105 protein-coding genes, 3 tRNA genes and 3 pseudogenes (1 of these 111 running past the window's edge) are annotated in these 115343 nt (G+C 58.7%); 82 read left to right on the forward strand and 29 right to left on the reverse strand.

The genetic code is table 11. The annotated features are described in order from the left end of the window. Window positions 1-2 precede the first annotated feature (2 nt). Together ACLBW8_RS00265 and mgtE are read left to right on the forward strand one after the other, a co-directional pair. Window positions 3-79 (forward strand) — tRNA-Arg (locus tag ACLBW8_RS00265). 348 nt (window positions 80-427) lie between these two features. Then, on the forward strand, window positions 428-1870 hold the full coding sequence (gene mgtE / locus ACLBW8_RS00270) for a magnesium transporter (protein WP_064453786.1): 1443 nt from the start codon (window positions 428-430) through the stop codon (window positions 1868-1870). A gap of 115 nt (window positions 1871-1985) precedes the next feature. Here the strand turns inward: mgtE and ACLBW8_RS00275 are convergent, their stop codons facing one another. From ACLBW8_RS00275 to ACLBW8_RS00285, 3 genes are all read right to left on the reverse strand, one after another. Next, complete coding sequence (locus ACLBW8_RS00275; protein ID WP_003193592.1) at window positions 1986-2312, reverse strand: Arc family DNA-binding protein; 327 nt, start codon at window positions 2310-2312, stop codon at window positions 1986-1988. 393 nt (window positions 2313-2705) lie between these two features. Continuing rightward, the gene (locus tag ACLBW8_RS00280) at window positions 2706-2885 is read right to left on the reverse strand and encodes a PA3371 family protein (RefSeq protein ID WP_447804286.1); all 180 of its coding nucleotides are present in this window, start codon (window positions 2883-2885) and stop codon (window positions 2706-2708) included. An 11-nt stretch (window positions 2886-2896) separates the two neighbouring features. Beyond that, window positions 2897-3124 (reverse strand): hypothetical protein, encoded by a 228-nt coding sequence (locus ACLBW8_RS00285; RefSeq protein WP_407017268.1) that lies wholly within the window; start codon window positions 3122-3124, stop codon window positions 2897-2899. A 327-nt stretch (window positions 3125-3451) separates the two neighbouring features. Between ACLBW8_RS00285 and ACLBW8_RS00290 the strand changes: the two genes are divergently transcribed. Both ACLBW8_RS00290 and ACLBW8_RS00295 read left to right on the forward strand, forming a co-directional pair. Next, a tRNA-Arg gene (locus tag ACLBW8_RS00290) sits at window positions 3452-3528 on the forward strand. 253 nt (window positions 3529-3781) lie between these two features. Then, window positions 3782-4789, forward strand: a complete 1008-nt coding sequence (locus tag ACLBW8_RS00295; protein ID WP_447804287.1) for a hypothetical protein — start codon at window positions 3782-3784, stop codon at window positions 4787-4789. On the opposite strand, the gene ACLBW8_RS00300 is transcribed toward ACLBW8_RS00295, so the two are convergent. Next, window positions 4790-5407: a recombinase family protein gene (locus ACLBW8_RS00300; protein ID WP_447804288.1), complete on the reverse strand. Its 618-nt coding sequence runs from the start codon at window positions 5405-5407 to the stop codon at window positions 4790-4792. A 1649-nt stretch (window positions 5408-7056) separates the two neighbouring features. Here ACLBW8_RS00300 and ACLBW8_RS00305 point away from each other — a divergent pair. Beyond that, window positions 7057-8442 carry an MFS transporter gene (locus ACLBW8_RS00305; protein WP_064453783.1) on the forward strand — a complete coding sequence of 462 codons (1386 nt, stop codon included), beginning with the start codon at window positions 7057-7059 and terminating at the stop codon, window positions 8440-8442. Window positions 8443-8502: 60 nt separating this feature from the next. On the opposite strand, the gene ACLBW8_RS00310 is transcribed toward ACLBW8_RS00305, so the two are convergent. From ACLBW8_RS00310 to flgA, 4 genes are all read right to left on the reverse strand, one after another. After that, window positions 8503-9252, reverse strand: coding sequence for a flagellar brake protein (locus tag ACLBW8_RS00310; protein WP_064453782.1), 750 nt, complete (start codon window positions 9250-9252; stop codon window positions 8503-8505). A 96-nt stretch (window positions 9253-9348) separates the two neighbouring features. Beyond that, window positions 9349-9819: a flagella synthesis protein FlgN gene (locus tag ACLBW8_RS00315; protein ID WP_071483206.1), complete on the reverse strand. Its 471-nt coding sequence runs from the start codon at window positions 9817-9819 to the stop codon at window positions 9349-9351. Window positions 9820-9867: 48 nt separating this feature from the next. After that, window positions 9868-10191 (reverse strand): flagellar biosynthesis anti-sigma factor FlgM, encoded by a 324-nt coding sequence (flgM, locus tag ACLBW8_RS00320; RefSeq protein ID WP_128588425.1) that lies wholly within the window; start codon window positions 10189-10191, stop codon window positions 9868-9870. Between the two features lie 143 nt (window positions 10192-10334). Continuing rightward, window positions 10335-11099 carry a flagellar basal body P-ring formation chaperone FlgA gene (flgA, locus tag ACLBW8_RS00325; protein ID WP_262666061.1) on the reverse strand — a complete coding sequence of 255 codons (765 nt, stop codon included), beginning with the start codon at window positions 11097-11099 and terminating at the stop codon, window positions 10335-10337. A gap of 91 nt (window positions 11100-11190) precedes the next feature. On the opposite strand from flgA, the gene ACLBW8_RS00330 reads away from it, so the two are divergent. Next, window positions 11191-12123, forward strand: a complete 933-nt coding sequence (locus tag ACLBW8_RS00330) for a chemotaxis protein CheV (RefSeq protein ID WP_064453778.1) — start codon at window positions 11191-11193, stop codon at window positions 12121-12123. 44 nt (window positions 12124-12167) lie between these two features. Next, a complete protein-coding gene (cheR, locus tag ACLBW8_RS00335) occupies window positions 12168-12995 on the forward strand; it encodes a protein-glutamate O-methyltransferase CheR (protein WP_064453777.1) in 828 nt (275 codons plus the stop codon). A gap of 91 nt (window positions 12996-13086) precedes the next feature. Here the strand turns inward: cheR and ACLBW8_RS00340 are convergent, their stop codons facing one another. Beyond that, window positions 13087-13860 carry a hypothetical protein gene (locus tag ACLBW8_RS00340; RefSeq protein WP_447804289.1) on the reverse strand — a complete coding sequence of 258 codons (774 nt, stop codon included), beginning with the start codon at window positions 13858-13860 and terminating at the stop codon, window positions 13087-13089. A 332-nt stretch (window positions 13861-14192) separates the two neighbouring features. On the opposite strand from ACLBW8_RS00340, the gene flgB reads away from it, so the two are divergent. The 5 genes from flgB to ACLBW8_RS00365 all read left to right on the forward strand — a co-directional run bounded on the left by flgB (window position 14193) and on the right by ACLBW8_RS00365 (window position 18458). Continuing rightward, complete coding sequence (gene flgB / locus ACLBW8_RS00345) at window positions 14193-14600, forward strand: flagellar basal body rod protein FlgB (RefSeq protein WP_003214246.1); 408 nt, start codon at window positions 14193-14195, stop codon at window positions 14598-14600. A 3-nt stretch (window positions 14601-14603) separates the two neighbouring features. Further along, window positions 14604-15056: a flagellar basal body rod protein FlgC gene (gene flgC / locus ACLBW8_RS00350; protein ID WP_064453775.1), complete on the forward strand. Its 453-nt coding sequence runs from the start codon at window positions 14604-14606 to the stop codon at window positions 15054-15056. 16 nt (window positions 15057-15072) lie between these two features. Continuing rightward, window positions 15073-15804 (forward strand): flagellar hook assembly protein FlgD, encoded by a 732-nt coding sequence (gene flgD / locus ACLBW8_RS00355; protein ID WP_064453774.1) that lies wholly within the window; start codon window positions 15073-15075, stop codon window positions 15802-15804. 31 nt (window positions 15805-15835) lie between these two features. Next, window positions 15836-17146, forward strand: a complete 1311-nt coding sequence (gene flgE, locus ACLBW8_RS00360) for a flagellar hook protein FlgE (protein ID WP_064453773.1) — start codon at window positions 15836-15838, stop codon at window positions 17144-17146. 196 nt (window positions 17147-17342) lie between these two features. After that, window positions 17343-18458 (forward strand): hypothetical protein, encoded by a 1116-nt coding sequence (locus tag ACLBW8_RS00365; RefSeq protein WP_447804290.1) that lies wholly within the window; start codon window positions 17343-17345, stop codon window positions 18456-18458. Window positions 18459-18556: 98 nt separating this feature from the next. On the opposite strand, the gene ACLBW8_RS00370 is transcribed toward ACLBW8_RS00365, so the two are convergent. Beyond that, complete coding sequence (locus ACLBW8_RS00370; protein ID WP_064453771.1) at window positions 18557-21451, reverse strand: ribonucleoside-diphosphate reductase subunit alpha; 2895 nt, start codon at window positions 21449-21451, stop codon at window positions 18557-18559. A gap of 858 nt (window positions 21452-22309) precedes the next feature. Between ACLBW8_RS00370 and ACLBW8_RS00375 the strand changes: the two genes are divergently transcribed. Further along, a complete protein-coding gene (locus ACLBW8_RS00375) occupies window positions 22310-23035 on the forward strand; it encodes a response regulator (protein ID WP_064453770.1) in 726 nt (241 codons plus the stop codon). Continuing rightward, entirely contained in the window at window positions 23032-24642 is a 1611-nt protein-coding gene (locus tag ACLBW8_RS00380) for an ATP-binding protein (RefSeq protein WP_447804291.1), read from the forward strand. The genes ACLBW8_RS00375 and ACLBW8_RS00380 overlap by 4 nt, the downstream gene beginning before the upstream one ends. 81 nt (window positions 24643-24723) lie before the next feature. Here the strand turns inward: ACLBW8_RS00380 and ACLBW8_RS00385 are convergent, their stop codons facing one another. Then, on the reverse strand, window positions 24724-25440 hold the full coding sequence (locus tag ACLBW8_RS00385) for a 4'-phosphopantetheinyl transferase family protein (protein WP_128588407.1): 717 nt from the start codon (window positions 25438-25440) through the stop codon (window positions 24724-24726). Between the two features lie 136 nt (window positions 25441-25576). Between ACLBW8_RS00385 and ACLBW8_RS00390 the strand changes: the two genes are divergently transcribed. Genes ACLBW8_RS00390 through ACLBW8_RS00400 form a run of 3 tightly spaced genes read left to right on the forward strand, consistent with a single transcriptional unit; the run spans window position 25577 to window position 27924 of the window. After that, the gene (locus ACLBW8_RS00390) at window positions 25577-25885 is read left to right on the forward strand and encodes a hypothetical protein (RefSeq protein ID WP_221295484.1); all 309 of its coding nucleotides are present in this window, start codon (window positions 25577-25579) and stop codon (window positions 25883-25885) included. 18 nt (window positions 25886-25903) lie between these two features. Beyond that, complete coding sequence (locus ACLBW8_RS00395; RefSeq protein WP_017138377.1) at window positions 25904-26581, forward strand: response regulator; 678 nt, start codon at window positions 25904-25906, stop codon at window positions 26579-26581. Beyond that, entirely contained in the window at window positions 26578-27924 is a 1347-nt protein-coding gene (locus tag ACLBW8_RS00400) for an ATP-binding protein (RefSeq protein ID WP_064453766.1), read from the forward strand. The genes ACLBW8_RS00395 and ACLBW8_RS00400 overlap by 4 nt, the downstream gene beginning before the upstream one ends. A gap of 601 nt (window positions 27925-28525) precedes the next feature. Here the strand turns inward: ACLBW8_RS00400 and ACLBW8_RS00405 are convergent. Further along, a complete protein-coding gene (locus ACLBW8_RS00405; RefSeq protein ID WP_447804292.1) occupies window positions 28526-29524 on the reverse strand; it encodes an AraC family transcriptional regulator in 999 nt (332 codons plus the stop codon). Window positions 29525-29867: 343 nt separating this feature from the next. Here ACLBW8_RS00405 and ACLBW8_RS00410 point away from each other — a divergent pair, with 343 nt between their 5' ends. The 3 genes from ACLBW8_RS00410 to ACLBW8_RS00420 all read left to right on the forward strand — a co-directional run bounded on the left by ACLBW8_RS00410 (window position 29868) and on the right by ACLBW8_RS00420 (window position 32918). Further along, the gene (locus ACLBW8_RS00410) at window positions 29868-31202 is read left to right on the forward strand and encodes a dicarboxylate/amino acid:cation symporter (RefSeq protein WP_064453764.1); all 1335 of its coding nucleotides are present in this window, start codon (window positions 29868-29870) and stop codon (window positions 31200-31202) included. Window positions 31203-31344: 142 nt separating this feature from the next. Further along, window positions 31345-32331 (forward strand): XdhC family protein, encoded by a 987-nt coding sequence (locus ACLBW8_RS00415; RefSeq protein ID WP_447804293.1) that lies wholly within the window; start codon window positions 31345-31347, stop codon window positions 32329-32331. After that, window positions 32328-32918, forward strand: coding sequence for a nucleotidyltransferase family protein (locus ACLBW8_RS00420; RefSeq protein ID WP_447804294.1), 591 nt, complete (start codon window positions 32328-32330; stop codon window positions 32916-32918). The genes ACLBW8_RS00415 and ACLBW8_RS00420 overlap by 4 nt, the downstream gene beginning before the upstream one ends. A gap of 176 nt (window positions 32919-33094) precedes the next feature. Here ACLBW8_RS00420 and rne read toward each other — a convergent pair whose 3' ends face one another. After that, window positions 33095-36277 (reverse strand): ribonuclease E, encoded by a 3183-nt coding sequence (rne, locus tag ACLBW8_RS00425; protein WP_447804295.1) that lies wholly within the window; start codon window positions 36275-36277, stop codon window positions 33095-33097. Between the two features lie 759 nt (window positions 36278-37036). Between rne and rluC the strand changes: the two genes are divergently transcribed. From rluC to ACLBW8_RS00440, 3 genes are read left to right on the forward strand one after another with little or no spacing between them, the layout of a single operon-like run. After that, a complete protein-coding gene (gene rluC, locus ACLBW8_RS00430) occupies window positions 37037-37996 on the forward strand; it encodes a 23S rRNA pseudouridine(955/2504/2580) synthase RluC (protein WP_032886795.1) in 960 nt (319 codons plus the stop codon). After that, on the forward strand, window positions 37983-38645 hold the full coding sequence (locus ACLBW8_RS00435; RefSeq protein ID WP_447804296.1) for an HAD-IA family hydrolase: 663 nt from the start codon (window positions 37983-37985) through the stop codon (window positions 38643-38645). Before rluC ends, ACLBW8_RS00435 begins: the two co-directional genes overlap by 14 nt. A gap of 21 nt (window positions 38646-38666) precedes the next feature. After that, on the forward strand, window positions 38667-39650 hold the full coding sequence (locus ACLBW8_RS00440; RefSeq protein WP_064453759.1) for a S49 family peptidase: 984 nt from the start codon (window positions 38667-38669) through the stop codon (window positions 39648-39650). A 131-nt stretch (window positions 39651-39781) separates the two neighbouring features. Here ACLBW8_RS00440 and ACLBW8_RS00445 read toward each other — a convergent pair whose 3' ends face one another. Then, the gene (locus ACLBW8_RS00445; protein ID WP_064453758.1) at window positions 39782-40360 is read right to left on the reverse strand and encodes a Maf family protein; all 579 of its coding nucleotides are present in this window, start codon (window positions 40358-40360) and stop codon (window positions 39782-39784) included. A gap of 105 nt (window positions 40361-40465) precedes the next feature. Between ACLBW8_RS00445 and ACLBW8_RS00450 the strand changes: the two genes are divergently transcribed. From ACLBW8_RS00450 to ACLBW8_RS00550, 21 genes are all read left to right on the forward strand, one after another. Next, entirely contained in the window at window positions 40466-40996 is a 531-nt protein-coding gene (locus ACLBW8_RS00450; RefSeq protein ID WP_032886799.1) for a YceD family protein, read from the forward strand. Window positions 40997-41009: 13 nt separating this feature from the next. Next, window positions 41010-41192 (forward strand): 50S ribosomal protein L32, encoded by a 183-nt coding sequence (gene rpmF, locus ACLBW8_RS00455; RefSeq protein WP_008152339.1) that lies wholly within the window; start codon window positions 41010-41012, stop codon window positions 41190-41192. Window positions 41193-41196: 4 nt separating this feature from the next. Next, a complete protein-coding gene (gene plsX, locus ACLBW8_RS00460) occupies window positions 41197-42207 on the forward strand; it encodes a phosphate acyltransferase PlsX (RefSeq protein ID WP_447804297.1) in 1011 nt (336 codons plus the stop codon). Window positions 42208-42333: 126 nt separating this feature from the next. Beyond that, window positions 42334-43272: an ACP S-malonyltransferase gene (gene fabD / locus ACLBW8_RS00465; protein WP_447804298.1), complete on the forward strand. Its 939-nt coding sequence runs from the start codon at window positions 42334-42336 to the stop codon at window positions 43270-43272. Between the two features lie 24 nt (window positions 43273-43296). Beyond that, window positions 43297-44040 carry a 3-oxoacyl-ACP reductase FabG gene (fabG, locus tag ACLBW8_RS00470; protein WP_010566560.1) on the forward strand — a complete coding sequence of 248 codons (744 nt, stop codon included), beginning with the start codon at window positions 43297-43299 and terminating at the stop codon, window positions 44038-44040. A gap of 192 nt (window positions 44041-44232) precedes the next feature. Next, window positions 44233-44469, forward strand: a complete 237-nt coding sequence (acpP, locus tag ACLBW8_RS00475; protein WP_010566559.1) for an acyl carrier protein — start codon at window positions 44233-44235, stop codon at window positions 44467-44469. A 128-nt stretch (window positions 44470-44597) separates the two neighbouring features. Next, entirely contained in the window at window positions 44598-45842 is a 1245-nt protein-coding gene (fabF, locus tag ACLBW8_RS00480) for a beta-ketoacyl-ACP synthase II (RefSeq protein ID WP_053257561.1), read from the forward strand. Next, window positions 45842-46657, forward strand: coding sequence for an aminodeoxychorismate lyase (pabC, locus tag ACLBW8_RS00485; RefSeq protein ID WP_432750944.1), 816 nt, complete (start codon window positions 45842-45844; stop codon window positions 46655-46657). The genes fabF and pabC overlap by 1 nt, the downstream gene beginning before the upstream one ends. A gap of 1 nt (window position 46658) precedes the next feature. Continuing rightward, window positions 46659-47780: an endolytic transglycosylase MltG gene (gene mltG, locus ACLBW8_RS00490; RefSeq protein ID WP_447804299.1), complete on the forward strand. Its 1122-nt coding sequence runs from the start codon at window positions 46659-46661 to the stop codon at window positions 47778-47780. Window positions 47781-47799: 19 nt separating this feature from the next. Continuing rightward, window positions 47800-48432, forward strand: a complete 633-nt coding sequence (gene tmk / locus ACLBW8_RS00495; RefSeq protein ID WP_447804300.1) for a dTMP kinase — start codon at window positions 47800-47802, stop codon at window positions 48430-48432. Continuing rightward, complete coding sequence (locus ACLBW8_RS00500; protein ID WP_064453752.1) at window positions 48425-49414, forward strand: DNA polymerase III subunit delta'; 990 nt, start codon at window positions 48425-48427, stop codon at window positions 49412-49414. Before tmk ends, ACLBW8_RS00500 begins: the two co-directional genes overlap by 8 nt. A 77-nt stretch (window positions 49415-49491) precedes the next feature. Beyond that, window positions 49492-50277, forward strand: a complete 786-nt coding sequence (locus ACLBW8_RS00505; RefSeq protein WP_221295477.1) for a TatD family hydrolase — start codon at window positions 49492-49494, stop codon at window positions 50275-50277. Between the two features lie 446 nt (window positions 50278-50723). Beyond that, entirely contained in the window at window positions 50724-51392 is a 669-nt protein-coding gene (locus tag ACLBW8_RS00510; RefSeq protein ID WP_128588381.1) for a TetR/AcrR family transcriptional regulator, read from the forward strand. A 139-nt stretch (window positions 51393-51531) separates the two neighbouring features. Continuing rightward, window positions 51532-52500, forward strand: coding sequence for a GTP 3',8-cyclase MoaA (locus ACLBW8_RS00515; RefSeq protein WP_053257554.1), 969 nt, complete (start codon window positions 51532-51534; stop codon window positions 52498-52500). 130 nt (window positions 52501-52630) lie between these two features. Then, complete coding sequence (locus ACLBW8_RS00520) at window positions 52631-53236, forward strand: DUF4823 domain-containing protein (protein WP_128588377.1); 606 nt, start codon at window positions 52631-52633, stop codon at window positions 53234-53236. 26 nt (window positions 53237-53262) lie between these two features. Next, window positions 53263-53823 (forward strand): DUF1285 domain-containing protein, encoded by a 561-nt coding sequence (locus tag ACLBW8_RS00525; RefSeq protein ID WP_447804301.1) that lies wholly within the window; start codon window positions 53263-53265, stop codon window positions 53821-53823. Between the two features lie 70 nt (window positions 53824-53893). Further along, the gene (locus ACLBW8_RS00530) at window positions 53894-54607 is read left to right on the forward strand and encodes a GntR family transcriptional regulator (protein WP_064453747.1); all 714 of its coding nucleotides are present in this window, start codon (window positions 53894-53896) and stop codon (window positions 54605-54607) included. Further along, window positions 54604-55605 carry an ADP-ribosylglycohydrolase family protein gene (locus ACLBW8_RS00535; protein ID WP_447804302.1) on the forward strand — a complete coding sequence of 334 codons (1002 nt, stop codon included), beginning with the start codon at window positions 54604-54606 and terminating at the stop codon, window positions 55603-55605. Before ACLBW8_RS00530 ends, ACLBW8_RS00535 begins: the two co-directional genes overlap by 4 nt. A gap of 192 nt (window positions 55606-55797) precedes the next feature. Then, window positions 55798-57264: a purine-cytosine permease family protein gene (locus ACLBW8_RS00540; protein WP_064453745.1), complete on the forward strand. Its 1467-nt coding sequence runs from the start codon at window positions 55798-55800 to the stop codon at window positions 57262-57264. Then, entirely contained in the window at window positions 57257-58174 is a 918-nt protein-coding gene (locus ACLBW8_RS00545; protein WP_447804303.1) for a PfkB family carbohydrate kinase, read from the forward strand. Before ACLBW8_RS00540 ends, ACLBW8_RS00545 begins: the two co-directional genes overlap by 8 nt. Before the next feature lie 25 nt (window positions 58175-58199). After that, on the forward strand, window positions 58200-58928 hold the full coding sequence (locus ACLBW8_RS00550) for a class I SAM-dependent methyltransferase (RefSeq protein ID WP_221295471.1): 729 nt from the start codon (window positions 58200-58202) through the stop codon (window positions 58926-58928). A gap of 278 nt (window positions 58929-59206) precedes the next feature. Here ACLBW8_RS00550 and ACLBW8_RS00555 read toward each other — a convergent pair whose 3' ends face one another. The 3 genes from ACLBW8_RS00555 to ACLBW8_RS00565 all read right to left on the reverse strand — a co-directional run bounded on the left by ACLBW8_RS00555 (window position 59207) and on the right by ACLBW8_RS00565 (window position 61154). Beyond that, window positions 59207-59473: a hypothetical protein gene (locus ACLBW8_RS00555; protein ID WP_064453742.1), complete on the reverse strand. Its 267-nt coding sequence runs from the start codon at window positions 59471-59473 to the stop codon at window positions 59207-59209. Between the two features lie 51 nt (window positions 59474-59524). After that, entirely contained in the window at window positions 59525-59872 is a 348-nt protein-coding gene (locus ACLBW8_RS00560) for a hypothetical protein (protein ID WP_064453741.1), read from the reverse strand. Window positions 59873-59957: 85 nt separating this feature from the next. Further along, window positions 59958-61154 (reverse strand): MFS transporter, encoded by a 1197-nt coding sequence (locus tag ACLBW8_RS00565; RefSeq protein WP_447804304.1) that lies wholly within the window; start codon window positions 61152-61154, stop codon window positions 59958-59960. A 189-nt stretch (window positions 61155-61343) separates the two neighbouring features. Here ACLBW8_RS00565 and ACLBW8_RS00570 point away from each other — a divergent pair, with 189 nt between their 5' ends. The 6 genes from ACLBW8_RS00570 (at window position 61344) to ACLBW8_RS00595 (ending at window position 67363) form a co-directional block, all read left to right on the forward strand. Then, on the forward strand, window positions 61344-61823 hold the full coding sequence (locus tag ACLBW8_RS00570; protein ID WP_447804305.1) for an N-acetyltransferase family protein: 480 nt from the start codon (window positions 61344-61346) through the stop codon (window positions 61821-61823). A 241-nt stretch (window positions 61824-62064) separates the two neighbouring features. Further along, window positions 62065-62886 (forward strand): SDR family oxidoreductase, encoded by an 822-nt coding sequence (locus ACLBW8_RS00575; RefSeq protein ID WP_447804306.1) that lies wholly within the window; start codon window positions 62065-62067, stop codon window positions 62884-62886. A 19-nt stretch (window positions 62887-62905) separates the two neighbouring features. After that, window positions 62906-63886: a substrate-binding domain-containing protein gene (locus ACLBW8_RS00580; protein WP_064453737.1), complete on the forward strand. Its 981-nt coding sequence runs from the start codon at window positions 62906-62908 to the stop codon at window positions 63884-63886. Next, window positions 63883-65382, forward strand: coding sequence for an L-arabinose ABC transporter ATP-binding protein AraG (araG, locus tag ACLBW8_RS00585; protein ID WP_064453736.1), 1500 nt, complete (start codon window positions 63883-63885; stop codon window positions 65380-65382). The genes ACLBW8_RS00580 and araG overlap by 4 nt, the downstream gene beginning before the upstream one ends. Window positions 65383-65399: 17 nt before the next feature. Next, window positions 65400-66365, forward strand: coding sequence for an L-arabinose ABC transporter permease AraH (araH, locus tag ACLBW8_RS00590; RefSeq protein ID WP_017138344.1), 966 nt, complete (start codon window positions 65400-65402; stop codon window positions 66363-66365). Window positions 66366-66559: 194 nt separating this feature from the next. Further along, window positions 66560-67363 carry an IclR family transcriptional regulator gene (locus ACLBW8_RS00595; protein ID WP_447804307.1) on the forward strand — a complete coding sequence of 268 codons (804 nt, stop codon included), beginning with the start codon at window positions 66560-66562 and terminating at the stop codon, window positions 67361-67363. Here the strand turns inward: ACLBW8_RS00595 and ACLBW8_RS00600 are convergent, their stop codons facing one another. Continuing rightward, complete coding sequence (locus tag ACLBW8_RS00600) at window positions 67364-68416, reverse strand: NAD(P)-dependent alcohol dehydrogenase (RefSeq protein ID WP_064453734.1); 1053 nt, start codon at window positions 68414-68416, stop codon at window positions 67364-67366. 181 nt (window positions 68417-68597) lie between these two features. Here ACLBW8_RS00600 and ACLBW8_RS00605 point away from each other — a divergent pair, with 181 nt between their 5' ends. After that, entirely contained in the window at window positions 68598-69488 is an 891-nt protein-coding gene (locus ACLBW8_RS00605; RefSeq protein WP_447804308.1) for an AraC family transcriptional regulator N-terminal domain-containing protein, read from the forward strand. 192 nt (window positions 69489-69680) lie between these two features. Here ACLBW8_RS00605 and ACLBW8_RS00610 read toward each other — a convergent pair whose 3' ends face one another. After that, window positions 69681-71345: an electron transfer flavoprotein-ubiquinone oxidoreductase gene (locus tag ACLBW8_RS00610; RefSeq protein ID WP_432750938.1), complete on the reverse strand. Its 1665-nt coding sequence runs from the start codon at window positions 71343-71345 to the stop codon at window positions 69681-69683. A gap of 532 nt (window positions 71346-71877) precedes the next feature. On the opposite strand from ACLBW8_RS00610, the gene ACLBW8_RS00615 reads away from it, so the two are divergent. From ACLBW8_RS00615 to ACLBW8_RS00680, 14 genes are all read left to right on the forward strand, one after another. Further along, on the forward strand, window positions 71878-72627 hold the full coding sequence (locus tag ACLBW8_RS00615) for an electron transfer flavoprotein subunit beta/FixA family protein (protein ID WP_017138339.1): 750 nt from the start codon (window positions 71878-71880) through the stop codon (window positions 72625-72627). 2 nt (window positions 72628-72629) lie between these two features. Then, on the forward strand, window positions 72630-73559 hold the full coding sequence (locus ACLBW8_RS00620) for an electron transfer flavoprotein subunit alpha/FixB family protein (protein WP_064453731.1): 930 nt from the start codon (window positions 72630-72632) through the stop codon (window positions 73557-73559). A gap of 82 nt (window positions 73560-73641) precedes the next feature. Further along, window positions 73642-74451 (forward strand): substrate-binding periplasmic protein, encoded by an 810-nt coding sequence (locus tag ACLBW8_RS00625; protein ID WP_447804309.1) that lies wholly within the window; start codon window positions 73642-73644, stop codon window positions 74449-74451. Between the two features lie 9 nt (window positions 74452-74460). Next, entirely contained in the window at window positions 74461-74823 is a 363-nt protein-coding gene (locus ACLBW8_RS00630) for a DUF4398 domain-containing protein (RefSeq protein WP_064453729.1), read from the forward strand. Next, window positions 74820-75635, forward strand: coding sequence for an OmpA family protein (locus tag ACLBW8_RS00635; RefSeq protein ID WP_064453728.1), 816 nt, complete (start codon window positions 74820-74822; stop codon window positions 75633-75635). Before ACLBW8_RS00630 ends, ACLBW8_RS00635 begins: the two co-directional genes overlap by 4 nt. Before the next feature lie 251 nt (window positions 75636-75886). After that, window positions 75887-77326: an aminotransferase-like domain-containing protein gene (locus ACLBW8_RS00640; RefSeq protein ID WP_053257531.1), complete on the forward strand. Its 1440-nt coding sequence runs from the start codon at window positions 75887-75889 to the stop codon at window positions 77324-77326. 93 nt (window positions 77327-77419) lie between these two features. Further along, window positions 77420-77911, forward strand: a complete 492-nt coding sequence (locus tag ACLBW8_RS00645) for a translation initiation factor 2 (RefSeq protein WP_447804310.1) — start codon at window positions 77420-77422, stop codon at window positions 77909-77911. A 162-nt stretch (window positions 77912-78073) separates the two neighbouring features. Next, complete coding sequence (locus tag ACLBW8_RS00650; protein ID WP_128588320.1) at window positions 78074-78328, forward strand: YkgJ family cysteine cluster protein; 255 nt, start codon at window positions 78074-78076, stop codon at window positions 78326-78328. Between the two features lie 41 nt (window positions 78329-78369). Then, window positions 78370-78975 (forward strand): START domain-containing protein, encoded by a 606-nt coding sequence (locus ACLBW8_RS00655; protein ID WP_064453725.1) that lies wholly within the window; start codon window positions 78370-78372, stop codon window positions 78973-78975. A 103-nt stretch (window positions 78976-79078) separates the two neighbouring features. Next, on the forward strand, window positions 79079-79315 hold the full coding sequence (locus ACLBW8_RS00660; protein ID WP_128588318.1) for a hypothetical protein: 237 nt from the start codon (window positions 79079-79081) through the stop codon (window positions 79313-79315). Between the two features lie 214 nt (window positions 79316-79529). Beyond that, entirely contained in the window at window positions 79530-79871 is a 342-nt protein-coding gene (locus tag ACLBW8_RS00665; RefSeq protein WP_003193463.1) for a ribonuclease E inhibitor RraB, read from the forward strand. 414 nt (window positions 79872-80285) lie between these two features. Further along, window positions 80286-81695 (forward strand): circularly permuted type 2 ATP-grasp protein, encoded by a 1410-nt coding sequence (locus ACLBW8_RS00670; RefSeq protein WP_064453723.1) that lies wholly within the window; start codon window positions 80286-80288, stop codon window positions 81693-81695. Between the two features lie 4 nt (window positions 81696-81699). Continuing rightward, entirely contained in the window at window positions 81700-82650 is a 951-nt protein-coding gene (locus ACLBW8_RS00675; protein WP_064453722.1) for an alpha-E domain-containing protein, read from the forward strand. Further along, complete coding sequence (locus tag ACLBW8_RS00680; RefSeq protein ID WP_064453721.1) at window positions 82647-83450, forward strand: transglutaminase family protein; 804 nt, start codon at window positions 82647-82649, stop codon at window positions 83448-83450. Before ACLBW8_RS00675 ends, ACLBW8_RS00680 begins: the two co-directional genes overlap by 4 nt. A gap of 138 nt (window positions 83451-83588) precedes the next feature. Here ACLBW8_RS00680 and ACLBW8_RS00685 read toward each other — a convergent pair whose 3' ends face one another. Next, the gene (locus ACLBW8_RS00685) at window positions 83589-84395 is read right to left on the reverse strand and encodes a c-type cytochrome (RefSeq protein ID WP_447804311.1); all 807 of its coding nucleotides are present in this window, start codon (window positions 84393-84395) and stop codon (window positions 83589-83591) included. Window positions 84396-85044: 649 nt separating this feature from the next. Here ACLBW8_RS00685 and ACLBW8_RS00690 point away from each other — a divergent pair. The 3 genes from ACLBW8_RS00690 to ACLBW8_RS00700 all read left to right on the forward strand — a co-directional run bounded on the left by ACLBW8_RS00690 (window position 85045) and on the right by ACLBW8_RS00700 (window position 89370). Beyond that, window positions 85045-86250, forward strand: a complete 1206-nt coding sequence (locus ACLBW8_RS00690; protein WP_221295465.1) for an acetyl-CoA C-acetyltransferase — start codon at window positions 85045-85047, stop codon at window positions 86248-86250. A 16-nt stretch (window positions 86251-86266) separates the two neighbouring features. Beyond that, complete coding sequence (locus ACLBW8_RS00695) at window positions 86267-88414, forward strand: 3-hydroxyacyl-CoA dehydrogenase NAD-binding domain-containing protein (RefSeq protein ID WP_447804312.1); 2148 nt, start codon at window positions 86267-86269, stop codon at window positions 88412-88414. 230 nt (window positions 88415-88644) lie between these two features. Then, complete coding sequence (locus ACLBW8_RS00700; protein ID WP_447804313.1) at window positions 88645-89370, forward strand: amidotransferase; 726 nt, start codon at window positions 88645-88647, stop codon at window positions 89368-89370. On the opposite strand, the gene ACLBW8_RS00705 is transcribed toward ACLBW8_RS00700, so the two are convergent. The 3 genes from ACLBW8_RS00705 to ACLBW8_RS00715 form a co-directional block, all read right to left on the reverse strand. Further along, the gene (locus tag ACLBW8_RS00705; RefSeq protein ID WP_407017246.1) at window positions 89367-90338 is read right to left on the reverse strand and encodes a magnesium and cobalt transport protein CorA; all 972 of its coding nucleotides are present in this window, start codon (window positions 90336-90338) and stop codon (window positions 89367-89369) included. The genes ACLBW8_RS00700 and ACLBW8_RS00705 overlap by 4 nt on opposite strands. 42 nt (window positions 90339-90380) lie before the next feature. Further along, on the reverse strand, window positions 90381-91127 hold the full coding sequence (locus ACLBW8_RS00710) for a lysophospholipid acyltransferase family protein (RefSeq protein WP_447804314.1): 747 nt from the start codon (window positions 91125-91127) through the stop codon (window positions 90381-90383). Between the two features lie 213 nt (window positions 91128-91340). After that, complete coding sequence (locus tag ACLBW8_RS00715; protein ID WP_447804315.1) at window positions 91341-92033, reverse strand: crotonase/enoyl-CoA hydratase family protein; 693 nt, start codon at window positions 92031-92033, stop codon at window positions 91341-91343. Between the two features lie 335 nt (window positions 92034-92368). Between ACLBW8_RS00715 and ACLBW8_RS00720 the strand changes: the two genes are divergently transcribed. Then, window positions 92369-92458 (forward strand) — tRNA-Ser (locus tag ACLBW8_RS00720). Window positions 92459-92678: 220 nt separating this feature from the next. On the opposite strand, the gene ACLBW8_RS00725 is transcribed toward ACLBW8_RS00720, so the two are convergent. Further along, window positions 92679-93080 (reverse strand): hypothetical protein, encoded by a 402-nt coding sequence (locus ACLBW8_RS00725; protein WP_447804316.1) that lies wholly within the window; start codon window positions 93078-93080, stop codon window positions 92679-92681. A 421-nt stretch (window positions 93081-93501) separates the two neighbouring features. Between ACLBW8_RS00725 and ACLBW8_RS00730 the strand changes: the two genes are divergently transcribed. From ACLBW8_RS00730 to ACLBW8_RS00775, 10 genes are all read left to right on the forward strand, one after another. After that, window positions 93502-94845, forward strand: a complete 1344-nt coding sequence (locus ACLBW8_RS00730; RefSeq protein ID WP_064453671.1) for an EAL domain-containing protein — start codon at window positions 93502-93504, stop codon at window positions 94843-94845. 235 nt (window positions 94846-95080) lie between these two features. Then, window positions 95081-95746, forward strand: a complete 666-nt coding sequence (locus tag ACLBW8_RS00735) for a response regulator (RefSeq protein WP_447804317.1) — start codon at window positions 95081-95083, stop codon at window positions 95744-95746. A gap of 150 nt (window positions 95747-95896) precedes the next feature. After that, entirely contained in the window at window positions 95897-96562 is a 666-nt protein-coding gene (locus ACLBW8_RS00740; protein WP_064454998.1) for a response regulator transcription factor, read from the forward strand. Then, window positions 96559-98949 (forward strand): ATP-binding protein, encoded by a 2391-nt coding sequence (locus ACLBW8_RS00745; protein ID WP_447804318.1) that lies wholly within the window; start codon window positions 96559-96561, stop codon window positions 98947-98949. The genes ACLBW8_RS00740 and ACLBW8_RS00745 overlap by 4 nt, the downstream gene beginning before the upstream one ends. A gap of 74 nt (window positions 98950-99023) precedes the next feature. Continuing rightward, window positions 99024-101252, forward strand: a complete 2229-nt coding sequence (locus ACLBW8_RS00750) for an ATP-binding protein (RefSeq protein WP_447804319.1) — start codon at window positions 99024-99026, stop codon at window positions 101250-101252. 278 nt (window positions 101253-101530) lie between these two features. Next, on the forward strand, window positions 101531-102079 hold the full coding sequence (locus ACLBW8_RS00755) for a fimbrial protein (protein ID WP_447804320.1): 549 nt from the start codon (window positions 101531-101533) through the stop codon (window positions 102077-102079). A gap of 72 nt (window positions 102080-102151) precedes the next feature. After that, the gene (locus tag ACLBW8_RS00760) at window positions 102152-102898 is read left to right on the forward strand and encodes a fimbrial biogenesis chaperone (RefSeq protein WP_064453667.1); all 747 of its coding nucleotides are present in this window, start codon (window positions 102152-102154) and stop codon (window positions 102896-102898) included. A gap of 156 nt (window positions 102899-103054) precedes the next feature. Beyond that, complete coding sequence (locus tag ACLBW8_RS00765; RefSeq protein WP_447804321.1) at window positions 103055-105520, forward strand: fimbria/pilus outer membrane usher protein; 2466 nt, start codon at window positions 103055-103057, stop codon at window positions 105518-105520. Further along, the gene (locus ACLBW8_RS00770; RefSeq protein WP_447804322.1) at window positions 105517-106638 is read left to right on the forward strand and encodes a fimbrial protein; all 1122 of its coding nucleotides are present in this window, start codon (window positions 105517-105519) and stop codon (window positions 106636-106638) included. The genes ACLBW8_RS00765 and ACLBW8_RS00770 overlap by 4 nt, the downstream gene beginning before the upstream one ends. A gap of 14 nt (window positions 106639-106652) precedes the next feature. After that, entirely contained in the window at window positions 106653-107093 is a 441-nt protein-coding gene (locus ACLBW8_RS00775; protein ID WP_420492086.1) for a response regulator, read from the forward strand. Between the two features lie 9 nt (window positions 107094-107102). On the opposite strand, the gene ACLBW8_RS00780 is transcribed toward ACLBW8_RS00775, so the two are convergent. After that, window positions 107103-107486: an EAL domain-containing protein gene (locus tag ACLBW8_RS00780; RefSeq protein WP_208604443.1), complete on the reverse strand. Its 384-nt coding sequence runs from the start codon at window positions 107484-107486 to the stop codon at window positions 107103-107105. 556 nt (window positions 107487-108042) lie between these two features. Between ACLBW8_RS00780 and ACLBW8_RS00785 the strand changes: the two genes are divergently transcribed. Then, window positions 108043-109602 carry a diguanylate cyclase gene (locus ACLBW8_RS00785; RefSeq protein WP_447804323.1) on the forward strand — a complete coding sequence of 520 codons (1560 nt, stop codon included), beginning with the start codon at window positions 108043-108045 and terminating at the stop codon, window positions 109600-109602. 34 nt (window positions 109603-109636) lie between these two features. Here ACLBW8_RS00785 and ACLBW8_RS00790 read toward each other — a convergent pair. From ACLBW8_RS00790 to ACLBW8_RS00805, 4 genes and pseudogenes are all read right to left on the reverse strand, one after another. Further along, window positions 109637-109841, reverse strand: a pseudogene (locus ACLBW8_RS00790) (EamA/RhaT family transporter); the annotation flags it as partial. A 125-nt stretch (window positions 109842-109966) separates the two neighbouring features. Beyond that, window positions 109967-110191: pseudogene (locus ACLBW8_RS00795) on the reverse strand (short-chain dehydrogenase); the annotation flags it as partial. An 894-nt stretch (window positions 110192-111085) separates the two neighbouring features. After that, window positions 111086-111427 (reverse strand): annotated as a pseudogene (locus ACLBW8_RS00800) (transposase); the annotation flags it as partial. A gap of 48 nt (window positions 111428-111475) precedes the next feature. Further along, entirely contained in the window at window positions 111476-111724 is a 249-nt protein-coding gene (locus tag ACLBW8_RS00805) for a response regulator transcription factor (RefSeq protein WP_447804324.1), read from the reverse strand. A 225-nt stretch (window positions 111725-111949) separates the two neighbouring features. Here ACLBW8_RS00805 and ACLBW8_RS00810 point away from each other — a divergent pair, with 225 nt between their 5' ends. After that, window positions 111950-113206 (forward strand): HlyD family secretion protein, encoded by a 1257-nt coding sequence (locus ACLBW8_RS00810; protein ID WP_447805001.1) that lies wholly within the window; start codon window positions 111950-111952, stop codon window positions 113204-113206. 10 nt (window positions 113207-113216) lie between these two features. After that, on the forward strand, window positions 113217-115343 hold the 5' portion of the coding sequence (locus tag ACLBW8_RS00815) for a peptidase domain-containing ABC transporter (protein ID WP_447804325.1). It continues 24 nt past the right edge of the window; the window shows 2127 of its 2151 coding nt (coding positions 1-2127); the start codon lies at window positions 113217-113219; the stop codon falls past the right edge of the window.

A 115343-nucleotide genomic window follows, 5' to 3' on the forward strand; every position in this document is an offset into this window, starting at 1 on the left:
CTGCACTCGTAGCTCAGCTGGATAGAGTACTCGGCTACGAACCGAGCGGTCACAGGTTCGAATCCTGTCGAGTGCACCATACAAACAAAAAGCCCGCCTAGTGCGGGCTTTTTGCCGTCTGGGGTTTGTGTAGGATTGATCCTGGGCTTCATCTTTTCTTGCGTCCCATGTGTTTTCCCTTCGCGCTGTGTCGTCGCAGTTCATAAGTGCGGCCGATGTTCAGTTTTGGCTCGCAAGCGCTTGTTCTTTCCAGTTTTTTAGCGTTAAGGCACACGCAGCGTGTATCATTGCGCCCGTCAGCCCCGCCGGGGCTTGTGGAATACCTCCATGGACTTACCCAGTAGTTACTCAGTACCCCGCTTTACCAATCATGAATTGACTGATTGATCCTTCCGGCGTGCCCCGCTGCTGGGAGTGGAGTTCGCCTATGACCGAAGTAGAAGTAAAGAAAACACAAGACAGCCTGCAGGATCGCCTGGCTCAAGTCATCGAGCTGCTGCAGCGTCAGCGCGTGGTCGAAGACCTCACGCACCGCCAGGAAGGTCCGCACCACGACCGCGTTGAAAACCTGGTTCACCGGCAAAACCTCGTCGAGCTGCAACGCAAGCTCGATGACCTGCACTCTGCCGACGTCGCCTATATCCTTGAAGCGTTGCCACTGGGCGATCGACTGACCCTCTGGCAGTTGGTCAAGGCTGACCGTGACGGCGACATCCTCCTCGAAGTATCCGACTCGGTCCGTGAAACCCTGATCGCCGACATGGACGATCATGAGCTCCTGGCCGCCGCCAGGGAGATGGACGCCGACGAACTGGCTGACCTGGCCCCTGAGCTGCCTCGTGATGTCGTCCATGAGCTGATGGAGGCCCTCGACAGTCAGCAGCGTGAGCGCGTGCGCTCTGCGCTGTCCTATGACGAGGACCAGGTCGGTGCGCTGATGGACTTCGAGATGGTCACCATCCGCGAAGACGTCAGTCTGGAAGTGGTGCTGCGTTATCTGCGCCGCCTCAAAGAGCTGCCCGGCCATACTGACAAATTATTTGTGGTCGACTACGAAGGTATTCTCAAGGGCGTGCTGCCGATCAAGCGCCTGCTGGTGAATGATCCCGAGAAGAAAGTTGCGGATTTGATGGCCAGCGATACGGTGAGTTTTCACCCGGATGAAGATGCCTACGAGGCCGCGCAGGCGTTTGAGCGCTATGACTTGATCTCCGCCCCAGTGGTCGACAAGAACGGTAAGCTGATAGGCCGTTTGACCATCGATGAAATGGTCGACCTGATTCGTGAAGAGAGTGAAACCGAAGTCCTCAACATGGCGGGTTTGCGTGAAGAGGAAGATATTTTTGCATCGGTCTGGCGTTCCCTGCATAACCGTTGGGCCTGGCTGGCGATCAACCTGATCACGGCCTTCATCGCCTCGCGCGTGATCGGGCTGTTTGAAGGCTCTATCGAGAAGCTGGTGGCCCTGGCGGCGCTGATGCCGATTGTGGCCGGTATTGGCGGCAACTCCGGTAATCAGACCATCACCATGATCGTGCGCGCGATGGCACTGGACCAGGTGAGTACGGCCAATTCCTCGCGCTTGCTGCGCAAAGAGTTGGTAGTGGGGCTGATTAACGGCTTGGTGTGGGGCGGCGTGATCGGCGTGGTGGCCTACTTGCTGTATGGCAGTTGGTCGCTGGGCGTCGTGATGACGGCCGCCATGACCCTCAACCTGCTGCTGGCTGCGCTGATGGGGGTGCTGATCCCCATGACACTGGCCCGCCTCGGGCGCGACCCGGCCATGGGTGCGAGTGTGATGATTACGGCCATGACCGACAGTGGTGGGTTTTTCATCTTCCTGGGGTTGGCGACGATCTTCCTGCTCTGATCCATTCCAGCGGGAGCAGATCTGCTCCCGCTTTGCTTGCTCTTCCTGACGTTCCTTTCCCAAATCGCAGGCAAAAAAAGCCAGCACATGGCTGGCTTCGGCTTTCAACTGCAGATTAATTGGCTTCTGCGGCCGCCTCAACGTCGTGCGCGATAAGCGAGACGAGAGCATTTTGCTGGCGGTGGGAGAGCTGACGAAAACGCTGCAGCAGTTCGCGTTCGTGCAGTGACAGCTCTGGGCTGTCCAGGCGCATGCTCAACTCTTCGCCCAACGCACCTTCCTGAATAAGGCTCTGTTCCAGGCGCGCGATGATTTCGGAGTTCATGCTGCGGTGATGATTGCGAGCCACCTCGGCAATGCGTTCCCGCATTCCGTCTGGCAGACGTACGACGAACTTGTCAGCCGTACGGCTGGAATAAATTGCCTGTTTCAATGGGCGCATATATTTAACCGGTTAGTTCAGGGGAGCGGTTTTTGGAATTGGCCGCAAGATGAGTGTTATGACAAGGCTCACGACCAAAGTTCAACCCGAATTGCAAAGAGATCGCATCATGCCTCAGATTTGACAGTTCCTTGGCGTCAATTCTGTGACAAATATTGAACTGCCTAAAGGCGTAATGCCAGCACTCATTTGCATTTTTGCGGACTGGTTGGAAAACTTTTCGACGAGCGATTCCTCAACGGAACTTCCCGTAAGTCCAAGTCTGCTCAGGGGTTGAGGCCGCACATCCTATCGCAAAGTGGCATTTTGCCCTTACCTTTAAGACTAGTGGCAATTTGCTAATTTACTAGGATGGGGCGACATAAGGTCGGGAGAGGTGGGGCGCAGGCGGGGTCAGCGTAAAATCGGGTCGAATTTGATTCTGCGGCCCACGATGAGCGTCAGCAGGAGCAGGCTGGCAAACACGCCAGCGGCAACATACGCGGTCGTTTGTCCATCTTGCGAGCGGGTACCCAGGCCCAGGATGCCGGCGGCGATGGTCAGGCATAAAAATAGCCAGGCGGATTTGGTCACGAGCGGTTTCCTCAGAATACCCAATGTTCAGATGCGGGGGCGGCCTGGGTGCCTTGGGTCAGGCGTACCGGCGATTGCGCGTTGGGCGTCATCACCGCCAGTTGTGGGCGCTGTTGCAGATGGTGCGGCACTGCCTGGCTGATCTGGGCCGGATCGTTGCTGCCAGTCGACTGAAAGTGGAACATCACCAGCGCAGCCAGGGCTATGGTGTTGAGGGCTAACAGAAGGGCACTGTTCATGGTCATGTTCTCCGCTTAACGCCGTGGCTGAATGGGTCTTGTAGGAGAAGTATTGCAGGTCTCGTGCCAATGTATTATTTCAATAAAATCAATGGCTTGAGTCTACTTCAAAGGGTCGATAGGTTGCAATTTGCAATGATGGCATTTTGGGGGAGTGCATTTTGCACGATGGTGCCCAGGTGCCCGTGGTTACGGGGCGAAGCAGGCATTCTGCGAACAAGGATCGGCCTACACTCAAAAAGCCTACGGACGACATGACAAAACCCACCTCGGCCGTTAACATGCACGCCGTCCGTCGCTGCGCCGTAGGCCGGATGGCTGTCATTTGTCCCAGTAGCTCAATTGGATAGAGCATCCCCCTCCTAAGGGGAAGGTTGGCCGTTCGAACCGGCCCTGGGACACCATATAATTCAATGCTTCCGCGCTTTTTAGACTGACTGCTGAAGTTGGCGTGACAGCAGGGTGGCAGCAACAGCCGAAGTTTTGGTCAATCAATCCCTCAGCCTGCTTCCCTATTCCGCATCCCATCTGGGTTCTCCAGAGAAAACACAAAGACCAGCCGATATATTTCTGGCCTGGCGTTCCCTCCCGCGGCTCTGTGGGCTTAGCACCGTCTAGAATGTCTGACTTACCCGTTTATCAATGGATAGGTATCGAATGGAAAGTGTGCGGGATATCGAGGAGCGCATGATTAGCTTCCTCCACAGCCAAGACCATGTGACGCCTCTCGACGGTCATGTTCTTCAGCCTGATGGCGTCAAGATTGCCGATTATCTGTTTTTCCACAGACAAGCTGTTGTCGAGCTCAAAACCCTAAAGATCGATCCGAAAGATAAGATTTTGGATGGCGCTAAATCGCTGATGGAGTCTGACGATTTCCCTCTGATCTTCGGTGACTATGATCTTGAAACCGCGATGAAGAACACGCCGGGAGGGCAAGAGCACCTAAACAAAATTTTCTCTAGCGCAACCAGGATGGTGGAGGGGGTGCTTAGAAATGCCAAACAACAGATCGCCTCCTCCAAGAGGCTGCTTAGCCTTGATCCCGACACCCCTGGGATCGCGCTCATATTGAATGACACAGTTGAAAGCATTCCTGCAGCCCGGCTCGCTGACAGGTTTAGCACCCGGCTCACCGGTGATGGTAAAGATCCGGGCCGCTTCTCGGAGATTGATTTTATAGTTTTGATCCAGACCACCTACCGGCTAAGACAAGGTGGCGGCGGATCGCCACGCCTGCCGACTTTCATTATAAGCAATCCCTTCAATGCTCATCGCCATCATAAAATTGAGCAAGAAATTCAGCTTTTTCTGCAGGCTTGGGCCCACTCGCAAGGTCACAATTTTGAAAGTACGAGTGCAACGTCTGGCCTTCACTTTGAGCACAACCAAGATCCTCGCCCTGGCCCCCAGTCGTTGCAGGAATTCGTAGAGGCGCAATACCGGGCACATAGATATATGAGCGAGTGGAACGAAGAGAGGCTAATTGCTCACGGCAAGGATGTGATTCAGAAGATGCTACCAATAGTTCTCAAAGGTGCAGAAAAACCTTCAGAAGCCGACTCTCATTTCTTCCTCAAGCAATTCACGGAACTGCTTGAGGAAGGTCGGCTAAGGGGATTTGACCTGAGGAAAGTGTTGAAAGAGATCCCTAGGGCCAGGTAATTACTCTTCGTCTATCGCTTTGATTCGAAGGACTGTAGTGGTGGAGCAATTGGCGTGCCTGGCCGTTGCACGAATGCCCAGGCCGGCCTCCAATAGCTCTTTCACTCGCTTGTGTAAATCTGCATCAACCGGGCGCCCTTGGTACTTGCCAGCGGCCTTGGCCTTTTCTATTCCCTGCGCCTGGCGCTCGCGTCGTTGCTCGTAATCTTTGCGGGCAATCGCTGCCATCATCTCCACCAGCATTGAGTTGATCGCCCCCAGCATCCGCCCGGTGAACTCGTCGCCTTTAGTGTCCTGCATTCCTTGGTGGCTGGTCGGCAGGTCCAACGCTACGATGCGTAGACCCTTAGAGTCGATCGCGGCCTTGAGCTTCTGCCAGTCCTCCACTGGGAGGCGGGAGAGGCGGTCTATCGACTCCACCAGCAACACGTCACCTTTGCGGGCATCCTTTAGCACGCGCAGCAGTTCAGGCCGGTCGGCGGTGGCGCCGCTGGCGTTCTCCAGGTACACGCTGGCGATGACCTTGTTATGGTCACTGGCGAACTGCTCAAGCGAGGCGCGGGCGCGGCCGGCGTCTTGCTCTTCGGTGGAGGCTCGGAGGTATGCGCGGATGAACATGATGGGTGCCTGTATCAGTTAGGGCGTTCTACTAATACTGTTGCACTATGGGTGATACTTATCAAGCGAAAAGCACGGAAAAGGCAAAATTAGCCTGTATCTGGATAGGCATAGGCAAAGTGATACGAAGCCGGGCTTTCGGCTAAGTCTGATCTCAGATTGAGGGTGGAGCGGGGAGGGCTGACCTACCGTTTCGGTATGTCAGGTCTCCGCGCCACGTTTTGCGAGATTTGAAAACGTGGCACGGATATTTGGTTCCGCGGCGGAACTACCGAGCAATCCTCGTCAGTTCTATTGAGTGTTGCTGTCATCACAACACCTGTTCCAGCCTGCTGTTAGGCCAGACTGACTTTATCTGCGAGGGAGGGAATGTGTGCAAAATGCCCCGTCACATAAAGTGGCGGGGCTTGGTGCTCAGTCGTTGATGTCCAGGTCGAAAGACGGATTTAGTGTGCCGCCGGTTATTGAGTAAGAGGCGACAGAAGTATCGGCGCTTCTGTAGGTAAAATTGTCGCCAGAGTCGTGATTTGGCCCGCCCTGAACGTAGGCCCTAGCCCAGCAAGAGGCACCCTCGGGAACATTTTGCTCACGAAGGTTGACCTTCGCAACGCCACCGGCTGTGATCATCTCAGTTCTATTGGGAGGGCATTCGCCGCCGTCCCATTCGACTCTGAAGTTCGCGGCGAATCCGCCTCTATTATGAAATTCAACGAGATATGGCACGATACTTTCCTTTTGTAAGTTTTAGTGTTTCTTAATCGTCATATCTCGCCTCTTCCAAGGCGAAATGACGACAGCATGAGCATTGCTATAGGTGCACGATTCAGCACCAGCCCGGCGCTTCAGGATCTGCGCATCACGCTAGATTAGTTCTGAGCCGTTTTCTCATGGTCGCCAAGCAAAACGCAGGACAACGCTCATGATCTGAGACGTTGCGATCGCGGAGCCGTCCATGGGAGGTATTTCCTTTTACTCATTGGTAGGAGAGCGAGTAGCGACATCTCAACCACCGCTACTCGATTACGAGGCTAGCCGCCTTTCACGAATGCGCGATTTAGTGATTAGATTTGTTGGCTATAGACGGTATGGCTAAAGGCCATTTTGTTGTTTTTGGTCTGAGGTGGTACTAGGTGCGTGGTGAGACAGGCCAAGCGGTCCGAGTCGGCTCATTTGGTCTGTCTCGATGGGAGGGGAGGAGGCTCCATCCTGGGCCTTGCAGCAAAGGTATGGTGATTTTGACCATCCCACGGTCTGTTGTTCTCCACACTGTGTGGCGTTTCCGCCTCGCTCAGTGTGAATCGCCCCGGATTCTCTAGACACCTTGCAAGCTCATTTGGACTGCCATGGGACACCAGATTCGTGGCCCGTATAAAAAGCCTCGCACATAAAGCCCCGTACAGATTGCTCTGGCGGGGCTTTTTTGTGCGTGCTTGACGAACACCGGTCGAACCTTGCCGGTGATCAGCGTTCACAGCAGGTGCGTGGGTATTTATCGCAACCTTTGTACCTTGCAACCGGCCAGGCAGCGTCTGAGCTATTAAGTAAAATATTCCCGGAAAACAGCCTATATCGCCTGTCCGGGCCTGGTCACACCGGACTATCATGCCGATAGCCCTGTCCCTCACTGCAAGGAGCCGCTCGGAACGCCGATGCGCCAAATCTGGAAATCTTTTCGAGCCCTTTATTTCGCCTCCTTGATGATGTTGATCGGGTCCGGCCTGCTCAGTACTTATCTTGCCTTGCGCCTGGCGGCCGACCATGTCGACAGCCTGTGGGTGGGTGCGCTCATGGCCGCCAACTACTTTGGCCTGGTGCTGGGTGGCAAGATCGGGCATCGCCTGATAGCCCGGGTCGGGCACATCCGTGCATATGCCACCTGCGCCGGGATTGTCGGCGCGGCGGTGTTGGGGCATGGCCTGATCAACTGGCTGCCAGCCTGGATCGTGCTGCGGATGATCGTGGGTCTGGGCATGATGTGCCAGTACATGGTCATCGAAAGCTGGCTCAATGAGCAGGCGGATGCCAAGCAGCGGGGCGTGGTGTTCAGCGGCTATATGATCGCGTCCTACCTGGGGTTGGTGTTGGGTCAGTTGATCCTGGTGATGCACCCCGAGCTCGGTCTCGAATTGCTGATGCTGGTCGCTCTGTGCTTTGCGTTGTGCCTGGTGCCGGTGGCCATGACTCGGCGGATTCACCCGGCGCCTCTGCATCCTGCCCCGATGGAGCCGCGCTTCTTTATCAAGCGGGTGCCGCAGTCACTCAGTACGGTGTTGGGCGCGGGTTTGATCGTGGGTTCGTTCTACGGTTTGGCGCCGCTCTATGCCTCCCAGCAGGGGCTGACCACCGAGCAGGTCGGTCTGTTTATGGGTAGCTGTATTTTCGCCGGGCTGCTGGTGCAGTGGCCGTTGGGCTGGTTGTCGGACCGCTATGACCGGGCTTTGTTGATTCGCTGCTTTGCCTTGTGCCTGGCGGTGGCGGCGTTGCCGTTGGCCGTGATGACCCACGTGCCTTTGGAAGTGCTGTTCGTGGCAGGGTTCTTGTGTTCGCTGGTGCAATTCTGCCTATACCCGCTGGCGGTAGCATTTTCCAACGACCATGTGGAGGGTGATCGCCGAGTGTCGCTGACGGCCATGTTGCTGGTGACTTACGGGGTCGGTGCGAGTATCGGGCCGCTCTTGGCCGGTGTGGTCATGAAGCTGTTTGGCAGTCACATGCTGTATGCGTTTTTCAGCCTGTGTGCGTTGATTCTGGTGTGGCGTATCCGGCCAAAAGCGGTGACCAACCTGCATCAAGTGGACGATGCGCCACTGCATCACGTGGCGATGCCCGACAGCATGTCCAGCTCGCCGCTGGTCGCGTGCCTGGACCCACGCGTGGACGAGGCGGTGGTGCAAGAGCAGATGCAGAACGCCGTCCCGGACCCGGAGCCTGAAACTGATCCGCAACCGCCAGTGGATGAGCCGGCTTTCGAAGGGCCACCGGAGCCTCTGGGCCCGGACGACCACCCCCACGATTTGAGCAGGGCGCGCCCCTGATAGCAAAAACGGGCAGATCCCATCAGGATCTGCCCGTTTTTTTGCGGCGGTCTTTAAGGTTTAAAGATCGTCGTCCTTGTCGAACCGCCGCGCTTCGCGCTGCAGCTGGTACACAAAACGTTCCACCTGGCGCTGCACCAGGCCGCTCATGTTGTGGAAACGCACACCGGCGAAGGTGGTGTTGATCTTGTCTTCGAAGTGCAGGTAACGCAGCTCGACGGAAGTGGTCATGCTGCCGAAGGGCAGGGCGGCGATAAAACGGTCGTAGACCTGGCCCAGTTGCAGGCGCTCGGAAATATCACCTTCAAAGCGCAACTTGCAGCCAGTGGCGGATATATCCAGCAGCTTGCCGCTGATCGGTGCCTTGAGCTTTTCGCCGCCCAACTCGATGCTGACCAATTGCGCCAGCTTCAACGCGGCGCGGAAGGCATTGCGGCGCTGATGGTAGACCACCTCGGCAGGCATGCTGCCGGTGTAGATGCGATGACCGTCTTTTTCGCTGATGGTCAGCGTGCCGTTACTTTCCCAAGCGACCCGCACACCGTCATGGAAGCCTTCGATACGAAAGGGTTCACCATTCTCGAGATAGCGTTCACCGTCGCGGGGGATCATTTCGTCCAGGGCCAGCGTCTTGCTGTCCCGGTCAACGTCCACCAGGTAGCTTTGGAAGCGCTGGCTGCGTTCGTGGAAGGTGATGATCAGCGGATCATGACTTTCTTGCAGCATCCGCAACGTGCTGGCGATTTCCAGAGGCGTGGTGAGCACCTTGGGTGGCTGCGGAGCATCTTCCGCGTTAAGGGCGTTGAACACGGTTCTTCCATCTCCAGACAAAGTACGACTACACGCAAGAACCGGCATTTTGCCAGTATGTTGCGCGCCTTGGATAGGGCGCGCTGTAAACCGGCGTCAGGCTTGGCTGCGGGTGCTTGGCTTGACCAGCCGCGAAGTGGAACCTTGGGCGTTGTACAGCGCCGGAGGCTCTCCGCCGTGAAGTATACGCAGCTGGTTGGCGGTCGTAGCTTGCTGAAGCTGGATCGACTGGCCATTGAGCAGGTTGGCTTCCTGGCACTGGGCGAGTAATTGATTGAGTGCGGTGCTCTGCGCCAGCAACTGATCGCCGACCGAAGAATGGCTGGCGAGCTGTGCGAGGCCGTCGTGATCAGCCGGCAGGCCGAGGCTGATCAGAATTTCGCTGCGCTTCTTGCCATGCTGCTCCAGCAGCACAATCAGCGACTGCTTGCGCGCCAGAATTTCTTCCAGCAAGCGCATATCCCGACCATACAGGGCCAGGGATTCTTCTTTGAGCAGCTCGAGCAAATGTTGCGTCGGCGCCAGATCATCAATGATCAGTTGAAGCAAATGTTCGTCGTGGTGCATGGCTGGCCTTGGGTTTTAAGCGTCCAAAAGCCCTGCGCAGGCCTTTGCCTAGCGCTCGGCTTCGAAGTTAAGCAGCTTGCTGGCTACACGGTTGCTGTCGACTTTATAGCTGCCATCGGCGACGGCCTGCTTCAATTCGGCCACGCGGGCTTTATTGACAACCGGTTGATCGCGCAGCGAGTCAGTGACCTTCTGCAACTGTTGAGCCTCATTGCTCAGGTGTACCGATTCCCCACTCTGGCTGGCGCCGGCCTGTTCTGCCTTGACGGGCACGGGCTGGGCCTTGGCTTCTACGCTGTCCTTGGCACCGCTGGTGCGCGTATTGCCGGGCAAAGCCGGGGTGTTATTTAAACGACTGAAATCAATGACCATGATAAAAAAAACCTCTGGGTATTTGGACGCTTGCCATGTTTTCGGCCATACCCGGACAAACTTTAGGTTCGTTTGACAATAAACCTGTACAGGCCGACATCCAACGCACAGTGTAGGAAAAGCTGGCGTTTGACACCAGTGATCTATAACGCGACCTCTACTTGGCCAGGCGCGGTCACTTGCGCCTTTATCACCCGGTTGGAGTTGAGGTTCTTGACTCTAATCTGTTCGCTCATGCCGCCGTTGGACAGCGCCTCGCCCGGCATTTTGACGGTCAGCCCGCCACTGCTGGCAGAAATCACCACCTGATCGCCCTTGCGAATCACTTCAGCCTGTTCCAGATGAACCAGTGTGATGACCTGGTCGGTGACCATTGGTCGGGTAAGTTTCTGCCCGACGGCCTGATCCAGCGAGGTGAGGTAGCCCTGATTGATCAGGCTGATATCCCGCTCGCGCAGGGCGACGTCTTCAAAACCGATGATACCCGTGCGCTTGAGCGGGCGCGTGACCACCACTACATCGCGAAACAGTTTGACCTGCGCCGGCACGAACACGGTCCAGGGCGATGCGCCCTCGCAGCGCACCTTTACCGTCACGCGGCCGATGGGCTGGGCGGGGCTTTCCAGTGAGGCCGTCAATTCCTTGTCGCACATTGGCATGCGCAGGCGCGGGTCTAACTGGTTGACCTGGATTTCATAACGCCCAGGTGTCTGGGTGGTCGTCAGATAATCTTCTACAGTGAACTCAAGAAAGCCTTGAGTGACGCCGATAAGGAGATCAGGCAATGTGACGTTATCTGCACGTGCCGTGATGCCCGAGCCCAGGGCGAGCAGTGCCATCGAGACGCAGAGCAATCTGCGGTACCGTGGGAGGCGAAGGCGTCGGGAAACTGGCGTTTTAAGGTTCATAAATCAATAAATAGCAAAGCTCGTGCCGTTTAGTGTTGGGTACGCGCTGCCCTGTAGGTATCGCCCCAGGTTTTAGCGTAGGAGTCATGGCATGGCAGGAGTAATGGATTCAGTAAACCAGCGCACACAGCTGGTAGGGCAGAATCGCCTGGAGTTGTTGCTTTTTCGCCTTGACGGCAAGCAGCTGTACGGCATCAATGTGTTTAAAGTGCGGGAAGTGCTGCAGTGCCCCAAGCTCACCATAATGCCCAAATCCAGCCCCGTGGTGTGCGGCGTGGCCAACATTCGTGGCGCGACCATACCCATTCTTGACCTGGCCTTGGCCACAAGTTCCGCCGGTCTGCAGGATCGCCAGAATCCGTTCGTGATCATCACTGAGTACAACACCAAGACCCAGGGTTTCCTGGTGCGCTCGGTGGAGCGCATCGTCAACATGAACTGGGAGGAGATCCATCCGCCACCCAAGGGCACCGGGCGCGATCACTACCTCACGGCGGTGACGCGGGTCGATAACCAGTTGGTGGAAATCATCGACGTGGAGAAGATCCTGGCCGAAGTGGCCCCTACCTCGGAATCGATCTCGGTGGGTGTAGTGGACGCCGAGACCGCGCACAAGGCGATTTCCCTGCGTGTGCTCACGGTGGATGACTCCTCGGTGGCGCGCAAACAGGTGAGTCGCTGCCTGCAAACCGTCGGTGTGGAAGTGGTGGCGCTCAACGATGGTCGCCAAGCCCTGGATTACCTGCGCAAGCTGGTGGATGAGGGCAAGAAGCCGGAAGAAGAATTCTTGATGATGATTTCCGACATCGAGATGCCGGAAATGGACGGTTACACCCTTACGGCAGAGATACGTAACGATCCACGCATGCAAAAATTGCATATCATCCTGCATACTTCATTGTCGGGTGTATTCAATCAGGCGATGGTCAAGAAGGTCGGTGCTGATGACTTTTTGGCCAAATTCCGCCCTGATGACCTGGCATCCCGGGTAGTCGACCGGATCAAGGCAGCAGATCACGGCTAGGGGGAGTTCCCCCTGGCGGTCACACGATTAAAGAGGCGGTATCCTTGTCTACGGGTAATTTAGATTTCGAACAGTTCCGGGTCTTCCTGGAAAAAGCCTGTGGCATATTGCTTGGTGAAAACAAGCAATACCTGGTATCCAGCCGTCTCAACAAACTGATGGAGCAGCAGGGCATCAAGTCCCTGGGTGAGTTGGTTCAGCGCATTCAGGGTCAACCGCGCAGTGGGCTCAAGGAAATGGTGGTCGATGCCATGACCACCAACGAAACCTTATGGTTTCGCGACACCTACCCCTTCGAAGTGCTCAAGAACAAGGTGCTGCCGGAGGCCATCAAGGCCAGCCCGGGCCAGCGACTGCGTATCTGGTCGGCCGCCTGCTCTTCGGGGCAGGAACCGTATTCGATTTCGATGTCCATCGACGAGTTCGAGCGGACTAACATGGGGCAGTTAAAGGCCGGTGCGCAAATTGTGGCCACGGATTTGTCCGGCACCATGCTCACCAATTGCAAGACTGGCGAGTACGACAGCCTGGCCCTGGGCCGTGGTTTGTCCCCGGAGCGCCTGCAACGTCACTTCGACCCGAAAGGGGCCGGGCGTTGGGCGGTCAAGGCGCCGATCAAGAGCCGGGTGGAGTTTCGTTCGTTCAACTTGCTCGATAGTTATGCCAGCCTGGGCAAGTTCGACATGGTGTTTTGCCGCAACGTGCTGATCTACTTTTCGGCCGAGGTGAAGAAGGACATCCTGCTGCGTATTCACGGCACGCTCAAGCGCGGCGGTTACCTGTTCCTCGGTGCGTCGGAGGCGTTGAACGGCCTGCCGGATCATTACCAGATGGTGCAGTGCAGTCCCGGCATCATTTACCAGGCCAAGTGATTGGCGTCTAAGCAATAAAAAACGGGAGGCCCGAAAAAGGCCTCCCGTTTTTTATTGGCGCAACGTATCGGTGCTACTTCGTTGGCCTTAGTCAGGGCATGAGCGTGATGCTGATAGTGTCCAAGGCCAATTGATGAATACCCCTGGGTACCGCTTCGTTGAAAATACCCAGATGCACGCTGCCTGTAATCGGCGCGATGAACGTCCCGCTTTCTAATAGCGTGAAGCCTGGCAGGAGCGGTGCCGCGCGGCCGATCGATTTGCCATTCATCGTCATATACAAGCGTGAGCCGTCGGCAGCGGGCAAGTCTGTTCGGGCGTTGAAGCTGCAATTATAGGTGCGCCCTGCGATCACCGGCACTGAGCGGGTAATGATGTGGGAGGCACCCGGCACACTGTTGGGCAAGTTTGCGACCACTTCATTATTGATAACACGTAGTAATCCCACGTAGCTCCCTTGAGGCACCCAGCCCTGGAGCGTGCCGTCGTTGAAATCCCAGACTGTATCTGGCGTCGGCGTGACAACCGGGCGACGGTTGATGGTCACGGTCGCGTCATTTGCAGGTGTGGAGACCCCGTTACGCCTGATGGTCAGCCGTAGTCGCACGCTGTTGCCCTCATTGGCTTCAACACGGTCTCGGGGTATCAGGGCAGTGAGAGAGGGTGAGGCTTGGCCAATTGAAAAGCTTTGGTTATGGTCGCCGCCCAGGATGCTGCTGATCATGTTTATATTTACAAAGTCCATGGGCAGCAGGGGGAAATTACAGCTGACTTCTGCGCAGTTGCCAACCAGCAGGTTGGTATTCAGGTTTGGAATCGGCTGTGCGGAATCTTGCAGTGAGAAACCGAGCGGCGGTACGTTCATCGTTGTGAGCCTCTGCCTTGAGTGAAGTGATTTCCGCTCCAATAAGGCTTCGAAGAAGCGGTGCTTCACAACTGTTAGAAATGACAGTGCAGACGGACGGTAAGAACTTCCGGTAACGGGCTCACCGTGTTTATGCTCGTTTGCCGCCACTGCGTAAAAGCGGCAAACCCGGTTGCCGCTTTCCTGGCGCCACGCGGAAGTTCGTTGCCGCTTTTCTGGCAATGCCGCAGGCGCTCCCCTCGCAAACCCTTGAATTACGGGCTTTGAACGAATTGGCATGCGCCTTGCTATAACCCAGATACGAAAAGCAGGTCAGCCTAAGGGTTTCCGCCATGAGCATCAGCTTCGATAAAGCGCTCGGTATCCACGAACAAGCCCTGGGCTTCCGCGCCCAGCGTGCTGAAGTCCTGGCCAACAACATTGCCAACGCCGATACCCCGAACTACAAGGCTCGGGACCTGGACTTCTCCGCTGTGCTCGCTGCACAGCAGGACAAGACCAAGAACGGCACCTTTGCCTTGAACATGACCAACAGCCGTCATATTGAAGCGCAAGGCCTGGGCAATGGTGACGAGTCGTTGCTGTATCGCACGCCGATGCAACCGTCGATCGATCAGAACACCGTCGATGCCCAACTTGAGCAATCGGCCTACGCCGAGAACTCGGTGAACTTCCAGGCCAGCTTCACCCTGCTCAACAGCAAATTCAAAGGGCTGATGTCAGCCCTGCGTGGAGAGTAAGCCATGTCCCTAGCCAGTGTTTTCAATATTGCCGGCAGTGGCATGAGCGCGCAGACCACGCGTTTGAACACCGTCGCCAGTAACATCGCCAACGCCGAGACCGTGTCTTCGAGCATTGATCAGACTTACCGCGCCCGTCACCCGGTGTTCGCCACCATGTTCCAGGGCGGCCAAGGTAGCCAGAGCGGTAGCGGCGATTCGCTGTTCCAGAATCAGGATGCCGCAGGCCAGGGCGTACAGGTACTCGGTGTGGTCGAAGACCAGAGCAACCTGGAAGCCCGTTACGAGCCTAACCACCCTGCCGCGAACGAAAAGGGGTACGTGTACTACCCCAACGTCAACGTGGTCGAGGAAATGGCCGATATGATTTCCGCCAGCCGCTCGTTCCAGACCAACGCGGAAATGATGAACACCGCCAAAACCATGATGCAGAAGGTCCTGACCCTGGGTCAGTGATAAGGGGCGCCAAATAATGGCCATCGTTGATACCACTTCTACACCCAACACGGCGGTTCAGGACCTGTTCAACACCAAGGTCAAGACCGCGACGGACAACAGCAGCCTCAGCTCGGCTGCCTCGGCGGCCACGGGTAACCAGGCGCTGGGCAAGGATGCGTTCCTGCAACTGCTGGTGACCCAGCTGAAAAACCAGAACCCGCTGTCGCCTCAGGATAACGGTGCGTTCGTGGCGCAGCTGGCGCAGTTCAGCAGCCTGGAAGGCATTAACACCCTGAACGACTCGGTGAATGCGATCTCCAGCAACTTCAGCTCTTCGCAAGCGCTGCAGGCGTCGTCGCTGGTCGGGCGTTCGATCATCACCCAGACCAACACGGCCATGGTGGATACCAGCAAGAGCATGACCGGCTCGGTGGCGGTGACGGCGGCGACAGGCAACGTCTCCGTCAAGATCACCGACAAGGACGGCAATGCGGTGCGCACTATCGACATGGGCGCCCAAAGCGCCGGCGATTCCAGTTTTATCTGGGACGGCAAGAACGACAACGGTGAGGTCGCGCCAGCCGGGACTTACACCTTCGCGGCCAGCACCAAGAATGACAAGGGCGACGCGGTTGCCCTGCTAACGTCGCTGCCGGCAACGGTGACCAGCGTGACGTTGAGCAAGACCGGCGGCGAAATGCTGCTGAACCTTGCAGGCGGTATGGGCAGCGTCAAGCTGTCGCAAATCCAGACTATCGGTACATAGAGCCGCCTAAATACGGCAGAGGGAGAGAAACATGTCTTTTAACATCGGCCTTAGCGGCCTCTATGCGGCCAACAAACAACTGGACGTAACCGGCAACAACATTGCCAACGTTGCGACCACCGGTTTCAAATCGTCCCGCGCGGAATTTTCGGACATTTACGCGGCGTCCAAGCTGGGCACCGGCCAGAACAGTGTCGGCAGCGGTGTGAACCTGGCGGCAGTGTCACAGCAGTTCACCCAGGGCGACGTCAACAACACCGGCGGTCTGCTGGACATGGCGATCCAGGGCGGCGGGTTCTTTGTGCAGAAGGGCAGCGACGGTTCGCTGGAATACACCCGCAACGGTGCCTTCCACTCGGATAAAGACGGCTACATCACCAACAACACCGGCACCTCGCGCCTGCAAGGCTACGCGGCGGACGGCGATGGCAACATCGTCAAAGGCGCGCTGACCGACCTGCAATTGAACCTGTCGAACCTGCCGCCGAAGGCTTCCAGCAAGGTGGATTCCACCAGTAACCTGAATTCCTCGTCGCCGGTGATCGACCAGACGGTCAAGCCGTTTGATCCGACCGATTCCACCACCTTCAGCACCCAGTACAACACCACTTTGTATGACACCCAGGGTAACGCCCACCCAATGGTGCAGTACGTGGTCAAAACGGATTCCAACACCTGGAAGTCCTACACCCTGATCGATGGTCGTAACCCTGACGGTTCGGCGCCTACCGGCACGGGTTCGACGCCTCCGGTTGCATCGACATTGAGCTTCGACGGTTCCGGCAAACTCACCGGGATTATCACCGGTACTACGTCCAGCACCACCTTGCAGCTGACCGGTTGGGTGCCGGGCACCGTGACCAACGGCGTATGGACCAAAAACGGTGCGAACGCCAACCCTGGCGGGATTGCCATTAACATGGCCAACATTACCCAGTACAACTCGGCCACATACCGCAACCCGCCGGTCACCGATGGCTACGCCACCGGCCAGATCACCGGCCTGAGCATTGACGGTAACGGCGTGCTGTTCGCCACCTTCAGCAACCAGCAGAGCAAGGCCATCGGCCAGCTTTCCCTGGCCAGCTTCAACAACGAGCAGGGCCTGCAGCCGGCTGGCGGCACGGCCTGGAAAGAAACCTTCGCGTCGGGCCAGCCGGGTTACGACACCCCGCAAGCCGGTACGCTGGGTTCGATCGTGTCCAAATCGCTGGAGAACTCCAACGTCAACCTGACCAACGAGCTGGTGGACCTGATCAAGGCCCAGAGCAACTACCAGGCGAACGCCAAGACGATCTCCACCCAGAGCACCATCATGCAGACCATCATTCAGATGACCTGATGCTGTAGCCCTGACGCGCAAGCGAAGCGAAAGCCCCTCAGCCGAGGGGTTTTTTTTGCCTGTCATTTGGCATTTAGCCCTTTTCCCACCACCTGCCCGTTCGAGAGATGACACGCGCTGATTGGAACTGACTACACCGTTCTTTCCACATATCAAGCCGAAAGGCGTTGGATCCTGTCGTTAAAAGGGGCTTGGTATGTGGAATTCATCGGTGCCCGGCCATGGGGCTGGGGGTGTGCGTTATGACGTGGGTGGGGCAGGGCAGCACCTGGGGGGCGTAAGCCGCTCTGAGGACAAAAAGGACGACGTAGATGCCAATAAGGATGTTGTCGGTAAGCTTCTCAGAGAGCTTGATGATGCCGAGAAAACGTCCAAGAGCCAGACCGTCAAGGATCTGCGAGACAAGCTGAATGAACAGCGGAAAGCGCTCGGAGATGAAAAATTCAAAGAAATCCTCGAGCAGCTGAAAAAAGAAATATTTGAGGATTGGCTCACGCGGATGAAGAGGCTGTTTCCGGATCTTTTTCCGGAAGAGGCGATTCCGTCTCCGGCGCCTTCTCCAAAACCATCGCCGGGCGGTGGTGGCGGTGGTGGCGGCGGTAGAGTTAACCCGGAGAATTTTGGCTCCGTAGAGTCCATGAGTAACAAGCCGTTTACCAAAGGGGCTAATTTCACTGACTACAAGCCTGACAATAGCAATCCTGCAAAAAAACCGGGTATGGGCAGAGAAACCGGCAATATCTGGAGTGGTTTCAAACAGGGGCCGGACGGAAACTGCGTCACTGTTTCAGCCATAAAGAGCGCAATGATGAAGTTCGGCCAGAAGCCCACCGATGTTTTCAAGGACGTGAAAGCGTCAGGCGATGGCTATGACGTGCAGATGCGGGACGGGTTTCAGCTCCATTTGAGCAAGGGGCAATTACAGCAGGCGGCACAACAGGCTCGGTTCATGGGGGACGATCCGGCCGTGATGACCGACGCCAACTTCATGTACGCCGCCAGCGCCATGCGGGCTCATATGGAAGGTAATAACGGGCAAGGTTACTGTAACGATCATAACGCTCGCCGAAGCTACATGGATGCGTTGGTGAGCTTGAACGACGGTGAACACGCCAATGAGGGGCTGGATCGTCTGGGCCTCAAAGGCCTGTACCGGCAGACGACGAGCGATGAGCTTGCCAGCGGTGCGTTGGGCGTTGTGAACTACGGCGGCCATTCGATGGCGGTCATTGGCGGCCAGATAGAGCTATGGGGCGGGCGAGGCGGTCGGCCTCAGCGGGAGGATCACGGGGAGGCGTACGCATTTATATAGCTATACAGCGGCAGGTGAAGCGGCATTTCACGCTGCAATAAAACGAAAAAGCCCGTTAACCTCTTATAGGGTTAACGGGCTTTATTCACTCGCTTAGCTTATTGGCAAGCTTCACAATCCGGCTCATCAATCGCGCAAGCCTTCGGCACAGGTGCCGGGCCGGCCGGTGCTGCAAGCACCGAATCATCACCGTGGTTGCCGCTGGAAACAGCGTTCAGCTTGCCGGTGTTGATGGTCGACTTCTCGGTGCTGGTCGCAGCCAGGGCACGGAGGTAGTAAGTGGTTTTCAGGCCACGGTACCAAGCCATGCGGTAGGTCACGTCCAGCTTCTTGCCCGAAGCGCCGGCGATGTACAGGTTCAGCGACTGAGCCTGGTCGATCCACTTCTGACGACGGCTGGCGGCGTCAACGATCCACTTGGTGTCCACTTCGAAGGCGGTCGCGTAGAGCTCTTTGAGTTCTTGCGGGATGCGTTCGATCTGCTGCACGGAACCGTCGTAGTACTTCAGGTCGTTGATCATGACCGAGTCCCACAGGTCGCGGGCTTTAAGGTCGCGAACCAGGTACGGGTTGATCACGGTGAATTCGCCCGACAGGTTCGATTTCACATACAGGTTCTGGTAGGTCGGTTCGATCGACTGCGACACGCCAGTGATGTTGGCGATGGTGGCGGTCGGTGCGATGGCCATGATGTTGGAGTTACGAATGCCTTTCTGCACACGGGCACGTACCGGTGCCCAGTCCAGGGATTCGTTCAGGTCAACGTCGATGTACTTCTGGCCACGTTGCTCGATCAGGATCTGTTGCGAATCCAGCGGCAGGATGCCTTTGGACCACAGCGAACCCTGGAACGTCTCGTAGGCACCGCGCTCATCGGCCAGGTCGCAGGAAGCCTGGATCGCGTAGTAGCTGACCGCTTCCATCGACTTGTCGGCGAACTCGACAGCAGCGTCGGAACCGTAAGGAATGTGCTGCAGGTACAGCGCGTCCTGGAAGCCCATGATGCCCAGCCCGACCGGACGGTGCTTGAAGTTGGAGTTCTTCGCCTGTGGCACCGAGTAGTAGTTGATGTCGATAACGTTATCGAGCATGCGAACGGCGGTGTTCACGGTACGTTCCAGCTTGGCGGTGTCCAGCTTGCCGTTGGTGATGTGGTTCGGCAGGTTGATCGAGCCCAGGTTGCAAACGGCGATCTCGTCCTTGTTGGTGTTCAAGGTGATCTCGGTGCACAGGTTCGAGCTGTGGACCACGCCCACGTGCTGCTGCGGGCTGCGCAGGTTGCACGGGTCTTTGAAGGTCAGCCACGGGTGGCCGGTTTCAAACAGCATGGAGAGCATTTTGCGCCACAGGTCTTTGGCCTGGATGGTCTTGAACAGCTTGATCTTGCCCGGGTACTGGGACAGGGCCTCGTAGTACTCGTAACGCTCTTCGAAGGCCTTGCCGGTCAGGTCGTGCAGGTCCGGTACTTCGGATGGCGAGAACAGGGTCCACGGGCCGTCATCGAAGACACGCTTCATGAACAGGTCCGGGATCCAGTTGGCGGTGTTCATGTCGTGGGTACGACGACGATCATCACCGGTGTTCTTGCGCAGCTCGATGAACTCTTCAATGTCCATGTGCCAGGTTTCCAGGTAGGCACAGACAGCGCCTTTGCGCTTGCCGCCCTGGTTGACCGCTACGGCGGTGTCGTTCACCACTTTCAGGAACGGTACAACGCCCTGGGACTTGCCGTTGGTGCCCTTGATGTACGAACCCAGGGCACGTACCGGGGTCCAGTCGTTGCCCAGGCCGCCGGCGAATTTGGACAACATGGCGTTGTCGTGGATCGCGTGGTAGATGCCCGACAGGTCATCCGGCACGGTGGTCAGGTAGCAGCTGGACAGCTGTGGACGCAGGGTGCCGGCGTTGAACAGGGTCGGGGTCGACGACATGTAGTCGAAGGACGACAACAGGTTGTAGAACTCGATGGCGCGGTCTTCTTTGTGCTTCTCTTCAATCGCCAGGCCCATGGCCACGCGCATGAAGAACACTTGCGGCAGTTCGAAGCGGATACCGTCCTTGTGGATGAAGTAACGGTCGTACAGGGTTTGCAGGCCCAGGTAGGTGAACTGCTGGTCGCGCTCGTGGTTGATCGCCTTGCCGAGTTTTTCCAGGTCGAAGGTGGCCAGGATCGGGTTCAGCAATTCGAATTCAATACCCTTGGCGATGTAGGCAGGCAGAGCCTTGGCGTACAGGTCGGCCATTTCGTGGTGGGTAGCGCTGTCGGCGACGCCGAGGAAGCCCAGGCCTTCGGCACGCAGGGTGTCCATCAGCAGGCGCGCGGTCACGAACGAGTAGTTCGGCTCACGTTCAACCAGGGTGCGGGCGGTCATCACCAGCGCCGTGTTGACGTCGGTCAGGGCCACGCCGTCGTACAGGTTTTTCAGGGTTTCGCGCTGGATCAGGTCACCGTCGACTTCTTCCAGGCCTTCACAGGCCTCGGTGATGATGGTGTTCAGGCGGCCCAGGTCCAGCGGCGCAAACGTGCCGTCAGCCAGGGTGATACGGATCGACGGGTGAGCTTGTACGGCAGCTTCTTCAGCCGGGGTGCGTACAGCGCGTTCCTTGGAACGGGCGTCACGGTAGATCACGTAGTCGCGCGCCACTTTCTGCTCGCCGGCACGCATCAGGGCCAGTTCGACCTGGTCCTGGATTTCTTCGATGTGGATGGTGCCGCCCGATGGCATGCGACGCTTGAAGGTTGCGCTGACTTGTTCGGTCAGGCGGGCAACGGTGTCGTGGATGCGCGACGAGGCAGCAGCGGTGCCGCCTTCAACTGCAAGAAACGCTTTGGTGATGGCGACGGTGATTTTGTCATCGGTGTAAGGAACGACAGTGCCGTTACGCTTGATCACGCGCAATTGGCCAGGTGCGGTGGCGGACAGATCCAGGTTCGAATCAGCGGCCTGCGGCACGGAGCCCTGCGGGTTCTCGCGAGTTGTGTCGGTTTGCATGGGGGGTTGTCTCCACATTCTATATTTATTTGGGCACCATCACGGTGCCCACCGTTCCGTCCTGAAGCACTTACAACAGGCCTTGGCCTGGCATAACAACTTCGGGACAGGAGGAAGGGAGCTCATCGCGCCGCTTCCATGCCGAAGTCTTCGGCTCGGGCCTTTAAAGAACCCTGTGCCGTATTCCTGTTGGGTGACAGTTGCTCGCTTCAAGCACTGCAACACCCGTACCGTTTTTCGCCCTTGTGGCTGGAAAACGGCTGCCATCCGCGTGCGCGGTTTGGGCTTTCAAAAAATGCTTTGGTTCAACCAAACGGGAGCAAGAAAGCACTTGAGTTTCTTGTCTGATCTGTGTTTGGTTTTTCGCTTGAAACCCTACATGTAGGGTTTTTTTAGCGCCGAGGTACAAGATAATGCGTTTTGGGGGTCTTAGCAACGCACTACCTGTGGATAACGCTGTGGGTAAAATGTGTATGAAACATGGAACGCCCGTGTAGGCCGCAGTGCGGCTGGATTGCGCCGTTTGTCACTGAATATTCCAAGGTAAAAACAGCCGATTGGAATTTTGGGGGCGCGAACCCTATCACAAAAAAACGCGATCACCGAATGGATTTCCCGGCTTGTGCTGGAGGGCTGGCCCGTGGCTACAATCGGCCTACTTACAGTCGCTGTTATGCCCTGAAAACATTACAAATAAGGTGCGGCTGGCGAAGTTCAAAATGTGGGAGTCGGGCTTGCCCGCGATAGCATCATCGCGGTCTATTCAGTTACACCGCGTTGATGCTATCGCCGGCAAGCCAGCTCCCACATTCGACCGCATTGTCATGACCACTCTCTCTAACGCGACGAGGATCACCCGTGGAGCAAGAAGCCTGGCAAATATTGATTGTCGAGGACGACGAGCGATTGGCCGAGTTGACCCGTGAATACCTGGAAAGCAACGGCTTGCAGGTGTCGGTAGAAAGCGATGGCGCCCAGGCTGCGGCACGCATCATCGCCGAACAGCCTGACCTGGTGATCCTCGACCTGATGCTGCCCGGCGAAGATGGCCTGAGCATCTGCCGCAAAGTCCGCGAGCGCTATGACGGCGTGATTTTGATGCTCACCGCACGCACTGACGACATGGACCAAGTGCTTGGCCTGGACATGGGCGCCGACGACTATGTGTGTAAACCCGTGCGCCCGCGCTTGTTGCTGGCACGTATCCAGGCCTTGTTGCGGCGCAGCGAGCCCGCGGAACCTGCTGCCGTGGAAAACCAGCGCCGCCTGCAATTTGGCCCATTGGTGGTGGACAACGCCCTGCGCGAAGCCTGGCTGCACGAGGGCGGCATCGAGTTGACCAGCGCCGAGTTCGACCTGTTGTGGCTGTTGGTCGCCAATGCCGGGCGCATTCTGTCGCGCGAAGAAATCTTTATCGCCTTGCGCGGTATTGGCTACGACGGCCAGGACCGCTCCATTGACGTGCGTATCTCACGCATTCGGCCGAAAATCGGCGACGATCCGATCCATCCACGGCTGATCAAGACCATTCGCAGCAAGGGCTACCTGTTCGTCCCCGAAGCCGCCGCCGATATGCCGCTGTGAACTCGATCTTTCTGCGCATCTACGGCGGCATGTGCGCGGCCCTGGTGCTGGTGGCGTTGCTGGGCGTGCTGGCCTTGCACCTGCTCAATGAAGTGCGCAGCGGCCAGTACCGTGAGCGCCTGGCCCACGGCACTTTTGCGCTGATGGGCGACAACCTGCAGCCCATGAGCCCGATCGAGCGCCAGCGCGCCCTGGCGGTGTGGGAGCGTTTGTTGGGCATCCCTCTGGAATTGCGCCCGCTGGCCGATACGCAGTTGGACCTGGGCCAACGCACTCGCCTGCAACGCGGCCAGGTACTGGTAGAGCAGACCGGGCCGCATGCGGCGCGCGTGCTGCGTCTGGTCAGTGAGCAGTCGCAACTGGTACTCACCGGCGAAGTCCAGCAGATCAGCGAACAACTGGCCCGTGCGACTATTTACCTGCTGGCGGACGAACTGGTGCGCTTCCCGGTCGCCGAGCAGCCGCAGAAACTGGCAGATATCAAGGAAGCCAAGGGTTTTGGTTTTGACATGCACCTAATGACCCTGGATGCGGCGGACATGGACGACGACCAGCGGCGTCGAGTGTCGGAAGGCGATACGGTGATGGCCTTGGGCAAGGGCGGCGATTCAATCCGTGTGTTTGCCGGCATGGTCGGTACGCCGTGGGTACTGGAAATCGGCCCGCTGTATCAAATGAGCCCTTACCCGCCGCAATGGCTGATCCTGATCGCGCTGATCAGCCTGACCCTGATTGGTTTGATCGTCTATTTACTGGTGCGTCAGCTTGAGCGACGCCTCAAAGGCCTGGAGGCGGCGGCCACCCGCATTGCCAAAGGTAACCTCGAGGTTCGCGTACCGGCTCGGGGTGCCGACTCGGTGGGGCGCTTGGCGGCTGCCTTTAATGGCATGGCCGAGCACTTGCAGCAATTGCTGGCGATCCAGCGCGAACTGGTGCGCGCGGTCTCCCACGAGCTGCGCACCCCGGTGGCACGCCTGCGCTTTGGTCTGGAGATGATCGGCGACGCCGCCACCCCTGAGGCGCGGCGCAAATATCTGGAAGGCATGGACAGCGACATCCAGGACTTGGACGGCCTGGTGGACGAAATGCTCACCTACGCACGCCTGGAGCAAGGCGCACCGGCGCTGAATTTCCAGCGGGTCGACCTCAATGCGTTACTGGATCAGGTGATCGGCGAATTATCGCCACTGCGCCCGCAGGTCAGCGTAGCCCGAGGCATCTGCCTGTCTTCGGCACATTGGGATGACGCCTGGGTCGACGCCGAGCCGCGCTACTTGCACCGGGCCCTGCAAAATCTGGTGAGCAACGCCATGCGCCATGCCCAGGGCCAGGTGTTGATCAGCTATCAGGTGGGCCAGGTGCGTTGTCGCATCGATGTGGAAGACGACGGGCCTGGCGTGCCGGAAAGCGCCTGGGAGCGGATCTTTACGCCATTCCTGCGTCTGGACGACAGCCGCACCCGTGCGTCGGGCGGGCATGGCCTGGGGTTGTCGATTGTGCGACGGATTATCTATTGGCACGGCGGGCGCGCGTTGATCAGCAAGAGCAATAATTTGGGCGGGGCATGCTTTAGCCTGAGTTGGCCGCGGGATCAGGATAAACCCTGACACTGCTATCGCGGGCAAGCCCGCTCCCACAGTTGGAATGCATTCCCCTGTGGGCGCTGGCTTGCCTGCGACAGCTATCTATCAGGCGCTGATAGCGACCAGGCTCAACAACTGCTCCCCGTCCACCACAAACTGCCCCTCCAACTCCGTGCCATGGCACCACTGTGCAGACAAATCCGTCAGCAACCGCAGCCGCACATACCCAGCCGCCGACCACTCCAACACCTCGGCATGCTCAAAGTAGAAGCGCTTTTGCACGATCGGGTAGAGCGCCTTGAACAGGCTTTCCTTGACCGAGAACGTCAGCGTCACCAGCAAGGCGATCTGCTCGCGGGGCAAGGCGGCCATGCGCTGTAATTCATCGGCAGTGAGAATTTCCCCGGCCAGGCGCTCCGCCCGTTCCAGCGTCAGCACATTCTCCAGGTCCATCCCCAGCCCGCGCCATTGCGCCTTGTGCGCGACAATCGCCGCCGCATGACCGGTGCTGTGGGTGATCGAGCCGCTGATATGCCCGGGCCACACCGGCGCCCGGTCTTCGCCGATGGCCGGCACGCAATCGAGCTGATCAAGCTGTTGCAACGCCGCGCGGGCGCACACGCGGCCGGCGAGGAATTCTGCCTGACGCTTGGCCACCGAGCGCTGGATGCTCGCCGGCGGCGGCACGGCACTGCGCTGGAAGTCGTCGGCGATCAGTAAGGCCGGGTCGAATCGAGTGCTGAGAAACACCGTGCCCGGTAACGGAACGGGCAGCGGCCAGTGGGCATCGAGTGGGGTACAGCAAGCGGGTAGGGGCGTCATGTGCGGTATTTTGCCGAGTTGCCACGCCAGTGGATAGCCCGCAACGATTCAGGCCAGGTTCAGAGCCCGTTCAGGGGGAGTTCAGGGGCGCCTGCGTAGTCTGGCTTCAACAGCCAAACGCGTAGAGGTAAGCACCATGACTGCGATCAAAAAGCTGATGTTGGCGTTAACCATGCTCAGTGCTACGGCCGGGGTCCAGGCTTCGGACGGCGCATTTGCGGCATTTGGTAGCGAAAAAACCAAAAAATCCAGCAACCTGATCCAGCGTGTCAGCTTCGACGATGCGGGCAGTCAGGCCGCGCCGTGGGGGCAGTCGCTGGGGCAAGTCACGCCTCAGCCCGCCTATCGCACCGGCTACGAACACCTGACGGGCCAATACAATGGCATTAAACTGCGCCCGCAAGACTTGCAGGGCCGCTATGATATTCCCCTGTCGGACAGTTGAATCGCCTTGGAGAGCCTTATGAAATTGCTGGTCGTGGAAGATGAGGCGCTGCTGCGTCATCACCTGTTCACCCGCCTGACCGACAGTGGTCATGTGGTCGAAGCCGTGGCCAATGCCGAGGAAGCCCTGTACCAGACCGGGCAATTCAACCACGACCTGGCGATTATCGACCTGGGCCTGCCCGGCATGGGCGGCCTGGACCTGATCCGCCAACTGCGCAGCCAGGCCAAGACCTTCCCGATCCTGATCCTCACCGCGCGCGGCAACTGGCAGGACAAGGTCGAGGGCCTGGCCGCCGGCGCCGACGATTACGTGGTCAAGCCGTTCCAGTTCGAAGAGCTGGAAGCGCGGATGAACGCCTTGCTGCGCCGCTCCAGCGGGTTTACCCAGTCGACCATCGTCGCCGGGCCGCTGCTGCTGGACCTCAATCGCAAGCAAGCCTCTCTGGATGAGCAACCGCTGGCGCTGACCGCCTACGAGTATCGGATTCTCGAATACTTGATGCGTCACCATCAGCAGGTGGTGGCCAAGGACCGCTTGATGGAGCAGCTCTACCCCGATGACGACGAGCGTGATCCGAATGTGATCGAAGTGCTGGTCGGGCGCCTGCGCCGCAAGCTGGAAGGCCCGGCCGGGTTCAAGCCGATCGACACCGTGCGCGGCCTGGGCTACCTGTTCAATGAGCGCTGCCGTTGATTCGCTCGTTACGTGTGCGCTTGATGCTCGCGGCCACCACCCTGGCCGTGCTGTTTATGCTGGGCTTGTTGCCCGCCATGCAAGGCGCGTTCAGCCTGGCGCTGCAGGATTCCATCGAGCAGCGCCTGGCGTCGGACGTCACCACCCTGATATCCGCCGCGCGGGTCGAAAACAACCGCTTGCTGATGCCGGCGCAGTTGCCGGACGAACGCTTCAACCTCACTGACAGCCGCCTGCTCGGTTATATCTACGACCGAGAAGGTCATCTGGTCTGGCGCTCACGGGCGACCCAGGAAGAAAACATCAACTACAAGCCGCGCTATGACGGGCGCGGCAACGAGTTTGCGCGTATTCGCGAGGCCAGTGGCCAAGAGTTCTTCGTGTATGACGTCGAGGTCAAGCTGCTGGGCGGCAAGAGCGCGGCGTTCAGTATCGTGGCGTTGCAACCGGTGCGCGAATACCAGCTGACCCTGGAAGGCCTGCAGGAAAACCTCTACCTCGGGTTTGGCGCGGCCTTGCTCGTATTGCTGACCCTGCTGTGGCTGGGGCTGACCTGGGGCTTGCAAGCCCTGCGGCGCCTGAGTCAGGAACTTGACCAGATCGAAGGCGGCACCCGCGAAAGCCTTACCGAAGAACACCCCCGTGAACTGCTGCGTCTGACCGGCTCCCTCAACCGTTTGCTGCACAGCGAGCGTGAGCAACGTGCGCGTTACCGCGACTCCCTCGACGATTTGGCCCACAGCCTGAAAACCCCGCTGGCCGTGTTGCAGGGTGTGAGCGAAGACATGGCCCAGCGGCCGGAAGAACGCGGTCAGGCCTGGGTATTGCAATCGCAGATCGAACGCATGAGCCAACAGATTGGCTATCAACTGCAGCGCGCCAGCTTGCGCAAAAGTGGCCTGGTGCGTCACCAGGTACGTATCGAGCCGGTGTTGCAAAGCCTGTGTGACACCCTGGATAAGGTTTACCGCGACAAGCGCGTCACCGTGTCTTTTGACTTGCCGCCCGAGTGCGATGTACCGATCGAGAAGGGCGCCTTGCTCGAAATGCTCGGCAACCTGCTGGAAAACGCTTATCGCCTGTGCCTGAGCGAAGTGCGCATCAGCCTGGTGGAGAATCTCGAAGGTATCGAGCTGTGCATTGAAGATGACGGCCCAGGCGTACCGCCCGATCAGCGTGCGCGGATTCTGCAAAGGGGTGAACGGCTGGACCGCCAGCACCCGGGGCAGGGGATCGGCCTGGCGGTGGTCAAGGACATCATCGAAAGCTATAGCGCGCGCCTGACCCTTGGGGATTCGCCATTGGGTGGTGCGGCGTTCAAGATTCACTTCCCGGCTGTTTGATGTGCAGTGGCTGTATCGGCCTCATCGTAGGCAAGCCAGCGCCCACATTTTGAATGTATGCACGCATCAAAGGTGGGAGCCGGGCTTGCCCGCGATGAGCATAGGTATCTACGCAACTCTTTGTGTCGCTTTAAGACTTTGAGGGGGTTAGGTAGATTGAGTACATATCCGTTGCTGCGGTAACGGCGGCTTAGGGTTCCGCCCTTACGGCGGGTCACTTTTGGCAAACGCCCCAAAAGTAACCAAAAGGTCTTTGCCCCACCACTCGGTGCCTCGCCCAGGCTCGGCATGCCCTCACTCCGGCTTGAATCCGTGGGCCGCCGCGATGGGCCAAGGATGGCCCATGGCGGCGGCCCACGGTCCAAAGCCTGCGTGAGGGCACACCGAGCCTAGGCGAGGTGCCGAGTGGTGGGGCAAAGACCTTTTGGTTACTTTTGGGGCTCTTTTCCAAAAGTGACCCGCCGTAAGGGCGGAACCCATGTCAGCCGTTACCGCAGCAACGGATATGTACTCAGCACCCCCCGACAACCACAGCACTCAACCCGTAAAAAAAGATGTGTAGATACCTATGCCGCGATGAGGCCCACCCAGGTAACCCCCTCTAACTCTCTTGCGCCCGATACGCCCCCGGCGTCAGTCCCGTCCACTTCTTGAACGCCCGATGAAACGCCGACGGTTCGGAAAAACCCAACTGCTCGGCGATCTCCTGCAAAGACAAATTTGCTCGCCCCAAATGGTAGATGGCGATGTCTCGCCGCAACTCATCCTTGAGCGCTTGAAAGCTGGTGCCTTCTTCACGCAAATGCCGGCGCAGGGTCTGCACACTGATGTGCAGGTGCTGCGCGACGGCTTCAAGGTCTGGCCAAGGGCTGCGGTCGCGGCTGAGCAAGCGGCGTAACTGGCTGCTCAGGCTGTCGCCTTCATCCGGCCGGGACAGCAGGTCGGCGGGGGAATGCTCAAGAAAGTGCTTGAGGGTCCGCTCGTCCTGCAGCAGCGGCAGGCTCAGGTAGCGACTGGGAAATACCAGGCTGCTGTGCGGCGCACCGAACACCTGAGGGCAGGGGAAGAGCAGGTCATATTCGCCGGCATGCGCCGGCATCGCGTAGCTGAATGTTGCCTGATGCAGCCGGATGCGCTGGCCGATCAACCAACTGCCCAAGCGATGCCAGATCACCAATAGGCATTCAGTGAGGAAGTGATCCGGGTCCCACAGCTGCGAATCGTCCAGGCTCAAGCGGGCCATGTCGCCTTCTTTTGTCAGCTGCCAGCGCGGACCCTGTGGGAATAGGCTATAAAATAATAAGCCGCGTTCCAGAGCCTTCTCCAGGGTGCGGCAATGAATCAGCGCGTGGCACATCATGGCGAAGGTGCCGCGCTTACTCGGGCCTTCGGCAAACCCCAGGTATTCGTCATCAAGCGCCAGCCACAGCATTTGCAGCAGCCGGGTGAATTGTTCCGGGGCGATGCGGGCGCGGGGCTCGGTGAGCAACTCCGGGGTAATGCCTATCTGGAGCAACAAACCCGAATAGTCGTAACCCGCCCGGCGCGCACCGCCGAGGGCGGCTCGGGCGTAGTGGCTGGCGATGGTACGTTCACGCATGTGAGGGCCTCGTCCATGGAGTGACGGATGTTAGTCATCACCGAGAGGGGCGACAAGGCGGATATCCGCCAAATTGTAGGACGGGATGGGGTGAGTGGGCGGATTTCCGCCATGTTGCCCGTGGCCCCTGTGGGCCCACGTAAACCCCCGGCCCTGATGTCTAAAGGCCTTCAGGGATTTTGAGCAAAGTGGCACGGCGTTTGCGATAAAGATTACAGCGCAGGCTTGTTCCTACAGACCAGGCCTCGCAAACAACAAATCCCTCCAGTGCAGGAGGGTTCGCAATTCAAGTGTCGTGGGCATGGCGGATATTTGCCACACGGTGCGATTGAGGAACTTTGCAATGACGACTCGTCAGCCACTGTACAAATCCCTGTATTTCCAGGTGATCGTTGCAATCGTTATCGGTATTTTGCTCGGTCACTTCTACCCGCAGACCGGTGTGGCCCTCAAGCCACTGGGTGACGGCTTCATCAAGCTGATCAAAATGGTCATCGCCCCTATCATCTTCTGCACCGTTGTCAGCGGCATCGCTGGCATGCAAAGCATGAAATCGGTCGGCAAAACCGGCGGCTACGCGCTGCTCTACTTCGAAGTTGTTTCCACTATCGCCCTGCTGATCGGCTTGGTCGTGGTCAACGTTGTGCAGCCGGGCGCCGGCATGCACATCGACGTCGCTACCCTGGATGCGTCCAAAGTCGCTGCCTACGTGACTGCCGGTGCAGACCAGAGCGTGGTTGGCTTCATCCTCAATGTGATCCCGAACACCATCGTCGGCGCCTTCGCCAACGGCGACATCCTGCAAGTGCTGATGTTCTCGGTCATCTTCGGTTTTGCCCTGCATCGCCTGGGTGCGTACGGCAAGCCGGTGCTGGATTTCATTGATCGCTTCGCCCACGTGATGTTCAACATCATCAACATGATCATGAAGCTCGCGCCACTCGGTGCCCTGGGCGCCATGGCGTTCACCATCGGCGCCTACGGTGTAGGTTCCCTGGTGCAACTGGGCCAGTTGATGATCTGCTTCTACATCACCTGCATTCTGTTCGTGGTTGTGGTGCTGGGCGCCATCTGCCGCGCGCACGGTTTCAGCGTGTTGAAGCTGGTTCGCTACATCCGTGAAGAACTGTTGATCGTACTGGGCACTTCCTCCTCCGAATCCGCACTGCCACGCATGCTGATCAAGATGGAGCGTCTGGGCGCGAAGAAATCCGTAGTAGGCCTGGTGATTCCGACTGGCTACTCCTTCAACCTCGACGGTACTTCGATCTACCTGACCATGGCTGCCGTGTTCATCGCCCAGGCGACCGACACCCACATGGACATCACCCACCAGATCACCCTGCTGCTGGTGCTGCTGCTGTCCTCCAAAGGCGCTGCAGGCGTGACCGGTAGCGGCTTCATCGTGCTGGCTGCGACCCTGTCGGCCGTTGGTCACCTGCCGGTTGCCGGCCTGGCGCTGATCCTGGGTATCGACCGCTTCATGTCTGAAGCCCGCGCACTGACCAACCTGGTGGGTAACGCCGTTGCCACCCTCGTTGTGGCCAAGTGGGTCAAGGAACTGGACACCGACAAGCTGCACAGCGAGTTGGCGTCCGGCGGTACCGGCATCTCCGACACCCGTCCGGAAGATGACCTGGGTGTGGCCGAAGGTCCTGCCCCTGCTGCTGTAAAGTAACAGGCTGATGGCGTGAACTGACGCCGAAGCCACTCGCAAACGCCCCGACTTGTTCGGGGCGTTTGCGTTTGTGCCCGGCCACTTTTGGAATCTTTTGCTTTACAGTCAATCAATACGTCATCAATAACGCGGCGGAGGTTGGATGGATAGCGTGGATCTGAATGTCCTGCGCAGCGTGCTCCAATGGCGCCGCGCCGGGCAGCGAGTAGTGTTGTATAGCGTGGTCCAGACCTGGGGCAGTGCGCCGCGCCCACCGGGGGCGATGTTGGCCTTGCGCGGCGATGGTGTGGTAATCGGGTCGGTGTCCGGCGGCTGCATCGAGGATGACTTGATCGCGCGGTTGCAGGATGGCCGATTGGTGGATGACGGCCCGCCGGTACAGTTGGTGACCTACGGCGTTACCCGCGATGAGGCGGCGCGTTTTGGCCTGCCTTGTGGCGGTACGTTGCGCCTGACGGAAGAGCGCGTGGACGACTGGCGTTGGGTCGCTGAACTGCTGGAGCGTTGCGAGGCGCATGAAGTCGTCGCCCGAGAGCTGGACCTGGCCACCGGCATGGTGAGCTTGAGTGCTGCGAGCAAGACAGATGCGGTGACCTTCGATGGCGAACGCTTACGCGCCATCTACGGCCCACGCTGGCGCTTGTTGTTGATCGGTGCGGGGCAACTGTCGCGTTATGTGGCGGAAATGGCGCGGTTGCTGGATTTCGAAGTGCTGATCTGCGACCCGCGCGAAGAGTTCGTCCACGGTTGGGAAGAGCAACATGGCCGTTTTGTGCCAGGCATGCCCGATGAGGCGGTGCTGAATATCCAGACCGACGAGCGCACGGCCATCGTCTGCCTGACCCACGATCCGCGGTTGGACGACATGGCGTTGCTGACGGCGTTGAATTCCAGTGCGTTCTATATCGGCGCGCTCGGTTCGCGGCTTAATAGCCAAAAGCGCCGCGAGTACCTGGCTGCGCTGGGCTTGTCGCCGGAGGCGATCGCACGATTGCATGGGCCGATCGGTTTGCATATCGGCAGCCATACGCCGTCGGAGATTGCGTTGTCGTTGATGGCGGAAATTGTCGCGATCAAGAATGGCGTGGCGCCAGTGCAAAAAAAGCCACTGCCAATGGCGGTTGAATGACGGTCACAGCGATTGTGCTGGCGGCCGGGCAGGGAAGTCGTTTTCGGGCTGAGGCGGGCGCGGATCAGGATAAATTGCTGGCTGATTGCTTGGGGCGCGATGGCGTGACACGGCCGGTGATCGAACAGGTGCTGGTGAATTTGCCTGAGCACGTGGTGAAGCGCTGGGTCGTGACCTCGCCGGATCGCCTGGAGGTGATTCGCCTGGCGCAGGCCCATGGCTGCGACGTGTTGCTGCTGCACTCGGCCGGCATGGGTGACAGTCTCGCGGCAGCCGTTGCGGCCAGCGGTTCAGCGGAGGGTTGGCTCGTGGTGTTGGGGGATATGCCGTTTATTCAGTCCTCGAGTATCGAGCGGGTGATTGACGCGCTGGAGGAGAGTGGCATCAGCGTGCCCGTACATGCGGGTGAATATGGGCATCCGGTGGCGTTTGATCGTGCGTTTGGGCCGGGCTTGATGGCACTGGTCGGTGACCGTGGCGCCAAGCCGTTATTGGCCGGCGCGAAGGTTGTGGAGGTTCAGGTGCATGACCGTGGCGTGCTTTGGGATGTGGATCTGCCGCACAGGTTGAGTTTCAGCGCGGACTAAACGCGGGGGCGGGCATCTCGCCAATGCGCAGTGCCAGTCAATGAGTCTGGTGACTGATCCAGCGCTTTCGCGAGCAAGCCCGCTCCCACACGGGGATCTCCACAAGGCTTACGTTAATCGCCCATAAAAAAGCCCCGCCTGATCACTCAGGCGGGGCTTTTTAGTGGCGGATGGAATCAGACGAAGGGTTTAGGTTCGTGCTCTTCTTCCAAAGCCTTGTGCTCAACCACAGCTTCAACGACCGGGGCTGGCGCCTCGACCACTTCGGCAGCAGCCGGTGCGGCAGCGGCTGCAGCAGCGGCTGCTTCAGCTTCCTTGCGACGACGACGCACTTCACGTGGGTCGTTCGGCGCGCGGCCGTTATCGGTCAGGGCGCTGGCAGGAGCGGCTTCAACCACCGGAGCGGCGACCTCGGCAACCACTGGCTCAACCACTGGCGCTTCAACCACTGGCGCAGGCACCACGACCGGGGCAGCTTCAACCACGTCGGCAACCGGGGCCGATGCCTCTTCTGCCACTGGGGCAGGGGTTGGCGCTTCAACCGGTGCGGCTGGCTCGGCAGTCCACTGGAAGGCGGTCTGTTCTTCGCGAACTTCACGCACTGCCGGGGCAGCTTCTTCAACAACCGGTGCTTCAACGGCGGCTTCAACCACTGGCTGAGCTTCAACCACCGGTGCAGGCTCAACAGCAACCACTTCCACTTCTGGTTGGGCTTCGCGAACCGGCGCAACTTCCACTTCCGGAACCGCTGGGGCTTCGATCGGGGTGATTGCTTCGACTACAGGGGTTTCAACTGCCGGGGCTTCAGCGATTGGCGCTTCTACAGCTGCTGTCTCTTCGACGGCAGCAGTAGCGCGTTCAGCTTGCTCGTGAGCCTGGGCTTCAGCCGGTGCGCTGATAACGGTGCTGGCGACGGCAGCCGTCACAGCCAGGCCGGCAGCCAGTTCGGCGCCGGTTGGTTCTGCGGTTGCGGCTTCAGTGTGCTCGCCGGTCTCTTCCGAGCCTTCGATCACATTGCCATTGGCATCACGCTGACGCTCACGACGGTTGCTGCGACGACGCTGGCCACGGGAGCGGCGGCGTGGACGATCGCCTTCGGCGTTGTCCTGGCCATCTTCCTGCAACTGCTCTTCGCCGGTCAGCACTTCTTCATCTTCTTCGCTGGCGGCAGCGGCTTGCTCGGCGCGTGGTTGACGCTCTTCACGCGGTGGGCGCGGCTGGCGCTCTTCACGTGGGGCGCGTTCTTCACGCGGCTGGCGAGCCGGACGTTCTTCGCTGGCAGCTTCGGCAGCAACGGCCGGTGCGGCGTCCAGCGGCTCGCGCAGTTCACGCACACGTTCTTCGCGCTCGCCACGTGGCTTGCGATCTTCACGCGGTGCGCGCGGAGTACGTGGTGCGCGCTCTTCACGCGGTGCACGTTCTTCACGGGCTACGGTTGGGGTTTCTTCACGGGCTTCGCGAGGTGCACGCTCTTCACGTGGCGCGCGCTCTTCACGCGGTGCACGTTCTTCGCGAGGCTTGCGCTCTTCGTCACGGCGACCGTTGCGGTTACGGCTTTGCTGGCGACCGTTGCGACGTTCTTCGTTACGGGCCGGACGTTCGGCGGCTGGTTTTTCAACCACAACCGGAGCCACAGGCTCTTCTTTGGTGGCGAACAGGCTCACCAGCGACTTCACCAGGCCTTTGAACAGGCTTGGCTCAGGCATGGCGGCAGGGGCGGCAACCGGTGCAGCCACTTCGGTCGGAACCGGTGCATTGGCGCGCGCCGGTGCAGTCTTCACGGCAGCTTCCTGGCGAACCAGTGTGCGGGTTGCGGCGGCCGGCTGGACTTCTTCGACTTCCGCAGCGGCAGCAGCGATTTCGTAGCTGGACTGGCCGCTGTGAGCTTCCGGGCTGTCATCGCGCAGGCGCTGCACTTCGAAGTGCGGCGTTTCGAGGTGATCGTTCGGCAGGATGACGATACGGGCACGGGTGCGCAGTTCAATCTTGGTGATCGAGTTGCGTTTTTCGTTGAGCAGGAAGGCTGCAACCGGGATCGGCACTTGTGCGCGGACTTCGGCGGTGCGGTCTTTCAGGGCTTCTTCTTCGATCAGGCGCAGGATCGCCAGGGACAGCGATTCAACGTCACGGATGATGCCGGTGCCGTTGCAACGCGGGCAGACGATGCCGCTACTTTCACCCAGGGATGGGCGCAGGCGCTGACGGGACATTTCCAGCAGGCCGAAGCGCGAGATACGGCCAACTTGTACGCGGGCGCGGTCAGCTTCCAGGCATTCGCGGACTTTCTCTTCCACGGCGCGCTGGTTCTTGGCCGGGGTCATGTCGATGAAGTCGATCACGATCAGGCCGCCGATATCACGCAGGCGCAGCTGGCGGGCGATTTCTTCAGCCGCTTCCAGGTTGGTCTGCAGGGCGGTTTCTTCGATGTCGCTACCTTTGGTAGCGCGCGCCGAGTTGATGTCGATGGACACCAGGGCTTCGGTCGGGTCGATAACAATGGAGCCGCCGGAAGGCAGTTCGACGACGCGCTGGAAGGCGGTCTCGATCTGGCTTTCGATCTGAAAACGGTTGAACAGCGGAACGCTGTCTTCGTACAGCTTGATCTTGCTGGCGTACTGCGGCATCACCTGGCGGATAAAGGTCAGGGCTTCGTCCTGGGCTTCAACGCTGTCGATCAGCACTTCGCCGATGTCCTGGCGCAGGTAATCGCGGATGGCGCGGATGATCACGTTGCTTTCCTGGTAGATCAGGAATGGCGCGGAACGATCCAGGGACGCTTCTTTGATAGCGGTCCACAGTTGCAGCAGGTAGTCGAGGTCCCACTGCATTTCTTCGCTGCTGCGGCCAAGGCCGGCAGTGCGAACGATCAAGCCCATGTCGGCCGGTGCAACCAGGCCGTTCAGCGCTTCACGCAACTCGTTGCGCTCTTCGCCTTCGATGCGACGGGAAATGCCGCCGGCACGTGGGTTGTTCGGCATCAGGACCAGGTAACGGCCAGCCAGGCTGATGAACGTGGTCAGGGCTGCGCCCTTGTTGCCACGTTCTTCTTTTTCGACCTGAACGATGACTTCCTGGCCTTCGCTCAGGACGTCCTTGATGTTCACGCGGCCTTCAGGGGCTTTCTTGAAGTATTCGCGGGAGATTTCTTTGAGGGGCAGGAAGCCGTGGCGCTCGGAGCCGAAATCGACAAAGGCAGCCTCAAGGCTTGGTTCGATGCGAGTAATACGGCCTTTATAGATGTTGGCCTTCTTTTGCTCGCGTGCACCGGATTCGATGTCCAGGTCGTAGAGGCGTTGGCCATCTACCAGTGCAACACGCAACTCTTCGGGTTGAGTTGCGTTAATCAGCATTCTTTTCATGTTGTACCGTCGGTTTCCGGGCTGCCGGAAACGGCGTTCGGCACACACGACTTCTCACGGTCGGTGTCAGGTGCGTCAAGAGTGGTTGGCCACTCCAGTGTCCAGCAATACCCGCCAATGTGGGCCGGTATCGCGACGGACGCGTCCTGCTTGTTAGCGGTGGTGACAAAGGCACCACTTCAACAAAAGCTAAGGTCAGGAGGAGGAATCAACCGGCGACTGTGGACGAGATGAAGCGTCTAAATATAAGCCTAGTGCTACACGGTCCGACGGTTGTGCATCTCCACCCTACACGTATCCCTGATAATTCGGGTGCTGCCGCGCGCAGAATCCGCAGCGGGTTGGCATTTACCGTGTTCTCCAATGGGGAGTCCACGCTCATGGCTAAACAAGACTAGGTGTGGGCGATTGCGCTCTCACTCAGCTCTTAACAGGCGTTGTTTCCGAAGTATTCGCCATGGTCTGGCTCAAGACTGACTGCACTTTGTGAACTGGCCGTAAATATCGGCGCAGAACGCGAGTATTCACTCTGCTTTCTGCACTCGCTTCAGGCCTCATGTCACCTGCGCTTGTTACAATCTTGAGCCTTCCAAGGTGGCGAAAGCCCCGTAGGACGGCCTCGCGTCCTGATGAATTGCGATGGTCAGGGCCGGCAATTTGCCGCAAGTCCTCTGTCCAGGCCGCTTTTGGCGGCGTTCGCGACTATAGCAGCAATGATTAAGTGCTTCAATTCCATAAAAAATTGTTATCATCGCCGCCATGACGACTACCGCCCCCCAGACCCCCAGCGTCCAGCTGCTTGAGGTCTCGCCGGAATATGCCGGCCAACGCATTGACAACTTTCTCCTGGCCAGGCTCAAAGGCGTGCCCAAGACCTTGATCTACCGCATCTTGCGTAAAGGCGAAGTGCGCGTGAACAAGGGTCGGATCAAGCCCGAGTACAAGCTGCAGGCGGGCGATATCGTCCGTGTGCCGCCCGTGCGCGTGCCTGAGCGCGACGAGCCCGTGCCACTGGCCCAAGGCCTGTTGCAGCGCCTTGAAGCCTCGATTGTCTTCGAAGACAACAAACTGATCGTGATCAACAAGCCTTGCGGTATTGCGGTTCACGGTGGCAGCGGCCTGACGTTCGGCGTGATCGAGGCCTTTCGTCAGTTGCGGCCGGATGCCAAGGAGCTGGAACTGGTTCATCGCCTTGACCGTGACACGTCGGGCCTGTTGATGATCGCCAAAAAACGCAGCATGTTGCGCCACCTGCACACCGCCCTGCGTGGCGATGGCGTGGATAAGCGCTACATGGCGTTGGTACGGGGCAATTGGGCCAGTTCCATCAAGAGCGTCCGCGCGCCGTTGCAGAAGAGCAACCTGCGCTCCGGCGAGCGTATGGTCGAAGTGGACGAGGAGGGCAAAGAAGCCCTGACCCTGTTCAAGGTGCTGCGCCGTTTCGGCGACTTCGCCACCTTGGTCGAGGCCAAGCCGGTGACCGGTCGTACCCACCAGATTCGCGTGCATACGCTGCACGCCGGTCACTGCATTGCGGGCGACACCAAGTACGGCGACGAGGATTTCTCCAAGGAAATTCGCGACCTGGGCGGCAAGCGCCTGTTCCTGCACGCCTACATGCTGACGGTGCCGTTGCCCGATGGCGGTGAGCTGAAGCTGCAGGCACCGGTCGATGAGATGTGGGCCAAGACCGTGGAGCGTTTGAGTGTCGCACCTTGATTACAAGCTGCTGATCTTCGATTGGGACGGCACCCTGTGTAACTCCATTGGTCGGATTGTTGAAGCGATGCACATGGCCTCCACCCGTTCAGGCTTCGAGTTGTGCAGCGATCTGGCCGTCAAGGGCATTATCGGCCTGGGGTTACCTGAGGCGATCCGCACGTTGTACCCGCAAATCGGCGACGAAGAGCTGGTAGCGTTTCGGCAGCACTACGCTGATCACTACATCGCGCTGGAAGCTGAGCCTTCGCCGTTGTTTGAAGGCGTGCGGCAATCCCTGGAGGCGTTCCGCGCCGAGGGGTATCACCTCGCGGTCGCCACCGGCAAGGCCCGTCGTGGGCTGGATCGGGTGCTGCAGGCCCATGGCTTTGAAGATTATTTCGACATCACCCGTGCGGCGGATGAAACCGCCAGCAAACCCCATCCTCTGATGCTGGAGCAGATCCTGGCTCATTGCGGCGTCGCGCCGCGCCAGGCATTGATGGTGGGCGATGCTTCCTTCGATCTGATGATGGCGCGCAATGCCGGCATGGACAGCGTGGCGGTCAGCTATGGTGCCCAGGCGGCCGCTGCCTTGCAGCAATATGAGCCCAGGCTGACGATTGATCATTTTTCTGAACTGCAGGCCTGGCTCAGCCGGGCCCAATAAGTCTTTGCTGGGGTTAATGGCATGAGTGACGAGTGGAAAGCGCCCGAAAAGGCCGAGAGCGGTGATGACAAAAGCTGGAAGCTGCTGGAGAAGACGCTACTGGCCAGCGTCCAGGAGCAGCGCCGTTCCAGGCGTTGGGGGATTTTCTTCAAGCTGCTGACCTTTGTTTACCTGCTTGCCATGCTGGCGCTGTTCAGTCCGCTGATGGACATCGAGAAAGGCGCCACCCGTGGCAGCAACTACACCGCTTTGATCGAAGTTCGTGGGGTGATTGCCGACAAGGAGTCCGCCAGCGCCGACAATATCGTCAGCAGCCTGCGTGCTGCGTTTGAAGACCCCAAGGTCAAAGGCGTGATCCTGCGCATCAACAGTCCGGGTGGCAGCCCTGTGCAGTCGGGTTATGTGTATGACGAGATTCGGCGTCTGCGCGCATTGCATCCGGACATCAAGCTGTACGCAGTGATTTCCGACCTGGGCGCCTCGGGCGCCTATTACATCGCGAGCGCCGCTGACCAGATCTATGCCGACAAGGCCAGTCTGGTCGGCTCTATCGGTGTAACGGCGGCCGGTTACGGGTTTGTCGGCACCATGGAGAAGTTGGGTGTGGAGCGTCGCACCTACACCTCGGGTGAGCACAAGTCATTCCTGGACCCGTTCCAGCCGCAAAAAGCCGACGAGACCCAGTTCTGGCAGGGCGTGCTCGACACGACTCACCGTCAGTTCATTGCGAGCGTGAAGCAAGGGCGTGGGGATCGTCTGAAGGATAAAGACCATCCGGAGCTGTTCTCCGGGTTGGTGTGGTCGGGCGAGCAGGCGTTGCCGCTGGGTTTGATCGATGGCCTGGGCAGTGCCAGTTCGGTGGCGCGGGATGTGATTGGCGAGAAAGAGCTGGTGGATTTCACTGTTCAGGAGTCGCCGTTTGACCGCTTCTCCAAGAAGCTCGGCGCCAGCGTGGCAGAGAAACTGGCTTTGTACATGGGCTTTCAAGGCCCGACGCTGCGCTGAAATCTCAAGGCCTGTGTCGATAAATGTGGGAGGGGGCTTGCTCCCGATAGCAGTGGATCAGCCAGCTTATCTGTAACTGACTCGCCGCAATCGGGAGCAAGCCCCCTCCCACATTTGGTTTTGCGCTGGTTTTAAGGGATTTGCACGCCTTCAGCCAGCAGCATGTCCACCAGTCGAATCAGTGGCAGGCCGACGAGGCTGGTGGCATCCGCCCCTTCGGTGCTTTGAAACAGGCTCACACCCAGTCCTTCAGCCTTGAAGCTACCGGCGCAGTCGTAGGGCTGCTCAATGCGCAAGTAGCGCTCAATGCGCTGGGCGTCCAGCACACGCATGTGCACGGTAAACGCCACGCAGTCCACCTGGCAGTGCCCGGTCTCGCTGTTAAGCAGTGCAAGGCCCGTCAGGAAGCTCACGCGCTTGCCGCTGGCGGCAAGCAATTGTTCACGGGCGTTCTCGAAAGTATGCGGCTTGCCGATGATCCTGCCTTCCAGTGCGGCGACCTGATCGGAGCCAATAATCAAATGCCCGGGATGGCGGTCGGCGAGGGCGCGGGCTTTCTCTTCGGCCAGGCGCTTGACCAGCTCAATTGCGGACTCATTTGCACGATGGCTTTCGTCGATATCCGGCGAGCTGCAAATGAACGGCAGGTGCAGGCGGCTCAGCAATTCCCGGCGATAAACCGAGCTGGATGCGAGTAATAAAGGCAGCATTAGCGTCTCCTCAAGGCAGTCAGGGATTCTAGCGGGGCGACCAGCTGACGCACAGGGCTGAATTTCCTTTGACATGGCTGGGTGCATCCCTATAATGCTGCGCCTATGTTGAATGACCCGATTCCACCTCACGTTGACCCGCGCAAATTGGCAGATCGTGGCACTTCCCTTCAAGGTGAATTGCTGCTGGCCGATTTGGAGAGACTCTGCGACCCGCTTTCCGACACTGTCGGTACGGTGCAGGCCAAATTTGTTTTTGAACGAGATGAACGTAAATCTGTGGTAATCCACAGCTTTATCGACACCGAAGTCAAAATGGTTTGCCAGCGTTGTCTTGAGCTGGTCACCCTGCCGATCCACAGCGAATGCAGTTATGCCGTGGTGAAGGAGGGTGCGAATACCCAGTCGTTGCCGAAAGGTTATGACGTGCTGGAACTGGGCGAAGATCCTTTGGATCTGCATGCACTGATCGAGGAGGAGCTTTTGCTCGCCTTGCCCATTGTGCCTGCTCATCATCCGGAAGAATGCCAGCAGCCGGAGGGTCTCGATGACGAGGCCGAACCGAGCGAGGACGAGGTAACGCGGTCCAACCCGTTCAGTGTATTGGCGCAGTTAAAGCGTGACCCAAACGTTTAGGAGTTAATCAATTATGGCTGTTCAGCAGAACAAAAAATCCCGTTCCGCCCGTGACATGCGTCGTTCGCACGATGCCCTGACGGCGAGCACTCTGTCTGTAGAAAAAACCACCGGTGAAATTCACCTGCGTCACCACGTATCGCCAGAAGGCGTATACCGTGGTCGTAAAGTGATCGACAAGGGCGCTGACGAGTAATCACTTGTCTGCTCAAGTCATCGCGATTGACGCAATGGGCGGGGACTTCGGTCCCCGCAGCATTGTTCAGGCCTGCATTGCCAGCCTGTCTGCAACGCCCTCGCTGCACCTGACCCTCGTCGGTCAACCCCCCCTTCTTGAAGAATTGATTGCCAGCCATCCGGCGGTGGATCGCGCGCGCCTGACTGTTACAGCGGCCAGCGAAACCATCAGCATGGATGAAAAGCCGGCGGTCGCCCTTCGCGGCAAGCCTGATTCTTCAATGCGGGTGGCGCTTGAGTTGTTGCGTGATGGCAAGGTGCAAGCCTGTGTCAGTGCCGGCAACACCGGAGCGTTGATGGCGTTGTCGCGGCATGTGCTCAAGACGCTGCCCGGTATCGATCGGCCGGCGATGGTCGCGGCGATTCCCACGCAGAAAGGCTATTGCCAGTTGCTCGACCTGGGCGCAAACGTCGATTGCAGCGCCGAGCACTTGTTTCAGTTCGCTGTGATGGGCTCGGTGGCCGCAGAGGCGCTGGGTGTGGCTCGTCCGCGTGTGGCCCTGCTGAATATCGGCACCGAAGACATCAAGGGCAACCAACAGGTCAAGCTCGCTGCCAGCCTGTTGCAAGGGGCTCGAGGCTTGAATTACATCGGTTTCGTCGAAGGTGACGGTTTGTACCGGGGCGAGGCGGATGTGGTGGTGTGTGACGGGTTTGTCGGCAATATCCTGCTCAAGTCCAGCGAGGGCCTGGCGACAATGATCGCCACGCGTATCGAGGCCTTGTTCAAGCAGAACCTGGCGTCACGTTTGGTGGGCGCCCTGGCGCTGCCGTTGATGCGCCGCTTGCAGGCTGACCTCGCGCCGGCGCGGCACAACGGTGCAAGCTTTCTCGGGCTGCAGGGCATTGTGGTGAAAAGCCACGGCTCGGCCGGTGTGCAGGGCTTTCAGAGTGCGATTGCGCGAGCGCTGATCGAGATTCAGGAAAACCTGCCGCAACGCTTGCGCGGCCGTCTTGAGGATCTGTTGCCTTAGGCGAATTGGCCTGGGAGTGCTTAAATGTGACCGGCCAGTTCAATAGACCATCCAACTTGTCAGTTTCGTGCGCTCCCACCGTAGGGGCGCGCATTTTTGACGACCAGATCATTAGGGGCTTGTTACATGTCTACATCCCTCGCATTCGTCTTTCCAGGGCAGGGTTCGCAGTCCCTCGGCATGTTGGCCGAGCTGGGCGCGCAACATCCGCTGATCCTGGAAACCTTCAAGGAAGCTTCCGATGCCCTGGGTTACGACCTGTGGGCACTGACCCAGCAGGGGCCGGAAGAACAACTCAATCAAACCGATAAAACCCAGCCAGCCATCCTGACCGCTTCGATCGCCCTGTGGCGCTTGTGGCTGGCGGAAGGCGGCGCGCGCCCGGCTTACGTGGCCGGTCACAGCCTGGGCGAATACAGCGCGCTGGTGGCTGCGGGCAGCCTGACCCTCGCTGAAGCGGTCAAGCTGGTCGAGCGTCGTGGTCAGTTGATGCAAGAAGCCGTTCCGGCCGGGCAGGGCGGCATGGCCGCTATCCTGGGGCTGGACGATGCCGTTGTGATCGAGGCCTGCAGCGAGGCGGCCCAGGGCGACGTGGTCAGTGCAGTGAACTTCAACTCCCCTGGTCAGGTGGTGATCGCCGGCGCCAAGGCGGCTGTTGAGCGTGCCATCGAAGGCTGCAAGGCCCGTGGCGCCAAGCGCGCCTTGCCATTGCCGGTGAGCGTGCCGTCCCACTGTGAGCTGATGCGCCCGGCCGCCGAGCGTTTTGCCGAGTCCATCGCCGCCATCAATTGGCAGGCGCCGCAGATCCCGCTGGTGCAGAACGTCAGCGCGGCCGTGGCCGTCGACCTCGACACCCTCAAGCGCGACCTGCTGGAGCAACTCTACAAGCCGGTGCGTTGGGTCGAGTCGGTCCAGACCCTGGCTGCCAACGGCGCCACCGAGCTGGTTGAGTGTGGCCCGGGAAAGGTCCTGGCCGGCCTGAACAAGCGTTGCGCCGACGGCGTATCCACCGCCAACCTCAATACACCTGACGCCTTCGCTGCCGCTCGTGCGGCGCTGGCCTGAACCCTGAAATTAGGAGAAGCCTGCATGAGTCTGCAAGGTAAAGTTGCACTGGTTACCGGCGCCAGCCGTGGTATTGGCCAGGCGATTGCCCTCGAACTGGGCCGTCAGGGCGCTGTTGTGATCGGCACCGCTACTTCCGCTTCGGGTGCCGAGCGTATCGCCGCCACCTTGAAGGAAAACGGCGTGCAGGGCACCGGCCTTGAGCTGAACGTGACCAGTGATGAGTCGGTTGCTGCTGTATTGGCCCAGATCACTGCACAATTTGGCGCGCCGGCTATTCTGGTAAACAACGCTGGTATCACCCGCGACAACCTGATGATGCGTATGAAAGACGACGAGTGGTACGACGTGGTCGATACCAACTTGAACAGTCTGTTTCGCCTGTCTAAGGGGGTTTTGCGCGGCATGACCAAGGCGCGTTGGGGCCGAATTATCAATATTGGCTCTGTAGTGGGTGCCATGGGCAACGCAGGCCAAGTAAACTACGCAGCCGCCAAAGCCGGTCTGGAAGGTTTCAGTCGTGCATTGGCACGTGAAGTCGGTTCGCGGTCGATTACGGTCAACTCGGTAGCCCCAGGGTTCATCGACACCGATATGACCCGTGAACTGCCGGAAGCACAGCGTGAAGCTTTGCTGACACAGATTCCGCTGGGCCGTCTGGGCCAGGCTCAAGAGATCGCGAATGTGGTCACTTTCCTGGCATCCGACGGTGCGGCATACGTGACTGGGGCTACAATCCCGGTGAACGGCGGGATGTACATGAGTTAAATTGTGACGGATCGCTTCAAAAAAATGTCATACGAGCTGTCTAAAATCCGTTATAAAGCTGCAACTTAATTTATAGGCAGGTGGTCTGCCGGGTACAAGGGTGAAGCTTTCAGTTGAAAAGCTGAAAAGGCTTTCTATACACTTACCCACTGGCCAGCTGCCTGAATTTGTCCATTAGGAGTTAAACAAGGTATGAGCACCATCGAAGAGCGCGTCAAGAAAATCGTCGCCGAGCAACTGGGCGTTAAAGAAGAAGAAGTGACCAACACTGCTTCCTTCGTAGAAGACCTGGGTGCCGATTCCCTTGACACCGTTGAGCTGGTGATGGCTCTGGAAGAGGAATTCGAGACCGAAATCCCGGACGAAGAAGCTGAAAAAATCACTACCGTTCAAGCTGCTATCGACTACGTTACTGCCCACCAGGCGTAATAGTTTGTAGTCGTCGCTTGCTGTTAGGGAAAAACCGCACTGCTGTAACGGCGTGCGGTTTTTTCTTTAGCTCTGAAGCAAAGTGAGCTCTGAAGCAAAGTGTCGTCATCAAGAAAAAGGAGAGTGCTGTGTCGCGTAGACGCGTCGTAGTCACCGGTATGGGTATGTTGTCGCCACTGGGTACGGATGTGCCGAGCAGTTGGCAGGGCATTCTTGCTGGCCACAGTGGTATTGGTCTGATCGAACACACGGACCTTTCTGCCTATTCCACCCGTTTTGGCGGCTCGGTAAAGGGCTTCAATGTCGAGGAATATCTCTCGATCAAAGAATCCCGCAAACTCGACCTGTTCATTCAATACGGCCTGGCAGCCGGTTTTCAGGCGGTGCGTAATGCCGGCCTGGAAGTAACCGACGCCAACCGTGAGCGCATCGGCGTGGCCATGGGTTCGGGTATTGGCGGTTTGACCAATATCGAAGAAACCAGCCGCACCTTGCACGACTCCGGCCCCCGTCGAATTTCACCGTTCTTCGTGCCGGGCTCGATCATCAATATGATTTCCGGTTTCCTGTCGATCCACTTGGGCGCACAGGGACCTAACTACGCCATCGCCACGGCTTGCACTACAGGCACGCACTGCATCGGCATGGCCGCACGCAACATTGCCTATGACGAAGCCGACGTGATGATCGCCGGTGGCGCCGAAATGGCCGCCTGCGGGCTGGGCATGGGCGGCTTCGGCGCGTCCCGTGCGCTGTCGACTCGTAACGATGAGCCGACCCGGGCCAGCCGTCCGTGGGACAAGGGCCGTGACGGCTTTGTACTGTCCGACGGTGCCGGTGCGCTGGTACTGGAAGAGCTGGAGCACGCCAAAGCGCGTGGTGCCACGATCTACGCCGAGCTGATTGGCTTTGGTATGAGCGGCGACGCCTACCACATGACCTCGCCACCGGCCGACGGTGCCGGTGCTGCACGTTGCATCACCAACGCCTTGCGTGATGCGAAGGTCAACCCTGACCAGGTGCAGTACATCAACGCCCACGGCACCTCGACCCCGACCGGCGATTTGGCGGAAGCTGAAGCCATCAAGTCGGTGTTCGGCGAGCACGCGTACAAGCTGGCGGTCAGCTCCACCAAGTCCATGACCGGCCACCTGTTGGGTGCGGCGGGCGCGGTCGAAGCGATTTTCAGCGTGATGGCGATCAAGGACCAGGTCGCACCACCGACCATCAACCTTGATGAGCCGGATGAAGGCTGCGACCTGAACTTCGTGCCTCACGAAGCGCAGCCGATGCCGATCGACGTGGCGATTTCCAATTCGTTCGGTTTTGGTGGCACCAACGGTTCCCTGGTGTTCCGCCGGTTCGCTGAGTGATGCACAGCTGGGTCGACGGTCAGCCAGCGGACAGCGTGCCCCTGAAAGATCGCGGCCTGGCGTATGGCGACGGGCTGTTCGAGACCATTGCCGTCAAGGCCGGGCAGCCAGTGCTGCTCGACCGCCACCTGCAACGCCTCGCTGAGGGTTGCCGGCGCCTCGCCTTGGTTGCGGATCAAACGCTGATCCGCAGCGAAGTGTTGGCGTATGCCGCCGCCCTAGGCGACGGTGTACTCAAGTTGATCCTCACCCGTGGCGACAGCCTGCGCGGGTATGGAATCAATCCCGGCGCTCCGGTGCGCCGTATCTTGCAGGGCAGTCCGCCCGCTACCTATCCCCATGCCCACGGAACCGATGGCATCCGCCTGTTTCCGTGTGCTACTCGCTTGGCCGAGCAACCGTTGTTGGCCGGTCTCAAGCACCTTAATCGTCTGGAACAAGTGATCGCCCGCGCTGAGTGGCAAGATGCCGAACATGCCGAAGGCTTGATGCTGGATATGTCCGGACGCGTCATTGAGGGCGTTTTCAGCAATCTGTTTCTAGTGCGCAACGGCTTGTTACTAACCGCTGATCTGAATCGTTGTGGCGTTGCCGGAGTGATGCGCGCGGAGGTTCTGGCACAGGCACAGGCGCTGGGCATCCCGTTGGCCGTGGCCGACATCAGCCTTGAGCAGTTGCAGCAGGCTGACGAAGTCTTCGTGTGCAACAGCGTTTATGGCATTTGGCCGGTGCGTGGTTGCGCTGCGATGAGCTGGTCGGTTGGGCCGCTCACCCGTAAACTGCAGGGCATTGTTCGCGCGCTATTGGATATTTGAGTTGATACGAAAACTGGTTTTACTGCTGCAGATCGGCCTGGTCTCGGCAGGCTTGCTGCTGGGCTTCTCGGCCTGGAAGCTCGACTCTGCCTTGAAGCAGCCCCTGAATCTGACCCAGGAACAATTGCTCGATGTGCCTGCCGGGTCTACCCCGACGGGTACCTTCAATCGCCTTGAAGCCGACGGTGTGCTTGATGGCGCTTTCTGGTTACGCCTTTACTGGCGCTTCAACCTCGATGGCCAGCCGCTGCACAGCGGCGAATACCGCATGACGCCTGGCCTGACCGCTGAAGGCCTGATCGGTTTGTGGCAGCGTGGCGAAGTGGTGCAATACAGCCTGACGCTGGTGGAAGGCTGGAACTTCCGTCAGGTACGGTCGGCCCTGGCCAAGCACGAAAAGATCGTGCAGACCTTGTCGGGCCTGAGCGACAGCCAAGTGATGGACAAGCTCGGCCACCCTGGCGTGTTCCCTGAAGGGCGATTCTTCCCTGATACCTATCGCTTCGTGCGCGGCATGACCGATGTCGAATTCCTGAAAAAGGCCTACAACCGCCTCGACGACGTCCTTGCCCAGGAGTGGAGCAAGCGCGCCGCCGATGCGCCGTACACCGACCCTTACCAAGCGCTGATCATGGCCTCCCTGGTAGAGAAAGAGACCGGCGTACCGGAAGAGCGCGGGCAGATCGCCGGCGTATTCGTGCGCCGCATGAAGATCGGCATGCTGTTGCAGACCGATCCGACGGTGATCTATGGCCTGGGCGAACGCTACACCGGCAAGCTGACCCGCGCTCATCTCAAGGAAGCCAACCCCTACAACACCTACATGATCGCCGGCCTGCCGCCGACGCCGATCGCGATGGTCGGCCGCGAGGCGATCCACGCAGCGCTGAACCCGGTGTCGGGCAGCAGCCTGTACTTCGTCGCCCGCGGTGATGGCAGCCATATTTTCTCCGATGACCTGGATGCGCATAATGCCGCCGTGCGTGAGTTTCAGCTCAAGCGCCGGGCCGACTATCGCTCCAGCCCGGCGCCGGTGGTGAAACCATTGGAAGACCCGGTGGCTCCGGCCGATGCGCCGACCGAGCCTGCGCCGGCCACCGCCGCGCCGCAAAGCCCGCAATGACTCTGACTAAGGACTGCCTGTGACTGGCTTGTTTATTACCCTGGAAGGCCCGGAAGGCGCCGGCAAAAGCACCAACCGCGATTACCTGGCCGAGCGCTTGCGCGCCGAGGGTGTTGAAGTGGTGTTGACCCGTGAGCCTGGCGGCACGCCGTTGGCCGAACGCATTCGTGAAGTGCTGTTGGCTCCAGGTGAAGAACAGATGAACCCGGACACCGAGCTGCTGCTGGTGTTTGCTGCCCGTGCCCAGCACCTGGCTGAAGTGATCCGCCCGGCACTCGCGCGCGGCGCCGTGGTGATTTGCGATCGTTTTACCGATTCCACCTATGCCTACCAGGGCGGTGGCCGTGGCTTGTCCCTGGCGCGCATCGCTGCACTGGAAACCTTCGTCCAGGGCGATTTGCGCCCCGACCTGACCCTGCTGTTCGATCTGCCGGTGGAAGTCGGTATGGCGCGTGCCAGTGCCCGCGGTCGCCTGGACCGCTTCGAGCTGGAAGGGCATGCGTTCTTCGAAGCCGTGCGCTCTGCATTCCTCACGCTCGCCAAGGCTGAGCCGGCGCGTTACTCCCTGCTGGACGCGGCCCAGCCGCTGGCTCAGGTACAACACGCCATTGACGCTCTGCTACCCAAACTGCTGGAGCGCGCCCGTGGCTGAAGCCTATCCGTGGCAGGACAGTCTCTGGCAACAATTGGCCGGCCGCGCCCAGCATGCCCACGCCTATTTGCTGCACGGGCCGATCGGTATCGGCAAGCGCGCATTGGCCGAGCGGCTCATGGCCAGCCTGCTGTGCCAGCGCCCGGTCAATTTGGAAGCTTGCGGCGAGTGCAAATCCTGCCTGTTGCTCAAGGCCGGAAGCCACCCCGATAACTATTTGCTGGAACCCGAGGAAGCCGACAAGGCGATCAAGGTCGACCAGGTGCGTGACCTGGTCAGCTTTGTGGTGCAGACCGCGCAGATGGGCGGGCGCAAGGTGGTCCTGATCGAGCCGGTGGAAGCGATGAACATCAACGCCGCCAACGCTTTGCTCAAGAGCCTGGAAGAACCCTCGGGTGATACGGTGCTGTTGCTGGTGAGCCATCAGTCCAGCCGCTTGTTGCCGACCATTCGCAGCCGCTGTGTTCAACAGGCCTGCCCCTTGCCGAGCGAAGCCCTGAGCTTGCAGTGGCTGGCCCAGGCGCTGCCTGAGTGTTCGCAGGAAGAGCGGGTCGAGCTGCTGACCCTGGCCGCCGGTTCACCGCTGGCTGCCGTGAAGCTGCAGGCCCAAGGCGTGCGCGAGCAGCGCGCGCTGGTGGTGGAGGGCGTCAAAAAGCTGCTCAAGCAAGAGCAGTCCGCGACGCAACTGGCCGAAGGCGCCTGGAAAGACATTCCCTTGTTGTTGCTGTTCGACTGGTTCTGCGACTGGTCGAGCCTGATCCTGCGCTACCAGTTGACCCAGGATGAAAGCGGCTTGGGCCTGCCGGATATGCGCAAGGTGGTGCAGTACCTCGCGCAGAAAAGCGCGCAAGACAAGGTGCTGAATATTCAGGACTGGATTCTGGCCCAGCGCCAGAAGGTTCTCGGCAAAGCCAACCTCAACCGCGTGCTGTTGCTTGAAGCGCTGCTGGTGCAGTGGGTCGGCCTGCTCGGCCGCCGTTAATTTCAGTGGCCGACGGGTGTATCGTTGGCCGCATACTTTCCGTGACTCAACTTTCCGGACTCAAGTCGTAACTTCCTATGCTCGTAGATTCCCATTGCCACCTTGATCGCCTCGACCTTGCCCAGCACGGAGGCTCCCTCGATGCCGCCCTTGAGGCAGCGCGCCAGCGCGGAGTAGGGCACTTCTTGTGCATCGGCGTGAGCGCCGAAAACGCTGCCGACGTCAAAGCACTGGCCGATCGGTATGCCGATGTCGATTGCTCGGTAGGCATCCACCCGCTGGACCTCAAGCCCGGTGAAGCGCCGGCCCTCGATTGGCTATTGGGCGAACTCAACCACCCCCGTGTGGTGGCCATTGGCGAAACCGGCCTGGACTATCACTACGAGCCGGAGGCCGCCGAGTTGCAGCAGGCCTCGTTTCGCCTGCACCTGCACGCCGCGCAGCAAACCGGCAAGCCGGTGATCGTCCACACCCGCGGCGCCCGCGCCGACACGCTGACCCTGCTGCGCGAAGCGGCGTTGCCCCAGGCCGGCGTGCTGCACTGTTTCACCGAAGACTGGGACATGGCCAAGGCCGCCCTGGACCTGGGCTTCTACATTTCTCTGTCCGGTATCGTCACCTTCCGCAATGCCGACGCCTTGCGCGACGTTGCGCGCCAGGTGCCTGCCGACCGCCTGCTGGTGGAAACCGACTCGCCGTACCTGGCGCCGATCCCGCATCGCGGCAAGCCCAACCTGCCGGAATATGTGCGCGACGTGGCGGATTACCTGGCAATGCTGCGGGGTGAGTCGTACGAGCGCTTTGCCGAGCAGACCACCGAGAACTTCAAGCGGTTGTTCCCGCTGGCCCACGTCGCCGGGTAAAGCAGGCAAATCGCAGGCAAAAAAAACCCGGGTTCTGGGGGGTGAATCCGGGCTAAGACCATTAGGAGTAAAACAAGGGCACGCAGTCCGTCGGTACCCAGGTCGACGCGTCACTTGGGGGGAGATGCCACGTCGACAGTTCAAGTATTGATCAGTATCGGATTCAGTCCAGTCACATCTGATCGTTTTTTAAACAGATTTGGAATACGCGCGCTTCGCTTGAGTTCTCATTGCGCAGGTGCAAAGGGGCAGTTGTTGCGTATTATTTCTGACTGATATCAAGCAAATCGTTGGCGTGCTGAAAGTAAAGTGCGTCGCGGGTTCACATAGACGTTGCCCAACGACCGTTCAGTCGGGATAATCCCTCGCACCGGGTAAATCGTATCGCCACGTATCCATGGCCCTGCGCAACCCTCCCTATTTCGACCTTTACAGACCTCTTCCTCATGCACAAAGAACCCCGTAAGGTCCGTGAGTTTCGCCGCCGTGAGCAGGAAATTCTCGACACCGCACTCAAGTTATTCCTTGAACAAGGTGAAGACAGTGTCACCGTCGAGATGATTGCGGATGCCGTGGGTATCGGCAAAGGCACGATCTACAAGCACTTCAAATCCAAGGCCGAGATTTACCTGCGCCTGATGCTCGACTATGAGCGCGACTTGAACGAACTGCTGCATTCGGCTGACGTGGACAAGGACAAGGAAGCCCTGTCCCGCGCCTACTTCGAGTTCCGCATGCGTGATCCGCAGCGCTACCGCCTGTTCGACCGCCTGGAAGAGAAGGTGGTCAAAGGCCATCAGGTGCCGGAAATGGTCGAGGAACTGCACAAGATCCGCGCCTCGAACTTCGAACGCCTGACCTTGCTGATCAAGGGCCGCATCAGCGAAGGCAAGCTTGAAGATGTGCCGCCTTATTTCCACTATTGCGCTGCCTGGGCGTTGGTGCACGGCGCAGTTGCGCTGTACCACTCGCCGTTCTGGAGCAATGTGCTGGAAGATCAGGAAGGTTTCTTCCAGTTCCTGATGGATATCGGCGTGCGCATGGGCAACAAGCGCAAGCACAGCGCTGAACTGCCAGGCGCTGAGCCGAAGAGCGCCGACACCCCTGCTACTTAAGCTATTCCCGACAGTGATGGCGTAATGAATTACTGCCAGTTGCAGTACCCCAGGAATATACTCAGGCAAGGACCTTGCTAAAAGTTGATTTATAAGTCAGCTTTTAGCTCGCCCGTACAATCCTCTGCCGGAGTGATCCATGATCGTTGATCGTCAAGGCAGGCGGTTTCGCAATTTGCGGATCAGCCTGACCTCAGCCTGCAATTACGCATGTACCTACTGTGTGCCTAACGGCAAGCGGTTGGTGGCTGCCCAGGACGAACTCTCGGCTGAGGCCATGGCCCGTGGCGTGGCTTATCTGATCGAAGCGGCGGGTATCGAGCGCCTGCGCATCACCGGCGGCGAGCCGCTGGTCAGCCCCAAGCTGGAAGCCTTCATGGGCGCGGTGGGCGGGATGGGGCTCAGTGATATCAGCCTGACCACCAATGGCCAACTGCTCGCCCGCAAACTGCCACTGCTGGTGGACGCGGGCATTCGCCGCATCAACGTGTCCCTCGACACTTTGGACGCCGACGCTTTCCGCAGCATCGCCCGTGGCGGTGACTTGGCCACCGTGCTGGACGGTATGGACCAGGCCCGCGCTGCCGGGATCAAAATCAAAGTCAATATGGTGCCGTTGCGCGGGCAGAACCTCGACCAAGTGATGCCGCTGCTCGACTATTGCCTGGAACGCGGCTACGAGCTGCGTTTTATCGAACTGATGCGCATGGGCCACCTGGCCAAGGACTCCAATGCGTTCCTGCAGCAATTCGTCAGCCTGCAGCAATTGCTCAGCCTGATCGGCGAACACCACGAATACCTGCAAGCCAATGCGCCGGTGGACGCCACCGCGGTGCGCTACGAAGTGCCGGGCAAGGGCTTTTTTGGCGTGATCGCCAACGAAAGCGTGCCGTTTTGCCGTACCTGTTCGCGCCTGCGGCTGTCATCCACCGGCTGGTTGCATGGCTGCCTGTCGTCGAGCAACCGTCACTACGTCGGCGACCTGCTGGACAAACCGCGTCACCAGGCGTTGCCGGCCTTGCAAGGCTTGTTGGTGAAGGCGTTGGGCGATAAACAGGAAGTGGCCTTCTCCGGTGGTGCGACGATCATGAAGATCATCGGCGGCTAGCTCAAACTGGCGTCGACCCTGTGGGAGCGGGCCCGCTCGCACATTTGTTGTGTGTTGTTCTTGAATGGCGCGGATTCTGCATCTTGTGCCCATTCGCCGGTTTTCCGTCACCGGCTTTTGGAGGATTGGGATGCGTAGTCTGGTTTTGTTGCTGGCGTCGTTGACGCTGAGTGGTTGCATGACCGTCAGCGATATGGCCGAAGGCACCCGCTATCAGATGAGCGACGCCGGGTTGCTGGACCACAGTGATACCCGCCGTACCGCGTCAGTTCGCATACAGCCGGACTCCTTTGTCTTTATCGCCCAAGGTGCTTTCGTACCGCCGGGCAGTGCCTACCCGCGTCCTAACGTGGTGGCCGAAGAAGCCTTTAACGGCTTCGTCGAATATTTCCCCATGGTGCGCCGCGCCCGCAAGCCTGAAGGCCTGGAACAGGCCATGGCCGAAGCCCGTGGAGCGGGTGCACATTACCTGCTGTATTGCCGTTTTGCGGCAGCCGATGACCGTATCGGCAATGCCGATGAGTGGACCGATCAGCAGGCATTGGACCGTGTGGGACTCGACAGCGGCGTCATCCAGATCATGTTGATCGAGACCAGCACCCAGTATTTGATTGATACTGCGCGCATTCGCAGTCGTGGCGGTTTACTGACGTTCCACGACAACAAGCCAGAAGATCTGATTGCCCGCCCTCTGGCGAAGTACGCTCGGGGCCTGCTGGGCATGAGTGATCAGTAACCCAGCACGTAAATAAGGGAGAGCCCATGACCGATTCCGCCAAGGCCAATGATCTATTGGCTCAACTGCCCAAGGGCAAGGGGCCGGCCCCGGTGCATCTGTGGAACCCGGATTTCTGCGGCGCTATCGACATGCGCATCGCTCGCGACGGCACCTGGTTCTATCAGGGCACGCCCATTGGGCGTAAGCCGATGGTCAAGTTGTTTTCCAACATCATCCGCCGCGATGGCGATGAGTATTTCCTGGTGACCCCGGTGGAAAAGGTCGGCATCACCGTCGATGATGCGCCGTTCGTCGCACTAACCCTTGAAGTCGAAGGGCAGGGCGAAAGCCAGGTATTGCGCTTTACCACCAATGTCGACGAACAGGTCGAAGTCGGGCTTGAACACCCGTTGCGGGTGGTGATCGACCCGGTCACCCAAGAGCCCGCGCCTTATCTGCGGGTGCGCGCCAACCTCGAAGCCCTCGTGCACCGCAACGCGTTCTACCAATTGGTCGAGTTGGCGGTGAGCCGTCCGATCAACGGTCAGAACTGGCTTGGCGTATGGAGCGGCGGGGAGTTTTTCCGCATTGGCCTTGAGCCTTGAGGCCGGTTTTTTCATCTCTCTGAAATAATTCGCTTGCTGCAGGTGGACGCTTTCGGTTATCAATTTGTACATGATTAGACATGTCCGATTTGATAAGAAAAAACGCGTCGTCGACGAGCTCATCCGCCGTATCGAGGGCGGAGTAATGGCCGACGGTTTCCTGCTGCCGGGCGAGCATCAGTTGGCCGAAGAGTTTGCGGTCAGCCGTGGCACCCTGCGCGAAGCCTTGGCTGAGCTCAAGCGGCGCAACTACATCGCCACCCAGAGCGGCGTCGGCTCCATCGTCACCTTCGACGGCATGGTGCTCGACCAACGCAGCGGCTGGGCCCAGGCCCTGGCTGATACCGGCGCACGGGTCATCACCGACATCCTGCGTTTGGAGGCGGTGACCCGTCCCGACCTGCTCAGCCGATTCGGCAGTGACCAATTCATCGCCCTCGACCGCCGTCGGCGCACCACGGACGGCACTGCTGTGTCCCTTGAGCGCTCGCTGATGCCTGCCGCCGGTGGCCTGGAAGGCTTGCCCCGTGTCGGCCTGATCGACGACTCCCTGACCATTACCCTGGCCGCTTACGGTTATGTCGGCGCCGAAGGTGACCAATGGATCGGCGCAGAGCCTCTCAGCGATGAAGACGCCGAGTTGCTTGGTCGCCCAGCCGGCACAGTGTTTCTCAAGGCTTCGCGCACCACCTACGACCGCCGCGAGCGCTTCATGGAGTACGTCGAAAGTCTGCTCGACCCTCTGCACTTTCGCCTGCACCTGCAGTTTGGAGCTTCAAAATGACCTCGGAAAATCGCGCCCTTGGCGCCTTCTACGGTCTGGCCTTGGGCGACGCCCTGGGTATGCCCACCCAGTCCCTGAGCCGAGAGCAGGTGCAACAGCGTTTCGGTGCCATCACCGCCCTGGAAGACGCCGACGCCGACCAACCCATCGCGCCGAACATGCCGGCCGGCTCCATCACCGATGACACAGAACAGGCGATCCTGGTAGGCGAGTTGCTGGTGGAAGGCCAAGGCAAGATCGAACCGACCGTGCTCGCCCAGCGGCTGATCGATTGGGAAGCCGTGATGCGCGCCAAGGGCTCGCAGGATTTGCTCGGACCATCGACCAAGCGCGCAATCGACATGATCCTCGCTGGCCACACCCCGGAAGAGTCCGGGCGCTATGGCACCACCAATGGCGCTGCCATGCGCATCACGCCTGTGGGGATTGCCGCGGATGTCAGCGATCCGGCGCAGTTTATCCAGGCGGTGATCCAGGCGTGCCAGGTCACTCACAACACCAGCCTGGGCATTTCCAGCGCGGCGGCCGTTGCGGCGGTGGTCTCGGCGGGTATCAACGGTGTGGATCTGGGAGAGGCGCTGAACATCGGCACCCAAATCGCCCAGCAGGCGGAAGGCCATGGTCACTGGATTGCCGGCGGACGCATCGCCACCCGCATCAGTTGGGCGCGGACCTTGAGCGTCGGCAGCGGCGACACAGCCCTGTTTGCCGACCTGCTGTACGAACTGATCGGTACCTCCGTCGCGTCCCAGGAGTCGGTAGTGGTGTCGTTTGCCCTCGCGCAGCAAGTGGCGGTGGGCGCGATGAATGCCTTAGAGGCCCTGTGCCTGGCCGCCAGCCTCGGCGGCGACACCGACACCATTGCCGCGATTCTCGGCGCCATGTTGGGCGCGTGCCTGGGGATGCAGTGCTGGCCTGAAGAAATGATCGAACAGGTCAAGGCCGTCAATGGCCTGGATTTGCAGCCGTTGGTCCAGGGGCTGCTTGATCTGCGCTAAGCACCGCAGCTCAAAACCATGGGAGCGGGCTTGCCCGCGATAGCGACCTGTCAGTCACTGATGCATCAACTGGAAGGCCGCTATCGCAGGCAAGCCAGCTCCCACATTAAATCGTAGGTGAGTCAGGACGACCGGTTAAAGCTTTGAGTATCTGCCACAACCACAACAATACAGGCACCAGGAGCACCCCTCATGAGCACCCCTTCTTCCGGCCAAAGCGCCGGGCAATTGGAAACACGTGGTATCGAACCGGTCCCGGAAAGCGAGTGCAACGGCCATCCGCTGCAACTGTTCTGGGTGTGGTTCGCCGCTAACATCAGCATCCTCGGCTTGCCGCTCGGGGCTACTCTGGTGGCGTTTCGTGGCCTGGCAATCTGGCAGGCAATCATCGTCGCTATTCTCGGCGCCGCCGGCTCTTTCGCGGTGGTGGGCATCATCTCCATTGCCGGCCGGCGTGGTCGTGCACCGAGCTTGACCCTGTCGCGCGCGATCTTCGGCGTGCGTGGCAATATCGGCCCGACCATTGTGTCGCTGATGTCGCGCCTGGGCTGGGAAACCGTCAACACCACCACCGCTGCCTTCGTGCTGCTGTCACTGTGTTCGATCCTGTTTCATTCGCCGGTCGAGGCGAAAAGTGCACCGGTTCTGACACTGATATTCATCGCCATTTTCGTGCTGCTGACCTTGTCCGTGTCCGGCCTGGGTCACGCCACGCTGCTGGTGATTCAGAAGTGGGCCACTTACGTATTCGGCGGTTTGAATATTCTGGTGGGCGGCTTCCTCTGCGCAACCATCGACTGGAGCGCGGTGTTCAACGCCACCCCGGCACCGCTGAGCGCGATGATCATTGGCGTCGGCACCATGGCCGCCGGCACCGGTATCGGTTGGGCCAACGCCGGTGCCGACATGTCGCGCTACCAGCACCGCAGCGTCAAAGCTGCGCGCCTGGTGGCGTCTGCCGCATTTGGTGCGGGAATTCCGTTGGTGCTGCTGATCACCCTTGGCGGCCTGCTGTCGGTCGGCAACAACGACCTGGCCTCGGCCACTGACCCAATCATCGCGATCCGCGACATGCTCCCTACCTGGATGGCCGTGCCGTACCTGATCACCGCGTTTGGTGGGCTGCTGCTTTCCAACAACCTTTCGGTGTATTCGGCGGGTCTGACTACCTTGACCCTCGGCTTGAAGGTCAAGCGCGTACACGCGGTCATCGTTGATATTGTGGCGATCTTCGCCGGTTCGATTTACTTCATGCTGATCGCCGACAGCTTCTACGGCCCGTTTATTACCTTCATCTCGCTGCTGGCGGTGCCGATCACTGCGTGGGTCGGGATCTTCGTGGTCGACCTGATTCACCGTCACTACTACAGCGCCAAAGACCTGCTGGACGTGAGCCCAAGCAGTGCCTATTGGTACCGCGGTGGTGTGGAGTGGCGTGCATTCGGCGCCTGGGCTGTGGCGATCGTGTTGGGTTTCAGCTTCACCACTATCGGCACTACCGCCGAAAACATCTGGTTCGCCGGGCCGTTGTCCGACTCCTGGCTGGGCCACAACGGCCTGGGCTGGATTGTCACCTTTCTGGTGGCCGGCGGGATTTATGCCGTACTGGGCGGCGCGGCTGACCGTCGTTCAGCGTTAGTAGAGAGCCCCAATGTCTAGATTGCTGCACACCGGCCAGGTCATCGTCGACCTGGTCATGGCCCTCGACACCTTGCCCGCAACCGGTGGCGACGTACTGGCGCAATCCGCCAGTTTCGAAGCCGGCGGTGGCTTCAACGTGATGGCGGCGGCCCGGCGCAATGGTTTGCCGGTGGTCTACCTGGGACGCCATGGAACAGGGCGCTTCGGCGACCTGGCCCGCGCTGCCATGCAGGCCGAAGGTGTGGAGATAGCCCAGGATGCCAGCGACGATAAGGACACGGGTTTGTGTGTGTCGCTGACCGAGGCCACCACTGAGCGCACCTTCATTTCCCACATCGGCGCTGAAGGTGACTTGAGGGCTGAGGATTTGGCCGGCGTGTTACCGCGCGCGGACGATTATGTGTACGTCAGCGGCTACAGTTTGTTGCTCGAAGGCAAGGCCCAGGCCTTGCTCGATTGGCTGCTGGCGCTGCCGCGTGAAATCACCGTGGTGTTCGACCCGGGGCCGTTGGTCAAGGCGCCGGATTCGGCCTTGATGATTGCCTTGCTGCCGCGTATCGATATCTGGACCAGCAACGGCCCGGAAGCCCTTGCGTTTACCGGCGCGGGCACGCTGGCCGATGCGCTGCTGGCGCTCAATCGCCACCTGCCTGCCGAAGCCTTGCTGGTGGTGCGCGATGGGCCCAATGGTTGCTGGGTGAGCCATCAAGGCAAGGCTGAGCATGTGCCGGGGTTCAAGGTGCAAGCGGTGGACAGCAACGGCGCGGGCGATGCCCATGCCGGTGTGTTTCTGGCCGGGTTGGCCAAGGGCTTGGCGCCCGCTGCAGCGGCACGCAGGGCCAATGCGGCGGCAGCGTTGGCGGTCACGCGCTGGGGCCCGGCGACTTCGCCCGGGGCTGACGAAGTGGATGCGTTGTTGGCAGAATAGGGCGTACTCAGCACGGAGCAACGCAATGACCCAGAATATCTACGACACGCCTGCCTTCTTCGAGGGCTACAGCAAGATGGGCCGCTCGGTCGAAGGCCTGGCCGGTGCGCCCGAGTGGCCTGCGTTGCAGGCACAGTTGCCGGCGATGCCTGGCTTGAACGTGGTGGACCTGGGCTGCGGCTACGGGTGGTTCAGTCGCTGGGCTCAGGAGCAGGGCGCTGCGCATGTACTTGGCTTGGACGTGTCACACAAGATGCTGGCGCGGGCCAAAGAGATGACCTCGGCGCCCGCTATCACCTATGCAGTTGCCGACCTGGAGCAGCTTGACCTGCCGGCGGCCTCATTCGATCTGGCCTACAGCTCCCTGGCGTTCCATTACATCGTCGACCTCAAGGGCCTGTTCGAGCGTATCCACCAGGCGCTGGTGCCCGGCGGGCGACTGGTGTTTTCCATTGAACACCCTATTTTCATGTCGCCGCGCAATCCGGGATGGCTGGTCGATGATCAAGGCCGAAAAAGTTGGCCGTTGGATGGCTATCAAATCGAAGGGCCACGGGTCACCAACTGGCTGGCCGATGGGGTGATCAAACAGCACCGTACGTTGGGCACGTTGCTCAATCTGTTGATTCAGGCGGGGTTTGCGTTGAGTCATATCGAGGAGTGGGGCCCAAGCGAGGCGGACCTGATTGCGCGGCCAGAGCTGGCCGAAGAGCAAGAGCGCCCTATGATGCTGCTGGTGTCGGCCCACCGCTGATCTCACTGGCAAATCGGATCAACCTGTGGGAGCGGGCTTGCTCGCGAATGCCGAGTGTCAGTCGACATCTCAGCTGACTGACCCACCGCATTCGCGAACAAGCCCGCTAGCACATGGGTGTCGAGTGCCTGATCTGAGCCTGGTCTAACCCGTCTTTCTCAAGGCCTAGATACGCCCGGCCTTGAGCTTCTTTGCGTCGGTATATTTGGCTTTGCTTCCAAGAGGCATTTCAATAGTCCCACTGGCCCTGCTGCCAGGGCCAGGCCAGACAAAATGGATCAGTGACGGCTTTCACCTTCCAACTTGCGCGCCTCGTCCACGCCGGACGCGGTCAACTTGATCGGCAGGTTCAACGAATATTCACCGGCGTCGTCGGTGGTCACATGCCCATCCTTGATAAGCCCACGGTCCTGCAGGAATGCCAAGACACTGGCAACCTCCTTCTCGCCGCGGTAGTTATCCAGCACCTCCTTGCCCAAACCGTTCGGGTGGGCGTGCAATAGGCGGGTGAGGACTTCTTTTTCAAGGTTTCTATCGACGTTCATGTGTACCTCTTCACTGGGAAATGATCGGGTGTAAGTCGTGCTATCGCGGCATCAAGGCGCGGGTTGTTTCGGTGCGCCAGGGATGTTGTTGTCATCGCCTTTATTGACCTTCGGCTCGTTGCTGATACCCGGGCCCATTTTGCCGTTGCCCACTGCAGCCGGCGCCTGACGCTGGGTGTCGGCGCCTTTGGTGCGTGGGTCAGCGCCGTTGTCGATAATCGCGCCACCATTGGTGTCGAGGCCGGTACCCATCGAATCCTGGGATTCCTGGGTGGCAGGGCTTGGCGGGCTGCCGACGGGGTCAGTCTTGCCGGTCGACGACGTCGCGGCGAAGGCGCTCAGCGAGGCGGCAGACAGCAGGCCGGTGAGGGCGAGGGCGGCAAACTTGGAATTCTTCATGGGGGTGTCTCCATATGATTAATGTCCTTACCCTTTATTGGTCCGCGCCCGTTTCTGGTTCGTGCCTTGATGGCGACGAACGGTATCAAGTTACCTGTAAGATTTTGTGTGCCGAGCGCTGGCGCCAGATCAACCGCGCCACCGTAATCAGCCAGTTGAGCACGGCCACGCCCAGCACACTCGCCAGCAGCGTCGGCAGGCCGTAGTCGACGATGAGCTTGCCGGCCAGCCAGGGAAACCCGAACACGCCGAGAAAGTACGCCAGGCTGAACAGCAGCAGTGCCTGGGACGTAGTGCCGGACGGCGCCTCGCTGGCCACCAGCCCATTAATCACCGAATACGTGAGGCCATATCCAACCCCCAACATGGCAGCCGCCAGCAGGTAGCTGAAGTTACCGCTGACGCCAAAAGCAAACAGCGCGATCGACCCGAGCATGATCCCGGATAACACGCAGGCGGCCCGGTAGGCGTCACGCTTGACCACGTGGCCGGCGATCAACAAACGGCTGGTGATGGCGGCACTGAGGAAGCCCGCGAAGAACAGCGAATAGTCCAACCCATGGGCCGCTGCGTAGCTGGTCTGGAACGAGGACAGCCCGCCAAATACACAGCCACCCAGGCCGACCATCAGGATCGCAAATGCCGCTTTGGATGACAGCACTCGACGGCTGGAAGCCCAGGAAATTTTCGAGGTGGGCACATTCGCCTGATGTTTGAGGCGTGCGCCCATGCGCCAGAACATCACAACGCCGGCGAGGCTGGCCAACCCCGCAATATAGAAGGCCGTTGTAAGCGGCAGGTCCAATGCACTGGCGGCTCGCCCGAGCAAAGGGCCGGCGCCGATTCCGCTCAACATGCTGCCCGACAGCAGCGCAAAGTATTTGGCCCGCTGATGGGACTCCACCAGCAGTGTCACGATGATCGGACCCAAGGTGTAGAACACGCCCCAGCCCAACCCCAAGGACAGCCCGAACAGCATCAGGCCTTGACCAAAACCCGGCGTCAGCGCAAACCCCAGGCAGGCCACCACCAGCAACACGCCCATCCCCGCAATAGCCCGTGCCGCGCCCACGGCATCGGCCAAATGCCCGCAAAAAACCACCGCCAGGAAGGTGCTGAGCATCGCCATGGAAATCACGCTGCCGGCATCATGCTCGTTCCCCCCGCGCGAATGAATCAATAGCGACAGCAGAAACGTCGAGCCGTAGGACAGCGACAACAAGAAGCTGGCAAGGCAGAACAGCGCGAATGTCTTCGCGCCCACCGCAGGCGTGGTGTGCATGAGCAAATCTCGAATCGTTGGATTTATACGCTCTGTTTACCATGCACGACCCGGCGGATTGTTCTGTGGTTGGTGGTGCTCGGGTTACCGCGTGACGGAGTAAAGCGCCCCAGTCACCGCGAAATTGCACTGCAATCCGTCATCAAACCGCCTTAATATGTGGGCTTTGAATTTGCCCAAGGCTCGCCCATGACCATCGAGATTCGCCCCGCCGTGCCCAGCGATGCTGCGCAGATCCTGACGTTCATCACCGAGCTTGCCGAGTACGAAAAGGCCCGGCATGAAGTGATCGCCAGTGTCGTGGATATCGAGCGCAGCCTGTTCAGCGAGGGTGCCACCGCCCATGGCTTGATCTGTTCGCGGGACGGCTTGCCGATTGGCTTTGCGGTGTTCTTTTTCAGTTATTCCACGTGGCTGGGCAGCAACTGCCTGTACCTCGAAGACCTGTATATCAACCCCGAGCAACGCGGCGGCGGTGCGGGCAAGAAACTGTTGCGCCACCTGGCCAAGATCGCCTGCGACAATGGCTGCGGGCGTTTTGAATGGAGCGTGCTGGACTGGAACGAGCCGGCGATTGCCTTCTACAAATCCATCGGCGCCCAGCCGCAGGAGGAGTGGGTGCGCTACCGCATGGAAGGTGACGCGCTGCGCGATTTCGCCACCGGCTGAAAACACTTCTCCTAAAGCACCCAAGATCAAAAATGTGGGAGCGGGCTTGCTCGCGAATGCGGTGGTTCAGCCAATGATTTATTGACTGCCCCCCTGCATTCGCGGGCAAGCCCGCTCCCACATTATTTTTTGATTTTATTCCAATATATGGGATGCAAATTTATATATTGAGATATTTCAAATGATGGGTTTATAGTCGGCTGCATCAGCACTCACTACCAAAAATAAAACAGGTGAAGCGATGCAGCCCCAACCGTTGTCGTTACCCGCCGTCCCCGAGCCTACCTATGGCGAGCGGTTGAAGAACAAAGTGGTGATCATCACCGGTGCCGCCCAAGGCATTGGCGAGGCGATCGTCGCCTGTTTCCAGGCCCAGCAGGCACGCCTGGTGATCGCGGATATCCAGGGCGAAAAAGTCGAAAAAGTCGCCGCGCATTGGCGCGAACGCGGTGCGCAAATCGTCGCGCAAGCCGTCGACATCACCTCCAAAGAGCAATGGCAGTCGCTGGTCAACCTGGCCATTGAGCGCTTTGGTCGCGTGGATGTGCTGGTCAATTGCGCAGGCGTCAACGTGTTCCGTGACCCACTGCAGATGACCGACGAAGACTGGCGCCGCTGTTTCGCCATTGACCTCGATGGCGCCTGGTTCGGCTGCCGCACGGTGTTGCCATTTATGATCGAGCAGGGCATCGGCAACATCATCAACATCGCCTCCACCCACTCCAGCCACATCATCCCCGGCTGCTTTCCCTATCCCGTCGCCAAGCACGGCCTGCTCGGGCTCACTCGCGCCCTGGGCATCGAATACGCGCCCAAGGGCATCCGCGTGAATGCCATCGCCCCGGGGTATATCGAAACTCAGCTCAATGTCGATTACTGGAACGGTTTTCCTGACCCTCACGCCGAGCGTCAGCGCGCCTTCGATTTGCACCCGCCCAAGCGTATCGGCCAGCCGGTAGAGGTGGCGATGACGGCGCTGTTCCTGGCGACTGACGAGGCGCCTTTTATCAATGCAACCTGCCTGATGATCGATGGCGGGCGTTCTGTGATGTACCACGACTAAATCCAACAAGAGGTGGTTCATGTTTAAGAAGACACTTGGCACCCTGGCACTTGCGATCGCCTTCAGCGGCTTTGCATCCGCCGAAGAGGTGAAGATCGGCTTTCTGGTCAAGCAAGCCGAAGAACCCTGGTTCCAGACCGAATGGGCCTTCGCCGAAAAAGCCGGCAAGGACCAGGGCTTCACCGTGATCAAGATCGCCGTGCCCGACGGCGAGAAAACCCTTTCCGCTATCGACACCCTCGCTGCCAACGGCGCCAAGGGCTTTGTGATCTGCCCGCCGGACGTGTCCCTGGGCCCTGCGATCATGGCCAAGGCCAAGCTCAACGGTTTGAAAGTGCTGGCGGTGGACGACCGTTTCGTCGACGCCAAAGGCAAGCCCATGGAAGACGTGCCCTACGTCGGCCTGGACGCCTACAAAATCGGCCAGAAACAAGGCGAGGCCATGGCCACCGAAGCCAAGCATCGCAACTGGGACTGGAAGGACACCTACGCCGTCATCAACACCTTTGACGAGTTGGAAACCGGCAAGAAACGCACCGACGGTTCGGTAGAAGGCCTCAAGGCCGCCGGCTTGCCGGCCGACCACATCCTGTTCAGCGCACAGAAAACCCTCGACGTGCCGGGCAGCATGGACGCCACCAACTCGGCCCTGGTGAAACTGCCCAGCGGCGCGAAAAACCTGCTCATCGGCGGCATGAACGACAGCACCGTGCTGGGCGGCGTGCGCGCCACTGAAAGCGCCGGGTTCAAGGCTGCCAACGTGATCGGGGTCGGCATCAACGGCACCGATGCGATTGAAGAACTGAAAAAATCCGACACCGGTTTCTACGGCTCAATGCTGCTCAGCCCTGACGCGTCGGGCTACAAAACCGCCAGCGCGATGTTCGCGTGGGTCACCAAAGGCACCGAGCCTGCCAAGTTCACCGCCCTGGATAACGTCACCCTGATCACGCGCGCCAACTTCAAGGAAGAGTTGAGCAAAATCGGTCTGTGGAAATGACCGGCGCGGCCCTGCGCTTCAACGGCATCGGCAAGGAATTTCCCGGGGTCAAAGCCCTGGCGCAGATCAGCTTTGAAGCGCGGCCGCACTCGGTGCACGCGCTGATGGGCGAGAACGGCGCGGGCAAGTCCACGCTGTTGAAGATCCTCGGCGGCGCCTACATTCCGAGCAGCGGCACCGTGCAGATCGGCGAGCAGACGATGGACTTCAAATCCGCCGCCGACAGCATTGCCAGTGGCGTTGCGGTGATCCATCAGGAGCTGCACCTAGTGCCGGAAATGACCGTGGCGGAGAACCTGTTTCTCGGGCATCTGCCGTCGCGTTTCGGGGTGGTCAACGGCGGCCTGCTGCGCAAGCAGGCGCTGGCATGCCTCAAAGGCCTGGCCGATGAAATCGACCCGCAGGAAAAGCTCGGGCGGCTGTCCCTGGGCCAGCGCCAACTGGTGGAGATCGCCAAGGCGTTGTCCCGTGGCGCCCATGTGATTGCCTTCGACGAGCCCACCAGCAGTTTATCGGCGCGGGAAATCGACCGGCTGATGGCAATCATCACGCGCCTGCGCGATGAGGGCAAAGTGGTGCTGTATGTGTCGCATCGCATGGAAGAAGTGTTCCGTATTTGCGATGCGGTGACTGTGTTCAAGGACGGCCGCTTCGTGCGCACCTTTGACGACATGGCCACGCTCACCCACGACCAATTGGTGACGTGCATGGTCGGGCGCGACATCCAGGATATCTACGATTACCGCCCGCGCGAACGCGGTGAAGTGGCGCTCAAGGTCGAGGGTTTGCTTGGCCCGGGCCTGCGGGAAGCGGTCAGCTTGCAGGTGCACAAGGGCGAGATCCTTGGGCTGTTCGGGCTGGTCGGGGCAGGGCGCACCGAACTGCTGCGCCTGCTCAGCGGGCTGGTGCGCAGCACGGCCGGGCAACTCGAACTGTGTGGGCAACCGCTGCACTTGCGCTCGCCGCGTGACGCTATCGCCGGTGGTGTGCTGCTGTGTCCGGAAGACCGCAAGAAGGAGGGCATCATTCCGCTGTCCAGTGTGGCCGAGAACATCAATATCAGCGCACGGGGTGCCCATTCCACGTTTGGCTGGCTGTTGCGTGAGGGCTGGGAGAAAGGCAACGCCGACCAGCAAATCAAGGCGATGAAAGTCAAAACGCCGAACGCACAACAGAAAATCATGTACCTGTCCGGCGGTAATCAGCAGAAGGCCATCCTTGGTCGCTGGCTGTCGATGCCGATGAAGGTGTTGCTGCTCGACGAGCCGACCCGTGGCATCGACATCGGCGCCAAGTCGGAGATCTACCAGATCATCCACAACCTGGCGGCCAGCGGCATCGCGGTGATCGTGGTGTCCAGCGACCTGATGGAAGTGATGGGCATCTCTGACCGCATCCTGGTGATGAGCGAAGGCGTGCTGACCGGCGAGTTGAACCGCGAACACGCGGACGAAGCACAGCTATTGCAACTGGCACTTCCGCGTACGCGGGCTTGAAGAATTCGAGGTGAATGATGTCCCAGGTAAAAACTGCAAAAGGCTTCTGGCCGGGTTTCAACCAGCGCAAGTTTCTGGATGATTGGGTGATGCTGCTCGCCGCGTTGAGCATCTTTGTGCTCAGTGCGCTGTTTATCGACAACTTCCTTTCGCCACTGAACATGCGTGGCCTGGGCCTGGCGATTTCTACGGTCGGTATTGCCGCGTGCACCATGTTGTTCTGCCTGGCGTCCGGGCACTTCGACTTGTCGGTGGGCTCGGTGATTGCCTGCGCCGGGGTGGTGGCGGGGATTGTGATCCGTGACACCGACAGCGTGGTGCTCGGCGTGTCGGCCGCATTGGCCATGGGCCTGGTGGTGGGGCTGATCAACGGGATTGTGATCGCCAAGCTGCGCATCAATGCGTTGATTGCCACATTGGCAACCATGCAGATCGTGCGGGGCCTGGCCTACATCTTCTCCAACGGCAAGGCTGTCGGCGTGATGGATGAGCGGTTCTTCGTGTTCGGTAACGGCCAACTGATGGGCGTGCCGGTGCCGATCATCATCACCGTGCTGTGCTTTGTGTTTTTCGGCTGGCTGCTCAACTACACCACCTACGGGCGCAACACCATGGCCATCGGCGGTAACCAGGAAGCGGCGTTGCTGGCCGGGGTGAACGTTGATCGCACCAAGATCATCATCTTTGCCGTGCACGGCTTGATCGGCGCTTTGGCCGGGGTAATCCTCGCGTCGCGCATGACGTCGGGCCAGCCGATGATCGGCCAGGGTTTTGAGCTGACGGTGATTTCCGCCTGTGTGCTGGGCGGTGTGTCGCTGAGCGGCGGCATCGGCATGATCCGCCATGTGATTGCCGGCGTGCTGATTTTGGCGATCATTGAAAACGCGATGAACCTGAAGAACATCGACACCTTCTACCAGTACGTGATCCGTGGTTCGATCCTGTTGCTGGCGGTGATTATCGACCGCATGAAGCAGCGTTAGAAACCCGGTCTCAACAACACTGAAAATCCAATGTGGGAGCGGGCTTGCTCGCGAATGCGGTGTATCAGACGCAGATGTGCAAACTGACATACCGCATTCGCGAGCAAGCCCGCTCCCACATTTGGATCTCCACTGTATTGAGGTTCAGCATTTGCCATAATGGCGCCGTTTTCGTACTTCCCAATAGGCCCGATATGCAGGAAAACGCCCACACCCCCGTCAAAGACGCCGCGCCCACCGGCACCCAGACCCTGCTGCGTGGCCTGGGCGTGTTGCAAGCGGTGGCGGCCGGTGCGCGGGATCTGAAAGAGATCGCCAGGCGCATCGGCACCACCCGCAGCACCACCCACCGCCTGGCCAGTTGCCTGGTGGAAGAGCGTTACCTGCGCGTGGTGCCGCAAGTCGGTTACCTGCTGGGGCCGAAGTTGATCGAATTGGGCTTCCAGGCCCGTGAAGAACTGCCTCTGGTGAGCCTGGCCGTGCCTTATCTGGACGAGCTGTCGGCGCTGACCGGCGACACCATCCACCTGGCCATTCGCGAATACGACGACGTGCTCTACCTGCACAAGAATCCCGGCCGCAACGGCCCGGAAATGCGCTCGCGGGTCGGCCATCGCATGCCGTTGGCGCGCACCGGTATCGGCAAGGCGTTGCTGCTGGATGATTCGGTCGAGGAGTGGCAGCGTCTGTACGAAGTCAGCTTGCCTGCCGGTGGGAAAAGCCTGCAATGGCCGCTGCACCCGGAGCAATCCTGGGCGCAGTTCGAGCAGCGCATGCGCGAATACGTGGTGGGGGGTTATGCATTCGATCTGGAAGACAACGAACCGTCGATCCGCTGTGTGGCGGCACCAGTGCGCGATGCCAGCCGGCGAATCGTCGCCGGCATCAGCATCGCCAGTACCGTGCCCTACATGCCGCTGGAAAAAATGGTCGAGCTGATTCCTGTGATCAAACAGGTCGCAGCCCGGCTGTCAGCGGAGTTGGGCGCAAAGGCCTGATCAGGCCTTCAGGGTCGCCATGTCGATGACAAAGCGGTACTTCACATCACCGGCGATCATGCGGGTGTAGGCTTCGTTGATCTGGCGGATGTCGAGCATTTCGATATCACACGTGATGTTGTGCTCGGCGCAGAAATCCAGAACTTCCTGGGTTTCGGCAATGCCGCCGATCAAGGAGCCGGCCAGCACTTTACGCCCCAACACCAGCTTGGCCGCATTCACAGGCGGGTCCACCGGCTCGATCAAACCAACCAGGATATGCACGCCGTCAAAGCGCAGCACGTCGAGGTAGGGGTTCAAGTCGTGCTGCACCGGAATGGTGTCCAGCAGGAAGTCGAAGTGCCCGGCAGCGGCTTTCATCTGCTCGGCGTCGGTGGACACGATCACGTGGTCGGCGCCCTGGCGACGGCCTTCTTCTGCTTTGCTTGCGGAGCGGGTGAACAGCGTCACTTCCGCGCCCATCGCCTTGGCAAACTTGATGCCCATGTGGCCCAGGCCGCCCATACCCAGAATGCCAACTTTGTCGCCAGCCTTCACGCCGTAGTGCTTGAGCGGCGAGTAAGTGGTGATGCCGGCGCAGAGAATCGGCGCGGCGCTGGCCAGGTCGAGCTTGGCCGGGATCTTCACCACGAAGTGTTCGCTGACCACGATGCTGTCGGAGTAGCCGCCCATGGTATTGCTGCCATCGACCCGGTCCGGGGTGGCGTAAGTCATGGTCGGGCCTTCGAGGCAATATTGCTCCAGGTCCGCATGGCAGGCGTCGCAGTGGCGGCACGAGTCGACCATGCAGCCGACGCCAACCAGGTCGCCGACTTTATGCGCGGTCACGCTGGCGCCGACGGCGGTGACTTTGCCGACGATCTCGTGGCCCGGCATCAGCGGGTACACGGCGATGCCCCATTCGTTGCGAGCCTGGTGGATGTCTGAGTGGCAGACGCCGCAGTAGAGGATCTCGATGGCCACGTCATCGGCGCGCGGGCTGCGACGTTCGAAGGACATGGGGGCGAGGGGAGTGGTAGCCGACTGGGCGGCATAACCGATGGCGGTGTACATGAAGAAACCTCGCAAAAGGAATGACTAGGGAGGCGGCGCATTCTCCGCGCCCGGCCTGGCTGCGGCCATGGCGATTGCTCCGAACCTCATGCCTATTCGTCCGGGAGTGCCCTGAGTTTGGATTTATGTGCCTTCAGACCTGCGATGATGTTCTCATCCCTTTTTCGCGAAGTTTTTTGCCATGTTGTTGACCCGCCATCTCGACGCCAACGCCACGCTGGTGGCCTTGATAAAAGGGCTTACGCCCCGCGACGGTTTTTCCCCGACGAACCTGCCGGGCGTGCAGGTATTGCGCGCCAGTTGCGACGTGGCGCGCGGGCCACAGATTTATGAGCCGAGCCTGATGATCGTCGCCCAGGGCAGCAAAGTCGCCTATCTGGGCCCGCGTACGCTGGAGTATGGCGCGGGGCACTACCTGATCCAGGCGATGCCGGTGCCCTTCGAATGCGAGACCTTTGCCCTGCCGAATGCGCCGCTGTATGGCGTCACGGTCGGCATTGACCGCGTGGTGCTGGGCGAGTTGGTCATGGCCATGGGCATTCAGGCGGGGCCGCCGCCGACGGCGCAGACCCTGGAGTCGATGAGTTCGGTGGTGCTCGATGATGCGATGCGCGGGTGCGTCGAGCGGCTGTTGCAATGCCTGCACGATCCGCTGGAGAGCCGGATCATGGGCCCGGCACGGGTGCGTGAGTTGTTGTTCACGGCGCTGCGCGGGCCGCAGGCGGATGTGTTGCGCGCCTTGGTGGAGCAGCAGGGGCAGTTTTCGCGAATCGCCACGTCGTTGAATCACCTGCATGCCCATTACGCCGAGCCGTTGAATATCGAGACCCTGGCGGGGTATGCGCACATGAGTGCGTCGACGTTTCATGAGCATTTCAAACGCTGCACGCTGTTGTCGCCGGTGCAGTACCTGAAGCGTTTGCGCTTGCTCAAGGCTCAGCAATTGTTATTGGTAGAAGGCATGGGCGTGGCGCAGGCTGCGCACTGCGTGGGGTATCAGAGTACGTCGCAGTTCAGTCGCGAATATAAGCGCTACTTCCTGCGTAATCCGGGTGAAGAGCGCGCGGCCTAGGTTCTGTTGATACAACTCGGTCAATGTGGGAGCTGGCTTGCCTGCGATGGCATCCGCTGAGTTTTACTGACAGACCGAGTCGCCTGCATCGCGGGCAAGCCCGGCTCCCACAGAAAGCGGGTCCCACATTCGATTTATGCCGGCCATAAAAAAGGCTCCCGGTCTGGGAGCCTTTCAGGTCAAGCAATCGACTTACATATTCGGATAAGTCGGCCCACCCGCGCCTTCCGGCGTGACCCAGGTAATGTTCTGCGAAGGGTCCTTGATGTCACAGGTCTTGCAGTGCACGCAGTTCTGGGCGTTGATCTGGAAGCGCTTTTCGCCGTCTTCCTTGGTGATCACTTCATACACGCCGGCCGGGCAGTAGCGCTGCGCCGGTTCATCGTAGAGCGGCAGGTTGGTGCTGATCGGGATACTCGGGTCCTTGAGCTTCAGGTGGCACGGCTGTTCTTCTTCATGGTTGGTACCGGAGATGAACACCGAGCTCAGCTTGTCGAAGCTCAACTTGCCATCGGGTTTTGGATAGTTGATCTGCTTGCTGTCTTTGGCCAGCTTCAGGCAGGCGTAGTCCGGCTTGGTGTCGTGCAGGGTGAACGGCATTTTGCCGCCGAGGATGTTCTGGTCGAACCAGTTGAAGCCGGCGCCGATGATCGGGCCGAACTTGTGCATCGCCGGGCCGAAGTTGCGGCTGGCGAACAGTTCTTCGTAGAGCCAGCTGGCTTTGAAGCTGTCGACGTAGTTGGTCAACTCGTCGCCGCCTTCGGATTCGGCAAACAGACGTTCGGCCACCGCGTCAGCCGCGAGCATGCCGGACTTCATGGCCGTGTGGCTGCCTTTGATCTTGGCCACGTTCATAGTGCCCAGGTCACAGCCAATCAATGCGCCGCCCTTGAATACCATCTTCGGCAACGAGTTGATGCCGCCTTTGGCCAGGGCGCGGGCGCCGTAGCTGATGCGCTTGCCGCCTTCCAGGTATTGAGCCAGAACCGGGTGATGCTTGAGGCGCTGGAACTCATCGAACGGCGACAGGAAGGTGTTGCTGTAGGACAGGTCGACGATCAGGCCGACCACCACCTGGTTATTTTCCAGGTGATAGAGGAACGAGCCACCGGTGTTCTCGTTGCTCATGATGTCCAGCGGCCAGCCGGCGGTGTGCACCACCAGGCCTGGCTGATGTTTAGCCGGGTCGATTTCCCAGATTTCCTTGAGGCCGATGCCGTAGTGCTGGGCGTCGGCGTCGCTGTCCAGGTTGAAGCGTTGGATCAGTTGCTTGCCGATGTGGCCACGGCAGCCTTCGGCGAACAGCGTGTACTTGCCGCGCAGTTCCATGCCAGGGGTGTAGACGCCTTCTTTTGGATTGCCTTCGCGGTCGACGCCGAGGTCACCGGTGATGATCCCGCGGACCACGCCGTTTTCGTCGAACAGTGCTTCCTGGGCGGCGAAGCCTGGGTAGACTTCAACACCCAGGTTCTCGGCCTGTTGGGCCAGCCAGCGGCACAGGTTGCCGAGGGAGATGATGTAGTTGCCCTCGTTGTGCATGGTCTTGGGCACAAAGAAGTCAGGAACCTTGGTGGAGGTATCGGCGCTGCGCAGTACATAGATGTCATCGCGCACCACGGGAGTGTTGAGCGGGGCGCCGAGTTCCTTCCAGTCCGGGAACAGTTCGTTCAGGGCACGTGGTTCGAACACGGCACCGGAGAGGATATGTGCGCCGACTTCGGAGCCTTTCTCGACCACGCAGACGCTGATTTCTTTACCGGCTTCGGCGGCCTTCTGCTTCAGTCGGCAGGCGGCAGACAGGCCTGCCGGGCCAGCGCCGACGATGACCACGTCGAATTCCATGTATTCGCGTTCCACAGGCTATCTCCTACTCAAGGCTCAACAGGCTTTTTTTCTAATGGGTGGAGGTTCGGTGTCGTGTCCGTCATCGCTGCAAAAGGGCAGGGGATGACCCACCTTTCTCTCTAGGTGGCGCATTATATCTACACCACTGGCAGCGTCCAATACAAACGTTTGTTTGAATTGCTTGGAAGCTAGGTAAATCAAAGCAACGCGGCTTATGACTGGCTATTTTGGCGTATTGACCAGAATAGGCGTTCCGGTCAATATACGGTCGGTTTTGCGCTAACCGTAGGCACACCGCAGGTTTCAGGAGCACGTCCAAAAGCAGGGCAACGGTAAAACAGGTGACGCGGGTTTAATTGATGGCGCGCAGTTTACACGCCGCGATAAGGAATGACCTCTCAGTCACCACTGACGAACGGTCATCAATCCCCCCATCGCTGTGTCACACGCCGAGGTTTTTGGAGGTGCCCTTGTGTGCCGATGAGCATCAACCGCCAGGTTCGCCTAGGCGACTTTCTTTTCACCGGAGAGTAACGAGGAATCCATGAAGGTTCTTGTAGCTGTCAAACGCGTTGTCGATTACAACGTGAAAGTTCGCGTCAAGGCGGACAATTCCGGCGTCGACCTCGCTAACGTCAAAATGTCGATGAACCCTTTCTGCGAAATCGCTGTGGAAGAAGCCGTACGCCTGAAAGAGAAAGGCGTAGCGACTGAAATCGTCGTGGTTTCCATCGGCCCGACCACTGCTCAAGAGCAGCTGCGTACTGCCCTGGCACTGGGCGCCGACCGCGCCATCCTGGTTGAGTCCGCTGAAGACCTGACCTCCCTGGCCGTTGCCAAGTTGCTCAAAGCCGTTGTCGACAAGGAACAGCCTCAGCTGGTGATCCTCGGCAAGCAGGCCATCGACAGCGACAACAACCAGACTGGCCAGATGCTGGCTGCGCTGACCGGTTACGGCCAGGGCACCTTCGCCTCCAAAGTCGAAGTGAGCGGCGACAGCGTTGCTGTTACCCGTGAAATCGACGGCGGCGCACAGACCGTTTCGTTGAAACTGCCGGCTATCGTCACTACCGACCTGCGTTTGAACGAGCCGCGCTACGCGTCCCTGCCAAACATCATGAAAGCCAAGAAGAAGCCGCTTGAGTCGGTAACTCCAGAAGCTTTGGGCGTTTCCACCGCCTCCACCAACAAGACCGTTAAAGTCGAAGCGCCGGCTGCACGCAGCGCAGGCATCAAGGTCAAGTCGGTGGCTGAACTGGTCGAGAAACTGAAAAACGAAGCGAAGGTAATCTAAAAATGACTATCTTGGTAATCGCAGAACACGACAACAAGGTGCTGGCCCCGGCCACCCTGAACACAGTGGCTGCTGCTGCGAAAATCGGTGGCGACATTCACGTACTGGTAGCAGGCCAAGGCGCTGGCGCCGTGGCTGAAGCCGCAGCGAAAATCGCTGGCGTGAGCAAAGTACTGTCGGCCGACAACGCCGCCTACGCTCACCAACTGCCGGAAAACGTGGCTCCGCTGGTAGCGGAGCTGGGCGCTGGTTACAGCCACATCCTGGCCGCTGCCACCTCCAACGGCAAAAACATCCTGCCACGCGTTGCTGCGCAGCTGGACGTTGACCAGATCTCCGAGATCATCTCGGTAGAAAGCGCCGACACTTTCAAGCGCCCGATCTACGCCGGTAACGCCATTGCCACCGTGCAATCGACCGCGGCCATCAAAGTGATCACCGTGCGCGCCACCGGCTTCGACCCGGTTGCCGCTGAAGGTGGTTCGGCTGCCGTTGAAGCCGTCTCCGCTGCTCACGACGCTGGCACTTCCAGCTTTGTCGGCGAAGAGCTGGCCAAGTCGGATCGTCCTGAACTGACCGCTGCCAAAATCGTCGTTTCCGGCGGTCGCGGCATGCAGAACGGTGACAACTTCAAGCACCTGTACGCCCTGGCCGACAAGCTGGGCGCTGCGGTCGGCGCTTCCCGCGCGGCCGTCGACGCAGGTTTCGTACCCAACGACATGCAGGTCGGCCAGACCGGCAAAATCGTTGCGCCACAGCTGTACATCGCGGTCGGTATCTCCGGCGCGATCCAGCACTTGGCCGGTATGAAAGACTCCAAAGTGATCGTTGCGATCAACAAGGACGAAGAAGCACCGATCTTCCAGGTGGCTGATTACGGCCTGGTTGCGGACTTGTTCGAAGCCGTACCTGAGTTGGAGAAGCTGGTCTAATCCAGCCGCTTCACTTATAAAGAGCCCGGTCGAGTGACCGGGTTTTTTTTTGCGCGCCCTTTTTCAACCTGGAGAAATTGCCATGGATTTGCGTCCCATATTGCTGGCTCTGTTGCTGCTGCCAAGCCTGGCGCTGGCCGCTGGCAAATGTGATCGCCTGGTGATTACCGGAAGCCCGGATGCACCGCCGCTGCTGTGGCGCGACCCCCAAGACCCGACGCACCTGATCGGCGCCACCGCTGACGTGCTGCAACAAGTGGGCAAGGATCTGGGGCTTAAAATCGACCTGCTCTACGGTGGTAAACGCTCCCTGGCGTTGGATGAAGTGCGCAGCGGGCGCATGGACATCCTCGCGGATGCACCGCTGAACCTCGGCGAACTGGAAACCCTCGACTACATCCACCCGGCGCTGGTACAGATCGATTACCTGGTCTGGACCCGCAAGGATTCGCCGTTGCCCTACACCACGGCCGCCGACCTTCACGGCCATAAGGGCGCGGTATCCGAACGCGCGCGCTTGAGTGCCGGCTTCGAGACCTTCGCCGCCCAGCAACTCAGCCTGCAACGCCTGCCCAGCTTGACGCCGGCCTTTCAGAAACTGCTGCTGGGGGAGGTCGACTATGTGCTTGCCGGACGTTATTCCGGGATGGCCATGGCCCAGACCTTGGGCATGAGCAACGACCTGATCGCGCGCGAAGTGCCCGTCGATCAACCTGGCCTGTACCTGGCGATTTCCCACAACTCCGCCTGCAATGATCCGTGGCTGCGCGGACAGCTGGCCAAAAAGATGACAGAATTGCCCGCGTCCGGTGCCGCGCAAGCCGCATTGCAGCGCAACCTCGAACGCTGGAAAGCGCAATTGCAGCAACCCGTCGGCACCCCAGCAAAGTAAGGATTTACAGTGACTCTTCGACCTCTTTTCGCGGCCCTCGCCGTTGTCGCTCTGGCGGGATGTGCAGCCGATCCTGCGCCGAATGAACAAATACGCCTCACCCAGCAAGCCTTGGAACAAGCCGGCGCCGTGGGTGCCAGCACCGATGAGTCGCCGGAACTGAAACTGGCCGAAGACAAGTTCGCCAGGGCCCAGGCCGATATGGCTGACCAATCCTACAAGCATGCGCGTATGCGGGCCGAACAGGCCGAGTTGGACGCGCGCCTCGCCGAAGCGAAAATTCTGACCCGCAAGAGCCAGGAGCAACTGAACGTGCTCAATACCCGCATCACTCGCCTGCGCAAGCAATTGCAGTTGGGAGAAGCCCAATGAGCCCGATGATCCGTGGTCTGAGCTGTGTGCTGCTGTTGAGCAGCGCCGCCCTGGGCGGTTGCGCCAGCCAACCCAATAGCGAGCAGGCGTTGCAGCAGGCCGGCAGTGACTTCCAGAAGGTCAAGGAAGACTCCAACGTGTTGCGCTTCGCGCCCAAGGATGTGATTCGCGCCGGTGAATCCCTGGCCCGCGCCGATCGCTTGTCCAGCTACTGGGGCAGCGGTGCCGACGTGGTGCATTACGCCTACCTGAGCCAGCGCTACAGTGCCATCGCCCGCGAACACACCGAGCAAGGCCTTAACGCAGAGCGCGGTACCAAGCTCGAACTCGAGCGCCAACGCCTGCAACTGGCCCTGCGTGAAAACAAGCTGGCCAGTGTGCAGCAGCAAGGCAAGTGGCTTGAAGAGCAAATCGCCAGCCTGACCACCACCCAGACCGATCGCGGCCTGGTCATGACCCTCGGCGATGTGCTGTTCGACACCGGTGACGCGCAGCTGCAAAACTCGGCCAACCGCACCGTGCTCAAGATCGTGCAGTTCCTGCAACTGAACCCCAAGCGCGTGGTGCGCATCGAGGGCTACACCGACAACACCGGCGGCGAGCAGGAAAACCTCAAGCTGTCCCGCGACCGTGCGCAGGCCGTGGCCGACGTGCTGATGGACCTGGGGATCGACGAAAAACGCATCCAGGTTGAAGGCTACGGCGACCAGTACCCGGTGGAGGTCAACGCCTCCGAGCGGGGCCGCGCACAGAATCGTCGTGTGGAAATTGTGTTCTCCGATGAGAAAGGCCAGTTAGGCGCTGCGCGCTGAAGACTGTCGCCGAATAAAATGTGGGAGCGGGCCTGCGCGCGAATGCGGAGTATCAGTCAACATTTCATTGGCTGACACACCGCATTCGCGAGCAAGCCCGCTCCCACATTTTTGTTCTGTATACACCTTACAGTTTTTTCTATCACTGCCGCTCGCGCTCGACTATTCTCGCAACTGTCCCCGTACACTTCTAAACTGTGCCGGTATGTTTCACACAAAAATAAAATACCCGTGAAATCGAGTGCTGCGTCATGACCAATCTGTTGCTTTACCAACGTATCGCCCAGCAACTGGCTGAGGACATCCGGCGCGGTGTCTATCAACCCGGTGAGCGCGTGCCTTCGGTGCGCAAGATGAGTTCACAGCTCAACGTCAGCCACGCCACGGTGTTGCAGGCCTACGCCAACCTGGAAGACCAGGGGCTGATCCGGGCGCGGCCGCAGTCGGGCTATTACGTGCACCAGACGCCCGCACTCACGGCGCCCACGCCGGACATCGCGCGGGTTGAACGCCCGGGGTTGGTCACCCGCAGCAGCATTATCCAGCAGGTATTGGTCGAGTCGCGCCGTGAAGGTGTGTTCCCGCTCGGCGCGGCGGTACCGAGTGTTGACTACTTGCCGGTACGGGCGCTGCATCAACAGTTGGCCAAGGTCACGCGCTTCCAGAGCCCGCGGGCGTTCAGCTACATGTTCAGCCCCGGCTTTGAACCGCTGCGGCGCCAGGTGGCAATTCGCATGCGCGATGCCGGCGTGGTTGTGGACCCCTCCGAAGTGGTGATTACCCACGGTTGTGTCGATGCGTTGCAGATGTCCTTGCGTGTGCTGACCCGTCCCGGCGACTTGATTGCCGCCGAGTCCCCGACGTATTACGGCTTGCTGCAACTGGCGGATCTGCTGGGCCTCAAAGTCATCGAGATCCCCAGCGACCCGTCCACCGGCATGAGCCTTGAAGCCCTGCAACTGGCAGCCAACCAATGGTCGATCAAGGCGTTGGTGCTGACTACGCGCCTGAGTAATCCGCTGGGTGCGACCATGCCCGAGGAGCGCCAGAAACAGTTGCTGCGCCTGGCCTCGGATTTTGATATTCAGATCGTCGAGGACGATATCTACGGCGAGCTGATGTTCGAACTGGGCCGCACCAAGGCGCTGAAAGCCTATGACCGCCTGGACCGGGTGATCTATTGCTCGAGCTTTTCCAAGACCTTGTCCCCGGGTGTGCGCATCGGCTGGATGATCGCCGGCAAGTATCAACAGGAAATCCAGCGGTTGCAGATGTTCAGTACCCACTCGGCCTGCAGCGTCACCCAGATGGGGGTCGCGGCGTACCTGGAGAACGGTGGCTATGACCGGCATCTGCGCTACATCCGCCAGGAATACCGCAAGAACCTGAGTGCTTTCCAGCTGGCGGTGCAGCAGTATTTCCCGGAAGGCACACAGATGACACGCCCGACGGGCGGCTTCATTCTGTGGGTCAGTTTGCCGGGACGGGTCAATACCCAGGAACTGCATGTGCGTGCACTGCAGCAGGGCATCAGCATCGCGCCGGGGGTGATCTTCAGTAATACGGAACAGTTCAACCACTGTATTCGTCTTAACTGCGGCACGCCGTGGAACCGCGAGGCAGAGCGGGCACTGATGACGCTGGGGATGTTGGCCAACCAGTTGTGTCAGGAAACTGCGGCCGGTTTTTGAGGGGTGGCAAGACGGGCTGTCGAATCACCAGACTTGTCATGCCACGCACAAAAAGCGAGCATATGGCTCTCTGCCGTTAATGCTGTTGGCGATATGACCTCTATTTTTCGCACTGTTGTGGTGATTGGCCTGCTAAGCCTGTGCAATGCCGGCTCGGTGCTGGCGGCGGCTCCCGTGACTGACGGCAAGCCCGCTGCCAGTACCGAACAGAAGACCCCTGCGAAGAAGCCGGCGCCGGTTAAAAAGGCTCCGGCGGCCAAGAAGAAACCTGCAGTAATAAAAAAACGCGCACCGGTCGCGAGCAAATCCAAGTCTGCCCACGAAATAGCCCAGACCAAACTGCCACCGGCACAGTTGGACTTGTCCCTGCCGACGGAAATGGTCAGGCATTTGCAGCCCATTGGCACCATGCCTAAACCGAAGAGCGTGCCGTTGTTACCACCCATGTTTGCTGAAAAACCCACCGACGACAGCGCGTTCCAGATCAATGGCCGCCTGCTCAGCAACCAGATGCAGCTGCAACTGCGCAATGAAGAACGACGCGATATTGAAGGCGCTGCCCTCGATTTCGAATTCAAGCAATAAATTTCCCCCGCAAAGGTGACGCAGGCCATCGACCATTTGTCGCAGACTGGTCAGTCACTTTTGTTTTGTGCGAAAAACCCCTGTTAGACCATTTTAAAACGGCTGTTTAAGGGCGTACTCTAGCCCGGCCATCCACATTGAGTCGTCGAGGACCTGCTGGTCATGAAATGCCGTGAAGGCTGTGGCGCTTGCTGCATCGCCCCCTCCATCAGTTCGCCATTACCTGGAATGCCCCACGGCAAACCGGCAGGCGAACGCTGCCTGCATCTGTCGGTCGAACAGCTGTGCCTGCTGTTCGGGCAACCGGAGCGACCGGCGGTGTGCAGTGACTTCAAGGCAGACCTTGAGGTTTGTGGCAACGATCAAGCCGATGCGATCCGGTTGATCGGCTGGTGGGAGCAAATGACGGCGGCTTGATGGGCTTTACTATCGGAACTTCAACAATAAGGAATACAACAATGGGTTCGCTGAAACGAATGGCTGTGTTGTGCGGTTTTACGGTGTTATTTGCAGCCACTGCCCAGGCTGAAGATTGGCAAGTGGCCAAGGACGAAGACGGTATCAAGGTGTCCCTGAGCGAAATTGCCGGCTCCAAATACAAGGCATATCGCGGTGTGGCCCTGATCAAGGCGCCCGTCGCCAAGATCCAGGCCCTGCAGGAAGACGTGGCCGGTGCCTGCTCGTGGATTCACGAATGCAAATCGCAAAAACTGCTCAAGACCGAAGGTGACAAGAGCTGGACCTACACCCAGTTCAAGGCACCGTTCCCGGTGACCGACCGCGATTCGATCCTTGAGATCACCACGTCCAAGGCCGCCGATGGCACTGTGACCCGTAAACTGCTGGAAGTGCCGACCTACCAGCCGGAAGTCAAAGGCTACGTGCGCGTCGCCCAGGTGGATGGCTACTGGAAACTGGTGCCAAAAGGCGACAACCAGACCGAAGTCACCTACCAGGTGCACACCGAGCCAGGTGGCAGTGTGCCGTCGTGGCTGGCCAACAAGTTTGTGGTGGACGCGCCGTTCAACACCTTGAAAGCCTTGAAAGAACACGCTGAAAAATAAGCGCAGTTGATCAGGTGCCTCCGGCCTTGAGTGGAACGTTTGCCGGTCCCTCAAGGTCCAGATATGTGTAAGCCCACACACGGGTTTTATCGAGGAGGCACCGATGCAAAAGTGGCAGATTACCTTCGTTGATGATCACGGCGTACAGTCCGTGGAGCAGTTCACCTGCGCACAAAAACCCAGCCTCGAAGATGCGGCACACATGATTCGCAACAAGCTGGTGCCCGTAGCCGCCGAACTCGATCTTAATGACCTTGAGGGCCGCAAGCCCGAGCCTACGGTCAAGATCCTCAAGGATCAGAACAGTATTCAGATTCTCGACATCTCCCCCGCCGCCTGAATATTCCCTGTATGGCATCCAAACCACCTCTGGTGGAGGTGATAGCTTCGCGCTACTCTTCAACTGAGATCAGCGAATGAATCGCTAAGGTCTGGTCTTGTCAGCTACATGCTTGTTTTCCCGCGGTCATGTCATTGCCGTAGTACCCGCGCCAGTAGGGCGCGGGCTTCGGGAAGCACGGAAAGTCTATCCATCGGTTTGAGGAGGACGTTTCATGAGCACAGCCTATCAAGAAGACATCAGCACCAACGTACTGCGCCGCATGAAAGAGGGCGGCTTCGACTTCTCGCGTTTTCACCCCATCGAGTTCTACGCCATTTTCCCGGATGAGGAACGGGCGCGAAGGGCTGCGGGTCGATTTCGTGGGGAATCCCTGAATGCCCAGGTCAGCGCGCGCGATGATGGCGCCTGGTACCTGGAGCTGAGCAAAATCATGTTCGCAACCTACGACGGTATAGGAGACTTCGAGCAAGACTTTGAAGCGGTGGTCGAGCCGCTGGGCGGAATCATCGAAGGGTGGGGCGTCAAGCAGGAGGTGCGTGGGTTACCCATGTAGCTGGATTTTATGAGCAACACAGCGTATCGGCTGACCTTTGGGTCGGCCGATTTTGTTTGTGCTGTCTGAAATTTCCCGAACGTGCAGCGCACTTTTCGAGCAGCAAAAAAAAGCCACCCGAAAAGGGTGGCCCAAAGGGAAGAGAGGTTCGCTGAAATCTCAGGAAACAATCCTGTTCAGCCGATGTGGGTGATTATCCGCAGGAGGGGCCGGGCAGTGAAATCAACTCTGACTATGCTGTTGATAGTCAAAGCCTGCATTGCGATGAAGCGCGGGTCGTGAGCGCCAGCATTCTGCGCACCAGGAAGGTGCGGTCAGAATTATCAGGTTATTTAACTGACTGATTTTTAAGTGTTTATGCCGATGGCACGGGCCTTGCGACAGTGCTTGCGCCCGGGTGACAAGGAGTACGGCATGACCCGCACTTATTACGATGAAATGTACGACGGGGCAGGGCAGGTTCGCCCCCATTACCGCGAGTTCGCCCGCTGGTTGGCCGAAACGCCGGCCGAACTGCTGGCGCAGCGCCGGCGTGAGGCCGACTTGCTGTTCCACCGTGCCGGTATCACCTTCACCCTCTATGGGGACGAACAGGGCACTGAGCGTCTGATCCCCTTTGACACCATCCCGCGCAGTATTCCGGCGAGTGAATGGCGGATTGTCGAGCGTGGGTGTATTCAACGGGTCAAGGCGCTGAACATGTTTCTCGCCGACCTGTATCACGACCAGCGCATCATCAAGGCCGGCATTATCCCCGCCGAGCAGGTGCTGGCCAACGAGCAATACCAACTGGCGATGCAGGGCCTGGACCTGCACCGCGATCTGTATTCCCACATCTCCGGGGTCGACCTCGTACGCGATGGCGATGGCACTTACTACGTGCTGGAAGACAACCTGCGCACCCCAAGCGGTGTCAGCTACATGCTTGAAGATCGCAAGATGATGATGCGGCTGTTCCCGGAATTATTCGCGGCGCAGCGCATTGCGCCGATTGATCATTACCCCAACCTGCTGCTCGATACCCTCAAAAGCTCCAGCCCGCTGGATAATCCAAGTGTGGTGGTGCTGACGCCGGGCCGCTTCAACAGCGCGTTTTTTGAACATGCCTTCCTGGCCCGGGAGATGGGCGTGGAACTGGTAGAAGGCGCGGACCTGTTTGTACGCGATGACCGCGTATTCATGCGCACCACCGACGGCCCCAAGGCAGTGGACGTGATCTACCGGCGCCTCGACGACGCATTCCTCGACCCGCTGGCCTTCAACCCTGATTCGATGCTGGGCGTGCCTGGCCTGCTCGCGGCATACCGCTCGGGCAATGTGGTACTGGCCAATGCGATCGGCACGGGGGTGGCGGATGACAAGTCGGTGTACCCCTTCGTCACCGAGATGATCCGCTTTTACCTGGATGAAGAGCCGGTTCTGAAGAACGTTCCGACGTTTCAGTGCCGAAAGCCCGATGAACTGTCCCATGTGCTGGCCAACCTGCCAGACCTGGTCGTCAAGGAAACCCAAGGCTCCGGCGGCTACGGCATGCTGGTCGGCCCGGCTTCCACGGCGGCGGAAATCGAAGCCTTCCGCGCCCGTATCAAGGCCAAGCCCCACGCCTATATCGCACAACCGACCCTGTGTTTATCCACCTGTCCGACCTTCGTCGAAAACGGCATCGCGCCGCGCCATATCGACTTGCGGCCGTTTGTATTGTCCGGCAAGGAAACCCGCGTCGTTCCCGGTGGCCTCACCCGTGTGGCGCTGCGCGAAGGCTCGCTGGTGGTCAATTCGTCCCAGGGCGGCGGCACCAAAGACACTTGGGTGGTCGAGGACTGATGCCATGTTGAGTAGAACTGCCTCGGATTTGTATTGGATGTCGCGCTACCTGGAGCGCGCCGAAAACCTCGCGCGCATGCTCGATGTCAGCTATTCGTTGTCGCTGATGCCCCAGGACGGGCGCGGCGATGGCTTGCATGAGTTGGCCATGCCGTTGTTGATCACCGGCACTCTGGAGGATTACCACGAACGCCACGGCGAACTGCACGCCGAACGCCTGTTGCACTTCTTTGCACTGGACGCGGCCAACCCGGCCAGCATCTACAGTTGTCTCGGCGCTGCGCGGGCCAGCGCCCATGCCGTGCGTGGGCGAATTACCGCCGACATGTGGGAAAACATCAACGCCACCTGGCTGGATATTCGCGATATTGCCCAACAAGGGCTGAGCCACTACGGCATGAGCCGGTTTTGTGAATGGGTCAAGGAGCGTTCGCACCTGTTCCGGGGCGCTACCTACGGCACCATCATGCGTAACGATGCGTTTCGTTTTATTCGCCTGGGCACCTTTATCGAGCGCGCCGACAACACCCTGCGCCTGCTCGATGCTCGCTACGAAATGGCCGGTGACCAAGCCGCCGCCGTCACCGACGGCACGGCCCACGCCTACTATCAGTGGAGCGCCCTGTTGCGCGCCTTGTCGTCATTCGAGGCCTACACCGAGATCTACCGCGACGCGCCCGGCGCCCGGCAAGTGGCCGAGCTGCTGCTGTTACGCGCAGACGTCCCGCGTTCCCTGCGGGCCTGCAGCGAAGAGATCGACCAGATTCTTGCCAGCCTGCCCGGCCTCAATGGCCGCCCGGCCCAGCGCCTGGCCGCCGAGATGGACGCGCGCCTGCGCTTTACCGCCATCGATGAAATTCTCGAGGAAGGCCTGCACGCCTGGCTGACCGATTTTATTCCCTTGGTCCGCCAGTTGGGCGACGCCATCTACAGTTCCTACCTGGAGGCGGCATGAGACTCTCCATCAGCCACGAAACCACCTACCGTTACGAAGACCAGGTGCGCGCCAGCATCCAGTACCTGCGCCTCACGCCCCACGACAGCGAGCGCCAGCATGTGCTCAGCTGGCAACTCGATCTGCCGCGCCCGGTGCGGGCGCAGGTTGACCCGTTCGGCAACATCCTGCACGTGCTGACCCTGGATGAACCCCACGATGCCATCATCATTGGCGCCCGTGGCCAAGTGGATATCGACGAATTACGCGAGGCAGAACACGAGAGCCAGTCAGCCTTTCCGTTCCTGCGCAGCACACGCCTGACCGAGCCCGACGAGGCACTGCGCGGCTTTGCCGAGCAACACTGCCAGCGCCGTCGTGACCGCAGCGCGCTGATCGACCTGATGCACGCCCTCAACCAGTCAATGGTCTACACGCCCGGCGCCACTGAAGTCGACACCTGTGCCGCGCAGGCCTTCGCCGGCCGCGCAGGCGTGTGCCAGGATCACACCCATGCGTTCCTGGCCTGCGCGCGCAGCCTGGGGATTCCGGCGCGGTATGTGTCGGGGTATTTGTACACTGAGGACAGCACGCACCTCGCCAGCCATGCCTGGGCGGAAGCCTGGCTGGATGACGCCTGGTACAGCTTTGACGTGACCAACCAACTGGCCCGGCCGGAACGGCATTTGAAACTGGCCGTGGGCCTGGATTACCTGGATGCCTGCCCGGTACGCGGCATGCGCCGTGGCGGCGGGCATGAGCAGATGCATGCCAAGGTGTGTGTGGCGCCGACGCCGGTGATATCGGTGCAGCAGCAATAGGCTAGGCCGCTCTGGTGTGGGAGCTGGCTGGCCTGCGATTGCGCTGGGTCAGCTGCAAATGGGTTAACTGAACGTCCGTTATCGCAGGCAAGCCAGCTCCCACAGTGGGCACGGGTGTATTCAAAAAAATTGCCAGGCTCAGGGCTGCTGTTTACGCCCCGCCATATGCTTCAAATACCCCACCAGCAAATCCAGCTCGCCATCCGGCAACACGCTGGCCGTAAACGCCGGCATCTTCGCTTGTGGCCAATGCCGCAGGCTCTGTGGGTCGCGGATATAACGCTTGAGGAAATCCCCGCTGAAATACTCGGTGGGGCTGTAGGGCACATTCAGGTCCGGCCCCATCTGTGCATCGCCGGCGCCATTGAGGCGATGGCAGGCCAGGCAGTTTTTCTGGAACAACGCGAAGCCCTGGTTGATCGGGTCATTTGCAGCCAACTTCGGGTCGGGCAACAGGGCTGGAAAACGCTCGGCCACCGTCTTCAGTTGCTTGATGGCGGAGAGTTGAAACGGCCACTGCTCCGGGCTGATATGCGCGGCTTGCGGGTCGGTCCACACCAGATAGAACGGCCCGGCACCGGGTTTGCCTTCCGCCAGCGCGGGCCACGGGTGCGCCGGGTCTTCCACCGCCAGCCAGGCACGTGCGCCGTGTTTCTCCAACAATGGCGCAGCGGTTAGCTCAGCGGCAAATCCATCCAGGGCCACGGCTTGAAGGTGGTTTTCAGGTTTCAAACCGGGCAGGAGATCTGCCAACGGCACTGCGCGATACGTCATATTGCGCTTGTAGGAAACGTCATCAACGATCTGCACCGTCTGCGCATCCGGGTGCTTGAGCAAGTCCTCGGTCTGCCAGGTTTTACTGGCGTGGTCCAACTCAATGGTCAATTGCGCCGCCGCAGCAGGCATGGCCAACAGCAAGGCGAGGAAGGCAAGGATCGGTTTCAAGAGGGAGCCCGGTTTGAAGTGGCGGTAGCGCCCACGATACCGGAAATCTGCACGCAAAAAGACAGCCCCTGCAACAGGACCGCTATACGCAATGTCCCGGCAGGTGCTGCCAAAAACTGCAGTCCTGATGCACTGTGTGCACGCAATGTGAGGATCGAGTCGTCACCCAATAATCTTGGTTAAATTGGGCAAGATCAGAATCAGGGTGGTGGCGAAAAGAATAAGTCCCGCCTGACGTACTTTGGTGTGTTTGAACATGGCTGTCTGCCTTTTGTTGTTATTCCTGAACGTCAAATGCGTGCCGGTTAATTTCAGTATCGCAACGTGACGTGTCGCTTTTCTTACAGCTGCTCCAGCAAAACCCGGCAGCAACTTCTTACTGATTCAACCTTAGAGCCCTCGTTCTTTGCGGCTTAGATCCATTTCATATCAGCTAATCAGTAAATCCGCTAAAAACGGCATGAGGCCTAAGGCCATCTTGGCGCCAGCCCCGAGGCTAGACAGCTAAAACGTTTAACCGACCGTTTTCCGTAGCTGGCTACCGTTCGTCCGAGCGTGGGTGTCAAAAGCAATGAGCGCATCCGTCATTGAAACCGTGTCAATCGGGCCTAAGGTAAGGGGCACACATGCACAGCGGTTCGAGGACGTCATGACCCAAGCTTTGATCTTTGATGCGATACGCACGCCCCGGGGCAAAGGTAAGGCCGACGGCGCCTTGCACAGCGTCAAACCGGTAAACCTGGTGGCGGGCTTACTCACCGCGCTGGCACAACGCAGCGACCTCGACACGCGCCAGGTGGATGACATCGTCCTCGGCTGCGTCACGCCGGTGGGCGACCAGGGTGCCGACATCGCCAAGACCGCCGCGCTGGTGGCGGACTGGGACGTGAGTGTCGCCGGCTTACAGATCAACCGCTTCTGCGCTTCGGGCCTTGAAGCGGTCAACCTTGGCGCGATGAAAGTGCGTTCCGGCTTTGAAGACCTGGTGGTGGTCGGTGGCGTCGAATCTATGTCCCGCGTGCCGATGGGCAGTGATGGCGGCGCTTGGGTGCTCGACCCACAGACCAACATGCACAGCCACTTCACGCCCCAGGGCATCGGCGCGGATTTGATCGCGACCCTGGAAGGCTTCACACGACAGGACGTCGACGCTTTCGCCCTACAGTCCCAGCAGAAAGCGGCGAGGGCACGCGCAGACGGTTCTTTCAACAAATCGCTGATTGCGGTGCAGGACCAGAACGGTATCGTACTGCTGGACCATGACGAGTTTATCCGTGGCGACTCCACCCTCGAAGGCCTGGGCAAGCTCAAGCCGAGCTTCGAGATGATGGGGCAGATGGGCTTCGACGCCACCGCGCTGCGGGTCTACAGCCATGTGGAGCGCATCAACCACGTACACACACCCGGCAACAGCTCCGGCATCGTCGATGGCGCGGCGCTGATGCTGATCGGCTCCGAGGCCAAAGGCCGTGAACTGGGCCTGCAACCGCGGGCGCGGATTGTCGCCACGGCGGTTACCAGCACTGACCCCACCATCATGCTCACCGGCCCGGCGCCTGCTACACGCAAAGCCCTGGCCAAGGCTGGTTTGCGCGTGGAAGACATCGACCTGTTCGAGGTCAACGAAGCGTTTGCCTCGGTGGTGCTCAAGTTCATCAAGGATATGGGTATCGATGCCGCGCGGGTCAACGTCAATGGCGGCTCCATCGCCATGGGCCATCCATTGGGCGCCACGGGCTGCGCGATCCTTGGCACGTTGCTCGACGAGCTGGAAGTGCGCCAGCAGCGCTACGGCCTCGCCACCCTGTGTGTCGGCGGTGGCATGGGCATCGCCACCATTATTGAACGCCTCTGAGCCCAAGGAATTCGTCATGACCGAAGCCATTCGTTACGAAAAAGGCCAGGACCAGATCGTGGTGCTGACCCTCGACATGCCTGGCCAGAGCGCCAACACCATGAACAGTGTGTACCGCGAGGCGATGGCGGCCACTGTCGCGCGCCTGGAAGCGGAGAAGGACACGCTGGCCGGTGTGGTCATTACCTCGGCGAAGAAGACCTTTTTTGCCGGGGGTGATCTCAATGAATTGATCAAAGTCGACACAGCGCACGCCAAGGATTTCTACGCCGGTGTGTGGGTGTTAAAGGCGCAATTGCGCCGCTTGGAAACACTCGGCAAACCGGTGGTTGCCGCGATTAATGGCGCTGCCCTGGGCGGCGGCTGGGAGATTTGCCTGGCCTGCCATTACCGCGTCGCGCTGGACGACAAGTCGGTGCAGCTCGGCTTGCCGGAAGTCACTCTGGGCCTGTTGCCGGGTGGCGGCGGGGTGGTCCGCATGGTGCGCATGCTGGGGTTGGAAAAAGCCTTGCCGTATTTGCTGGAAGGTAAAAAAGTCCGTGCGCAGCAGGCGCTGCAGGCGGGCTTGATCAATGAGCTGGCGGTGGACCGCGACGAACTGCTGGCCAAGTCCCGCGCCTGGATTCTTGCCAATCCTGAGGCCAGGCAGCCGTGGGACAACAAAGGCTATCAGCTCCCCGGCGGCACGCCGTCGAACCCCAAAGTGGCGCAGATGCTGGCGATTGCGCCGTCGATATTGCGCAGTAAAACTCAAGGCTGCTTCCCGGCACCGGAGAAGATCCTGTGTGCCGCCGTTGAAGGCGCCCAGGTGGATTTCGACACGGCGCACCTGATTGAAACGCGCTACTTCACCGAGCTGGTCACCGGGCAGGTGGCGAAAAACATGATCGGTACCTTCTGGTTCCAGCTCAACGAAATCAACGCCGGCCGTTCACGGCCCCAAGGCTTCGCGCCTTACGTCACGCGTAAAGTTGGCGTGCTTGGCGCGGGAATGATGGGGGCGGGCATCGCGTATGTCAGTGCCTGTGCGGGCATCGAGGTGGTGCTCAAGGACGTCAACCTGGCGGCGGCCGAGAAGGGCAAGGCCCATTCCGCCGCGCTGCTGGACAAGCAGGTCAGCCGTGGGCAACTGACGGCCGAACAGCGGGAAAGCACCCTGGCGTGGATTCATCCTACTCAGGATGACGCCGACCTGGCTGGCTGCGACCTGATCATCGAAGCCGTCTTCGAAGACCGTGAACTCAAAGCCAAGGTGTCGGCGGCTGCACAAAACGTGGTTGGCGCCGGTGCGGTGATTGCCTCCAACACCTCGACGCTGCCCATCAGTGGCCTGGCCAAAGCGGTGCCTGATCAAGGCAAATTTATCGGCCTGCATTTCTTCAGCCCTGTCGACAAAATGCCGCTGGTGGAAATCATCAAGGGCGCCCTGACCAGCGACGAAACCCTGGCACGAGGTTTCGACTTCGTACTGCAAATCAAGAAAACCCCGATTGTGGTCAACGACAGTCGCGGCTTCTTCACTTCGCGGGTGTTCGGCACCTTCACCAACGAAGGTATTGCGATGTTAGGCGAAGGCGTGGCTGCGCCGATGATCGAGACCGAAGCGCGCAAGGCCGGGATGCCGGTGGGGCCGTTGGCGGTGTCCGATGAGGTATCGCTCAGCCTGATGAGCCATATCCGACAGCAAACCGCGAAGGATCTGCAGGCTGAAGGTAAGGCGGTGCCGACGCATCCGGCGACGCGGGTGATCGATCTGTTGGTGAATGAATACAAACGCGTGGGCAAGGCGGCCGGGGGCGGTTTTTACGACTATCCCGCAGGCGGGCAGAAACACCTGTGGCCCGAGCTGAAGTCGCGGTTCGAACAGCCCGACAATCAGGTTTCGCCACAAGATGTGCGCGACCGTTTGCTGTTTATTCAGGCGATTGAAACCGTGCGGTGTGTGGAGGAGGGCGTGTTGATGTCGACGGCCGACGCCAACGTGGGCTCGATCTTTGGCATTGGCTTTGCCGCGTGGAGTGGCGGCGCGCTGCAATTTATCAACCAGTACGGGCTCAACGACTTTATCGCTCGGGCGCGCTACCTGGCCGAGCAGTATGGGGAGCGGTTCTCGCCGCCGGCTCTGCTACTGGAAAAAGCTGCACAGGGAGCAATATTCGCCTGACCGAAACGCAATATTTTGGGTAATAGAGAACCCTTTTGGGAGCGGGCTTGCCCGCGATATCGGTATGCCAGCCACTGCAAATATTGGCTGATATGACGCCATCGCGGGCAAGTTGAATCCTCGCACCGCCGCTCCAGCAGTTAGGCACAGGGTGGGGCTTGCTTTGCAGGGGTATTTCAAGGCAGGCTCTGGGGTGTGCATTATTCCCATCACCGTGTCAGGTATTTTTTATGTCGCTACGCGTCTGTATCCTGGAAACCGATATCCTGCGTCCAGGCTTGATCGATCACTACCAAGGGTACGGGCAGATGTTCAAGCGCCTGTTCTCCAAGCAACCGATTGCCGCCGAATTTGTAATCTACAACGTCGTCCAGGGCGAATACCCGTCAGATGATGAAGTGTTTGACGCCTACCTGATCACTGGCAGCAAAGCCGACTCCTTCGGCACCGACCCATGGATCCAGACCCTCAAGACCTACCTGCTCGAACGCTATGCGCGCGGCGACAAATTGCTGGGCGTCTGTTTCGGTCACCAGTTATTGGCGCTGCTGTTGGGCGGCAAGACTGAACGCGCCAGCAAAGGCTGGGGCATGGGCATCCACGACTACACGCTGAATGCCAAGGCGCCCTGGATGAGCCCGGTGGTGGAAGAACTGACGTTGCTGATCAGTCATCAGGATCAAGTGACCAGCCTGCCGGAAAACGCCACGGTGATAGCTTCCAGCGATTTTTGCCCCTATGCGGCGTATCACATCGAAGACCAGGTGCTGTGCTTCCAGGGCCACCCGGAATTCATCCACGATTATTCCCGCGAGTTGCTGGAGATTCTTCAGACAACTCTTGGGGAAAAGGTCTACACCCACGGCGTGGCAAGCCTGGAACGTGACCACCACGGTGCCACCGTGGCGGAGTGGATGATGCGTTTTGTCGCGCACAAGCCAGAGACTGCGGCTTAAAGCCAGCCCGAACGCTTGAAGCTCGCCCACAAACCGGTGCACCCCGCCGCAATAAACCCGAGCACCGCAAAATAGCCGTAGTGCCATTGCAGCTCGGGCATGTTCTGGAAGTTCATCCCGTAAATCCCCGCCACCGCGGTGGGGAATGCCAGAATCGCCGCCCACGCGGCGAACTTGCGTTGCACCACGCTTTGGCGTGAGGCCTCCAGCAACACACCGATCTCAATGGTCTGGCTGGCGATATCGCGCAGGGTGGTCAGGTCTTCCATCTGCCGCGTCACGTGGATCTGCACGTCACGGAAATAGGGGCGCATGTTCTTGTCGATAAACGGGAAGCTCAGCTTCTGCAGTTCCTGGCTGATTTCGACCATCGGCGCCACATAACGCTTGAGCCGCAGCACGTCACGGCGCAGCCCGTGGAGGTTCTGGATATGGGTTTCATTGAGGGAGTTGCACAACACGTTGCGTTCCAGCTCATCGATCTCGGCATGGATCGCCTCGCTCACCGGCTGGTAATTCTCGGTGACGAAATCCAGCAGCGCATAGAGTACGAAATCTTCCCCATGCTCCAGTAACAGCGGCCGCGCCTCACAGCGCTGGCGCACATAGCCGTATGACGCTGAGTGCCCATTGCGTGCGGTAATGATGTAGCCGTTGCCGGCGAAAATATGAGTTTCGATAAACACCAGCTTGCCGTTCTCGCGTACCGGTGAGTAGGTCACGATAAACAGCGCATCGCCGAAGGTTTCCAGCTTCGGTCGGCTGTGCTTTTCCAAGGCGTCTTCAATGGCCAGTTCATGCAGGTTGAACTGGCGTTGCAGGTTGGCCAGTTCCTGGGCGTTGGGCTCTTCCAGGCCAATCCACACAAAATGGTCGGGTTTGGCGGCCCAGGCCGCGCCCTCATCGAGGGTAATATCGGTGACTTTCTTTCCGCCGCTGTAAACGGCGGCCGCAACAACTCTACCCATGGTGCTGATCGCTTCTTATTAGGAGGACAGGTGTTGGGCAGCTTAGCTGGAAGCGAGTTCGATTGTTACGGCACTTTGCAGCTCACGGTCCATCGCGGCAATGCATTCATCCATCTGCGTCTGACAGGTCTGCATCAACTGAGGGATGTCATCCGAAGTCAGGCCTGCGGTAGGAATCGGTGGCAACGAGCGTATCAGCACATCACCACTGTTCCACTGATTAAGCTGCATATGGGTGCTGTAATTGCTGACACACACCTGCACGATCGGCACACCTGCCGCAATTGCCATATGGAACGCACCTTTCTTGAACGGCAACAGGCCTTTGCCGAGGTTGCGCGTGCCTTCCGGAAATACCCAGATCGACGTGTCCTGATGCTGCAAGGTATGCGTGGTCGTGAGCATCGCGCGACGCGCCTTGTGCGCATTGCCGCGGTCGATCAGCACATTGCCCGCCAGCCAGAACAACTGGCCGAACAGCGGCACCCATTTCAGGCTTTTCTTGGCAATACACACCGTGCGGTAAGGCACCACAGTACCCAACACAAACAAGTCATAGTTGGACTGGTGGTTGGCGATGACTACGCACGTGCCGGGCTTGTTGCGCAGCGAGTCGACATCTCTCTTCACGTTTAAACGCAATATCCACATGGCGGGCAGCGCATAGAGGCGCGCGCACAAGCGGCTGTTGTCGGGATTGAACGGCCGACAAATGCCCAACAGCACGCCCAACACACCGGCAACCATAAAGTGCAGGCTCATCAACAACATACGTAACAGAAAGAGCATCGACGCGGCCCATCGGGACAAAAGGTGGCGCAGTGTACGGATGTGCACTGTATTCGGCAATTGCCCCTACAGACGTAGGAGATAGGCGATGTTTAAGTACATGTTTCAACGTGTGCCGACAAGGCCTGACTAGAGCGGCTAAAGAGGTTTCGGATTTATCGGTAAGAAAAAGCCCGACTCTAGGTCGGGCTCTGGCGTTGCCGCTGCGGGGTGTTAGCTCAGGATATGGCCCTGATCCTGGATAATTGCATCATCCAACGCTTCCAGCAGCGCTTTACGCACCTTCAACTTGGTGTGCTTGTGGGCGTTCATGTTGATCTTCTTCAACTGGCGGGCCGCTTCCAGGGCCGCCGCGTGCAACTCTTCCGGTGCGACCACCTTATCCAGGAAGCCCGCTTGCAGTGCGCCCTGCGGGTCAAACATTTCCGCATTGATTACCGAACGATGAAGCGCCGACTTGCGCAGACGATCCCGCGCCAACTCGATACCGGCGTGGTGCATGGTCATGCCGATCGCCACTTCATTCAGGCCAATGCTGAACGGGCCTTCCACACCAATCCGATAATCTGCCGACAACAGCAGGAACGCACCTTTGGCAACCGCATGCCCGGGGCATGCGACGATGACGGGAAACGGGTGCGACAACAGGCGACGCGCCAACGTCGAGCCCGACGTCACCAGGCCAATAGCCTCTTTAGGGCCGGCTGTCATCACCTTCAAATCATAACCGCCCGACAGAATCCCCGGCGTCCCGGTGATGATCACCACCGCCCGATCTTTCTCGGCCTGATCCAGCGCCGCATTAAACTCACTGACCACCGCCGGAGAAATGGCATTCACCTTGCCGTTGCTCAAGGTCAGGGTCGCGATACCGTCTTCGAGGTGGTAGGCAATCAACTCACTCATGACGCGGTTCCTTGTAGGACTTGTTATAGATAGGCTGTTTATAGAAGAGCATGCGCAGACGTTACCCACCACGCCCGCCCCGGTAAAGCGCCGTGACTGACTACTCAGTCAGACTTTTCCAGCATTCCTTAGGTTAGACGGCCCAGGGCAGGGCGCAGCAGCCGCCCCAAGTGCGTGCCAGCGGTGCCCGAGAATGGCAGAATCACCGCCCTCGCCGGGCGGGTAACGGCATAACCGCCTAACCGCATGAAAATTCTGAAAAAAACCTTTGCCATCAGAAAGGCTTTCGACTACATTAGCGCGCCTCGACAGACTGAACTGGTTTGACGAGATACGGTGAAGTGTCCGAGTGGCTTAAGGAGCACGCCTGGAAAGTGTGTATACAAGAAATTGTATCGAGAGTTCGAATCTCTCCTTCACCGCCATATTGATACCTAAAGGCCCCATAAATGGGGCCTTTTTGCATTCTACGGTTTTTGTTCCCCCATTTGTCCCCCCATTCGGATTTTGGAAAGGTGTCCCTGTCGTCAGGTAGTTCGCGATAGGGCGCTTTTCTTTCTTGGCAATCTACGCTGGCGCTTGTGTTCAAATCGGGATCCGAGCTGCGCTGGTGGGCGTTGGCGTCGCTGCCCCTGAAGGGCTCGGCTAGTTCGGCGCTCTTTCCGTGCTGCGAGAGAGTTGCTCATTGAGAAATGTCGTTGGACTTTTGCCTGTAAGCTTTTTTAGTGTTTTTGCGTAAAGCGCTTCGCTTTGGCTCTTCTGCTCCTCTGAGAGGCTGGCGATTGAGAGGTCTACGGCTTCCATCATGACGACGCGCTGCGTGAGTTCCGTGGCGCACTTCTGGAGTGCTAGGTATAGGGAGTCCAGCCTCTTTTTTAGTTGCTGCTCCTTTTCTGCGGCCCTTTTGGCGGCATTCTTAGCAACGGTTTTCTGTTGGGCGGCCTGCTCGTATTCATCAGAGAGCAGGCTCTCAAGAAAATTGGTTATGCTGCTTTTGTTCTGCTTCGCCAGCGTGTTCAGTTTTTGCTTCGCCTGTTCTGAGAGCACGAAACTGCAGGCTTGTGAATCGCCCCTCATTCCGTAGACACCTCCATGCCTTAACTGAGGCGAATCAGGAGGCGCCATGAGCAACCTGCGTTGCCCCGAAGATTCAAAAAACCAAGCGGTCAATTAAGTGCCCGGAAAGGAAACTGTCTGTCGCTGATGTAGGCGAGTAGGTCAGCTGATGAGAAAGGAGATGCAGGGAGGAAAATCAAAGCCCGGTTCAAAACTCTACGGATTACCGGTAGCCCACCTATTTCTGACAGCGTGTTAGAACGACGCTTTTATGTGGGAAACCCAACAGCCGCTTGGGTGGGGGCATTAGTTGTCCTGAGCCGCGCGGGTGTACTTTTAGTCCCAGTCCTATTTGCTTCTTTTTTTGCGCTGATAAGCTTTTTCCTGAAACAGTCTCCAGGAAATTTTTATCATGATCTTGAATGCCGCCGTGCCCAGTGAGTTCAGCGCATTACGTGTCATCACGTTGGCGTCCGATGCTGTGTGTGCACACCGGCTGGGTTCTGCCTTGAGTGGAATGGGGGTGACTCCAATCGTCAACCTCGAATCCTTGAGCGGCGTTGAAGCCTGGTTGGGCGAATATCCAGTCGACGTCATTGTGTGTGAGCTCCGTCCTGAGTGTGGCGACGGGCTGATGTTGCCGAGCCTCCTCAGGGGGATGCATGAGGTGGGCAAGCTGACCCATTTCCCCAGTATCTTTTGGACCGGGGAGGCTGCCTTGGATGCGCCCTCCAGTGTTGTCGAAGGGGGGCATTCGCTGGCCCGCAGAACACCGAGCAGTCCGCTCTGGATCAAGTACATGGGCGGGGTTGCGGTTAGTGCTTTGGAGTCCCATGCCCGGTTGGCACGGACGGCCGGCATTTCGGTGGAAATCCTGCGCGAAGGTGCCACCCTGGCCCTGGGCGACGCCTTGCGAGCGGCCGTACTGACCCGTGCGCAACCGGACGCCAGGTTGAGAATGAATACCTTCGACTCTTTGGCTGAAGATGAAGTGATCAATGCGCTGACGACGGGGGAGGGCCTGCGCTTTGTGTTCCAGCCGCAATTCGAACTGCGCAGCCGGCGTATTGTGGGAGCCGAGGCGCTGGTGCGTTGGAAACATCCACGGTTTGGGGAAATACCGCCTTCTGTATTGATGCCCTTGGTCAACCGGTTGGGCCTGGACTTGCTGCTGTTCAGCCTGGTGGAAATGTGGACGATCAAGGTCATGCTTGCGCTAAAGCACGAAAATATCGGGATTCCCATTGCGGTGAACGCGTCGGCAAAAACCATTTGCACGCCCAACTTTTCTGATCGGCTGGCGGCGCGAATGCGTCAGGCTGACCTGCCGAGTCGACTGCTTAAAATTGAACTCACCGAGGATGTACCCGAGCCGGACGAACTCTATTTATCGGCCTCGTTGACGGCTATTCGAGCCAAGGGCTTCCGAGTGTCGATGGATGATTTTGGCACGGGCGCCGCTACGTTGAACCTGCTGGCAAACCTGTCGTTTGATGAGATGAAAATTGATGGGTCGTTCGTCCGCGGTGTGGAGCAGCATTCGTCGTCACGTAAAGTCATCGCCGGCATCGTCAACTGGGCACGCTTGCTCAGTTTGAATTTGGTGGCGGAAGGGATCGAGGATGAATCGACTATTCCGCTGTTGTATCGATTGGGTTGCCGGGTAGGGCAAGGTTACGCGTTGGCACGCCCGATGGAAATTGATGCTTTCTTGAATTTCGTTATCCAGCGGGAAAATAATAGTGCATGGCACTGAGCACTTTTAAGAGTTTTCTGATGTTTATTCTGGCGCGATCACATTAACTTTTACGGCCTCTAGCTCTCTGGATTGTTCGCCGCTCTTTTTGTTCGCCTGTGTTTTTATGTACGATTGTTCAATAGCACGGATGTCATTGATTTTATAGGTTCGTCTGAGATGATGAGAACTTATTAAAGATGAGGGCGCGGTATATCTCATCCTTTTGCTCGTTATAAAGAGTGCCGCTTGATTTATGAAACGCCTAAAAATTGCTTTGCTGGATGATCATGCAATTGTACGACATGGGTTGGTCAGTCGATTGCAGCAGGAGTCTGATTTTGAAGTGGTCGGTGTCTATGCCCGCAGCCGTGATGCCATGGCTGGACTCGCGACGGCGCCGGCGGAGGTATTGTTACTGGATTTTGTGCTCGGGCCGAGTGAGTTAGACGGCATCTTGTTGATTCGTGCATTGAGGGTAAAGCACCCGAAGTGTCGCCTCCTGATATTTTCCACCCACCACGATGCGGCGACTGTGATCCTCGCCTTGCGCGTCGGCGCTCGCGGCTTTCTGGGTAAGAGTGAAGACATCAATCAGTTGATCAGTGCTGTCCGGTTGGTGGCGTCGGGCGAGGTTTACCTGAGCCCCGACATGGCTTACCGGGTAGCGGAAGCCACGGCCGCGAATAATCACGGTGAAGAAACCAACCGGGATGAAGCTCTGCGTTTTGTAAGCCTTTCAGCGCGTGAGCAGGACGTGATCCGTTGTTACCTGGCGGGCATGACTATCACGGAAATCGCCGAAAAATTTAGTCGTAGCATCAAGACTATCAGCTCACAAAAAGCCGCGGCATTTCGAAAATTGGGTGTGGTATCGAACAATGAGTTATTCAGAATCAAGCACATCATTGAGGGTATTTGATTCAACTTCGCACTGCTCGGAAAAAAGCACGAGCGGGATGTGATTTACCGATCACTGGATATACTCAACTACGGGCTGAACGTTGTATCGGTAGGCTATTCCTGTGTTCTGATCGCACTGTGTGCGGTCCGCAGAGTGGGGTCGATCACGATGAAACCTGTACGCATTGCTTTGTTGGATGATCACGCGGTTGTTCGACATGGACTCGCCAATACGCTGGCGGCCGAAGCGAACTTTGAAGTGGTTGGCATTTATGCACGCAGCCGAGACCTTATCGCAGGCCTCGCCACGTCTCCTGCGGATTTACTCTTGCTGGACTTTTCACTGAGCCCTGACGAACTGGACGGGGTTTCCCTGATTCGCGCCTTGCGGGTCAAGTTTCCCCTCTGTCATATCCTCGTCTTGTCCACGCATCACGACCCAGCGACGGTTAGCTTGGTCATGCGCGTCGGCGCGCGTGGTTTTGTCGGCAAGGGCGAAGATATGGCGCAGTTGGTGAAGGCTATCCGCAAGGTAGCGGCGGGGGCGGTGTACCTGAGTACCGACATGACCTATCGCTTGGCGGAGACGGTCACTAATGATACTCGCCAAGCCGAGGGCGATGTGCCAGACGCGTTGGTCCAGGCAGAGTTGACCAGTCGAGAGCAGGAAGTCATTCGCTGTTACTTGGCGGGGATGACCGTGAGTGAAATTGCCGAGAAATTCAGTCGCAGTATCAAAACCATCAGCACCCAGAAAACCTCTGCGTTTCGCAAATTGGGTGTGACCTCGAACAACGAGCTCTTCAAGCTTAATAGAATCATCGGCACGCCATGAAAGCCTGGTTGTGGAGGGCTGCACTGCTTGTGTTGTTGATGCTGGGTTCGCCACTTATCTGGGCCGGCTCTGTTGAGCTGAGCGAAGAGCAGTTGCACTGGATAGCGCAGCACCCGGTGCTACGTGTCGGGGTGGTGGAGAGCCTGATTCCCTTCGAGTACATGAGCGACGGGGTACTGCGCGGGCGGTCAATGCAGTACTTGCAGTTCGTGACGGCCGCTACGGGCCTTCAGTTCACTTATGTGCCGGGAAAGCCCCTGGCCGCACGTGAGGACATGCTGCTGGAGGGCCAGGTGGATCTGCTGTCCTCTTACCTGCGCTTCAGGTCCGAGCCCGCGACCAAGGGGCTGGTAGCGATGGTTTATCACACCACCTCGCCCATCATTGTCACGCGTGTCGACAGTCCCGGTATTTTTGACCTTGAACAGCTGCAGGGCAAAATCGTGATGATTCCAGATGTGGAGCACTACGAGACGATTTTCCGGGGAAAGGCGACTGAGGTCCATCTGATCAGAAGCACGTCGGCCATGGAGATGCTGACCATGGTCAAGGAGGGCAGGGCCGATGCTGTGGTCGCCTCGGAAACCTTTCTGATGCCCTATCTGTATCGACGGTTCCAGGGCGTTCTGGAGACTTCTGGTGTGGTCGGGCACCAGGTACTGGAGGTGAGCATGGCGGTCCGTGAGGACCAGGTCATGCTGCGTTCCATATTTGAAAAAGTCCTCGGGTCCATCACGGCTGAACAACGCAATGCCATCTATGAGGGCTGGTATCACGATCTGGATGTAGATGCTCCGTCCCTGTTGAGTATCGTCAACCACTATATGCATGTCCTCACGATTGGTGCATTGACGTTGGCCGGCCTGTGCGGGCTGGTCTACCGCGGTCATCGGTTGCGGCGCCGCGCGCTACGCAATGAGCAGGAAAAGTCGATGTTCCTGGCGGTCATGAACCATGAAATACGCTCCCCCATGAATGCAGTACTGGCAGCGTTGGAGCTACTGGGACACACACGGTTAAACCAGCAACAACGTCATTTTGCTCATTTGGCAAACAGTGGCGCCAACGCGTTGGTGGGTTTACTGGACGATATTTTGGAAACGTCGAGGTCGACGGTGAAGCCAATACGACTGACTGTCGAATCGACTGATGTGACGGCGTTGGTGCAAGGCGTCGTCGGTCTGCACCGTCTGCGTGCCAGAGAAAAACATCTGGAGCTGAACCCGCACATACAGGCTCAGTTACCCTTGTTGTTGCTAGACAGCGCCCGCCTGACGCAGATTTTTCATAATCTGCTTTCCAATGCTATTAAGTTTACCGATGTTGGCGGTATCGATATTGACGTGCGGGTGGTGGGGCTTAGCGATCACGTCGGGCAATTGCAGATTGAAGTGCGTGACACCGGGATCGGAATTTCAGCGCAGGTGCAGGCGTCGCTGTTCCGGGCGTATGCCCAAGACAGCCAGTCATACAAACGCTCAGGGGGCACCGGATTAGGATTGGTGATTTGCCAGAAATTGGTCAGCTTGATGAGCGGAACGTTGACGCTCAGGAGCGAGCTGGGTGCAGGCACCACAATCACTATCTGTTTGCCCGTGGTGGCCGCACCGCAATTGGTTGAATTGCCACAAGTAGAAACCACGTCAGCGCAGCTGGTTTCCCGCCCATTGCAGATCCTGGTGGTGGAGGACACCTTGGCAAATCAGGAGGTGCTGCGGGCGCAAATCAGCAGCTTCGGCGGCTGGTCCGTGGTGGCCGCGAATGCCGACCAAGCCCGCGCCCTGTTCGCCCAGACCGTGTACGACTTGATCCTGATGGACTGTGATCTACCGGACGAGGATGGTTATAGCCTGGCCCGTGGGTTACGTGCCTTCGAGCAGCAGTTGGACCGCGCACGTTGCCCGATTATCGCCATCTCTGCCTTGACCGGTGAGCAGCACCTTCAGCGTTGCCTGGAAGCCGGCATGGACGCCGCATTGAGCAAACCTATTGGTCTGGGGCAATTGCGTGAGGCCATTGAGCGATGGTGCAACGTCACACTGGCAGATCCCACTGTGAGTTTGACCGCTCCTGTGCTCGACCAGGCCGGGATCAACCGGGAAATTGCAACTGACCTGGGTAGCTTGATCAAGGCGATAGCGCTGTGTGATCGCCCGTCCGCCCTGCACGTGACTCATCGTTTGCACGGTGCAGCGTTGATCATGGAGTGGTCGGCCATGGGGCAGGCGACGGAGCATCTGGAGAACCTGTTGCGCACGCAGACGGAGTGGAATAACCCTTTTTACACGCAAGCCCTGCGGGCACTGCTCCAGCAATGGCATGATTTGGACGGCGATACACCGCTCGATGCGCTACCGGTAATCCGGGCACATCGGATGCAACCATGATGCGGCTTCTTTTACTGGCACTGGTCCTGCTGGGCTACGTTGGTTTGGCTGGCGCACAGGCCAACCCGCCGACGTTGACGTTCACGCAACAGGAACTCGACTGGATTGCGGCTAACCCGATATTACGTGTGGGGGTATTTGAAAACCTGTTGCCCTTTGAGTACATCAGCGGTGGTGAACTGCGAGGGCTTTCGGCCAAGTACCTGGGATTGATCGCACGACGTACGGGGTTGCATTTCACGTCTGTGCCGACCACGACACGCAGTGCCCGCAAAGACATGCTGATCAGCGGTGAGGTCGATATCTTGCCTACCCGGCGTCGCTCCGATGACCCTGCCGAGGATCGTGGGGTCCTCTATACCCTGCCTTACAACACCAGTTCGACCATTCTCGTCAGCCGTTTTGACAATGAGCCTTTTTCCGATCTTGAGCAGCTCGCCGGCAAGCGGCTAGTGATGTTGGGCCGTGAAGGTTATTCGGAGTTTTTGAAGGAGAAGGCGCCTGGCGTCACGATTATTTCCGCCCAGAACGCAGTAGACATGATGGAAATGGTCAAGGACGGCAAAGCGGATGCAGCCATTGCTTCAGAATGGTTGCTGATTCCATACCTGTCTCGCCAGTACCAAGGCGTACTGCAGGTTTCCGGCGTGGTGCCCCAGCAGCATACCGGGGTGAGCATGGCGGTACGGGATGATGATGTGATCCTGCTGTCGATTCTGGAGAAGGTACTGACCTCCATCACGGGGGAAGAGCGCAAGGCGATCTACGACGCCTGGTTCGCCGACATGAACCTGGATATTCCGACCATCAGGGATATCACCGATCATTACGAAGGTGAGTTGTGGTTGCTGCTGTGCATTGTGTTGATACTCGTAGCACTGGTTTGGCAAAGTCGCATGCAGCGCCGACGTGCCATCCATAACGAGCAAGAGAAGGCAATGTTCCTGGCGGTGATGAGCCATGAAATTCGCTCGCCCATGAATGCGGTACTGGCCGCTGTCGAGTTGCTGGAGCACACGGCACTCGATGAACATCAACGCCACTTCGCGGACCTCGCCAATAATGGCGCCAACACCTTATTGCGCTTAGTGGACGATGTACTGGATATCTCCAAGATGGAGGCCGGGCAGTTAAAACTCAACGTGGAAAGCGTAAACCTCGGTGTGTTGGTCCAACGCGTCGTGGACAGCCAGCGTCCGTATGCCGAGGAAAAAGGTCTTGAACTGACAGTGACGAGTGAGCGACCTATCGCCCCTTTGTTACTCGATGAGCTGCGCATGGCCCAGATTTTGCGCAACCTGATCTTCAATGCCATCAAGGTCACTGACGTCGGCCGGGTAGAGGTTCAGCTTCAAGTGCTTGAGAGTGATCGGCAACTGATGATTCGGGTGGTCGACAGCAGCATCGGTTTGTCTGAGCAAGCGCAGGCTACATTTTTCCGACCCTATTTCCGTGACAAGCAGGCCTACAAGCGCAAGGGCGGCACCGGGTTGGGGCTGGTGGTTTGTCGGCGGTTGGTGAAATTGATGCAGGGCGAGCTGACGCTCAGCAGCACACTGGGAAAAGGGACCGAAATCGGGGTGATGTTGCCCATCGAATGGGCTGAGGCGCTCGATTCGCCGGTACTATCGACAGCGCCTGAATCTATGGGGTTGCGGGTCTTGGTAGTGGGAGGCACGAAAATCGATCAGCACTTAGTGGAAGTGCAACTGAGTGACTTGGGTTGTGAGCCGTTGTCAGCGGCGGATATTACCCAAGGCTTGAGCCTTTTCAGCGTACGTAAGGTCGACCTGGTGTTGATGGATTGTGATCTGCCAGAGGCCGAGGGGTATAACCTGGCCGGCGAGTTTCGTGAGATTGAGCGCCAACAGCGGCGGACATATTGCCCGATCATCGGGGTCTCGCGGTTTAACGGCAATGAACACCTCGAACGGTGCTTTGATGCCGGAATGGATGGGGCGCTGAGCAAGCCCATTCATCAGGATCCATTGCAACAAACCATTGAGCTGTGGTGCGAAGTTATCCTGGCTCAGCCCACGCAGTTACCCAACGCCCGAGGGCCTGAGGCGTTGCGCAAGAATCTGAGTAGTTTGCTTGAGGCGGTAGCCCTGCGTGATCGCAGCCTGGCGTTGCAGGCCGTGCGGTGCCTGCACGACGCTGCGTTAGTGGCGGGTTGGGCGGATATCGCTGCCACAGCCGAAATGCTCGAGCCTGAATTACAGGCTGAAGGGAACTGGGCCACTGTGGTTATTGCGGGCCATCTCAGTTGTTTGGTTGAACAGTGGGTGGGACTAAGTTCTTGAGTTTTGCTGCAAATTGCTCTCTGGGGGCACAAGTTTTTTAGGAGTGCTCCTATTGACGAAGTGTCGGCGTGATCAATAAAAACAATAACTGATACTTAGGCGTGGGGCGCGAATAGTTAATTGTTGGAGATCTACGCTGGCTAGTTGTTTTTTCGGAGCAGTCCTATTTGGATGGCTCAGTCGGCGCCTTAAACTTAACCCCGCAACAGCACAGGGGGTTGTCCTGCAAAAGGAAACTCCAATACTTACTTAGACCCTTGCTCTTTCGGAGTTACCTCATGGATTACAAAGCCCGCGCCCTCGCTTTACTGGTCGCAGCCACCGCCACCTCCGCCGCCATGGCGTCGGACGGCACCATCAATTTTAACGGCGAACTGAAAGCTGAAACCTGCCAGGTTGCGGTCAATGGTGCTGCCGGCTCCGCGGGCAGCACTGTTACGTTGCCGACGATCTCCACCGCTTCGCTTGCCTCACTCGGCCAAGTGGCAGGCCAGACCGGTTTCAGCATTCAACTGAGCAAGTGCTCTGCTGCACTGAAAACCGCTTCTGCGTTCTTTGAAGCCGGCGCTTCAGTTGACCCGGCCAGCGGCAATCTGAAGAACTTGAGCGGCACTGCCACCAAGGCTCAACTGCAACTAGTTGACGCCTCTAATGGTAATCCGATCAAAGCCGGCGATACCGGGCAAGTTGCTTCTACCAGCCGTATCAGCATCAATTCGACCACCCTGAGTGCAGACCTGCCGTACTCCGTTCAGTACTACGCACAGGCAGCAACTACGCCAGGTACTGTTATCAGTAACGTGACGTACTCTATCAACTATCAGTAAGCCGCGCGCAATGAGCACACGCCCTGATTGGTATGTAAAGGGCGTGTTTTCTGGCAGCGATGGGACAACGTCATGTATTACAAACTTCCATTCAAACAGTTACTGCTGGCAAGCCTCATGGTGCTGGCAAGTTTTCAGGTCAATGCAGGTGTGGTGATCACCGGCACTCGGGTGATCTACCCGGCAGGCCAGAAGGAAGTCACCGTAAAACTCAACAACAACGGCACGCAACCTGCGCTGATGCAGGCGTGGATCGACACCGGCAGTGTGACCTCCACCCCCACCAGTTCTAAGGCGCCGTTTCTGCTTTCGCCACCGGTGGCGCGTATCGACCCGGCCAAAGGCCAAAGCCTGCGTGTAATGTTCACGGGCGCTGCACTTGCCCCCGACAAAGAATCAATATTCTGGCTCAACGTGTTGGAGATTCCGCCAAAGCCCGAAGCCGGCGCAGACCTCAACACCCTGCAAATGGCATTCCGCTCGCGTATCAAGCTGTTCTACCGCCCCACCGGATTGCCTGGAACCGCCACTGAAGCGATTGAACAGGTGCAATGGCAAGTGGTGTCGATCCCTGATGGCGTGGGCCTGGCGTTGCAAGCGTTCAACCCGTCGGCGTTCTACGTGTCGATGGTCGAATTGGACCTGGTGCAAGGTGCTACGCGCGCTCGCAGTGAGGATGGGATGGTTGCCCCGGGCGAAACCCGGCAGTTCCCGCTGCCAACCCTCAAGACTCGACCTGCCGCCGATGCCCAAGTGGAGTTCAGTGCCATCAATGATTACGGCGCGCTGATCCCGACTCGGAAAGCACTCAAGCCCTGATCAATCCCTGACGTTTTTACCCGCGAGTCAATTATGCCAACCTCTTCCAGCTCCAGGCTTGCCCTGCGGGCGCAGCCTCGCTTTGCCTTGAATCCGCTTACGACCTTGATACTCAGGGTATTGGCCGTTACTCCTGGTGCATGGGGAGTGCAAGGGGTGTTGGCGCAAGAGGTGCAGTTCAACGACGCGTTTCTGCCTGAGGATTCACGCAATCTTGACCTCGGTAAATACCAGGCCGGTAACCCGGTGACGCCAGGACAGTACCGCGCCGACGTTTTGCTCAATGGCCAGTTGAACAGCCGCCAGGACATCCGCATTGAGGCCCAGCCCGACGGCAGCAAGCCGGTGGTGTGCATGGATCATGGGTTGCTTGAGCGCCAGGGCGTGGAAATGTCCAAGTTGCCACCCGAGGCCAGTCAGGCGCTCGGTAGTCAGGGCTGCGTGGCATTGGGCAGTTTGATCCAAGGCGCCAGCGCGAACTTTTCGCCCGAGAACCAGGCGCTCGACCTCAGCATTCCCCAAGCGGCCTTGAAGCGTAATTCCCGGGGCTATGTCAGCCCTGAACTGTGGGACCGCGGGGTTACTGCAGGCATGCTCAGTTACAACTTTAACGCTAATCGGAACCGCACCCGCTCCGGTAACTATGACTCGGCTTTCATGGGCCTCAACGCCGGCCTCAATCTGGGTGACTGGCGCCTGCGCCACAACGCGTCGATGAGCTGGCAGTCGCGCCAGGGCAACAAATACCAAGCCCTGGACACTTACGTACAGCGCGATATCACTGCGCTGAAAAGCCAGTTCACGGCGGGGGAGTCCAACACCAGCGGCGAGATCTTCGACACATTGTCCTTTCGCGGCGTGCAGTTGGCCAGCGACGACCGGATGCTGCCCGACTCCATGCGCGGTTATGCCCCGGTCATCCGTGGCATTGCGCGCACCAACGCGCGGGTCACCATTCGCCAGTCCGGCAACGTATTGCTGGAAACCACTGTAGCGCCCGGTGCCTTTGTGATCGACGACCTGTACTCCACCGGCTACGGCGGCGACCTCAATGTGAGCGTTGCCGAGGCAGACGGCACGGAACAGAACTTTATCGTGCCCTATGCCTCGGTCAGCCAGTTGCTGCGCCCAGGAACCGCGCGTTTCAGCCTTACCGCCGGTGAAACCCGCAACAACTATGTCGACCAACAGGTACGCCTGCTGCAAGGTACTTTGCAATACGGCCTGAACAACACGTTCACCGGGTTTGGTGGTGTGCAATCGAGCGACCACTACACGGCGTTACTCACGGGCGTGGCGTTCGGTACGCCCATCGGTGCCATGGCGGTCGACGTGACTCATGCTCAGACCGAGCTGGCTGGCGGTACCGCCAAAGGGCAGAGCATGCGCGTGTCCTACAGCAAGAACGTACTCAGCACCGGCAGTAACTTTTCGGTGGCGGCTTATCGGTTTTCTACCGGTGACTACCTGGATTTCAGCAATGCAGTGCAACTGCTGGATGCCGAGAAAAATGGCTGGGATACCCGCTTATTTGGGCGCCCGCGTAGCCGCCTGTCCATCACCGCCGACCAGACGCTCGGGCCTTGGGGCCAAGTGACTATCAGCGGCTATGCCCAGAACTACTGGAACCAGCCGGGCAGCGACGTGCAATACCAGTTCAGCTATAGCAAGCAATTCAACCGCGTGAGTTTCAGTGTGAATGCCAACCGCAGCCGTGTGGGCATGGGCGACATGGAGAACAGTTTTCTGCTGACCATGAGCATGCCCCTGGAATTCGGCGGCTCGGGTTATGGCCCGCAGATGACCGCCCAGGTTGGCCGTGACACCCGCGGCAACTACAGCGAGCAGGTCGGTATCAGTGGTACTGCCGGCGAAGACCGCCAGTATGGCTACGGCGCTACCTTCGGGCACGATGGCGGCAGTAGCAGCAAGAGCGCTGCGTTCAACGGGCAGTACACCGGCGCCCGGGCCATGCTCAATGCCGCATTGGGCTATGGCGATGGGTATACCAGCACGTCCCTGGGCGCCAGCGGCACGGTGGTGGCTCACTCCGAAGGTGTGACGTTGTCGCCTTATCGCGGCGAAACCATGGCAGTGATCAGTGCGCCCGGTGCGCAGGGTGCCAAGGTTTCGGGCTACCCAGGCCTCAGGCTCGACGGGAGCGGTAATGCCGTGGTGCCTTACTTGCGTCCGTACGAGTTGAATGAGGTGGCCATCGACCCGGCCGGCAGCTCCCTGGACGTCGAATTCAACGAAACCAGCCAGCAAGTAGCACCACGTGCCGGTGCCGTGGTGCACCTCAAATACACCACCAACCAAGGCCGTGCGGTGTTGCTCAATGTGCGTCTGGACGATGGCAGCAGCTTGCCGTTCGGTGCCGGCGTGACAGATGGCGAAGGCGCCACGGTGGGCGTGGTCGGGCAGGGTGGTCAGCTCTATGCGCGGATCAAGCCAGATACCCGCCAATTGCGGATCAACTGGGGCAGCAAGGCGCATCAGCAGTGTGCGTTGGTCATTCCGCCGGGCTCGGGTGAGGGGCAGCAGTTGGACGCCGTGTGTGCGGCAGGCAAACAGGTCGCGAACAGCGTGCGGCCCAACACTATGCAAAAGGTACCGTTATGAGCATCAGGGCTTTGATCAAATCGGGATTGGCCGTCATGGCGCTGTGGGCCGCTGCCAACACGGCCATGGCAGTCACCTGTACCTACATGAACGGTATTCAGCCGGCGGTGGGCGACATGCCGTTGCAGATATCCTCCATCAGCGTTGGGCGCGATGTGCCGGTGGGCACTGAGGTGTATCGACAGAAGTTCAGCATGGCGACGGGCCAGGCAGTGAAGCTAGAGTGCCTGTATGCCCCGTTTCAACAATGGACGGAGATGACTCTTGAGAACAATTCACTGGCCAGTTGGTCCAGCGGAACCTACGCCAACAAAGTCTACAGAACCAGGATTCCGGGGCTCGGGGTCGCCTTTAACAGCACGGGCGGCCCGCTACCAAGGCAAAGTAGCCCATCATGGACCACGTGTTCGGCGGGCTGGAGGTGCCTGGTTCCTTTTGATGGTCCATCCAATTATGAATTGATCCTCATCAAGATAGGCGATATCTCCCCGGGAGTGTTAATGGGCAGCACGTTGCCGACCGTGAGCCTGTTTGGCAATTTTGGCGATGCCAGAATGTTGGGGTTCAAGATGGGCATCTCCGGCAGTATCCAGATTGTCTCGCGCACCTGCAGTACGCCGGATGTGACAGTCCCTATGGGCACGCATCAGACCAAGACATTTACCGGAATAAACACGGCCAGCGGCTGGGTCGATTTTGCCATTCAATTGAATGACTGTCCGGCGTTTACGGGAACATTCAGCACCGCAGGGCCAGGTTGGATTTCCCAGAGCGGCAACGCGCCCACCGGCACGGGCACCAGTGGCACCCTGGTCAACAACACCCTGCAATATCGCATTGACCCGGCACGGGCGGCGATCAACGCCGGCACTGGCGTGCTGAGCCTCGACCCAACGGCCACCGGCAGCTCACCTGCCGCCACCGGCGTAGGGGTGCAGATCGCGACCACTAACGGCAGTGGGTTGCCTTTGTCTACCAATCAGAACAGTGGCCTGGTCCTGCGAACGACCGAGAGCAGCTATTCAATCCCGTTGCGTGCCCGCTATTTGCAAACGCAGGCCAAGGTCATGCCGGGGCCGGCCAATGCGTCGGCGACGTTTACGATTATCTATCAGTGATGGAAAACTTGAGAGTGATCGCGAGGATGCGAATAAGGCCGAATAAAGCGCTACGAATTCTGATCGCAGATGAACAACACTTTTACCGGTTGAGGATTGAACGGGACCTGAACCATTTGGGTTATTACCGTATTGCACCCTTGCATCAACTGGTGCAGGTATTTAGTGCGGTGGAGTACGACCGCGAGCCTCTGGACCTGTTGATTATCAACGCCTCATTGGTGAAGGGGGTGAAATTTGATCTGTTTTCTTTCTGCATGGACAACCCGCATATTCGTTATGCATTGATTTACGATGATCAGCAACGGGGCGTACCCTCGCTTCTGGTATGCCGTCAACACAAGGTGCTGATCAGTGCTTTGCCATTGCCGGACCTCGAAACCCTCACCCACCTGATGGCAAAGGTCGAGACCTGTCCTGTTGCGCAGGAGCGAAACGGAGAAGTCGGTGCCTAATGAAAACCGTTATTGGAAACAGGCTTCTGTCATCGGTTCTTGTATCCACCTTTCAAATACATCGATCGCCATCGGTTTAGCACACAAAAAGCCCTGACCAATCTGCACCCCCATCTCATACAAATGATCCTGCTGAGCCGCGGTTTCGATACCTTCCACCACCAGTTGCATGCCCAAATTGCCGGCCAGAACCAGTGTGTTGCGAATGACTGCACGGTAGTGGCCGGGGCCGTCGATAAATTGGGTGAACTCTTGCGCCAGTTTTATTTCACTAAACGGTACCTGGCATAGTCGTAAAAGTGACGAACAGCCCGTGCCGAAGTCATTAATCGATAGGCGTATGCCCAATAGGCGCAGGCGATTAAGCGTTTTCAACGCTGCTAGCGCAAGCACCGCTAGGACCGTCCTCGGTGATTTCGATGGTTAGTGATGAAAGTGGCAGAGGGTGCTGGCGCAACCGAGTCTCCAAGCGCTCGACAAGTGTTTCGCTCATCAATGCCCAAGGGACGGACAGGTTGAATGCCATGCCTATGAGTTGGCCCTGCTCATTGTTCCCCCACAAAGGCTAGGAAGGTGACGAATGTTGGTGGACGTCTTGAGACGATGATAGGCTTATAAGTGCCGTATTATAAAGGCTTGTAGGATTTATTGAGTTTCTGGTGGATTATGATTTGGCGGACTCCTTCACCGCCACATTTAGTAAACACAAACCCCTGATTTTCCTAGCGAAAGTCAGGGGTTTGTGGTTTTTTACGTCTGAAAAAAGGCCATATAGGTCCAATATGGGACGGACGGTGTTTTATAGCGTCTACTCTCAGACACAACGGCTCAGTGGGTTCAGAATTGCCTGGCGGGCGTCCAAGCATGCGGCAGCGGCTGCTTTCGGCCAGGATGCGATACCAAGGGTGAAATCGTTTGTCATTCTCCCGCACACCCGGATTTTTTAATAATGACCACTCGACCGAAGCCTAAGCTCAACCTTCGCACGCTGATTCTTATCTTTGTACTGCTCTCTGCCTTCGCAACCCTGGTCAATAGTTTCTGGGTGACGTTCAAGATTCAGAAGCAGGAGTTAATTGAGAATGCCCTGGAGGTGAACAAGGCCTACGCTTCTCGGATCGCGCTGAGTGTGGAGCAGGTGCTTAACTCTGACCTGGACAAGTTAAAGTATGGCTCCGTGGTCATTGGTAAGGCGTTTGACGATAAGCGCTATTTGGCAGAGGAGGCCGATCGACTGTTTGGCCAGGACGCCAGCTTCAACTCCGTGCTGATCGCCGACGCGGGCGGATCAATCATTGCCTCAGCCCCGGAAAGCCTTCATCTCGATGGGCGCACGCTGCAACACAAGGAGCCGCTCAGCCTTCGTGTGCCAAGAATCAGCAATGCGTTCAGGTCCCTCTCCGGCAATCTGGTGGTGTTCATTACCCAGCCCGTATTTGACGCGAAAGGCGAATACCTGGGCCTGATAGGCGGCAGTGTCCGGCTTGAGCAGAGAAATACACTGCAGGCGCTGATGGATACCAATGTGCGCAAGGATGGGGCGCATGTCTATCTCATCGACAGCGCCCGTCGGGTGCTCTATCACACCGACCCCGAGCAGATCGGCAGCGTCACGGGTAAGGGCTTGATCGCTGATGCTGCGCTCAGTCAGGACGCCGGTACTTTGCAGGCGACGGATGCCAATGACGTGGAAATGCTCGCGGGCTTCGCCAGGGTGCCCAGCAGCGGTTGGGGGGTGATTTCGCAACAGCCACTGGAAAATATCCACGCGGTTTTGCGGCACACCATGGCCAAGGTCATGCAGGGTATAGCGCCACTGGCTCTGTTCGGAATCATCTTGATCTGGTGGTTGGGGGCAAGGATCTCGGCGCCGCTGTCCAGGCTTGCCGAGTGCGCCAAACGACTGGACACACCCGACAGCTACGAACGTATCAGGGCGGTCCCGGCGCGTTATTTCGAAAGCTGGCAGATTCGCAGAGCATTGTTGCTCGGTGCCACCCTGCTGCAAGAGAAAATCGGCAAGCTCAATCACCAAGCGCAAACCGATGCGCTGACAGGCCTGGCCAATCGTCGAGCGATGCAGGACATCCTGGCGCGCTGGCAGGAGGCCGAAAAACCGTTCGCCGTCGTTTCCATGGACATCGATCACTTCAAACGTGTGAACGACACCTTCGGCCACGCTGCAGGCGATGAAACACTGAGGGCTATCGCGCAGCTCATGCAACAGAACTCGCGATCCAATGACTTGCCCTGCAGGGTCGGTGGAGAGGAATTCGTGTTGTTATTGCCCAATAGTTCGCTTCAGGCTGCAATCGATGTCGCCGAGCGACTGCGTGCCTCAATCGACGCGGCGGCCATCGACACCGTCGGGCACGTGACGGTTTCGCTGGGCGTCGCGCTATGGCACCCCGGCGCCGATTCGATAGCGGTTGTGCTTGAGAGGGCTGACCAGCTGTTGTACCAGGCCAAGCAAAACGGGCGCAATTGCGTGGTGGCTGAGCAGCCTTGACGGGCTAGGCTGTCAGCATGAGCGCCCGCCCTCAATGCCTGTGCCCGTGTTCCGCCGCGTTGTGCGCATGCCACTCCGTCAGGTGCAGCCACACACTCACGGCCAACAGCGCCGACGCAATCCAGAAAGCCACAGACAGTCACCGACTCGCCCATCACCAGCAAGGCAACTGCGGCACCGAGAAACGGCGCGGTCGAGAAGTAGGCTTCGGTGCGCGCACTGCCCAGACCGAGAAATGCGCAGAAAAGGGGGCGGACATATTTGCTTTCCCTCACCGCCAACTACGAGAAAAATAAAACCTCTGATTTCGTGAGAAACCAGAGGTTTTGTTATTTCTTGAATTTGAAAGCGTGCCGTTCTTGTATCACGAGCACGGCGTATCCATCCGCCGGCCTATGACGTCCAGCAAGTCGCACCCGTCGCGCAGCGGAATTGAGCAGAGCAGCGCGAAATCGCTGAGCACAACTGCATCGCTACTTATCTCGCTACGTAGTGCGAGGTTCTCAATAACTTGGGTAACGGCACGAAGACGATAGGTCGCAGCGTCGAGGAATATTTCCAGCGGCACGGTGGTATCGACAAAAACGGCGGTCGCCTGAAATTACGTCGTTATACATTCCGTCTTGTCATCGAGTCGCTAAAACCCGGCCGCTCACACAGCGATTGAGCAACTATAAGGTTGATTTTTGAAAAGCGGGGGCGCGCAGCTTCTGAATAACCCGTAGGACCTTGCTCGAATTAATTAATGTCTCCCTGCTCTACTCTATCCTCATGTACGGTGTGTACAATGCCCATCCTTCTGGACCCACCCAGAGTTTTGCTCACCATCTACTTGAATAAAGATCTCTATCGCTCCGTTCATAGATTTCCCTCGACATTCGATTTCGAAAAAATGAGCTATCACGACCAGAAAAATTCAAGTGACTCATTCCTAAAGATCATTCAGGAACTCCATCTTTCTTTAGGGAGATGAACACTGGCCAAGTTGATTTGTTAGTTATCTTCCAGATCCAAGTGTAGCTATCGACACGCCCCATAATTTCCGAGTCGACAATAACCTGTCGGCGAGCATGGGAATCCATAGCCATTACATCCACGTCATAGCGCGGGAGCTTGGTCTTCAAATTGTATGGTCCTGCAGGACGCCGGAACGTTGCACCTGGTGGAATTTCAATTTTTTGATTCTCTGACATACGGGTACCCTCTCATCCTTGTGAACAAAAAACTTGTCATTTTTCCCTGGCTCCAATACCACGGCAGAGTCGTGCCACTTTAACTAACAGATAGAATCACTGATATCACTATGCCAGTGCAAGCTCGGAATCACCGTGGATAAGCCTATATTCATCAAAACCTCTAAGCATGCTCTGATCAACTTACTGCGCAGCGGCGGCAAGTCGTAATTTACTCGGCACTCAGCGCTATTTACTTAAAATGTCCTGATGCAGCGTGCGTCGCGGCGCTTTTCGCCCCGTTCTATATGTTAAGCGCGCAACTCACCCATACCCATCAGCTGTCTTCGAGCCATCCAAAGGTTCGACAAGGCGCAGAGCGTGGTCAACTGAGCCGTATTTTTCGTCAGCCCGCGAAAGCGTACTTTCACATATCCAAACTGGCGCTTGATCATCCGGAACGCATGCTCGACCTTGGCGCACGTCTGGGTTTATAGGTACTCGATTTTACGCTTGGCCTTGTAGATAAGGCCGCGCGTATTCAACTTGGAATAGGCGCTGCGCCGGGCAGCGATTTGCCAGATCAGTTCACGTTTTTCGTGCTCTTCACGCTTCTCGACACCGGTGGACCCAGCGTCCGCATACACCGCGTTATTTAACCAGGGTTGATATTCAGTCCGCCCTACGGTTGTAGGGGATGACTAAATGTTTGGAGCCTGGGATAGTAAAGATGCAATTAGGTGTGGGCACGCTAATCTTGTTCTCTTCATGGTGCTGATTTTAACAGCTAATTCAACACGGTTCGTTGTGTTGGTCTTTTTGAGCATTGATGAAATGTGGTCCCTGACGGTGTGGTCGCTGATTCCTAGTTCTCGCCCAATTTCCTTGTTGGTTAAACCTAGCACTAAAAAGCTCAGTACAGCGGACTCTCGATTGGTAATGTTCAACACGCGGCTCCCTGCGCTCGCTCTTTGGGGGTACTAAAGACTTCAATAACTGTATGGCTAACGAATGAGGCGGCCGGAAATTTACCCTGGAAAACTGATTTCTTATCAGGCGTGAACCTAATCACTGTTCTGTAGCGCCGATTGTCAGGCTGAGAGTAAGCGTATTGATCCGGGTTGAACCCTGGAAAAAGACTGATTAAAGGATGAATTGTGTCATCGGAAACACCGTTGTTCCGGCTTGAAGCACTGACCTCCAGGCAAGTGAATTGGCTAGGGGGAATTGTGCTTGTCAGGCCCGTTTCGTTCGCCGTGCTGACGCTGATTGCCGGGCTCTGTGCAGCCATGGTGGTGAGTTTTTTTCTTTGGGGCAGTTACACAAAGCGCATGACCGTCCCAGGTCAGTTGGTGCCTTTCTCCGGGCAACTGAAAATACACGCACCTCAGTACGGCTTGGTCCTGGAGCGCTTCGTCGATGAGGGCCAGCCGGTCCAGCGAGGAGCGCCACTGTTCCGAATTTCCAGTGAGCGTTATGCCGGTGATTCGCGGCCAGTTCAAGCAGATGTAAGCGATCAGCTTGCCATTCGACAGCGCTCCTTGAACGACGAGTTAGCGAAAAAAAAGCAGCTTCAAACTGAAGAACGACAAAGCCTGCAAAGCAAGCTGGAAAGTTTACGACGACAGTTGCGCACGCTGGCGCAACAGACAGCCAGTCAAGAGAAGCTTGTAAAGCTGGCGACCAATGCTGCTGATCGATATCAGGGATTGATGGATAAGGGCTACATCTCAATGGATCAGCTTCAACAGCGTCAGTCCGAACTCCTGGGCCAGCATCAGACTCTCCAGGGGCTGGCTCGCGAAACGACGGTGCTCAACCAGCAGTTGGTGGAGACTCAGCATGAGTTTGCAGGTCTTTCTTCGCTGCATGAAAACCAACTCGCAGGCATTCAGCGCTCACTGTCGGGCATCCAGCAAGAATTCATCGAAAGTGAAGCCAAGCGTGCCTTGACCATTACGGCTCCCCAGGACGGCGTGGCCACCGCGATTCTCGTTGAGCCGGGCCAGACGGTTGATAGCTCGCGCGTCTTGATGAGCATCGTGCCCGCCAATTCTCACCTGCAAGCTGAGTTGTACGCGCCGAGCAAAGCCATCGGTTTCATTCATGCCGGCGATCCGGTGAGGGTGCGTTATCAGGCGTATCCGTACCAAAAGTTCGGTCAGCACAGAGGCAGCGTCACCTCTATTTCCAAGGCGACATTGTCGGCCACGGAGTTGGCAACGATGACCGGCAGCGTCCCGGAACTCGGCCTGGAGGGTGAGCAAATCTACCGCATTCGCGTTGATATCGAAGCGCAATCCGTATTGGCGTATGGCAAGTCACGACCGCTGCAAACTGGGATGCTGGTTGAGGCCGACATCCTGCAGGAGACCCGTCGTCTTTATGAGTGGGTGCTCGAGCCGCTCTACAGCCTGACCGGCAAGCTCTAGGAGATACCGCATGAACTACCTCGATGCCATCTCCCTGCGAATTGGTCGCCGCCTGCCCTTGATCCTGCAAACCGAAGCGACGGAGTGTGGCCTTGCCTGCCTGGCGATGATCATGGGGTTCCATGGTCATCATGCAACACTGATGGACCTGCGCCGCCAGTTCAGTGTGTCGCTCAAGGGCAGCACACTCAAGCAACTGATCCAGACTGCCGACCAACTGAATCTTGGTACTCGAGCTGTCAGGCTGGAACTTGAAGATCTGGGCAAACTCAAGTTGCCTTGCGTTTTGCATTGGAACTTCAATCACTTCGTTGTGCTCAAGGCGGTGGAGAATCAACGAATTATTGTGCATGACCCAGCAAGTGGGATGCGGCATCTGAGTTTGGCTGAGGCCAGCAAATCTTTTACCGGCGTAGCGCTCGAAGTCTGGCCGGAAGGAGGCTTTGAAAAGCAGGAGCCCAAGCCTCAGGTCAAACTGATGAGCATGTTGGGAAAAGTGAGTGGTCTGTATCGCTCCCTTGGGCAGGTGCTTGCCTTGGCACTGGCACTGGAAGTGTTCTCACTGGTCAGTCCTTTCCTGCTGCAATGGACGCTCGACAACGTGCTGGTCACCCAGGATCGTGACCTGCTGACAACGTTGATCATTGGCTTTGGCTTGTTGCTGCTGATGCAGCAAATGGTGAGTGCCATTCGGGCCTGGGTCATGATGCATTTGAGTACGCTATTGAGTGTGCAATGGCGCGCCAATGTCTTCAGTCATCTGTTGCGCCTGCCTATCCACTATTTTGAAAAGCGGCATCTAGGGGATGTCGTTTCACGTTTCGGTGCTGTCGATGTCATACAGGGTACCCTGACGGCTGCATTCTTTTCTGCCGTTCTGGATGGTCTGATGACCATCGCTACTTTCATTCTTATGTTTATCTACAGCCCGTTGCTGGCAGCCATCGCTGCAACGGCGATGCTCCTGTACGCCTTGGTTCGCTGGGCGTGGTATTACCCGTTGCGTCGGGCCAGTGAAGAACAGATTGTTCACGCCGCTCGCCAGGAAAGTCACTTTCTGGAAACGGTGCGTGGTATGCGGCCGATCAAGCTGTTCCAGCGTCAGAACGAAAGGCGTCTTGCCTGGCTTGGTTTGCTGGTAGAGCAGATCAATGCAGGGTTGAGAGCGCAGAAGTTGCAGCTGATCTACACGCAGTTGAACGGTTTGATATTTGGGGTGGAAAACCTGGTTGCCATCGGGCTGGGGGCATCGATGGTGATGAACAACCAGTTCACTGTCGGCGTATTGATCGCTTTCATGGCATACAAAAATCAGTTCGTCAGCCGCGTCGCGAACTTGATCGATCATCTCTTTGAGCTCTACATGTTGCGTCTGCAAGGCGAGCGGTTGGCCGACATTGTCATGCACCCACCGGAAGAGAGCCGCGGCATATTGCCGAGTGCGACGTGGCCGGCATGCCCGCTGGATATTGAACTCAAAGGCGTGAAGTACCGATATTCCGACCAAGAGCCGTTCGTGCTCAATGGTGTTGATCTGTATATCGCACAAGGCGAGTCAGTGGCTGTCACCGGGGCCTCGGGCAGCGGGAAGAGCACACTCGTCAGCTTGCTGCTGGGTATCTTCCAGCCCACCGAAGGCCGGATATTCATGGCTGGAAGTGATTTACAACAACTGGGAACCGAAACGTTCCGGGGCAAGATCGGGACTGTCATGCAGGACGACTGCCTGTTCGCCGGTTCACTCTCAGACAATATCGTGTTCTTTGAGTCAGACCCAGATCTGGACTGGGCTATGGAGTGCGCGCGCATGGCGTCCATACATACCGACATCCTGGCTATGCCGATGGGTTACAACACCTTGGTGGGCGATATGGGGACAGTTTTGTCGGGCGGTCAGAAACAGCGTGTGCTGTTAGCCAGGGCTCTCTACAAGAAACCCGACGTACTGATCCTTGATGAGGCCACCAGCCATCTGGATATGGCGTGCGAGCAACAAGTCAATGAGGCTGTACGAGCGCTGAAGGTGACGCGGATTCTTATCGCTCATCGCGCTGAGACGATTGCATCGGCAGATCGAGTGGTGGTGCTGGAGCATGGCCGGATTGCACCGGCTCCTTTTGCTGAGACCCATTGTATT

The organism is Pseudomonas sp. M5A4_2d (genome assembly GCF_053345295.1).

What these genes read in the sequence shown, in the direction of transcription:
- mgtE (WP_064453786.1), top strand. Translation starts at nt 428, where the DNA reads ATGACCGAAGTAGAAGTAAAGAAAACACAAGACAGCCTGCAGGATCGC.
- ACLBW8_RS00275 (WP_003193592.1), bottom strand. Translation starts at nt 2,312, where the DNA reads ATGCGCCCATTGAAACAGGCAATTTATTCCAGCCGTACGGCTGACAAG.
- ACLBW8_RS00285 (WP_407017268.1), bottom strand. Translation starts at nt 3,124, where the DNA reads ATGAACAGTGCCCTTCTGTTAGCCCTCAACACCATAGCCCTGGCTGCG.
- ACLBW8_RS00295 (WP_447804287.1), top strand. Translation starts at nt 3,782, where the DNA reads ATGGAAAGTGTGCGGGATATCGAGGAGCGCATGATTAGCTTCCTCCAC.
- ACLBW8_RS00300 (WP_447804288.1), bottom strand. Translation starts at nt 5,407, where the DNA reads ATGTTCATCCGCGCATACCTCCGAGCCTCCACCGAAGAGCAAGACGCC.
- ACLBW8_RS00305 (WP_064453783.1), top strand. Translation starts at nt 7,057, where the DNA reads ATGCGCCAAATCTGGAAATCTTTTCGAGCCCTTTATTTCGCCTCCTTG.
- ACLBW8_RS00315 (WP_071483206.1), bottom strand. Translation starts at nt 9,819, where the DNA reads ATGCACCACGACGAACATTTGCTTCAACTGATCATTGATGATCTGGCG.
- flgM (WP_128588425.1), bottom strand. Translation starts at nt 10,191, where the DNA reads ATGGTCATTGATTTCAGTCGTTTAAATAACACCCCGGCTTTGCCCGGC.
- flgA (WP_262666061.1), bottom strand. Translation starts at nt 11,099, where the DNA reads ATGAACCTTAAAACGCCAGTTTCCCGACGCCTTCGCCTCCCACGGTAC.
- ACLBW8_RS00330 (WP_064453778.1), top strand. Translation starts at nt 11,191, where the DNA reads ATGGCAGGAGTAATGGATTCAGTAAACCAGCGCACACAGCTGGTAGGG.
- ACLBW8_RS00340 (WP_447804289.1), bottom strand. Translation starts at nt 13,860, where the DNA reads ATGAACGTACCGCCGCTCGGTTTCTCACTGCAAGATTCCGCACAGCCG.
- flgB (WP_003214246.1), top strand. Translation starts at nt 14,193, where the DNA reads ATGAGCATCAGCTTCGATAAAGCGCTCGGTATCCACGAACAAGCCCTG.
- flgC (WP_064453775.1), top strand. Translation starts at nt 14,604, where the DNA reads ATGTCCCTAGCCAGTGTTTTCAATATTGCCGGCAGTGGCATGAGCGCG.
- flgD (WP_064453774.1), top strand. Translation starts at nt 15,073, where the DNA reads ATGGCCATCGTTGATACCACTTCTACACCCAACACGGCGGTTCAGGAC.
- flgE (WP_064453773.1), top strand. Translation starts at nt 15,836, where the DNA reads ATGTCTTTTAACATCGGCCTTAGCGGCCTCTATGCGGCCAACAAACAA.
- ACLBW8_RS00365 (WP_447804290.1), top strand. Translation starts at nt 17,343, where the DNA reads ATGTGGAATTCATCGGTGCCCGGCCATGGGGCTGGGGGTGTGCGTTAT.
- ACLBW8_RS00370 (WP_064453771.1), bottom strand. Translation starts at nt 21,451, where the DNA reads ATGCAAACCGACACAACTCGCGAGAACCCGCAGGGCTCCGTGCCGCAG.
- ACLBW8_RS00385 (WP_128588407.1), bottom strand. Translation starts at nt 25,440, where the DNA reads ATGACGCCCCTACCCGCTTGCTGTACCCCACTCGATGCCCACTGGCCG.
- ACLBW8_RS00390 (WP_221295484.1), top strand. Translation starts at nt 25,577, where the DNA reads ATGACTGCGATCAAAAAGCTGATGTTGGCGTTAACCATGCTCAGTGCT.
- ACLBW8_RS00395 (WP_017138377.1), top strand. Translation starts at nt 25,904, where the DNA reads ATGAAATTGCTGGTCGTGGAAGATGAGGCGCTGCTGCGTCATCACCTG.
- ACLBW8_RS00405 (WP_447804292.1), bottom strand. Translation starts at nt 29,524, where the DNA reads ATGCGTGAACGTACCATCGCCAGCCACTACGCCCGAGCCGCCCTCGGC.
- ACLBW8_RS00410 (WP_064453764.1), top strand. Translation starts at nt 29,868, where the DNA reads ATGACGACTCGTCAGCCACTGTACAAATCCCTGTATTTCCAGGTGATC.
- ACLBW8_RS00415 (WP_447804293.1), top strand. Translation starts at nt 31,345, where the DNA reads ATGGATAGCGTGGATCTGAATGTCCTGCGCAGCGTGCTCCAATGGCGC.
- ACLBW8_RS00420 (WP_447804294.1), top strand. Translation starts at nt 32,328, where the DNA reads ATGACGGTCACAGCGATTGTGCTGGCGGCCGGGCAGGGAAGTCGTTTT.
- rne (WP_447804295.1), bottom strand. Translation starts at nt 36,277, where the DNA reads ATGAAAAGAATGCTGATTAACGCAACTCAACCCGAAGAGTTGCGTGTT.
- rluC (WP_032886795.1), top strand. Translation starts at nt 37,037, where the DNA reads ATGACGACTACCGCCCCCCAGACCCCCAGCGTCCAGCTGCTTGAGGTC.
- ACLBW8_RS00440 (WP_064453759.1), top strand. Translation starts at nt 38,667, where the DNA reads ATGAGTGACGAGTGGAAAGCGCCCGAAAAGGCCGAGAGCGGTGATGAC.
- ACLBW8_RS00445 (WP_064453758.1), bottom strand. Translation starts at nt 40,360, where the DNA reads ATGCTGCCTTTATTACTCGCATCCAGCTCGGTTTATCGCCGGGAATTG.
- ACLBW8_RS00450 (WP_032886799.1), top strand. Translation starts at nt 40,466, where the DNA reads ATGTTGAATGACCCGATTCCACCTCACGTTGACCCGCGCAAATTGGCA.
- rpmF (WP_008152339.1), top strand. Translation starts at nt 41,010, where the DNA reads ATGGCTGTTCAGCAGAACAAAAAATCCCGTTCCGCCCGTGACATGCGT.
- fabD (WP_447804298.1), top strand. Translation starts at nt 42,334, where the DNA reads ATGTCTACATCCCTCGCATTCGTCTTTCCAGGGCAGGGTTCGCAGTCC.
- fabG (WP_010566560.1), top strand. Translation starts at nt 43,297, where the DNA reads ATGAGTCTGCAAGGTAAAGTTGCACTGGTTACCGGCGCCAGCCGTGGT.
- acpP (WP_010566559.1), top strand. Translation starts at nt 44,233, where the DNA reads ATGAGCACCATCGAAGAGCGCGTCAAGAAAATCGTCGCCGAGCAACTG.
- pabC (WP_432750944.1), top strand. Translation starts at nt 45,842, where the DNA reads ATGCACAGCTGGGTCGACGGTCAGCCAGCGGACAGCGTGCCCCTGAAA.
- ACLBW8_RS00505 (WP_221295477.1), top strand. Translation starts at nt 49,492, where the DNA reads ATGCTCGTAGATTCCCATTGCCACCTTGATCGCCTCGACCTTGCCCAG.
- ACLBW8_RS00510 (WP_128588381.1), top strand. Translation starts at nt 50,724, where the DNA reads ATGCACAAAGAACCCCGTAAGGTCCGTGAGTTTCGCCGCCGTGAGCAG.
- ACLBW8_RS00515 (WP_053257554.1), top strand. Translation starts at nt 51,532, where the DNA reads ATGATCGTTGATCGTCAAGGCAGGCGGTTTCGCAATTTGCGGATCAGC.
- ACLBW8_RS00520 (WP_128588377.1), top strand. Translation starts at nt 52,631, where the DNA reads ATGCGTAGTCTGGTTTTGTTGCTGGCGTCGTTGACGCTGAGTGGTTGC.
- ACLBW8_RS00525 (WP_447804301.1), top strand. Translation starts at nt 53,263, where the DNA reads ATGACCGATTCCGCCAAGGCCAATGATCTATTGGCTCAACTGCCCAAG.
- ACLBW8_RS00530 (WP_064453747.1), top strand. Translation starts at nt 53,894, where the DNA reads ATGATTAGACATGTCCGATTTGATAAGAAAAAACGCGTCGTCGACGAG.
- ACLBW8_RS00535 (WP_447804302.1), top strand. Translation starts at nt 54,604, where the DNA reads ATGACCTCGGAAAATCGCGCCCTTGGCGCCTTCTACGGTCTGGCCTTG.
- ACLBW8_RS00540 (WP_064453745.1), top strand. Translation starts at nt 55,798, where the DNA reads ATGAGCACCCCTTCTTCCGGCCAAAGCGCCGGGCAATTGGAAACACGT.
- ACLBW8_RS00545 (WP_447804303.1), top strand. Translation starts at nt 57,257, where the DNA reads ATGTCTAGATTGCTGCACACCGGCCAGGTCATCGTCGACCTGGTCATG.
- ACLBW8_RS00550 (WP_221295471.1), top strand. Translation starts at nt 58,200, where the DNA reads ATGACCCAGAATATCTACGACACGCCTGCCTTCTTCGAGGGCTACAGC.
- ACLBW8_RS00555 (WP_064453742.1), bottom strand. Translation starts at nt 59,473, where the DNA reads ATGAACGTCGATAGAAACCTTGAAAAAGAAGTCCTCACCCGCCTATTG.
- ACLBW8_RS00560 (WP_064453741.1), bottom strand. Translation starts at nt 59,872, where the DNA reads ATGAAGAATTCCAAGTTTGCCGCCCTCGCCCTCACCGGCCTGCTGTCT.
- ACLBW8_RS00565 (WP_447804304.1), bottom strand. Translation starts at nt 61,154, where the DNA reads ATGCACACCACGCCTGCGGTGGGCGCGAAGACATTCGCGCTGTTCTGC.
- ACLBW8_RS00570 (WP_447804305.1), top strand. Translation starts at nt 61,344, where the DNA reads ATGACCATCGAGATTCGCCCCGCCGTGCCCAGCGATGCTGCGCAGATC.
- ACLBW8_RS00575 (WP_447804306.1), top strand. Translation starts at nt 62,065, where the DNA reads ATGCAGCCCCAACCGTTGTCGTTACCCGCCGTCCCCGAGCCTACCTAT.
- ACLBW8_RS00580 (WP_064453737.1), top strand. Translation starts at nt 62,906, where the DNA reads ATGTTTAAGAAGACACTTGGCACCCTGGCACTTGCGATCGCCTTCAGC.
- araG (WP_064453736.1), top strand. Translation starts at nt 63,883, where the DNA reads ATGACCGGCGCGGCCCTGCGCTTCAACGGCATCGGCAAGGAATTTCCC.
- araH (WP_017138344.1), top strand. Translation starts at nt 65,400, where the DNA reads ATGTCCCAGGTAAAAACTGCAAAAGGCTTCTGGCCGGGTTTCAACCAG.
- ACLBW8_RS00595 (WP_447804307.1), top strand. Translation starts at nt 66,560, where the DNA reads ATGCAGGAAAACGCCCACACCCCCGTCAAAGACGCCGCGCCCACCGGC.
- ACLBW8_RS00600 (WP_064453734.1), bottom strand. Translation starts at nt 68,416, where the DNA reads ATGTACACCGCCATCGGTTATGCCGCCCAGTCGGCTACCACTCCCCTC.
- ACLBW8_RS00605 (WP_447804308.1), top strand. Translation starts at nt 68,598, where the DNA reads ATGTTGTTGACCCGCCATCTCGACGCCAACGCCACGCTGGTGGCCTTG.
- ACLBW8_RS00615 (WP_017138339.1), top strand. Translation starts at nt 71,878, where the DNA reads ATGAAGGTTCTTGTAGCTGTCAAACGCGTTGTCGATTACAACGTGAAA.
- ACLBW8_RS00620 (WP_064453731.1), top strand. Translation starts at nt 72,630, where the DNA reads ATGACTATCTTGGTAATCGCAGAACACGACAACAAGGTGCTGGCCCCG.
- ACLBW8_RS00625 (WP_447804309.1), top strand. Translation starts at nt 73,642, where the DNA reads ATGGATTTGCGTCCCATATTGCTGGCTCTGTTGCTGCTGCCAAGCCTG.
- ACLBW8_RS00635 (WP_064453728.1), top strand. Translation starts at nt 74,820, where the DNA reads ATGAGCCCGATGATCCGTGGTCTGAGCTGTGTGCTGCTGTTGAGCAGC.
- ACLBW8_RS00640 (WP_053257531.1), top strand. Translation starts at nt 75,887, where the DNA reads ATGACCAATCTGTTGCTTTACCAACGTATCGCCCAGCAACTGGCTGAG.
- ACLBW8_RS00645 (WP_447804310.1), top strand. Translation starts at nt 77,420, where the DNA reads ATGACCTCTATTTTTCGCACTGTTGTGGTGATTGGCCTGCTAAGCCTG.
- ACLBW8_RS00650 (WP_128588320.1), top strand. Translation starts at nt 78,074, where the DNA reads ATGAAATGCCGTGAAGGCTGTGGCGCTTGCTGCATCGCCCCCTCCATC.
- ACLBW8_RS00655 (WP_064453725.1), top strand. Translation starts at nt 78,370, where the DNA reads ATGGGTTCGCTGAAACGAATGGCTGTGTTGTGCGGTTTTACGGTGTTA.
- ACLBW8_RS00660 (WP_128588318.1), top strand. Translation starts at nt 79,079, where the DNA reads ATGCAAAAGTGGCAGATTACCTTCGTTGATGATCACGGCGTACAGTCC.
- ACLBW8_RS00665 (WP_003193463.1), top strand. Translation starts at nt 79,530, where the DNA reads ATGAGCACAGCCTATCAAGAAGACATCAGCACCAACGTACTGCGCCGC.
- ACLBW8_RS00670 (WP_064453723.1), top strand. Translation starts at nt 80,286, where the DNA reads ATGACCCGCACTTATTACGATGAAATGTACGACGGGGCAGGGCAGGTT.
- ACLBW8_RS00675 (WP_064453722.1), top strand. Translation starts at nt 81,700, where the DNA reads ATGTTGAGTAGAACTGCCTCGGATTTGTATTGGATGTCGCGCTACCTG.
- ACLBW8_RS00680 (WP_064453721.1), top strand. Translation starts at nt 82,647, where the DNA reads ATGAGACTCTCCATCAGCCACGAAACCACCTACCGTTACGAAGACCAG.
- ACLBW8_RS00690 (WP_221295465.1), top strand. Translation starts at nt 85,045, where the DNA reads ATGACCCAAGCTTTGATCTTTGATGCGATACGCACGCCCCGGGGCAAA.
- ACLBW8_RS00695 (WP_447804312.1), top strand. Translation starts at nt 86,267, where the DNA reads ATGACCGAAGCCATTCGTTACGAAAAAGGCCAGGACCAGATCGTGGTG.
- ACLBW8_RS00700 (WP_447804313.1), top strand. Translation starts at nt 88,645, where the DNA reads ATGTCGCTACGCGTCTGTATCCTGGAAACCGATATCCTGCGTCCAGGC.
- ACLBW8_RS00705 (WP_407017246.1), bottom strand. Translation starts at nt 90,338, where the DNA reads ATGGGTAGAGTTGTTGCGGCCGCCGTTTACAGCGGCGGAAAGAAAGTC.
- ACLBW8_RS00710 (WP_447804314.1), bottom strand. Translation starts at nt 91,127, where the DNA reads ATGCTCTTTCTGTTACGTATGTTGTTGATGAGCCTGCACTTTATGGTT.
- ACLBW8_RS00715 (WP_447804315.1), bottom strand. Translation starts at nt 92,033, where the DNA reads ATGAGTGAGTTGATTGCCTACCACCTCGAAGACGGTATCGCGACCCTG.
- ACLBW8_RS00730 (WP_064453671.1), top strand. Translation starts at nt 93,502, where the DNA reads ATGATCTTGAATGCCGCCGTGCCCAGTGAGTTCAGCGCATTACGTGTC.
- ACLBW8_RS00735 (WP_447804317.1), top strand. Translation starts at nt 95,081, where the DNA reads ATGAAACGCCTAAAAATTGCTTTGCTGGATGATCATGCAATTGTACGA.
- ACLBW8_RS00740 (WP_064454998.1), top strand. Translation starts at nt 95,897, where the DNA reads ATGAAACCTGTACGCATTGCTTTGTTGGATGATCACGCGGTTGTTCGA.
- ACLBW8_RS00745 (WP_447804318.1), top strand. Translation starts at nt 96,559, where the DNA reads ATGAAAGCCTGGTTGTGGAGGGCTGCACTGCTTGTGTTGTTGATGCTG.
- ACLBW8_RS00755 (WP_447804320.1), top strand. Translation starts at nt 101,531, where the DNA reads ATGGATTACAAAGCCCGCGCCCTCGCTTTACTGGTCGCAGCCACCGCC.
- ACLBW8_RS00760 (WP_064453667.1), top strand. Translation starts at nt 102,152, where the DNA reads ATGTATTACAAACTTCCATTCAAACAGTTACTGCTGGCAAGCCTCATG.
- ACLBW8_RS00770 (WP_447804322.1), top strand. Translation starts at nt 105,517, where the DNA reads ATGAGCATCAGGGCTTTGATCAAATCGGGATTGGCCGTCATGGCGCTG.
- ACLBW8_RS00785 (WP_447804323.1), top strand. Translation starts at nt 108,043, where the DNA reads ATGACCACTCGACCGAAGCCTAAGCTCAACCTTCGCACGCTGATTCTT.